Origin of the sequence: Paracoccus saliphilus, from assembly GCF_028553805.1 — a bacterium.
GTDB lineage: Bacteria > Pseudomonadota > Alphaproteobacteria > Rhodobacterales > Rhodobacteraceae > Paracoccus > Paracoccus saliphilus.
This window is the reverse complement of the sequence record NZ_CP067140.1, coordinates 3,291,966-3,406,663: the sequence shown is the minus strand read 5'-3', so window position 1 is coordinate 3,406,663 and position 114,698 is coordinate 3,291,966. Positions and strand designations below refer to the sequence as shown.

At 61.6% G+C, this 114,698-nt stretch carries 111 protein-coding genes and 2 tRNA genes (2 of these 113 cut by a window edge); 54 read left to right on the top strand and 59 right to left on the bottom strand.

The annotated features are described in order from the left end of the window. The 6 genes from JHX88_RS16430 to tsaD form a co-directional block, all read right to left on the bottom strand. Positions 1–404: the start of a 3-deoxy-D-manno-octulosonic acid transferase gene (locus tag JHX88_RS16430; protein ID WP_076524655.1), read on the bottom strand. 772 nt of this gene lie to the left of the window's left edge; only the first 404 of its 1,176 coding nucleotides appear in the window; it begins with the start codon at positions 402–404; its stop codon lies off the left edge, out of view. Continuing rightward, entirely contained in the window at positions 404–649 is a 246-nt protein-coding gene (locus JHX88_RS16425; protein ID WP_076524653.1) for a DUF4170 domain-containing protein, read from the bottom strand. Before JHX88_RS16425 ends, JHX88_RS16430 begins: the two co-directional genes overlap by 1 nt. 200 nt (positions 650–849) lie before the next feature. Further along, on the bottom strand, positions 850–1,263 hold the full coding sequence (locus tag JHX88_RS16420; protein ID WP_076524985.1) for an EVE domain-containing protein: 414 nt from the start codon (positions 1,261–1,263) through the stop codon (positions 850–852). Continuing rightward, on the bottom strand, positions 1,263–1,538 hold the full coding sequence (locus JHX88_RS16415) for a YciI family protein (RefSeq protein ID WP_084202988.1): 276 nt from the start codon (positions 1,536–1,538) through the stop codon (positions 1,263–1,265). Before JHX88_RS16415 ends, JHX88_RS16420 begins: the two co-directional genes overlap by 1 nt. Next, a complete protein-coding gene (locus tag JHX88_RS16410; RefSeq protein WP_076524649.1) occupies positions 1,535–2,476 on the bottom strand; it encodes an NAD(P)H-dependent glycerol-3-phosphate dehydrogenase in 942 nt (313 codons plus the stop codon). The genes JHX88_RS16415 and JHX88_RS16410 overlap by 4 nt, the downstream gene beginning before the upstream one ends. After that, a complete protein-coding gene (gene tsaD / locus JHX88_RS16405; RefSeq protein WP_076524647.1) occupies positions 2,473–3,540 on the bottom strand; it encodes a tRNA (adenosine(37)-N6)-threonylcarbamoyltransferase complex transferase subunit TsaD in 1,068 nt (355 codons plus the stop codon). The genes JHX88_RS16410 and tsaD overlap by 4 nt, the downstream gene beginning before the upstream one ends. Positions 3,541–3,606: 66 nt before the next feature. Here tsaD and JHX88_RS16400 point away from each other — a divergent pair, with 66 nt between their 5' ends. The 10 genes from JHX88_RS16400 to JHX88_RS16355 all read left to right on the top strand — a co-directional run bounded on the left by JHX88_RS16400 (position 3,607) and on the right by JHX88_RS16355 (position 14,590). Beyond that, positions 3,607–4,272, top strand: coding sequence for a uroporphyrinogen-III synthase (locus JHX88_RS16400; RefSeq protein ID WP_076524645.1), 666 nt, complete (start codon positions 3,607–3,609; stop codon positions 4,270–4,272). 97 nt (positions 4,273–4,369) lie between these two features. Further along, entirely contained in the window at positions 4,370–5,923 is a 1,554-nt protein-coding gene (locus JHX88_RS16395) for a COG4223 family protein (protein WP_076524643.1), read from the top strand. A gap of 11 nt (positions 5,924–5,934) precedes the next feature. Beyond that, a complete protein-coding gene (locus JHX88_RS16390) occupies positions 5,935–7,659 on the top strand; it encodes a heme biosynthesis protein HemY (RefSeq protein ID WP_076524641.1) in 1,725 nt (574 codons plus the stop codon). A 351-nt stretch (positions 7,660–8,010) separates the two neighbouring features. Then, positions 8,011–8,086, top strand: a tRNA-Thr gene (locus JHX88_RS16385). 1,086 nt (positions 8,087–9,172) lie between these two features. Further along, entirely contained in the window at positions 9,173–9,301 is a 129-nt protein-coding gene (locus JHX88_RS16380) for a hypothetical protein (RefSeq protein ID WP_272848069.1), read from the top strand. A 254-nt stretch (positions 9,302–9,555) separates the two neighbouring features. Continuing rightward, positions 9,556–10,413, top strand: coding sequence for a universal stress protein (locus JHX88_RS16375; protein ID WP_076524639.1), 858 nt, complete (start codon positions 9,556–9,558; stop codon positions 10,411–10,413). 142 nt (positions 10,414–10,555) lie between these two features. Further along, positions 10,556–11,542: a Bug family tripartite tricarboxylate transporter substrate binding protein gene (locus tag JHX88_RS16370; RefSeq protein WP_076524637.1), complete on the top strand. Its 987-nt coding sequence runs from the start codon at positions 10,556–10,558 to the stop codon at positions 11,540–11,542. Positions 11,543–11,687: 145 nt separating this feature from the next. Beyond that, complete coding sequence (locus JHX88_RS16365) at positions 11,688–12,212, top strand: tripartite tricarboxylate transporter TctB family protein (RefSeq protein ID WP_176011417.1); 525 nt, start codon at positions 11,688–11,690, stop codon at positions 12,210–12,212. Positions 12,213–12,252: 40 nt separating this feature from the next. After that, positions 12,253–13,758, top strand: a complete 1,506-nt coding sequence (locus tag JHX88_RS16360; protein WP_272848068.1) for a tripartite tricarboxylate transporter permease — start codon at positions 12,253–12,255, stop codon at positions 13,756–13,758. Positions 13,759–13,852: 94 nt separating this feature from the next. Further along, positions 13,853–14,590, top strand: a complete 738-nt coding sequence (locus tag JHX88_RS16355) for a GntR family transcriptional regulator (RefSeq protein ID WP_076524631.1) — start codon at positions 13,853–13,855, stop codon at positions 14,588–14,590. A 207-nt stretch (positions 14,591–14,797) separates the two neighbouring features. On the opposite strand, the gene JHX88_RS16350 is transcribed toward JHX88_RS16355, so the two are convergent. After that, on the bottom strand, positions 14,798–15,094 hold the full coding sequence (locus JHX88_RS16350) for a ribbon-helix-helix domain-containing protein (protein WP_076524629.1): 297 nt from the start codon (positions 15,092–15,094) through the stop codon (positions 14,798–14,800). A 360-nt stretch (positions 15,095–15,454) separates the two neighbouring features. On the opposite strand from JHX88_RS16350, the gene JHX88_RS16345 reads away from it, so the two are divergent. Together JHX88_RS16345 and JHX88_RS16340 are read left to right on the top strand one after the other, a co-directional pair. Beyond that, positions 15,455–15,655 (top strand): CsbD family protein, encoded by a 201-nt coding sequence (locus tag JHX88_RS16345; RefSeq protein WP_076524627.1) that lies wholly within the window; start codon positions 15,455–15,457, stop codon positions 15,653–15,655. A 224-nt stretch (positions 15,656–15,879) separates the two neighbouring features. Further along, positions 15,880–16,545, top strand: coding sequence for a L,D-transpeptidase (locus tag JHX88_RS16340; RefSeq protein WP_076524626.1), 666 nt, complete (start codon positions 15,880–15,882; stop codon positions 16,543–16,545). 114 nt (positions 16,546–16,659) lie between these two features. Here JHX88_RS16340 and JHX88_RS16335 read toward each other — a convergent pair whose 3' ends face one another. From JHX88_RS16335 to JHX88_RS16320, 4 genes are all read right to left on the bottom strand, one after another. Beyond that, complete coding sequence (locus JHX88_RS16335; RefSeq protein WP_076524624.1) at positions 16,660–16,962, bottom strand: hypothetical protein; 303 nt, start codon at positions 16,960–16,962, stop codon at positions 16,660–16,662. A gap of 99 nt (positions 16,963–17,061) precedes the next feature. Continuing rightward, complete coding sequence (locus JHX88_RS16330; RefSeq protein WP_076524622.1) at positions 17,062–17,541, bottom strand: DUF411 domain-containing protein; 480 nt, start codon at positions 17,539–17,541, stop codon at positions 17,062–17,064. Positions 17,542–17,760: 219 nt separating this feature from the next. Continuing rightward, positions 17,761–18,648 (bottom strand): CobW family GTP-binding protein, encoded by an 888-nt coding sequence (locus JHX88_RS16325; RefSeq protein WP_076524620.1) that lies wholly within the window; start codon positions 18,646–18,648, stop codon positions 17,761–17,763. Then, complete coding sequence (locus tag JHX88_RS16320; protein ID WP_336389870.1) at positions 18,645–20,237, bottom strand: amidohydrolase; 1,593 nt, start codon at positions 20,235–20,237, stop codon at positions 18,645–18,647. The genes JHX88_RS16325 and JHX88_RS16320 overlap by 4 nt, the downstream gene beginning before the upstream one ends. A gap of 300 nt (positions 20,238–20,537) precedes the next feature. On the opposite strand from JHX88_RS16320, the gene JHX88_RS16315 reads away from it, so the two are divergent. The 6 genes from JHX88_RS16315 to JHX88_RS16290 all read left to right on the top strand — a co-directional run bounded on the left by JHX88_RS16315 (position 20,538) and on the right by JHX88_RS16290 (position 26,989). After that, positions 20,538–22,094: an ABC transporter substrate-binding protein gene (locus JHX88_RS16315; protein ID WP_076524616.1), complete on the top strand. Its 1,557-nt coding sequence runs from the start codon at positions 20,538–20,540 to the stop codon at positions 22,092–22,094. A gap of 54 nt (positions 22,095–22,148) precedes the next feature. Next, positions 22,149–23,126, top strand: coding sequence for an ABC transporter permease (locus JHX88_RS16310; RefSeq protein WP_076524614.1), 978 nt, complete (start codon positions 22,149–22,151; stop codon positions 23,124–23,126). Continuing rightward, the gene (locus JHX88_RS16305) at positions 23,123–24,013 is read left to right on the top strand and encodes an ABC transporter permease (RefSeq protein WP_272848067.1); all 891 of its coding nucleotides are present in this window, start codon (positions 23,123–23,125) and stop codon (positions 24,011–24,013) included. The genes JHX88_RS16310 and JHX88_RS16305 overlap by 4 nt, the downstream gene beginning before the upstream one ends. Continuing rightward, positions 24,010–24,987, top strand: a complete 978-nt coding sequence (locus JHX88_RS16300) for an ABC transporter ATP-binding protein (protein ID WP_076524612.1) — start codon at positions 24,010–24,012, stop codon at positions 24,985–24,987. Before JHX88_RS16305 ends, JHX88_RS16300 begins: the two co-directional genes overlap by 4 nt. Next, positions 24,984–25,970, top strand: a complete 987-nt coding sequence (locus tag JHX88_RS16295) for an ABC transporter ATP-binding protein (protein WP_076524610.1) — start codon at positions 24,984–24,986, stop codon at positions 25,968–25,970. Before JHX88_RS16300 ends, JHX88_RS16295 begins: the two co-directional genes overlap by 4 nt. 80 nt (positions 25,971–26,050) lie before the next feature. Then, entirely contained in the window at positions 26,051–26,989 is a 939-nt protein-coding gene (locus tag JHX88_RS16290; RefSeq protein ID WP_272848066.1) for a LysR family transcriptional regulator, read from the top strand. A 97-nt stretch (positions 26,990–27,086) separates the two neighbouring features. Here the strand turns inward: JHX88_RS16290 and JHX88_RS16285 are convergent, their stop codons facing one another. Together JHX88_RS16285 and JHX88_RS16280 are read right to left on the bottom strand one after the other, a co-directional pair. Further along, on the bottom strand, positions 27,087–27,560 hold the full coding sequence (locus JHX88_RS16285; protein ID WP_272848065.1) for a MaoC family dehydratase: 474 nt from the start codon (positions 27,558–27,560) through the stop codon (positions 27,087–27,089). A gap of 135 nt (positions 27,561–27,695) precedes the next feature. Next, positions 27,696–29,939 carry a heavy metal translocating P-type ATPase gene (locus JHX88_RS16280; RefSeq protein ID WP_076524606.1) on the bottom strand — a complete coding sequence of 748 codons (2,244 nt, stop codon included), beginning with the start codon at positions 29,937–29,939 and terminating at the stop codon, positions 27,696–27,698. Positions 29,940–30,145: 206 nt separating this feature from the next. Between JHX88_RS16280 and JHX88_RS16275 the strand changes: the two genes are divergently transcribed. Beyond that, complete coding sequence (locus tag JHX88_RS16275) at positions 30,146–30,574, top strand: MerR family transcriptional regulator (RefSeq protein ID WP_076524604.1); 429 nt, start codon at positions 30,146–30,148, stop codon at positions 30,572–30,574. A 113-nt stretch (positions 30,575–30,687) separates the two neighbouring features. Here the strand turns inward: JHX88_RS16275 and JHX88_RS16270 are convergent, their stop codons facing one another. From JHX88_RS16270 to JHX88_RS16230, 9 genes are all read right to left on the bottom strand, one after another. Beyond that, positions 30,688–30,945: a hypothetical protein gene (locus tag JHX88_RS16270; protein WP_076524602.1), complete on the bottom strand. Its 258-nt coding sequence runs from the start codon at positions 30,943–30,945 to the stop codon at positions 30,688–30,690. Between the two features lie 116 nt (positions 30,946–31,061). Then, positions 31,062–31,544 (bottom strand): c-type cytochrome, encoded by a 483-nt coding sequence (locus JHX88_RS16265; protein ID WP_076524600.1) that lies wholly within the window; start codon positions 31,542–31,544, stop codon positions 31,062–31,064. Positions 31,545–31,661: 117 nt separating this feature from the next. Beyond that, on the bottom strand, positions 31,662–32,141 hold the full coding sequence (locus JHX88_RS16260; protein WP_141225791.1) for a DUF411 domain-containing protein: 480 nt from the start codon (positions 32,139–32,141) through the stop codon (positions 31,662–31,664). 11 nt (positions 32,142–32,152) lie between these two features. Then, positions 32,153–33,076, bottom strand: coding sequence for a beta propeller repeat protein (locus JHX88_RS16255; protein ID WP_272848064.1), 924 nt, complete (start codon positions 33,074–33,076; stop codon positions 32,153–32,155). Between the two features lie 142 nt (positions 33,077–33,218). Then, positions 33,219–33,563 carry a hypothetical protein gene (locus JHX88_RS16250; protein ID WP_076524596.1) on the bottom strand — a complete coding sequence of 115 codons (345 nt, stop codon included), beginning with the start codon at positions 33,561–33,563 and terminating at the stop codon, positions 33,219–33,221. Between the two features lie 215 nt (positions 33,564–33,778). Continuing rightward, complete coding sequence (locus JHX88_RS16245) at positions 33,779–34,879, bottom strand: AI-2E family transporter (RefSeq protein WP_076524594.1); 1,101 nt, start codon at positions 34,877–34,879, stop codon at positions 33,779–33,781. A 61-nt stretch (positions 34,880–34,940) separates the two neighbouring features. Beyond that, complete coding sequence (gene gyrA, locus JHX88_RS16240) at positions 34,941–37,637, bottom strand: DNA gyrase subunit A (RefSeq protein WP_076524977.1); 2,697 nt, start codon at positions 37,635–37,637, stop codon at positions 34,941–34,943. Between the two features lie 214 nt (positions 37,638–37,851). Continuing rightward, positions 37,852–38,319, bottom strand: coding sequence for a disulfide bond formation protein B (locus JHX88_RS16235; protein WP_076524592.1), 468 nt, complete (start codon positions 38,317–38,319; stop codon positions 37,852–37,854). Continuing rightward, positions 38,316–38,894 carry a YqaA family protein gene (locus JHX88_RS16230; protein ID WP_076524590.1) on the bottom strand — a complete coding sequence of 193 codons (579 nt, stop codon included), beginning with the start codon at positions 38,892–38,894 and terminating at the stop codon, positions 38,316–38,318. The genes JHX88_RS16235 and JHX88_RS16230 overlap by 4 nt, the downstream gene beginning before the upstream one ends. Positions 38,895–39,014: 120 nt before the next feature. Between JHX88_RS16230 and ypfJ the strand changes: the two genes are divergently transcribed. Continuing rightward, complete coding sequence (gene ypfJ / locus JHX88_RS16225) at positions 39,015–39,866, top strand: KPN_02809 family neutral zinc metallopeptidase (RefSeq protein WP_076524589.1); 852 nt, start codon at positions 39,015–39,017, stop codon at positions 39,864–39,866. 21 nt (positions 39,867–39,887) lie between these two features. Here ypfJ and JHX88_RS16220 read toward each other — a convergent pair whose 3' ends face one another. Beyond that, complete coding sequence (locus tag JHX88_RS16220) at positions 39,888–40,073, bottom strand: hypothetical protein (RefSeq protein WP_076524587.1); 186 nt, start codon at positions 40,071–40,073, stop codon at positions 39,888–39,890. A gap of 69 nt (positions 40,074–40,142) precedes the next feature. Between JHX88_RS16220 and JHX88_RS16215 the strand changes: the two genes are divergently transcribed. Further along, positions 40,143–40,607, top strand: a complete 465-nt coding sequence (locus tag JHX88_RS16215) for a type II toxin-antitoxin system RatA family toxin (RefSeq protein WP_076524585.1) — start codon at positions 40,143–40,145, stop codon at positions 40,605–40,607. 289 nt (positions 40,608–40,896) lie between these two features. Here JHX88_RS16215 and metK read toward each other — a convergent pair whose 3' ends face one another. The 7 genes from metK to JHX88_RS16180 form a co-directional block, all read right to left on the bottom strand. After that, positions 40,897–42,075: a methionine adenosyltransferase gene (metK, locus tag JHX88_RS16210; RefSeq protein ID WP_076524583.1), complete on the bottom strand. Its 1,179-nt coding sequence runs from the start codon at positions 42,073–42,075 to the stop codon at positions 40,897–40,899. Positions 42,076–42,078: 3 nt separating this feature from the next. After that, complete coding sequence (gene ahcY, locus JHX88_RS16205; protein ID WP_272848063.1) at positions 42,079–43,467, bottom strand: adenosylhomocysteinase; 1,389 nt, start codon at positions 43,465–43,467, stop codon at positions 42,079–42,081. Positions 43,468–43,599: 132 nt separating this feature from the next. Continuing rightward, positions 43,600–45,420, bottom strand: a complete 1,821-nt coding sequence (gene typA / locus JHX88_RS16200; RefSeq protein WP_076526785.1) for a translational GTPase TypA — start codon at positions 45,418–45,420, stop codon at positions 43,600–43,602. 343 nt (positions 45,421–45,763) lie between these two features. After that, positions 45,764–46,003, bottom strand: a complete 240-nt coding sequence (locus JHX88_RS16195) for a hypothetical protein (protein ID WP_076526784.1) — start codon at positions 46,001–46,003, stop codon at positions 45,764–45,766. A gap of 233 nt (positions 46,004–46,236) precedes the next feature. Next, on the bottom strand, positions 46,237–46,662 hold the full coding sequence (locus tag JHX88_RS16190) for a VOC family protein (protein WP_076526783.1): 426 nt from the start codon (positions 46,660–46,662) through the stop codon (positions 46,237–46,239). 976 nt (positions 46,663–47,638) lie between these two features. Further along, the gene (locus JHX88_RS16185) at positions 47,639–48,394 is read right to left on the bottom strand and encodes a hydroxypyruvate isomerase family protein (protein ID WP_076526781.1); all 756 of its coding nucleotides are present in this window, start codon (positions 48,392–48,394) and stop codon (positions 47,639–47,641) included. 6 nt (positions 48,395–48,400) lie between these two features. Beyond that, on the bottom strand, positions 48,401–48,949 hold the full coding sequence (locus tag JHX88_RS16180; RefSeq protein WP_076526780.1) for a DUF1285 domain-containing protein: 549 nt from the start codon (positions 48,947–48,949) through the stop codon (positions 48,401–48,403). A gap of 64 nt (positions 48,950–49,013) precedes the next feature. Here JHX88_RS16180 and JHX88_RS16175 point away from each other — a divergent pair, with 64 nt between their 5' ends. From JHX88_RS16175 to lpxB, 8 genes are all read left to right on the top strand, one after another. After that, a complete protein-coding gene (locus JHX88_RS16175; protein WP_076526779.1) occupies positions 49,014–50,021 on the top strand; it encodes an AAA family ATPase in 1,008 nt (335 codons plus the stop codon). A gap of 7 nt (positions 50,022–50,028) precedes the next feature. After that, positions 50,029–50,898: a DUF58 domain-containing protein gene (locus JHX88_RS16170; protein ID WP_272848062.1), complete on the top strand. Its 870-nt coding sequence runs from the start codon at positions 50,029–50,031 to the stop codon at positions 50,896–50,898. Beyond that, entirely contained in the window at positions 50,898–53,654 is a 2,757-nt protein-coding gene (locus JHX88_RS16165; RefSeq protein ID WP_076526778.1) for a DUF4159 domain-containing protein, read from the top strand. The genes JHX88_RS16170 and JHX88_RS16165 overlap by 1 nt, the downstream gene beginning before the upstream one ends. After that, the gene (locus JHX88_RS16160) at positions 53,651–55,765 is read left to right on the top strand and encodes a hypothetical protein (protein ID WP_076526777.1); all 2,115 of its coding nucleotides are present in this window, start codon (positions 53,651–53,653) and stop codon (positions 55,763–55,765) included. Before JHX88_RS16165 ends, JHX88_RS16160 begins: the two co-directional genes overlap by 4 nt. A gap of 67 nt (positions 55,766–55,832) precedes the next feature. Further along, positions 55,833–56,312, top strand: coding sequence for a 3-hydroxyacyl-ACP dehydratase FabZ (gene fabZ, locus JHX88_RS16155; protein ID WP_076526776.1), 480 nt, complete (start codon positions 55,833–55,835; stop codon positions 56,310–56,312). Further along, positions 56,305–57,090, top strand: coding sequence for an acyl-ACP--UDP-N-acetylglucosamine O-acyltransferase (lpxA, locus tag JHX88_RS16150; RefSeq protein WP_076526775.1), 786 nt, complete (start codon positions 56,305–56,307; stop codon positions 57,088–57,090). The genes fabZ and lpxA overlap by 8 nt, the downstream gene beginning before the upstream one ends. Continuing rightward, positions 57,087–57,896, top strand: a complete 810-nt coding sequence (locus tag JHX88_RS16145; protein WP_076526774.1) for an LpxI family protein — start codon at positions 57,087–57,089, stop codon at positions 57,894–57,896. The genes lpxA and JHX88_RS16145 overlap by 4 nt, the downstream gene beginning before the upstream one ends. 73 nt (positions 57,897–57,969) lie before the next feature. Continuing rightward, positions 57,970–59,130 (top strand): lipid-A-disaccharide synthase, encoded by a 1,161-nt coding sequence (lpxB, locus tag JHX88_RS16140; protein ID WP_076526773.1) that lies wholly within the window; start codon positions 57,970–57,972, stop codon positions 59,128–59,130. Here the strand turns inward: lpxB and JHX88_RS16135 are convergent. After that, complete coding sequence (locus JHX88_RS16135; protein ID WP_076526772.1) at positions 59,108–59,455, bottom strand: RidA family protein; 348 nt, start codon at positions 59,453–59,455, stop codon at positions 59,108–59,110. The genes lpxB and JHX88_RS16135 overlap by 23 nt on opposite strands. 2 nt (positions 59,456–59,457) lie before the next feature. Further along, complete coding sequence (locus JHX88_RS16130; RefSeq protein ID WP_272848061.1) at positions 59,458–60,279, bottom strand: sulfite exporter TauE/SafE family protein; 822 nt, start codon at positions 60,277–60,279, stop codon at positions 59,458–59,460. A gap of 184 nt (positions 60,280–60,463) precedes the next feature. Between JHX88_RS16130 and tig the strand changes: the two genes are divergently transcribed. The 3 genes from tig to JHX88_RS16115 all read left to right on the top strand — a co-directional run bounded on the left by tig (position 60,464) and on the right by JHX88_RS16115 (position 62,470). After that, positions 60,464–61,798, top strand: a complete 1,335-nt coding sequence (gene tig, locus JHX88_RS16125) for a trigger factor (RefSeq protein WP_076526771.1) — start codon at positions 60,464–60,466, stop codon at positions 61,796–61,798. 127 nt (positions 61,799–61,925) lie between these two features. Next, entirely contained in the window at positions 61,926–62,348 is a 423-nt protein-coding gene (locus tag JHX88_RS16120) for a DUF1489 family protein (RefSeq protein WP_076526770.1), read from the top strand. A 48-nt stretch (positions 62,349–62,396) separates the two neighbouring features. Then, positions 62,397–62,470: transfer RNA gene (locus tag JHX88_RS16115), tRNA-Gly, on the top strand. 311 nt (positions 62,471–62,781) lie between these two features. On the opposite strand, the gene JHX88_RS16110 is transcribed toward JHX88_RS16115, so the two are convergent. The 5 genes from JHX88_RS16110 to JHX88_RS16090 all read right to left on the bottom strand — a co-directional run bounded on the left by JHX88_RS16110 (position 62,782) and on the right by JHX88_RS16090 (position 67,200). Further along, entirely contained in the window at positions 62,782–63,297 is a 516-nt protein-coding gene (locus JHX88_RS16110; RefSeq protein WP_076526769.1) for a gluconokinase, read from the bottom strand. Positions 63,298–63,354: 57 nt separating this feature from the next. After that, on the bottom strand, positions 63,355–64,671 hold the full coding sequence (locus JHX88_RS16105) for a TRAP transporter large permease (RefSeq protein WP_076526801.1): 1,317 nt from the start codon (positions 64,669–64,671) through the stop codon (positions 63,355–63,357). 8 nt (positions 64,672–64,679) lie between these two features. After that, positions 64,680–65,252: a TRAP transporter small permease subunit gene (locus JHX88_RS16100; RefSeq protein ID WP_076526768.1), complete on the bottom strand. Its 573-nt coding sequence runs from the start codon at positions 65,250–65,252 to the stop codon at positions 64,680–64,682. Positions 65,253–65,309: 57 nt separating this feature from the next. Further along, positions 65,310–66,320: a TRAP transporter substrate-binding protein gene (locus JHX88_RS16095; protein ID WP_076526767.1), complete on the bottom strand. Its 1,011-nt coding sequence runs from the start codon at positions 66,318–66,320 to the stop codon at positions 65,310–65,312. Between the two features lie 85 nt (positions 66,321–66,405). Continuing rightward, positions 66,406–67,200, bottom strand: coding sequence for a GntR family transcriptional regulator (locus JHX88_RS16090; protein ID WP_076526766.1), 795 nt, complete (start codon positions 67,198–67,200; stop codon positions 66,406–66,408). A gap of 98 nt (positions 67,201–67,298) precedes the next feature. On the opposite strand from JHX88_RS16090, the gene JHX88_RS16085 reads away from it, so the two are divergent. The 3 genes from JHX88_RS16085 (at position 67,299) to JHX88_RS16075 (ending at position 70,341) form a co-directional block, all read left to right on the top strand. Next, positions 67,299–68,498 carry a mandelate racemase/muconate lactonizing enzyme family protein gene (locus tag JHX88_RS16085; protein WP_076526765.1) on the top strand — a complete coding sequence of 400 codons (1,200 nt, stop codon included), beginning with the start codon at positions 67,299–67,301 and terminating at the stop codon, positions 68,496–68,498. 2 nt (positions 68,499–68,500) lie between these two features. Continuing rightward, a complete protein-coding gene (locus JHX88_RS16080) occupies positions 68,501–69,271 on the top strand; it encodes an SDR family oxidoreductase (protein WP_076526764.1) in 771 nt (256 codons plus the stop codon). A gap of 95 nt (positions 69,272–69,366) precedes the next feature. After that, complete coding sequence (locus tag JHX88_RS16075) at positions 69,367–70,341, top strand: siderophore-interacting protein (RefSeq protein ID WP_076526763.1); 975 nt, start codon at positions 69,367–69,369, stop codon at positions 70,339–70,341. A 74-nt stretch (positions 70,342–70,415) separates the two neighbouring features. Here JHX88_RS16075 and JHX88_RS16070 read toward each other — a convergent pair whose 3' ends face one another. The 5 genes from JHX88_RS16070 to JHX88_RS16050 are packed head-to-tail and all read right to left on the bottom strand — an operon-like array spanning position 70,416 to position 77,865. Next, on the bottom strand, positions 70,416–72,116 hold the full coding sequence (locus tag JHX88_RS16070; RefSeq protein ID WP_076526762.1) for an ABC transporter ATP-binding protein: 1,701 nt from the start codon (positions 72,114–72,116) through the stop codon (positions 70,416–70,418). A gap of 10 nt (positions 72,117–72,126) precedes the next feature. After that, positions 72,127–72,933, bottom strand: coding sequence for an ABC transporter ATP-binding protein (locus tag JHX88_RS16065; protein ID WP_419182346.1), 807 nt, complete (start codon positions 72,931–72,933; stop codon positions 72,127–72,129). Continuing rightward, positions 72,897–74,873 carry a Fe(3+)-hydroxamate ABC transporter permease FhuB gene (fhuB, locus tag JHX88_RS16060; RefSeq protein ID WP_076526760.1) on the bottom strand — a complete coding sequence of 659 codons (1,977 nt, stop codon included), beginning with the start codon at positions 74,871–74,873 and terminating at the stop codon, positions 72,897–72,899. Before fhuB ends, JHX88_RS16065 begins: the two co-directional genes overlap by 37 nt. Continuing rightward, entirely contained in the window at positions 74,870–75,778 is a 909-nt protein-coding gene (locus JHX88_RS16055) for an ABC transporter substrate-binding protein (RefSeq protein WP_076526759.1), read from the bottom strand. Before JHX88_RS16055 ends, fhuB begins: the two co-directional genes overlap by 4 nt. Beyond that, entirely contained in the window at positions 75,772–77,865 is a 2,094-nt protein-coding gene (locus tag JHX88_RS16050; RefSeq protein WP_076526758.1) for a TonB-dependent siderophore receptor, read from the bottom strand. The genes JHX88_RS16055 and JHX88_RS16050 overlap by 7 nt, the downstream gene beginning before the upstream one ends. Positions 77,866–78,121: 256 nt before the next feature. Between JHX88_RS16050 and JHX88_RS16045 the strand changes: the two genes are divergently transcribed. From JHX88_RS16045 to tdh, 4 genes are all read left to right on the top strand, one after another. Beyond that, positions 78,122–79,549, top strand: a complete 1,428-nt coding sequence (locus JHX88_RS16045) for an alkaline phosphatase D family protein (RefSeq protein WP_076526757.1) — start codon at positions 78,122–78,124, stop codon at positions 79,547–79,549. 229 nt (positions 79,550–79,778) lie between these two features. Then, positions 79,779–80,360: a helix-turn-helix domain-containing protein gene (locus tag JHX88_RS16040; protein WP_272848060.1), complete on the top strand. Its 582-nt coding sequence runs from the start codon at positions 79,779–79,781 to the stop codon at positions 80,358–80,360. Positions 80,361–80,450: 90 nt separating this feature from the next. Beyond that, complete coding sequence (locus tag JHX88_RS16035) at positions 80,451–81,638, top strand: glycine C-acetyltransferase (RefSeq protein ID WP_076526755.1); 1,188 nt, start codon at positions 80,451–80,453, stop codon at positions 81,636–81,638. 14 nt (positions 81,639–81,652) lie between these two features. Next, positions 81,653–82,681: an L-threonine 3-dehydrogenase gene (gene tdh, locus JHX88_RS16030; protein WP_076526800.1), complete on the top strand. Its 1,029-nt coding sequence runs from the start codon at positions 81,653–81,655 to the stop codon at positions 82,679–82,681. Positions 82,682–82,915: 234 nt separating this feature from the next. Here tdh and JHX88_RS16025 read toward each other — a convergent pair whose 3' ends face one another. Then, the gene (locus JHX88_RS16025; RefSeq protein WP_272848059.1) at positions 82,916–83,320 is read right to left on the bottom strand and encodes an ArsR/SmtB family transcription factor; all 405 of its coding nucleotides are present in this window, start codon (positions 83,318–83,320) and stop codon (positions 82,916–82,918) included. Between JHX88_RS16025 and JHX88_RS16020 the strand changes: the two genes are divergently transcribed. After that, a complete protein-coding gene (locus JHX88_RS16020) occupies positions 83,319–83,765 on the top strand; it encodes an SRPBCC family protein (protein ID WP_076526754.1) in 447 nt (148 codons plus the stop codon). The two genes, JHX88_RS16025 and JHX88_RS16020, sit on opposite strands and share 2 nt — an antisense overlap. A gap of 11 nt (positions 83,766–83,776) precedes the next feature. Then, positions 83,777–84,133 carry a hypothetical protein gene (locus JHX88_RS16015; protein WP_272848058.1) on the top strand — a complete coding sequence of 119 codons (357 nt, stop codon included), beginning with the start codon at positions 83,777–83,779 and terminating at the stop codon, positions 84,131–84,133. A 60-nt stretch (positions 84,134–84,193) separates the two neighbouring features. On the opposite strand, the gene JHX88_RS16010 is transcribed toward JHX88_RS16015, so the two are convergent. From JHX88_RS16010 to JHX88_RS15990, 5 genes are all read right to left on the bottom strand, one after another. Then, positions 84,194–85,819, bottom strand: coding sequence for an ABC transporter ATP-binding protein (locus JHX88_RS16010; protein WP_076526753.1), 1,626 nt, complete (start codon positions 85,817–85,819; stop codon positions 84,194–84,196). Then, entirely contained in the window at positions 85,816–86,655 is an 840-nt protein-coding gene (locus JHX88_RS16005) for an ABC transporter permease (RefSeq protein WP_076526752.1), read from the bottom strand. Before JHX88_RS16005 ends, JHX88_RS16010 begins: the two co-directional genes overlap by 4 nt. Next, positions 86,652–87,623 carry an ABC transporter permease gene (locus JHX88_RS16000; protein WP_076526751.1) on the bottom strand — a complete coding sequence of 324 codons (972 nt, stop codon included), beginning with the start codon at positions 87,621–87,623 and terminating at the stop codon, positions 86,652–86,654. Before JHX88_RS16000 ends, JHX88_RS16005 begins: the two co-directional genes overlap by 4 nt. 79 nt (positions 87,624–87,702) lie before the next feature. Next, entirely contained in the window at positions 87,703–89,259 is a 1,557-nt protein-coding gene (locus JHX88_RS15995) for an ABC transporter substrate-binding protein (RefSeq protein ID WP_076526750.1), read from the bottom strand. A 99-nt stretch (positions 89,260–89,358) separates the two neighbouring features. Further along, positions 89,359–90,015 (bottom strand): GntR family transcriptional regulator, encoded by a 657-nt coding sequence (locus tag JHX88_RS15990; protein WP_076526749.1) that lies wholly within the window; start codon positions 90,013–90,015, stop codon positions 89,359–89,361. A 155-nt stretch (positions 90,016–90,170) separates the two neighbouring features. On the opposite strand from JHX88_RS15990, the gene JHX88_RS15985 reads away from it, so the two are divergent. Genes JHX88_RS15985 through JHX88_RS15975 form a run of 3 tightly spaced genes read left to right on the top strand, consistent with a single transcriptional unit; the run spans position 90,171 to position 94,414 of the window. Further along, entirely contained in the window at positions 90,171–91,523 is a 1,353-nt protein-coding gene (locus JHX88_RS15985; protein ID WP_272848057.1) for an aspartate aminotransferase family protein, read from the top strand. Beyond that, positions 91,520–93,100 (top strand): acetolactate synthase large subunit, encoded by a 1,581-nt coding sequence (locus tag JHX88_RS15980; RefSeq protein ID WP_272848056.1) that lies wholly within the window; start codon positions 91,520–91,522, stop codon positions 93,098–93,100. Before JHX88_RS15985 ends, JHX88_RS15980 begins: the two co-directional genes overlap by 4 nt. Before the next feature lie 24 nt (positions 93,101–93,124). Next, entirely contained in the window at positions 93,125–94,414 is a 1,290-nt protein-coding gene (locus JHX88_RS15975; protein ID WP_076526748.1) for an ArgE/DapE family deacylase, read from the top strand. 65 nt (positions 94,415–94,479) lie between these two features. On the opposite strand, the gene JHX88_RS15970 is transcribed toward JHX88_RS15975, so the two are convergent. After that, positions 94,480–95,196 (bottom strand): GntR family transcriptional regulator, encoded by a 717-nt coding sequence (locus JHX88_RS15970; RefSeq protein WP_076526795.1) that lies wholly within the window; start codon positions 95,194–95,196, stop codon positions 94,480–94,482. Between the two features lie 123 nt (positions 95,197–95,319). Here JHX88_RS15970 and JHX88_RS15965 point away from each other — a divergent pair, with 123 nt between their 5' ends. The 3 genes from JHX88_RS15965 (at position 95,320) to speB (ending at position 99,025) form a co-directional block, all read left to right on the top strand. Next, positions 95,320–96,669 (top strand): glutamine synthetase family protein, encoded by a 1,350-nt coding sequence (locus tag JHX88_RS15965; protein ID WP_076526747.1) that lies wholly within the window; start codon positions 95,320–95,322, stop codon positions 96,667–96,669. Next, the gene (locus tag JHX88_RS15960; protein WP_076526746.1) at positions 96,669–97,979 is read left to right on the top strand and encodes an NAD(P)/FAD-dependent oxidoreductase; all 1,311 of its coding nucleotides are present in this window, start codon (positions 96,669–96,671) and stop codon (positions 97,977–97,979) included. The genes JHX88_RS15965 and JHX88_RS15960 overlap by 1 nt, the downstream gene beginning before the upstream one ends. Before the next feature lie 74 nt (positions 97,980–98,053). Then, a complete protein-coding gene (speB, locus tag JHX88_RS15955) occupies positions 98,054–99,025 on the top strand; it encodes an agmatinase (RefSeq protein WP_076526745.1) in 972 nt (323 codons plus the stop codon). 30 nt (positions 99,026–99,055) lie between these two features. Here speB and JHX88_RS15950 read toward each other — a convergent pair whose 3' ends face one another. After that, entirely contained in the window at positions 99,056–100,009 is a 954-nt protein-coding gene (locus JHX88_RS15950) for a sugar-binding transcriptional regulator (RefSeq protein WP_076526744.1), read from the bottom strand. A 204-nt stretch (positions 100,010–100,213) separates the two neighbouring features. Here JHX88_RS15950 and JHX88_RS15945 point away from each other — a divergent pair, with 204 nt between their 5' ends. The 7 genes from JHX88_RS15945 (at position 100,214) to JHX88_RS15915 (ending at position 106,527) form a co-directional block, all read left to right on the top strand. After that, positions 100,214–101,650, top strand: coding sequence for an extracellular solute-binding protein (locus JHX88_RS15945; protein ID WP_076526743.1), 1,437 nt, complete (start codon positions 100,214–100,216; stop codon positions 101,648–101,650). A gap of 94 nt (positions 101,651–101,744) precedes the next feature. Beyond that, positions 101,745–102,623, top strand: coding sequence for a carbohydrate ABC transporter permease (locus JHX88_RS15940; RefSeq protein ID WP_076526742.1), 879 nt, complete (start codon positions 101,745–101,747; stop codon positions 102,621–102,623). A gap of 4 nt (positions 102,624–102,627) precedes the next feature. After that, entirely contained in the window at positions 102,628–103,464 is an 837-nt protein-coding gene (locus JHX88_RS15935; RefSeq protein WP_076526741.1) for a carbohydrate ABC transporter permease, read from the top strand. Positions 103,465–103,468: 4 nt separating this feature from the next. Further along, a complete protein-coding gene (locus JHX88_RS15930; protein ID WP_076526740.1) occupies positions 103,469–103,669 on the top strand; it encodes a DUF2160 family membrane protein in 201 nt (66 codons plus the stop codon). Between the two features lie 3 nt (positions 103,670–103,672). Further along, positions 103,673–104,725 carry an NAD(P)-dependent alcohol dehydrogenase gene (locus JHX88_RS15925; protein ID WP_076526739.1) on the top strand — a complete coding sequence of 351 codons (1,053 nt, stop codon included), beginning with the start codon at positions 103,673–103,675 and terminating at the stop codon, positions 104,723–104,725. Positions 104,726–104,737: 12 nt separating this feature from the next. Beyond that, positions 104,738–105,799: an ABC transporter ATP-binding protein gene (locus JHX88_RS15920; RefSeq protein WP_076526738.1), complete on the top strand. Its 1,062-nt coding sequence runs from the start codon at positions 104,738–104,740 to the stop codon at positions 105,797–105,799. Positions 105,800–105,831: 32 nt separating this feature from the next. Beyond that, positions 105,832–106,527 carry an HAD family hydrolase gene (locus JHX88_RS15915; protein ID WP_076526737.1) on the top strand — a complete coding sequence of 232 codons (696 nt, stop codon included), beginning with the start codon at positions 105,832–105,834 and terminating at the stop codon, positions 106,525–106,527. Between the two features lie 166 nt (positions 106,528–106,693). Here the strand turns inward: JHX88_RS15915 and JHX88_RS15910 are convergent, their stop codons facing one another. From JHX88_RS15910 to rhaS, 9 genes are all read right to left on the bottom strand, one after another. Further along, complete coding sequence (locus JHX88_RS15910; RefSeq protein ID WP_076526736.1) at positions 106,694–107,434, bottom strand: SDR family oxidoreductase; 741 nt, start codon at positions 107,432–107,434, stop codon at positions 106,694–106,696. Between the two features lie 34 nt (positions 107,435–107,468). Then, positions 107,469–108,197 (bottom strand): SDR family oxidoreductase, encoded by a 729-nt coding sequence (locus tag JHX88_RS15905; protein ID WP_076526735.1) that lies wholly within the window; start codon positions 108,195–108,197, stop codon positions 107,469–107,471. A gap of 19 nt (positions 108,198–108,216) precedes the next feature. Then, positions 108,217–108,981 (bottom strand): SDR family NAD(P)-dependent oxidoreductase, encoded by a 765-nt coding sequence (locus JHX88_RS15900; RefSeq protein ID WP_076526734.1) that lies wholly within the window; start codon positions 108,979–108,981, stop codon positions 108,217–108,219. Between the two features lie 222 nt (positions 108,982–109,203). After that, complete coding sequence (locus JHX88_RS15895) at positions 109,204–110,580, bottom strand: FGGY-family carbohydrate kinase (protein ID WP_076526733.1); 1,377 nt, start codon at positions 110,578–110,580, stop codon at positions 109,204–109,206. Further along, the gene (rhaM, locus tag JHX88_RS15890) at positions 110,577–110,891 is read right to left on the bottom strand and encodes an L-rhamnose mutarotase (protein WP_272848055.1); all 315 of its coding nucleotides are present in this window, start codon (positions 110,889–110,891) and stop codon (positions 110,577–110,579) included. Before rhaM ends, JHX88_RS15895 begins: the two co-directional genes overlap by 4 nt. Then, a complete protein-coding gene (locus JHX88_RS15885) occupies positions 110,891–111,883 on the bottom strand; it encodes an ABC transporter permease (RefSeq protein ID WP_076526731.1) in 993 nt (330 codons plus the stop codon). Before JHX88_RS15885 ends, rhaM begins: the two co-directional genes overlap by 1 nt. Beyond that, entirely contained in the window at positions 111,880–112,851 is a 972-nt protein-coding gene (locus JHX88_RS15880; RefSeq protein ID WP_076526730.1) for an ABC transporter permease, read from the bottom strand. Before JHX88_RS15880 ends, JHX88_RS15885 begins: the two co-directional genes overlap by 4 nt. Further along, complete coding sequence (locus JHX88_RS15875; RefSeq protein ID WP_076526729.1) at positions 112,848–114,371, bottom strand: sugar ABC transporter ATP-binding protein; 1,524 nt, start codon at positions 114,369–114,371, stop codon at positions 112,848–112,850. The genes JHX88_RS15880 and JHX88_RS15875 overlap by 4 nt, the downstream gene beginning before the upstream one ends. A gap of 63 nt (positions 114,372–114,434) precedes the next feature. Then, positions 114,435–114,698, bottom strand: partial view of a rhamnose ABC transporter substrate-binding protein gene (gene rhaS / locus JHX88_RS15870; protein ID WP_076526728.1) — the end only. It continues 729 nt past the right edge of the window; 264 of the gene's 993 nt are visible here — the last part of the coding sequence; its start codon lies off the right edge, out of view; it ends in the stop codon at positions 114,435–114,437.

The window sequence follows — 114,698 nt, the reverse complement described above, 5'->3', positions numbered from 1 at the left end:
ATTCCGGCGCGCAGGCTCCAGCGGGTTTCGCGCTTGTCGAAACGCGCCTCGCCCATGATCACGGGACGCCTCATCTCGGCCGCACAGACGATCAGCGCGGCCGGAAGTTCTGTCCCCAGAAGCAGCACCGCGAAGGGTTCTGCCCGCTCGAAAAGGCGTCGCATTGCCGCTAGGTCAGTCTCTGGATCCGGCATGCCCTCGGCGGTCGCGTCGAGAATGCGCAGATCGGGGCGGCGGGTTTCCAGCATCGCCCGGATCTGGCCCCGGGCCGCATGGCTGGATCGCGAGGTGCAGAGAATCAGCAACGGCCCCGTGCCTGCGGGAAGCGCGCTGTCGGGCCGGGCCGGTTTCTCGTGGCGCAATTGCAGCCACAGGCCAAGCCGTCCCAGCCCCGCCGCCCGCATCAGTTGCCGAGTTCCTCGGTCGGGCTGGCCGGAGTCTCTTCGTCCCGCAGGCGATGCAGATGAGCGATGAAATAGCGCGTATGGGCGCTGTCCACGGTTCGTTGCGCCTCGGCCTTCCAGGCGTTGTAGGCTTTCTCGTAATCCGGGAAGATACCGACGAAATGGATATCATCGGTATTGCGGAACTCGGTCCGCTGCGGGTCGATGAGCTCGCCGCCGAAGACGAGGTGAAGTCGCTGGCTCATGTGATCTCCTTGAGCTTCGGAATATGGCCGAACCTAACGCGGAGCGTGGGGAAGATGAAGCGGCTTCGGCTAACAGGGTAAGCGATGTATATCCCGATTTGCGTCCCGCGACCTGCGGGGGGCTGCCTGCCCCCCGCACCCCCCGGGGATCCCGCACCCCCCGGGGATATTGTCATGAAGAAGAAGGACAATGCTGTCGTCTAGAGACCGGCCAGCTCCATCACCACCGCCCATTCTTCGTCGCTTACCGGCTGCACTGAAAGGCGTGTGTTCTTGACCAGTGCCATGTCCTTCAGCCGTGGTTCCGCCTTGGCCTGCTCCAGCGAGACGAAACGCGGCAGGGGTTTGACTGCCTTCACATCCACGCATTCCCACCTGGGGTCGTCGGTGGTGCTGTCGGGATGGATCTCGGCGGAAACCTCGCAAATGCCGACGGCTTCCTTGCCCTGGTTCGAGTGGTAGAACAGCCCGAGGTCGCCCTTTTTCATCGCCCGCATGTTGTTGCGGGCCTGGTAGTTGCGCACCCCGTCCCATTCCTCGCCCCGATCGCCCTTGGCGACCAGGTCGTCCCAGCCAAAGACGTCGGGTTCGGATTTGAAAAGCCAGTATGCCATCAGCCGATCACCTTCTTCCATTCGGTCACCTGCACGCTGTCGAACAGCCCGGCGGATTTGTAGGGATCATTCGCCGCCCAGTCCTCGGCCGCGGCCAGATCGGGGGCGTCGAGAATGACCAGCGAGCCGCGCATCTCCTCGTTCTCGATCAGCGGGCCGGCCATGGCGACGATGCCGCTGTTCCGGATATGGGCCAGATGCGCCTCGCGCGTGTCCAGCCGGGTCTGCAGCGCGCCGGGCTTGTCCCGGCAGATGACGGCGAATAGCGGCATCATTCCTCCTTGAGCGGGCGGTTCATCAGGTGCTCCATGGCGTTTTCCACGGAAACTTCGCCTTGCGCAAGACTCGCGACCATGGCGGCAATGGGCAGATCCTCGCCCAGATCTGCAGCCAGGCGGGTCACGGCGCGGGCGGTAGCGGCTCCCTCGACTGTCGTCGAGGCGTCGAAATCCGTGCCCGAACCGATGGCATGGCCGAAGCGGAAATTGCGCGACTGCACCGAAGAGCAGGTCAGCATCAGGTCGCCCAGCCCCGACAGCCCGGCCAGCGTCTCGGGCTGTGCGCCAAGCCGGGCGCTGAGGCGGGTCATCTCGGCAAAGCCCCTCGTGATAATCGCCGCTCGGGCGCTGTCGCCCAGCCCCGCGCCGATAACGGTTCCGGCGGCGATGGCGATGACGTTTTTCAATGCACCGCCCAGTTCGGCACCGGTCACGTCACTGCTGCGATACAGTCGCAGAACAGGCGTGGACAGGGCCTGCTGCAGCGCCTTGCTGCGGATGGGATCGGTGCAGGCCAGCGTCAGGGCGGTGGGCAGGCCGCGGGCGATATCGGCAGCGAATGACGGGCCGGTCAGCACGGCGACCGTGGCGGCGGGGCAAGCTGTTGCAATCAGCCGCGAGGGCCCTGTCAGCCGGTCGAGGTCGATCCCCTTGGCCGTGCTGACCAGCGTCTTGCCGTCGAGAAGCGCGGCGTGATCGGCCAGAAATACGCCCAGCTTCTGCGCCGGAAGGGCCAGCAGCAGCGTATCGGCGCGGGCCGCCTGCGGCAGATCGCCGGTGACGGTGACCGCATCGGGCAGGGTAACGCCGGGCAGGCGCGGGTTCTCGCGTCCCCAACCCGCATTCCGCCCCCAGAGCGTGACCGGCCCGCGTGTCGCCAGTGCTACTGCCAGAGCGGTGCCGAATGCGCCTGCGCCCAGAACCGTAATGCTCATGCCTTCGCCCCCTTCTTGCCGCTACCCAGCATCGGCGCGGCGCGGCTGTCCAGTGGCCAGCGCGGGCGGGCGGCAAGGTCCATGCCGTCGCGCGCGCCCGTCTGGAACCGTTCGATTCCCGCCCATGCGATCATCGCGGCATTGTCGGTGCAAAGCCGCAAGGGCGGGGCGAGGAAGCACGCGCCCGCGTCCCACGCGACCTGCTCCAGCGCGGCCCGGATGGTCTTGTTGGCCGCGACCCCGCCCGCCACGGCCAGAAACGGGGCGGGAGACAGGGCCAGCGCGCGGCGGGATTTCTCGGCCAGAACCTCGGCCACGGCGGTCTGGAAGGCGGCGCAGAGATCCTGCCGGTCGGATTGCCGCAACCCGCCCTGTTCCGCGATCAACTGGTCGCGTAGGCGCAGCGCCGCCGTCTTGAGGCCCGAAAAGGACATGTCGCAGCCGGGCCGGTCCAGAAGCGGGCGCGGCAGCTCGAAGCGGTCGGCACGCCCAAGCGCCGCCTCGGCCTCGACCGAGGGACCGCCGGGCTGGGGCAGGGCCAGCAGCTTGGCCAGCTTGTCGAACGCCTCTCCGGGCGCGTCGTCGATGGTGCCGCCGAGGCGCGAGAATTCCTGCGGGCCATCGACGCGCAGAAACTGGCAATGTCCGCCCGAGACCAGCAGCATCAGGTAGGGAAAGTCGATTCCGTCTGTCAGGCGCGGGGTCAGTGCGTGCCCGGCCAGGTGGTTCACGCCGACCAGCGGTAGACCGGCCCCGGCGGCGATGCCCTTGGCCATCATGACCCCGGCCATCACCCCGCCGATCAGCCCCGGCCCGGCGGTCACGGCAACGGCGGTCAGATCGCACAGTGTCAGCCCCGATTCGGCCAGCGCCTGTTCGGCGCAGATATCCAGCCGCTCGGCATGGGCGCGGGCGGCGATCTCGGGCACGACGCCGCCGAAATCGGCATGCATCTCGGTCTGGCCCGCCACGACCGAAGACAGGATGCGGCGGTCGCCGGTGACAATAGCGGCGGCGGTGTCGTCGCAACTGCTTTCGATGCCAAGGAAAATGCTGTCGTCCATGCTCTTGCCGGGCGGAGGAATGCCGCTTACCCCTGATGACGTAGCACCGCCGAGTGGGAAATGCCAATGCCAGCAAAGCCGCAGCCCCGCCTTCTGCTGACCCGCCCCGAAGCGGACTCGCGGCGCTTCGCGGCGATGCTGCCGGAATGGGAGGCGGTGATTTCGCCGATCCTGAGGATAGAGCCGGTCGCGCATGACACGGCCCGGCTGCATGCGGCGCGGGGGCTGGTTTTTACCTCGGCCCATGCGGTGCCCGCCGCCGGGGCGGGGCGGGGGCGGCTGGCGTTCTGCGTGGGGCGGCGGACGGCAGAGTCGGCGCGCGAGGCCGGGTTCGATATACGCGAGGGCAACGGGTTCGCCGAAGGCCTGCTGCCGCTGATCGAGGCGGCAGAGGTTCCGCTGCTCCATCCGCATGGCCGTCACCTCGCGCGCGAATTGCCGGTCGAGGGGGTGGTGGTCTATGACCAGATCGCCCAACCCCTGAACGACGCGGCCCGGACATTGCTGGCCGAGCCCGGTCCGGTGATCGTGCCGCTGTTCTCTCCGCGCTCTGCCCGGCTGCTGTCGGCGGCGTTCCGGCATTTCCGCGCCGAGGCATGGATCGCGGCGATCAGTCCGGCTGTGATGGACCAGTGGCGGGCGCCCGCTGCTTGCAGTGCAATTGCCGCGAATCTGTCTGCCGAAGCGATGGCCGCGACGATTCGCCGACTTGCGGAAAGGGAACAAAGCTGATCACAGCGGGTTGAGACTGCAGCCGCGCCTGAGTAGGCTAAGCCGGAAGACCCGGCGGCCGCGATGCCACCGTGGCGCGCGATGACGGGGAGTAAACGTGACAAAGCCGAGCAAGAGTAAACCCTCGAACAAACCCGCGGCCTCATCGGCCGGACAGCCGAAAGAGACGCTGAAACTCAAGAAAGAGGCGGCGGAGCCGGGCGTGATCGCAACCACCGATACCGGTGAAGGCAAGGGCGATTCCGCCTCGGCGCGTGGGGGCAAGACCAGCACGGTCGATTCGTCGCTGGTCGGAAAATCCGATTCCGGACGCCCTGCAGCACAGCCCAAACCTGCGCCGAAACAGGCGGAAAAGGGTGCTGCCGCAGCGGCTTCGGCCTCTGCTTCGTCAAAGGCTGCGGCATCGAATACAGCCTCCGCATCGAAAGACGGCGCGGGCAAGGATGCCAAATCCAGCGTGCCGCCCGTCGACTCGCGAGGCAAGGCCGCATCTGAGTCCACGGAGAAATCCGGGTCCAAGGAAACACAAGCCGACAAGTCCCGGGAAACTGCGCCACAGCCGCAAACGACTGTGCGCAAGACCGGCTTCTGGCCCGTGGCTTTCGGCGGTATCGTGGCTGCCGGCCTGGGTGCAGCCGCGACGATCTGGGCGCTGCCGAACCTGCCTGCGGGCTGGCTGCCCGAGCAGGAATCCACGATCGATGCCGAGGCGATCAAGGCCGATGCGGTGGCCGCCGCCGAAGAGGCGGCGCGCCAGGTCGTGGCCGAGGCGACTCCCGCCGATACCGGGGAAGCCCCCGATATCCAGGCCATGCTGGAAGAGCAGGGCGAACGGATCGCCGCGTTGGAAGAAACAGGGGCAGCCCCCTCCGAACCCGTGAATGACGCCGCGGCGGAAACGGGCCCGGCAAGCGGAGAGAGCGCGGCGTCGCCCCCCTCCGAAGAACTGACGCAGTTGCAGCAGCAACTGGAGCAGCAGGCCGCGAAAATCGCCGAGCTGGAATCCCGCCCGAGCCTCGATCCCGAGGCGGCCGAGAAAATCCAGGCGCTGGCCGAACAGGCCGATACCCTGCAGCAGCAGATCAGCACCGCCGCCGAAGAGGCTCAGGCGCAGATCAGCGCCGTGCAGGCAGAGGCCGGCAAGCTGCAGGAAGCCGCTGCCGACAGCACCAGGCGTGCGCAGGCCGTGGCGGCGGTCGCATCCCTGCAGGCCGCGCTCGACAAGGGCGTGACGGCACAGGATGCGCAGCAGGCCTTCGCGGATGCCGGAATGGACGCGCCCGAGGCGCTCCAGCAGGACATTCCCAGCATCGAGTCCCTGCAGGAAGGCTTTGGCGATGCCTCGCGGGCGGCGCTACGGGCAACCATGTCCGGCAACGGCGCTCAGGGCGGCAACATGCTGACGAATTTCCTGAAGGCCCAGACCGGCGCCCGCTCGGTCGCTCCGCGTGAAGGGGACGATCCCGACGCGGTGCTGTCGCGTGCCAATGCCAAGGTCGAGGCTGGCGATATCGGCGCCGCCCTGGACGAGATGGAGGCATTGCCCGGAGCGGCGAAAGAGGCTCCGGCAATGGCCGAATGGCTGACCGGCGCTTCAGCCTATCGCGAAGCGCAGGCGGCATTGTCCGACCTGTCTGCCACCACGAATTGAGGACCCGGCCCATGTTTCTGTCCTTGCTGAAAATACTGTTCTTCTTTGCCGTGGTCCTGGCGATTGCCCTGGGGGCGATGCAGCTTTCGGAAACCGGCCAGGCGCTGCGCCTTGAATATGCCGGCACCGAGATCGTGCTGACGCCGATCAAGGCCATCGTGGCGCTTCTGCTGCTGATGGTGCTGGCATGGCTGGTGTTCAAGCTGCTGGGCCTCGCATTGGCCTTCATCCGCTTCATTGCCGGAGACGAGACCGCGATCAACCGCTATTTCGCCCGTTCGCGCGAACGCAAGGGATACGAGGCGCTTGGCGAGGGGATGCTTGCCGTCGCCTCGGGCGAGGGCAAGCTGGCTCTGGCCAAGGCCACCAAGGCCGAGAAATTCCTGGACCGGCCGCATATCACCGATCTGCTGACCGCGCAGGCCGCCGAGGTGGCGGGCGATTCGGCTCGGGCCAACGCGACCTATCGCAAGCTGCTGGAGGATGATCGCACACGCTTCGTGGGCATTCGCGGGTTGATGCGGCAAAAGCTGGAAGATGGCGATACCAAGGCCGCGATGCTCTTGGCGCAAAAGGCCTATGCGATCAAGCCGCGCCACAAGGAAATCCAGAATACGCTGCTGGACCTGCAAACGCGTGAACATGACTGGAAGGGCGCGCGCGCCATCCTCAAGGACAAGCGCCGTCAGGGGGAATTGCCCAAGGATGTCGCCATCCGCCGCGATGCGGTTCTGGCCTTGCAAGAGGCCAGCGAAGTGCTGGCGCAAGGCAATTCGATCAGCGCCCGCGAGGCGGCGATCTCTGCCGCGAAAGCCTCGCCCGACCTGATCCCGGCTTCGGTTCTGGCCGCACGCGGCTATATCGCGCAGAAGGATCCGCGCAATGCGACTCGCGTGCTGGAAAAGACATGGTCGGTTCGCCCGCATCCCGACATTGCCGCGACCTATGCCGAGATCGTTCCGGACGAGACCCCGAATGCGCGCCTGCGCCGTTTCGAGGCCCTGCTGCGCAAGAAACCGGATCACGAGGAATCGCGCCTGCTGAAGGCCGAGCTGCTGCTTGCCGCCGAGGATTTCCCCGGCGCCCGGCGGGCGCTTGGCGATCTGGCCGAAACTCATCCGACCGTCCGCACCCTGTCGATCATGGCGGCGGTCGAGCGTGGCGAGGGCGCCGATGACCATGTTGTCCGGGGATGGCTGGCGCGTGCTCTGACAGCGTCGCGCGGACCGCAATGGGTCTGCGACAAATGTCACAACGTCATGGCCAGCTGGGCGCCCGTCTGCGACAGCTGCGGCGGCTTCGATACGCTGACATGGCGCGAACCCGCCGAAAAGGGGACCACCACGGTCGCCCCCGGCGCCGAGATGTTGCCGCTGCTGGTTGGTGTCTCGGGCAAGGCGAAGGCAGGGGCGGACGGGCCGTCGCCTGCCACCTCCTCGGATGTCGATTCAATCGCTGCGGATGAGGCTGCGCCGAAACCGGCGGCCAAGACCGAGATCCCCGATGTCGCGCCGGGAATGGTTCCGCGCGAAGAGGATTACGTCGAAATCGAGCCGGCAACGACGGTGACCACGTCCGAAAGTGCCCCAGAGGATTCGGCGGCGTCCCGGGCGGAAAAAGCCGACAATGCGGCACCGAATGGCAAGGCCCCAGAAGAGGCCGAGTTCACCCCGGTTCGTCCGGATGTCGAGCCTCCGGAAAGTCCGCAGCAGGGGCAATCCGCTTCGAAGGGCTAGACCGGTTCCAGCCGCTTGAACGAGGATGATCGATCTGCGAAGCCCGGACATTCCATGGTTCGGGCTTCGCCTTTCTGTTGCAACGAAATCCTGCGCACCGTTCGCCGCCTGTGTACGGGCTGTGTACGCCCCGTGCACGCGTGGTGTACGGGGTGTGCCGCCGGATTCCCAGCATTTGCTGGCGGAATCGGGCCGAGTGTTGTGAGTGGCATCCGATGCAACGCTCACTGCTGTTGCGCGCCCTATGGCTCTGTCCTGAAGCGTGGGAAAATGCGGGTCGAGAGCGATTATTGTGCTTGTCCCTCTTCCCCCTTCTGCCGGAACCTGCTATTCGGCCCGCCATAACTGGACGCCGGTGTAGCTCAGCTGGTAGAGCACGTCATTCGTAATGATGGGGTCGTAGGTTCGAGTCCTATCACCGGCACCAGTTTATTCAGGAAAATAAACAGTTTGCAGGTTGTCGGCTGGCTGTGGCTGATTTCAGCCCGCCCCTGCATCCAGTTTCCGGAACACGATAGAGGCAGGATCAGGTTTTCATTGATCCAATCCATATCCCGCCCCGATGTTTGACGTCCCTGGAGCATTTCCAACAAAAAGGGATATGGAGATTTTTCAGAAGTAAGCAATAACAACAGATTACATGGCTGTTGGGGTTCAACGAAAAAGTCGAAGCGCTATAGGGAGCAAGGGGGGGGCGTGCGGCTTCTCTTCTTCTTTCTGCCTGTCCGTGTTCTGGACAAGAAAAGCCCGCGCCGGTGTAAGGCGCGGGCATAATGTTTAAATAACTTGCTCACCCTAACAAGTTGATCGCCAATGAGTGGAGCATACACGCGTTTACGGCATGTGATCCATGCGTGCAGTTACCTAGGTATTATTACTCATGAAAAAGCCCGCGCCACGGCTTGTTGGAAGCCGGCGCGGGCCAGTGCAGGGAGTAGTTCAGAGATGGGAGGCTGGCCTGCGTTCATCAATGGCGTGGCCTGCGGTCAGATGTCGCGCCTGTCTTTTCACCGTCTCCGTCACTCTGACTGCGACTTCCCGCAGCACAGCAGCAACGGCGAGATAACACTCTTTCTACCGCATTAAAGGCTCGAGCTGATTTGTAGAAAGGCGTTAATGCAGGACAATTCGTGCTGTATCGAGCGGCTGATGATTTCGTAATTCTATCTCTGAAATTATTGTATTCACCTCATGAATTGTTCACCAACGATGCCCATTCAAGATGCAGTGTAACAAATTCTTTTCGGAATAAGTAATCTATGATACGTTATACCAGAAACATCGAATCGTGTTGAAACGAATGGAGCGCAGGGAGGCGCAACAGGGATGCAAACAGCAAGGCAGAATCAAGTTACTATTGATTAATCGGTAAATGGTTCAGCAACCATTCGAGATGCTGTGAGAAACTATTCTCAATAGGAATGTCCGCAATAGAGGTGTCATCCTATTGCTATGATTCTGCAGGCGTAACTGGTGAAACAGGTTCTATGGATACGGCTCACTCTGAAAAGACGTGAACGACAACAACGTCAAAACCGGAGATGGCAAAAATGACCTGTGGCGTGCCTTATTTTCGTTCGTAAACAAGGCTGATGCGGTGGTGAAAGACGGGGAGTATGATGATGAAATCCGGAATGCTTGAAGCGGTATACTGGTAATGAATGCGGGTTAGCTTGCGCCAATCGATGATTTTCATCAGGTGATCACTGCACAGAAGCTGAACGGCGCAGGTGCGATCTGCAACACGCCTGACATCTGAAATTGCCTATCTTCGGCGGTGTCTGCGATTTGAGACGGGGTCACGGACGTGACAAGCCTGCCTCGCAAACCCTCTTGCTGAAACCATCATACTGAACGTCGAGGCTTCGTAAGAGGCCGTTCTGGGGGAGGTATAATGTGATACGTAAAATAGTGGTTCCGGTTCGCGGAGATGGCAAGGGCGATAATGTGCTTGCTCACGCGGCTGCATTCGCGAGGCGTCACACGGCACATATTGTCGTGGTGCATTGCCGACCGCGCCCAGAGGATTTGTTGCCCTATGGCATCCCCATGCCGCAATTCGCGCGTGACCGCCTGCTCAAGCAGTCAGCGGAATTAGCCAACGCGGAAGAGGCGAATCTGCGCGATGAATTGCGTATCCTCGCCGAGGCGCTTGGCTTGACTTCGAGTGACACACCGATTGCCGGTGCGGCGACCGTCCAGTTCGTCGAGGCGGCGGGCAAGATGGCGGATGTGATCCGTCGATATGGACGGCTTGCCGATCTCGTCGCCGTGGCACAGCCGGATCGGCAGGCACATCTTGGGTTCAATACCCTGAAATCGGCGCTGTTCCATACGGGAAGTCCTGTCCTGATGTGCCCGCCCACCGAAGAGGTTTCCAAAGAGCTTGGCAGCCACGTCACCATAGCCTGGAACGGTTCGCTAGAGGCGTCGCGCGCCGTGACCATGACAATGTCGATCATCGAAGCCGCGAACCGGACAACGATCCTGTGCGGAGAAAACTCGGCTTATGCAGGAGCGAAGACGGAAGACCTCTTGGGCTATCTCGGCATTCGGGGCGTCGATGCCAAGGCGTTGAAATTCGACTCCAGCCACGGTGTCGGCAAGGGACTTTTGAAGGCCACAGTCGCACAGGGCGCCGATCTCATGATCATGGGAGCCTATGGCGACAGCCACGAGCGCGAGACGCTCTTTGGAGGAAATACCCAATCCGTTGTTGAGACGGCAGAAATCCCGGTTCTCATGGTTCACTGAGCTACCGGCTGCCATTGGACTAACGGCGAACAGATCGCCGCAACAAGAGGCAATGAAATTGCCCGCGAAGCGCCAGGCCAACACCAGAGGAGGAGGGTGCGGTCCGGTGACTACCCAAGGTTGAAACTCAGGGAGGAAAGACATGATTAATCTGAAAACTATGGGGCTTTTGGGCTCTGTGGCGATGCTGGCGGTCACGCCCGGCATGGCCGCCGCCGAATGGCAACCCCGCAAGCCCGTCGAACTCATCATCATGGCAGGAACAGGTGGAGGAGCGGATCAGATCGCTCGTTTGCTTCAAGGTCTGATTCAGAAGCACGATCTCAGCCCGCGGCCCTTCATTCCGATCAACAAGCCCGGAGGCTCTGGCGCTGAGGCGCTTGACTACATGCGGGGGAAGGAAGGCGATAACCATACGCTGCTGGTTGCGCTGAACAGTTTCTATACCACGCCACTTATCCAGGATGGCTTGGACGTCGATGTCACCGAGTTTGCGCCGGTCGGTCGCATGGCGCTCGACACATTCCTTTTATGGGTAAATACCGAGCGGGAGAATATCACCGATCTCGACAGTTTCGTCTCCGAGGTGAAGGGGACGGATGGCTGGCGCGTTGGCGGTACCGGCACCGGGCAGGAAGACTCGATCCTGACCGCGATGATGGAGGCTGAGTTAGGGGTCGATGTCACCTATATTCCGTTCCAGGGGGGCGGCACCGTCGCCAAGAACCTTGTCGGCAACCAGGTCGACTCGACCGTGAATAACCCTGCCGAGCAGATCGAGTTCTGGAGGGCGAAAAACACCAAGCCGCTCGTCCAGTTCAACGACAAGCGCATGGCGCCATTCGAAGATGTGCCCACGGCGCAAGAGGCGGGACTCGACATCACCTACTTCATGCAGCGATCCATCAGCGGGACGGCTGGCATGGATCCAGAAGCAGTGGCCTGGTACCAGGATCTGTTCAAGACGCTCTTCGAGTCCGAAGAGTGGCAGGCCTATTGCGAATCTGACGGGCTGACCTGCGATGAGTGGATGAGCGGCGAGGATCTCGTGGCCTTCCACAAGGATCAGCTGGAGCGTCACAAGCAGCTGATCGAGAAAGTCGGCGCCAAAGCCATCATGTCCGAGTAAGACATGCCGCCCCGGGCGGGAATTCGTCCCGCCCGGTTCCCGAATGACATTCGGGTCGGGCATGCGATCATGACGGCTGTGCTGCAAATCCGCTTGAAACATGTACCGACCCGCAATCCCTAGCTCTGCGGGACTGGAGGACTTCATGTCTGTTCGTACGGCTGAACTTTTAATGGGCTTGTTGACGTTGCTCGCTTCTCTCGGCCTCATGTACAAGATCTTCAACGATGGCCTGGCGATTGGCTGGATTCCCGATCGGGGGCCCGGTTCGGGGATGTGGCCGTTCTGGCTGTCGCTTGGAATGGCTCTGGCGTCGATCTGGACGCTCCTGCGATGGAAGCAGGGAGTAACGCCGGAATCCCGCAACAAGGCACCCTATATCGATCCGGATACCATCTTTCTTGTCGGGGTAACGGCGGGTTCGATCCTCGCCCTTCTCGTCATGACCAGCATCATCGGTCTCTATTTCTCGATGATGCTGTTTCTGATCCTCTACCTGAAGGTGATCGGGCGGCATAAATGGCCGCTGACGATTATCGTGACCATAGCAGTGCCTGTTGCGATCTACGTTCTTTTCGAAGTGGCGTTGGCGAAATACCTGCCGCGTGGCCTGCCGTTCTTCGAGAACATCATGATGATCGTGGATGATTTCCGCTACTCGCTGATGTGATCCAGTCAACTCGATAGGAATTCCGAAAATGGACACCATCATGACATCATTGGCCGGCGGATTGCTGCAATCCTTCGAGCCTCTCAACCTGGCGATGATCTTCATCGGCTGTCTGGCCGGCCTGTTCATCGGCGCCATGCCGGGCCTTGGATCGGTCAACGGGGTGGCAATCCTTCTGCCGGTCACCTTTCTGGTGCCGCCCACTGCGGCAATCATCTTTCTTGCGGCGCTTTACTATGGTGCAATGTATGGCGGTGCGGTCAGTTCGATCACCCTGGGCATTCCGGGGTCATCGACAGCCGTGGCAACCGTGTTCGACGGAAGGCCCATGGCCCAACAGGGCAAGGCCGACCAGGCATTGATGGCTGCGGCCATCGCGTCCTTTATCGGCGGCACCATTTCCGTCATCCTGTTCACCGGCTTTGCGCCGCCGCTCGCCGCCTTCGCGCTGAAATTCGGTCCGCAGGAAGAGTTCGCGCTAATGGTCGTCGCCTTCGCGACGTTCATCGGGCTTGGCGGAGACGATATCCCGAAGACAATCTTCTCGATCCTGGTCGGGCTGGTGCTGGCGGCCGTCGGTTTCGACATTATCTCCGGCAATCCGCGACTGATCTTTTTCGACATGGTAGAGTTCCAGCGCGGTATCGAATTCCTTGTGCTTGCCATCGGCATTTACGGCATCGGCGAGATGCTGTGGACGCTGGAGCATACCAAGGGGGCAGTCCAGATCCACAAGGTGAATGCCGGTTTCAGAAAGCTGATTGGCAACCTGTCGCAGATAAAGAAATACCTGCCGACATCTGCCGTCAGCTCGGTTCTCGGCTTCTTTGTTGGAACCTTGCCGGCGGCCGGCGCGACGCCCGCCTCGCTGATGTCCTATGGAATGGCCAAGACCTTCTCGAAGGATGGCGATACTTTCGGCAAGGGCAATGTTGCCGGCGTTGCCGCGCCCGAGGCAGCCAATAATGCTGCCTCGACGGGGTCGATGTTGCCGATGATCACATTGGGCATTCCCGGCTCGCCGACCACGGCGATCCTTCTTGGAGGGATGATCATCTGGGGGTTGCGCCCCGGCCCGCTGCTCTTCACAGAGAGCCCGGATTTCGTTTGGGGGCTCATCGGGTCGATGTATGTCGCAAACTTCATGACAGTCGTACTGAATATCGCGCTGATCCCCGTCTTCATCCGGGTGCTGGCGATGCCCTTCACGATCCTGGCGCCGATCATCTTCATCCTGTGCGTCGTCGGTGTTTTCGCGACCACGGATCGGATGTTCGACGTCTGGCTGATGTTCATGCTGGGTTGCGGGGGCTATCTCATGCGCAAGCTGAACTATCCGGTAGCCCCGGCAGTTCTGGCGATCGTGCTTGGTCCGCTGGCTGAACGATCACTGCGCCAGTCACTTATATCGAGCCAGGGCGATCCGATGACCTTCGTCGAACGGCCGATCTCGGCAACCTGCTTGCTCATCGCGTTGGGCCTTATCCTCTATCCGGTGATTTCCAACATGCGCAAAAAGCGCAAGCGGGAAGCAATCCTCGAGTGACGGGACGTGACCAAAAACCTTGTTGCATCAACTCTGATTGATGCAGCAAGGCCTCGTCATGAACTCGCTTCGGTCGGTGTTACAGGAGGCAATCATGAGGTCGAAACCCAAGACACGTTGGCCCCCAGCCCTGGACGAGTCGGAACCCGAGCTTATCCTCAAGTCCTTTACCGAAGAGCCGAACTATAAAACCCGTATCTACGGGATGTTGAAGCAGGCCATCATCGGGATGGATATCTACGGGGTCTCAGAGGATACTTGGCTTGACGAGCAGCAACTGGCCGAACGCTTGGGTGTCAGCCGCACCCCGATCCGCGAGGCATTGGCCATGCTGGAGCAGCAGGGCTTCGTGAAGTCCGTCCCGCGTCGGGGGATCATCGTTCTGCGCAAGACGAAGCGTGAAGTGATGGACATGATCCATATCTGGGCGGCGATTGAAAGCATGGCTGCCCGGATAATCATGCTGAATGCCAGCAAGCGCGATATCGGTCGCTTACGAAAGATCTTCGAGAAATTCCATCATGGTCACGCGCCAAAGGATTACTTGAGCGAATATTCCGAGGCCAATCTGCTGTTTCACCAAACGCTGATACAGATGACCGGGTCTCCGACCTTTCAGGAAATGACCGAGGATATCGTCCTGCATGTGCGGGGTATCCGCAAGATAACCATTGGATATCACGACCGCGCGAAGCAGTCGATCCGCGATCACCTCGCAATCATAGACGCACTTGAAAAGCGCCAGGTCGAACGAGCGGAAAAACTCTGCCGAGATCATACGCTAGGCTTGGCCACCTATGTCGAGAAACATGGTCAGGGCCTGTTTGATTGAGTGCTGTTTCTCAATGGCTGCAGCCGCCGCGGTTCTTCCCCAGGAGGATTTCTGAAGGGGGCAGGGCTCCGGCAGCGGCTGGATGAACGAGCAGTGGGAAGGTCATTTCCTGCGCAGCGCCATAACGGACCCGCCTTGCAGGGGGGGGAGCGTGCGCGGTCACAGCTTTTCGGAGCCAAAGCCGGAATCCGTTTTTATGGAAATGCTTTACTCGGCCGCAACCATCGGGAGGCTGTCTGCCGCCTGATCTTTGTCCAAGTGGATCGTGCAAGCGCAGCGTAAGAGCGAGGTGAAATTGCGCGCCTCGCCATGCAGTTCCAGCACCTCGGAATGCAGCTTGGAGATGAAGGCCGGGGTGGACATTCCCTCGCGTGTGGCGATCTGATCGAGGATCCGCCAGAACGTGCGTTCCAGCCGGATCGATGTGCTTTGCCCGTTCAGGCGCAGCCGACGGGTGACGGTTTCGTAGCGTTCCGGGTTCTGCCCGGCGAAGATCTGGCACATCAGCTTGATCCCGGCAGTTGAGGGTGGCCGATTTTGCGGCGCATATGGCTGTGGGTCAATCTGTCTTGTACAAACTGTAACCGAAGGTCTGAACTGTGGAAGGGCTGGTCCGATCCGCTTTGGGGCTTCGTCAAGCTGCAATACCCGTCTGCTTTCGATTGCCGGGCACCAGTCTCGATCCCGCTCTATCGCGGAAAGCCGTTCTTCATGGGGATATACAAGGCGGAGTACCGCAGGAAAATGCGCCATTTCGCCCCAATTGGAACCTCGTGGGTTGCGAGGCGTTGTCCTGTCGCAATTGTAGTTTTCTTGGGCGCGCCCAATGTATGTTCATACGCTTTCTGAAAGGAGCAGTGCGAGATGAATTGGGATATAATTCAGGGTAAATGGCAGCAGTTCAAGGGAACCGTGAAGGAGAAATGGGGCGATTTGACCGACGATGAGATCGACCAGATCGACGGTGACCGCGAAAAGCTGTCCGGAAAGCTGCAAGAAAAATATGGCTGGGCAAAGGAAGATGCCGAACGCCATATCGATGATCTTTTCCGCGACAAATCCTGATATTCTGACTGGCTGGGGTGCATTGCCGCCCCAGCCTCACAGTTAGTTTTGATGCCTCGAATTTATGGTGTGGTATGTTCAGTCTGCCATGGAATTCATGGCCGAAAATGAACCCGGCAAACCGTTGCAGAACATGCGGGATCAGCAAGTAAGACGCCCAATACTTTGGCTTGGGCGCGGAAGATGTAAATGCTGACAAAGCTTTGAGTGACAAAGGACAGTTGATGCTGACACGACGCCATTTTATTTCAACCGCCGCAGCGCTTTTTTCGGCACCGATTTCTTCCCCTCTTTTTGCGAGTGAGTGGCCAAGTGAGGCACAAAAGACGGCTTGGGACGCTGAAGTTACGCCGCCTTTCTTCGACCCGGCAACATCCAATCCCTGGGGTCTTCATCAGCGTTTTCTTCCGGTTCTGGTGGAAGCGAATGACGGGCTGGTACCCGGCGACATCCATGTGGATGCGATTGCCCGCTATCTTTATCATATCAGGGATAACGGCTTGGCGATGCGCTACGGCGTGGCCATCGGCAGGGGCGATCTGTACGAGCCGGGAACTTATACGATCCGGCGCAAGGTCCGATGGCCTCATTGGACTCCGACCCAGAACATGATTGATCGTGAGCCAGAGGTATATGCGCAATATGCGAATGGAATGGAGCCAGGCCCAACGAATGCTCTCGGTTCGCGCGCCCTGTATCTCTATGTCGGTGACCGCGACACCTATCTTCGGATACATGGCACCCCGTATCCGCGTTCGATCGGCACACGGGCCAGTTCCGGCTGCGTACGCATGGTGATGCCGCATATCAATGGGCTTTACGATCAAGTCGAACTGGAATCGACGGCGATCCTTTATCCGGCCGAAGATACGGTCAGCGCCGTCAGTTGATATTGCGGGCGGTCCGGCCGGTTTCCATGACGCGTGATGTCCATGATCGGGGACAGGGACGCCCATTCCCTGCGAAAACGGCACTTCCTGCCCCCAGATCAAAGGCGACATGTCTTATGTGCTGTAGCCCGGCGTTGTCTCTCCGGCTCCTGCCTGGCCGCAGATCCGTTTCCCATCGGCGGTAAGTAACGGCAATAACGTCGTTTCGACCGGCCCGGAATATTCGTACCAATAGCAACCATCTGGCTGCATGCGCGCAGAATGCACGTTCTGGTTCGATGCCGCCAGTTGGATCACGGCTTCGGGTATTTCTGCTTCACCGTTCTTGTCATCTGCGTCGCCGAGCATGCCGACCTGAGTGGTGCATGCGCCAAGCAATTGCGCCATGATTACTATTACTGAAAACTGTTTTTTCATTACGGCACTTTCATTCTAAACCCGACTTCCAGGGAGCGAGTGGGCCTAACCCGCCGGGATCGGTCAGGCCCTGCTTTGAATATTGTCGGCGCTGCTTCGTTAAGCGGCATCGTAATGTGTGAAAATACTGGAACTGCCGTCATGCAGGACGAGATACACGTCATACGTTTCGCGTTCCGTTTCGGGGCCCATTCCGGGAGAGCCATATGGCATGCCGGGAACGGCAAGGCCGACGGCATTCGGTCGTTCTTCCAGAAGGCGGCGAATGTCGGCGACGGGAACATGTCCCTCGATCATATATCCATCGATGCGGCCCGTATGGCACGCCATCATGTCCTGAGGAATTCCGTTCTCAAGTTTGTGTTGCACCAGGGCGGTTCCCACGCTTGACTCGGACGTTACCCTGAACCCTTCTTTCTCCAGAACTTGCATCCATGCAGTGCAGCAGCCGCAATTCGGATCCTTCAGCACGTGAATTGCAGGCGCGGTATCCTGGGGCAATGCAGGCGATGCCGATATGGTCGCTATTGCCGCTCCGCCGAGCAGAAGATTGCGGCGAGACAATATATGATACGCCATTCCGTCTCCGTTTTCTGATCATTCTGAAACATGCCTCGGGTCAACGACAAGTATATCCGAGGCGCGGGCTGGTGGCGATGATCAAAGCGGATACCCTGCCATCACTGTTGGTAACGATGATGACAGGGCATTAATCCGTGTTGAAGCGAGCAGGTCTCTATTGCGATACTAGGTGAATATCCTCGCCAGCCCGTTTTTTTCGGCGCGTCTCAGCCCATCTCAGCAAGCGGTGCCACTTGGCTGCCACCATTGCTGCGCTGTTTCTGGGTCGAAATACCCGGCGGGGCCGATGGCGACCAATTGGCTGCGTGGAGGCTGTGCGGTCCTGGTGATCTCGCGATTCTTGCCTGCGATCTGCAGTAGCCATCCCTGATCGTCCTGACCGCGAAGGTAGCCCTTGAGCCGGTAAAGCCCCTCTGGCAGTGCCGCAAGGCGATCCTCGAGCTCTGCGCGGCTGAATGTGCGAAGATCATCATAGTGCCAGCGCGCATAAGAGGGGTGTGGCGCCGATCGAACCTGAGGAAAACTTGGCTCGAGATCACCCAGGATCAGCCCCGCCATTTGTGCATCCGCCTTCAGGATCTGCGCCCGGCGCGCCCCGGCGAGCGATAATGCGGGGATCAGGTCTGCCGCCCCGAGGCCTGCCTTGGTAATCAGCACCAGATCGGCAACACGAACCTGTGCGGTTACCTGCGGGCCGATTTTCGTATCCTGTGACAAGGAAGGGAAATTGAGCGCATCCACCATCGTGACAATTCCGGCATAGCTCAGTTCCGGTTCGCTACGCGCCGCTTCGGCAATGCGGGCGGGATCGCCAATCCCGCTGGCCTCTATGATCAGGTGATCCGGGCGCGGCTGCCGGTCCAGCGCATCACCAAGCGCCATGAACAGATCCGCCCCCATGGTGCAGCAGACACAACCGTTATTCAGGGTGATCGTGTCCTCGTCGCGGCTTTCCAGCAGCGAGGCATCGATATTGATCGCTCCGAAATCGTTGACCAGCACCATGATCCTCTTGCCATGCGGCTTCCGGAGCAGCCGGTTGATCAAGGTGGTCTTGCCGGCGCCAAGATAGCCGCCGATCACGGTCAGGGGGAGGCGTTTCATGCTGGTAGCAGGTTCACACGCCCGCCGGTAATCGTACCGAGGATGTCTATATCCTTGAGCGCCTCTGGCGCTACTGCCAAGGGATCATCGGCCAATATCGCGAAATCGGCGCGTTTGCCACATTCTATGCTGCCGATCTCCCCATCCATCTTGAGCGTATAGGCCGCGCCCAGGGTGATAGCTTCCAGCGCCTCCATCACGGTGATCCGCTGCGCTTCGCCAAGGACGCGCCCGGACATGGTCTGCCGATTTACCGCCGCCCAGGCTGTGAAGAGCGGACCGAGGGGCGTGACCGGCGCATCGGAATGCACGGTCATGCGCACGCCCTCGTCAAGAGCCGAGCGCGCCGCATCCATGCGCTGCGCCCGATCTTCGCCAATGGTCGCTCGTGCGTGCTGATCTCCGAAATACCAGATGTGATTGGAGAAGATATTGGTGCAAATTCCCAGCTCGGCGCAGCGGCGGAATTGATCGGCCCCCATCATCTGGCAATGTTGCAACACGTGCCGTGCTCCTAGCCACGGATGTTTGCGCTGCGCTTCCTCGATCGCGTCGATTGCGACTTCCGAGGCTTCGTCACCGTTGACATGGATATGCATCTGCACGCCCGATTCCTGCATTGCCTCGGCAAGTTCGAAAATCTGATCAGGCGCAGTATTCCAGATGCCATTCGGCTGCCCGCCCACATAGCCGGGCCATTTCACCCGCGCACTCCAGCCCTGGATCGAACCATCGGTCATCAGCTTCACCGCGCCGAGGCGCAGCTTGTCAGTGCTTTTGCCGCGAAGCTTCAGTGCCCGTGCCGCCAGTTCCGCAGGGCTTGCACCCGTGGCCGACAGCGCGGGCACGAGCCGGACAGGGTAGTCCGGTTCGGAGGTAATCTCGAGCAATTGCTCCACATCCGCATCCTGCATGACAGCGAAAAGATCGGTGATCGTGGTCACCCCGGCGCGCATCGCCACCTTGCCATATGCCCGGACAGCCGGTTCCTTCTGGGCCAAGCCGCGAAAATCGATCCCGAGGCGCCGCATCACCGGGAACATGGCGGCCATTTCCTGCAATTCGCCGGTCGGCTCACCCGCAGCATCCTTGACCACACCTTCGGCATTGGTTTCGCGCGTATACCCGGTCAGTTCCAAAGCCTTGGAGTTCACGCACATGAGGTGGAAACTGGAAAACATGATGGCGATGGGGCGATCGGGGCAGATCTCGTCCAAATGCCGGCGGTTGAGGCGTTCACCTGGCAGGAAGATCGGATCGAACCCCCAAGCGAATAGCGGCGCATCAGGGGCAAGATCTGTGACATAGTCCCGCAGGTCACGGATCACGGTCTCGATATCTTTCTTGCCGCGCCAAAGCTTTCCGTCCGGGTCGATCCGATCATGGAACCCGGCATAGGCGAAATCCCACATCGCCCCGGCCATCATATGTGCATGACCTTCGACCAGTCCAGGCATGAGCACCTTATCTGCGAAACGGTCATCGACTTCTACCTTGCCCCATTGGGTCATCGAGTCTGCATCGCCAACCGCCAGAATATGGCCGTCCTTCACGGCGACATGCGTCGCTTCAGGACGGTTCACATCCATCGTTATGATTTTTTTTGCTTGATATACGGTGATCTGTGACATCGTCCACCTTCTCTTCCTCTGCGACAATTGACCTTTGGGTAGCGCGGGGAAGCGGCATTATAAAATGCTTTTAATACAGAAATTTCATCGGTTTTTTGGTGGCTATGCTGTGAAACCGGGGCGTCTGTCCTGAAGATCCCGGAATGCGCGCATCCGGCCAAAAGAACTATAAAATATATTTTTACTACCCAAAAACAATGTTTTTGAGGGGATATGGGATTGCGTAGCGTAACCTCAAATAAACTCAGGGAGGCCAGCATGAAATTCTCGACTCGGTTCTTGGGGGTGGCTGTCGGGGCCGCGATGCTACTTGCTCCGACGGCACAGGCCCAAGACAAGACATTGGTCATTGCCTCGACACAGGTTCCCCGGCATTTGAATGGCGCTGTCCAGTCCGGGATCGCCACGGCGGTGCCGTCAACGCAGCTTTTCGCATCGCCCTTGCGCTACGATGAAGGCTGGGAGCCGCAGCCATACCTGGCCGAAAGCTGGGAGATAAGCGAGGATGGGCTTAGCGTCACGCTCAACCTGGTCGAAGGCGCCACGTTTCATGACGGTGAGCCGATTACATCCGAAGATGTCGCCTTCTCGATCATGACAACCAAGGAAAACCATCCTTTCACCAGCATGTTCGAACCCGTGACCGGGATCGACACGCCGGATAAGCATACCGCCGTGATCCAGCTGAGCAAACCGCACCCGGCGCTTCTGCTGGCGCTGTCGCCGGCTTTGGCCCCGATCATCCCGAAGCATATCTATGGGGATGGCGAGGACGTGAAATCGCATCCACGCAATACAGAGGACGTGGTTGGATCGGGGCCGTACATGCTGGAGGAGTTCACTGCGGGCGAAGCGATCATCCTGAAGAAATATCCGGAGTTCTTCATTGAGGGGCGGCCGAAGATGGATGAGATCATCATCCGTACCATTCAGGATTCCTCATCGCTTCTGATCGCCATGGAGAATGGCGAAGCGGATATGTACCCATTCGCATCCTCTTCGCAAAGTATCCGCCGCTTGCAGGAAGTAGAGCATCTGGAAGTGACCAGCGAGGGCTATGCCGGTATCGGGCCGATCAACTGGCTCGCATTCAACACACAATCCCCGAAACTGTCGGATGTGCGGGTGCGGCAGGCGATAGCCTATGCGGTTGATCGTGAATTCATCACCAAAGCGCTGCATCGCGGTGTCTCTCAGCCGCAGCGAGGGCCGATCATCGAAAGCTCGCCCTTGTTTGACCCCGAGATCCCACCATATGCGGTCGATCTGGAAAAGGCCAAGGCTCTGATGGAAGAGGCCGGATTCGGCGATGGGATGGATCTCACAGTGGATTTCCTTCCCGGCGAAAAGGATCAGCAGCAAACCGTGGCCGAATATCTCAAGTCCCAGCTCGGCAAGATCGGGATCAATGTGGCCGTCCGCACTGCTCCGGATTTCCCGACATGGGCGCAAAGGGTCAGCAATTACGATTTCGAGCTGACCATGGATATCGTGTTCAACTGGGGTGATCCGGTGATCGGGGTGCATCGCACCTATCTGAGCGACAATATCCGCAAAGGCGTGATCTGGTCCAACACGCAGCAATACAGCAATCCGAAAGTGGACGAATTGCTGAACGCGGCCGCAGTCGAGAACGATGTCGACAAGCGCAAGCAGCTCTATGCCGAGTTCCAGCAGATCGTGGCGCAGGACCTGCCCGTCTACTGGATCAACGCGGTGCCCTATCACACGGCATACGACAAGACGCTGATCAATCCGCCGGTGGGTATCTGGGGCGCGATGCATCCGCTCGATCAGATCGATTGGTCCGAATGATCCTTTGTTGACACGGCGGGGCCATGGGTCCCGCCAGCACAAGACAGGCACGCTATGAACGCTACCTATCTCATGAGACGGATCGGCTATGGGCTCATCCTCATGCTCGGCGTCGTCATTCTGAACTTTCTGCTCATCCGCCTCGCCCCCGGCGACCCGGCCATGGTGATTGCCGGCGATATGGGTGGCGCCAGCGAGGAAGTGCTCGCCAGCATCCGGCAGGATTACGGGTTGGACAAGCCCATCCTGACCCAGCTCTGGATCTATATCACCAATATCGCGCAGGGCGATCTGGGTGAGAGCTTCTTTTTCAACCAGCAAGTCACCTCGCTGATCGCCGAACGAATCGGGCCGACGGTGCTGCTGGTCGTGGTCGCACAGATCATGTCGATCATCATCGGCGTGTTCCTGGGGGTGATCGCCGCGCGCAAGCCAAACGGGGTGATGTCCGGTTTTGTCACCGTCTTTGCCACCATCGGTTATGCCGTGCCGGTGTTCTGGACGGGGATCATGCTGATTATTCTCTTTGCCAGCACGTTCCCGATCTTTCCGGTCGAGGGAATGCAATCGATACGCCTGCGCGATGCCTCGCTGCTGATGAAAGCGCTGGATGTGGCGCATCATCTCGTCTTGCCGGCCTTTACCCTCGCAGTGATCTATCTGGCCCAATATGCGCGGCTCAGCCGGGCTTCGATGCTCGAGGTGCTGGGTTCGGATTATATCCGTACCGCCCGTGCCAAGGGGGCCTCGCAGCGTGCGGTTCTGTTCCGCCACGCCCTGCGCAACGCGGCGCTGCCGATCCTTACCGTGGCCGGGATGCAGTTCAGCCACCTGATCTCTGGCGCGCTGCTGGTCGAGACGGTGTTCAACTGGCCCGGCATGGGGCGGCTGGCCTTTGATTCCATTCTGCGCCGGGATTATCCCACGATCATGGGAGTGCTGTTCTTCGCCTCGGCCATCGTGGTGATCGCCAATATCTTGACCGATATGAGCTATCGCCTTGCCGATCCGAGATTGCGGGGCAAATCATGAGCACGCAAGGAGCAATCACGGAGCTTGAGGCGCGCTACAAGGCCGAAAGCCCGATGCGTGAAGCCTGGCGGATGTTTCGCCGCAATGTACCGGCACTGGTGGGGTTGGCGATCTTGATCATGATCGTTCTCGCCACGCTTTACGGTCACTTTCTCTATGCTGGTGATCCGTTCGAGATTGTCTGGGCTCCGCACGAGGCGCCCATGATCGCACCGGAATTCCCGCTCGGCACGGATTATCTGGGCCGCGATATCGTGGCCGGGATGCTGACGGGCGGTGGACCGACCCTCACCGTGGGAGCGGTGGCGGCGGCGATCACCATGTTCATCGGCGTCAGCCTTGGGGCGCTGGCGGGCTATTACGGCGGTTGGATGGACAATCTGCTGATGCGGTTCACAGAGTTTTTCCAGGTCCTTCCTGCATTGCTTTTCGCAATGATACTGGTGACCCTGTTCAGCCCCTCGATGTTGACGATCGCAATGGCGATCGGCGTGGTCAGCTGGCCGCAGACCGCGCGTCTGACCCGTGCCGAGTTCCTCAAGATCAAGGAGCTGGAATATGTCACTGCGGCCCGTGCCATCGGTGCCAGGAACGGGCGGATCATCTGGAAGGTGATCCTGCCCAATGCCGCGCCGCCCTTGATCGTCTCGGCGACATTGACCATCGGGGTCGCGATCCTGTTCGAGGCCGGGCTGTCTTTCCTGGGCCTTGGCGATCCCAATGTCATGAGCTGGGGGCTGATGATCGGGGCCAATCGCGATTTCATTCTGGACGCCTGGTGGCCAGTGACCTTTCCGGGGCTGGCGATCTTCCTGACGGTTCTCGCGGTCAGCCTGATCGGGGACGGACTGAATGATGCGTTTAATCCAAAGCTGAGGGAACGATGAGCCATCTTCTGGAAATCGAGGACCTGCGCGTCACCTTCAATACCCGCCACGGCGCGGTGACGGCGCTTGATTCCGTGTCCCTGCATGTGGATGCCGGAGAAACCCTGGGTGTGGTCGGCGAATCCGGCTGCGGCAAGTCGATCACCGCCCTGTCGGTCATGGGGCTGATCCCGCAGCCGCCGGGGCGGATCGCGGGCGGAGCGATCCGGCTGAACGGAGAGGATCTGACCAAGGCCAAGGAGTCCCGTCTGCAACGTTTGCGCGGGGCAGAGGCGGCGATGATCTTTCAGGAGCCGATGACATCGCTGAACCCGGTGTTCAAGGTCGGCGACCAGATTGCCGAGGCGATCACGCTGCACCAGAAGGTCAGTCACGATCAGGCCTTCAAGGATGCGGTCGCGCTTCTGGATCGGGTGGGCATTCCGTCGCCCGCAGCGCGCGCGCATGACTATCCACACCAATTGTCAGGCGGGATGCGCCAACGGGTGATGATCGCCATGGCGGTAAGTTGTCGTCCCAAATTGCTGATCGCCGACGAGCCGACAACAGCGCTGGACGTGACGGTGCAGGCACAGATCTTCGATCTGCTCAACGAGATCCAGCGCGAGTTCGGCGTGGCGATCATCATGATCACCCATGACATGGGGGCCATCTCGGAAATGGCGGATCGGGTCGCGGTGATGTATGCGGGGCGGGTCATCGAAGAGGCGCATGCCGATGAGGTGCTCGATCATCCTCTGCATCCTTATTCGCGTGGTTTGATTTCGTGCATCCCGACGCTCGGCAAGGGGGAACCCGACGCGCTCAAGGAAATCCCCGGCGTGGTGCCTCCCCTGCATTTGCTGGGGGCGGGCTGCGCCTTTTCCGATCGCTGCGCGCATAGTTTCTCTCGCTGCACCAATGAAAAACCCCTGCTGGTCGACCGTGGCCATCACCCGGCCGCCTGCCACGGCATCGAGGAGGGCAAGCTATGACTAACCTGCTGGATGTGCGCGATCTATCCGTGCAGTTCACCTTGCCGAAACAGGGCTTCTTTGGTCCGCGTCCGGTGCTGGAAGCGGTGCGCAAGATCTCGTTTTCGATGCAGCGTGGTCGCGCGCTCGGGATCGTCGGGGAAAGCGGCTCTGGCAAGACCACTGCTGCCATGGCCACGATCCGGCTGACCGAGGCGTCTGGCGGGCAGGTCCTGTTCGAGGGCGAGGATTTGCTGACCCTCGGCGCCGAAGACATGCGCATGCGCCGGCGCGATGTGCAATTGATCTTTCAGGATCCGTATAGCTCGCTCAATCCGCGGGCAAGGGTGTCCGATATCGTCCGCGAACCGATGGACCTGTTGCAGATCGGAACCATGGCGGAACGCCGGGAAAGGGTTGTGGAACTGTTTACCCGCGTCGGACTGCGCGAGGATCAGCTCAATCTCTTCCCGCATCAATTCTCGGGAGGGCAACGACAGCGGATCTCGATCGCGCGGGCGCTGACCACGAACCCCAAGCTGCTGGTCTGTGACGAAGCCGTCTCGGCGCTGGACGTGGCGATCCAGGCACAGATCCTGAACCTGTTGGCGGAACTCAAGGAAGAATTCCAACTGGCCTATCTGTTCATCTCTCATGATCTGGGGGTGGTGCGCCATGTCTGCGACGATGTGGCGGTGATGTATCTGGGGAAAATCGTCGAAATGGCCCCGCGCGCCGCGTTGTTCGAGGCGCCGCAGCATCCCTATACGCAGGCACTGATCTCGGCGGCACCATCGCTGGAGCGGCGCAAATCCCGCGGCTATGTGCGCCCGCTCAAGGTTTCGGGAGACCCGCCTTCTCCGATCAACCCGCCGAAGGGCTGCGCTTTTGCCGAACGTTGTCCAAGGGCGCAAGCGATCTGCCGTGATACGCCGCCGGAACTCGAACAGCAGGGGGGCACGCGGGTCGCTTGTCATTTTGCCGGCCCAATCGACAATCTTTGAGGGCAAGGTAGATCAGAGCGATCACAACCACGGACTGTTTATCGGAAAAATGCGCTTTATAGTTGAGGAGACCCTATTCCTTGGAGTATTCAGTGAATATCACGCTGAAACAGATGCGCTATTTCGATGCGGCCCTGCGAACTGGTTCAATCGTTCAGGCCGCGGAAGAAATGAATATCTCTCAGTCGTCGATCTCGGCCGCGATTGATCTTATCGAGGGAACTATCGGTGTTGATCTGTTCAGGCGCATGCCAGCCAAGGGCATCGTGCCGACTGACGCGGGAGAGATTGTCGGCAAGCGCCTTCACCTGTTTCTCGAAGAAGTGCGGCTTCTAGAATCCGATCTTCTATCGATTGCCGGAGCGCCCGTAGGGTCTTTGCGAATTGGCTGTTTCGAGCCGGCAGCGCCCTTGGTCATACCGCGCCTGCTTCAGCGCATCGCGGCCGAATATCCTTCCATACGGATTGAAATCGTCGAAGGCGACATGAAATTCATCAAGGAACAACTGGCCGACGGGGCAATCGATATGGCCCTTACATATGATATATCCCTACCCGTGGACATGCCCTTTCTGCGGGTGTTCACAACATATCCCTACGCGCTTATTCCCAATGCATGGGAGTTGTCCGAACAGGACAGCGTCTCGCTCGACGAGCTGGCCGATCTGCCGATGATCATGCTCGATCTTCCAGAATCACACAGTTTCTTTGGAAACCTTTTTGCGTCTCATGGTATCGACGTGAATGTTGTCCATTCTACAAAGTCATCCAGCGTGCTGCGCGGTATGGTGGCGGCCGGTTTCGGGTTCTCGGTCTTGATGCTGTGCGGGAAATCCGACCGCGATCCCTTGAACGGCTATGCAGTCATGCCGATTTCCGGGAGTGTGCCTACCTCCAATTTCGGATTGGCCTACAAGAAATACGCAAGGCGGACGCAAATGGTCGACATGGTGCTCGAATCCTGCGCCATTCTGGCCGAGCAGCGCATATATGATGACCTGATCGTGCGGAATGTCTAAGCGCAGGAAATCCGCAGAGTGATCGTCCCCTTGGGTTTCGGAGCCGTAGATGTCAGCGACAACGGCATTCCTCGTGCCTGGACGTGCCGCGATGTTGTTATGCCTGATCCGGACGTTTGCGGATCAGGTATTTGTGGAATCCGGACAGCACCTCGATACCCTGGTGATTTTCGACCGAGGCGGTCATCACGATAATACCGGTCGTGTTCTGCTCTATCAGGTCAGTAATTTCGAGCTTGGCATAAAGCGTGTCATTTCGATAAACCGGTTTGAGGATATTGCCTCCGAACTCGATCAATCCAACAAGCGAATCCGCAACTTGCGATGGGAAGGTTCCTGCTCCGGCTGCCGTCTGGATGAATGTCTGCATCCCGTGGGCGAGCATGTCGCGATGTCCGCGATCCTGGCAATATTCGAGATTGTAATGAATCGGGTCGTTGTCGCCGGAAGCCGCCTGAAACATCGCGAAGATGCCGTCGGTCATGGTCCGCGACGGGTTGTGGAAAACCTCACCCAGGGTGAAATCTTCAAACCAGCGGGTCACGGCAGGATTCTTGTCGATATTCGTCACGTTCTTTCCTTTGTTGTGAGTGGATTCCGGTTTCAAAGAACTGAACGGGAGGCGATTCGTGATGGCTACCCAAGATCAAAGAAAGTCTTGATAGACCTCGATTAACGCATGATCCGCCCCGCTCCGGCAAGGGGGTTATTCAGCCGGCGCGGCGCGCAAAGGACCTTTCGGGGCACGGGGCCTCTGTTTCGGGCCAAAGCCCAAAAGACGCAGCGCATTCAAGGTCACGAGCACCGTTGCTCCCGTATCCGCAAGGATCGCGATCCAGAGCCCGGTGATGCCCAGCACGGTCGTGATGAGAAACACCCCTTTGAGACCGAGCGCAATGGCCACGTTCTGCCGGATATTGACCATGGTCGCGCGGGCCAGGCGTAGTTGCGCCACCACATCCATCAGCCGATTGCGGAGCAACGCGCCATCCGCAGTTTCAAGCGCCACATCGGTGCCGGAACCCATGGCGATGCCGACATGGGCGGTGGCCAGGGCGGGGGCATCGTTGATGCCGTCGCCTATCATCATCACCCGGTGCCGACCGGTAAGCTCGCGCAATGCGGCAACCTTGTCTTCGGGTAACAGTTCCGCCCGGTAGTCGAGTCCGATCTGCTTGGCGATAGCGGCTCCGGTTCGGGCGTTGTCTCCAGTCAGCATGACGGCGGAAACGCCCATTCCGCCCAGGTTCGCCACGGTCTGGGCCGCATCTTCGCGCGGCTCGTCCCGCAGCGCCAATAGGCCCAGAAGGCGATCCGAGGCAAACACGGCGACCACTGTCTTGCCCTCTGCCTCAAGCGCTTCAGCCTGTTCGGCCAATTCACCTGTCAGGATTCCCGCCTCGATGGCGAGGCGCGGAGCGCCGACGGTCCAACGCACCCCTTCAATCGTGGCGAAGGCTCCCTGGCCGGGAATCGCACCGGCCTCTGCGCCTTCGGGCCAGTCCACTCCGATACCCTCGGCTCGGGCAAGGATCGCCTGACCGAGCGGGTGACTCGCCCCGGTTTCCACCGCCGCAGCGATGCGCAGCAATTCTTCTACCGTGCCGGAAACGGCTACCGTATCAGTTACCTGCGGCCTTCCCTCGGTTAGCGTGCCGGTCTTGTCGAAGGCCACGAGGTCGGTCCTTGCCGCAGCCTCGATGACCGCGCCGCCTTTCATCAGCAATCCCTGCCGTGCCCCGGCTGAAAGCGCCGAAGCGATGGAGGCGGGGACCGAGATCACCAATGCGCAAGGACAACCGATCAGCAGCAATGCGAGAGCACGATAGATCCAGGTTTCCCAGTTTGCATCGGCGAAGAGGGGCGGCAATACGGCGACCAGAACTGCCATGCCGACCACGGCAGGCATGTACCAGCGGCTGAAGCGGTCGATAAAGCGTTCGGTGGGCGCCCGGGCTGTTTCGGCTTCTTCCACCAGGCGGATGATCCGGGCTATCGTGTTGTCCTCGGCGGCCCGAGTGACACTCAGCCGCAACTCCGCCTCGGTATTCACCGATCCGGCGAAGACCTCCGCTCCCGCCTCTTTCAGGCGTGGGATGCTCTCTCCCGTGACAGGGCTTTCATCGACACCGGATGTGCCTGAGATCACGGTGCCATCGGCGGGCACGCGATCGCCGGGGCGAACCTGCACAACCTGCCCGATAGAGAGGGTGGCGGCGGGCACCTCGCGGATGCGGCTGCCGACCACGAGGCGGGCGGATTTGGGCACCAGTTCGGCGAGCGCGCGAATACCGTCCCGGGCCTTGCCGGCTGCAAGGCCCTCCAGCATCTCGCCCATGGCAAACAGGAAGACAACCAGCGCTGCCTCGCCAGCCGCGCCTATCACAAGTGCACCAAGCGCGGCGATACTCATGAGCATTTCAATGGTGAATGGCATCCGTGCCCGCGCCAATATCAGTGCCTTCTTCGCGACCGGGGCAAGGCCGATCAAGGTCGCGAGGATAAATGCCCATTGCGCGGCAGGCCCACCCGTGGAGAGTTCCACAACCCATGCCGCAGCTAACAGCAGACCGGTGCCGATCAGCATCCGGCCCTTGCGGGTCTGGTACCACGCGGGATCTTCCTGCTGTCGGGTTTCCTTCTGCGGCGGAATATCCGCATTGTCGGAATAGGCATCGGCGGGCAGGACAAACCCGCGCACGGGACTTTCCGTCGCGGGACCGTCCTTGGGCGAAAGCCCGAATCCCACTCCACGCACGGCTTTCTCGACCTCGCCACGCGATATCCGGGACCCGTCGCGGCGCAGGCGCAGGCGCTCGGCCATCAGGGCCACATCCACCTCGGATATGCCGGGCAACCGTTCGACCGCGCCGCGCAGCTTGGTGGCGCAGGAACCGCAATCCATGCCTGTTACGCGCCATTCCTCAAGAGTCGTATCGTCATTTTCCATGCCGTGATTCCGTCGATGCTTTCTCGATTTAAGGAAGATAGGATCTACAGCGACTATAGCTTCAAGAGGGGATGCGGAAAAATTTGATGGTCTTGCGAATGCGCGCCGAGTGCCCTGGTCCCGAGCCGCCAGCAGGTTCCGCGGTTGGCGGAGGGTTGCGGGTGCTCCGCCAGAAAGCTACAATAGCTGTAGCATTAGGGGGCGCCATGCTGACAATCGGAACTCTGGCGAAACGCACCGGCACCAATGTACAGACCATCCGCTATTATGAGCAGATCGGCCTGATGCCCGAGCCCGGCCGCACAGAGGGCGGGCAGCGCCGCTATGGCGATGCGGAACTCGACCGGCTCGCCTTCATTCGTCACGCACGGCAACTGGGATTTGCCCTCGATGCGATCCGAGAGCTGCTGGACCTGTCCGACACGCCCGATCATTCCTGCGCCCATGTCGATTCCATCGCGAAGAAGCAGTTGAAGCAGGTTGAAGCACGTATTGTTCGGCTGGAAGCGCTGCGAGCAGAGCTGAGGCGCATGATCACCGATTGTGCCGGAGGTTCCGTTGCGGATTGCCGGGTGCTGGAAGTGCTGCGCGATCATGGCGAATGCCTTGCCGACCATGACAAAACCCCCGCCTGATGTAACGGGCCAGAAATCCGCACTTTGCCACCGATCGAAGCTATCGCGAAGAGAGGGGGCGGGTTGTCTTTGGAATGTCCGCCCGAACAGGGTTTGTACGGGCGGACGATGCCTCAGCCGTCTTGTTGCGTGGGTTTCTCTGCGTCGGCCTTGTCATTCATCGCCTGCATCATCTCGGTGCAGGCTTCCATCATCGGGCCCATCCGATCCATCATCTGCATCATCCCCATCATTCCCGACATGCCTTCATCGCCCATCATGCCGTGACCTTGCATCATGTCATCCGGTTTCATTTCTTGCGCATGGCTGAACGATGCGGCGGTTATCGCAGCAAGAGCGATTGAAAGGGAAAGTTGTGTCAGTCGTTTCATGGTTTTCTCCTCATGGAATTGGAAAGTGATATCCCTCGTTGCGCACAGGCCTTTGAGGCCATTATCCTTTTGCGGCTGACGGTGCGCGGGCCGCTTCGTGCCGAAAAGCCGGTGTTTCACGTTCCGCCCTCGCCATTGAGCTTGCCCTGAAACGCCCGTTGGCGTTCCGGCCAGGTGCTCTTGATGAAGGCCAGCACCGCCTTGATTTCGTCATCGGTCAGCATGTCCTCGAACCCCGGCATGTCGCTGTCGTAATCCGGTACGAGTGCCGCGACACCCTGCTTGGTCATCGTGAACAGGTCCTGATCGGAATGATGCCATGTGTGACCAGTCTCATCGTGGGGTGGGGCGGGCATCCGTCCCGTGGGCAAGCGCCGCTTCCAATCGGGCTGCCCCTCCAGATCGGCACCATGGCAGGAGGCGCAGTTCTCGGTGTAAAGCTGTTTGCCGAGCGCGATATCCTCGCTTGTCACGGATGCGCCGAGGAAGGTCAGGTCCTCCGCATCGCTTGCGGAATCCTCGGCTTGTACAAATGCCGCCGCAGCCACGGCGAACAGCGTCGTAGCTGCTGCGGCGGCAGCCACCAAACCGGGCCTCATATCGGCCTCCGAAGATATCTGACCAAGGCCAGAACGCCGAGAACCAGTATCGCGATGACCAGCAGCAGGATCAGTCCGCCGCCCGCCATCATCACGGTCATCATGCCGCCCATACACTCACTCATCGGCATAGACAGAGACCCCGTCCTCGCCAAAGGCATAGGTTTTCAGCGTGCCGGTTTTCTCGGGCGCCATGCCCGGCGCATTGGCGGGCATACCGGGCAGGGTGATGCCGGTGATGTCGGGGCGTTCGGTCAGCAACCGCTCGATGATATCCGCCGGCACCAGCCCGCTGACATGATAGCCGTCGATTTCGGCCAGGTGACAGCCCAGCCCTTGCGCGGGCACACCTGCATCTATCGAACGCTCGTCGAAATTCACGTCATCGACACGCGTCACGCTGTAGCCATGCGTCTCGAGATAATCGGCATAGCTGTCGCAGCAGCCGCAGCCGGGATCACGCCAGATGGTGATCTCTTTCGAGGTCTCGCCCACCTTGGATGTGTCGTCATTTTCCGCGAGCCCAAGCGAGGTAAAGGCGATGGTTCCGCCGATTGTGACAGCAACGAATGTGGCAATGATTGTCGATTTATTCATGTTCAACTCCTTCATGCGGCCGCGATGGCGACCCAGTTTGCGCCGCCATCGCGGCTGAGTTTCAGATGTCCATCCATGATTGCGGCCAGCCGGTCCGCGTTCCCGGGATGAACCGCGACCGCGCTTGCCGAGCCCTCGGCCAGATGTGACCAGACCACACCACCATCCGCAGACATCCACAGGCCTGAGGGCAAGGCGGCGTACAGGATCCCCGGCGCCGAGGGGGCGGCGGCGAGGGCCCGGACAGGTTCACCTTTGGGCAGAGGGAATTCGGCGGGCGGGGTTTCGCCCGATGCAAGCGCATCCATGGCGTTGCCGGGCTGAACATCCTGCCAGCGGCAGAAACAATCCGGCACGCGTGTCAATCCGGCCTCGGTTCCGGCATAGATCCAGATGCCGCCCATTCCGGTCTCCAGATCGACCGAGGCGAGCGTCAGCAGATCATGTTCCGCTTCTTCGAGCCAGGGGCGATCCATCGCCAGGGACCACGTGCCCCCGGCATTTTCGCTTTTCCATAACCCGTCGCCATGCACCGCCGCATAGAGCAGATCGGGATTCCCCGCCGCAATGGCTATGGCGTCAACCGCGCCCTCAGCCAGTCCGGTCGCTCGGGTTTCCCAGGTCTGGCCGCCATCCTCCGAGATGCTGACGCCTCCCGAAGCAAGCCCGGCAACGACAAGACCGGGGCGGTCGGGATGCGTGGCGAGGGCTTGGACAATGCCAGGTCCGGACAGGTTTTGCGGTGTACCGTCGGTCAGGGCGTATCGCCGGATGCGGTCGGAAGCGACGAGAAGATCGTCACCATCGAAACCCAGGACCGGATCAGGCGCCGTGGCTTGTGCGAGCAGCGGTTTCGCCGCGACCGTAAGCCAGGCTCCGGCACCAGCGGCAAGGAATCCCCGGCGTGACAATCCGGGATAGGCAATTTTTGACATTTGATTGTCTCATCTGATCACCAAAAGGCATTGGATGCATGCGCGGCATGCGCCAATGGATTGGAATGCGCGCCGTCGGCCTTCGGACCGGTCAAGGCGCAGCATAACGCGCTGGCACGCATGATCGCGTGACGGCGTCGCCTCAGATGAGGGTTCGGGGAGGGAATGGATCCGGCGAACCTGTCAGACCGGTTGCCAGAATTTTGCTCGACGGCCGCTCTTGCGGCAGGTGGGGCGCCATGATCGGGCCGATTGAGGCAGTGAATGTTGCGGCGAGAGGGGGAGTGCAGACCATGCCGCAGGCAAGCCCGCCTGCCGTGGTATCTTCGTCAATCTCGCAGGCTTGGCAATTGGCCATGTTCATGCCGGGTTCGGCCGAGGTAACCATCTCGATCGTCATTGCCGAAGCGCTTGCAGCTTGTGCGGCAGTGCTCGCCCCATAGAGGGCGAGAAAGAGTGCCATGACGATATACGCAATCTTCCGCATGCGATATCTGATAACCTGGAAACCTGTGCCTTGTCGATGCCGAAGCCGGAAAGCGGCTCTCACATCGACGTCAGCCAAATATGCCTGGCAAGTTGAACTGACGCGGATTTTGCCTGGCTCCGACAGGCAGGATGATGGGTCATCATGAGCCGAGTCATGGACAGATACCCGGCCAGGAATCCGATCTCCCGCGGCTGTCATTGCGATCGGCCCGATCAGGCCGCAAGGGTAGGAGGGTTGGCCTCGTCGTCCTCATCGCTGCTGCCGTCATCGGGCAGCCCTTCGCGCGACAGCAGCACCGCAACCGGGCGCAGCCAAGGGATATGCGCGCAGACGATCATCAGTGCAACCATGATCGGCACTGCCAGGAACATTCCGGGAATCCCCCAGACAGCCCCCCAGAAGGCGAGGCTGAGGATGATACCAAAGCTCGACAGCCGCAATGTCTGCCCCAGCAACATGGGGTCCAGCACGTTACCGATGGTAAACTGCACCAAGGAGCAGGCGGCGGCGATGATGATCGTCACGGTCGTATCGCCACTGAGAACGAATGCGAGCACTGCCGCGATGGCCGTGGCGATGATCGAGCCCACCGAGGGAATGAAATTCAGGATGAAGGTCAGCAGTGCGATCGGACCGGCGAGGCCTACATCCGCTAGCGTGAATATCAGCCAGACCGCGACCGAGGTCACGCCGCTGACCGCCGTCTTGACAACCAGGTAACGGTTTACCCTGTGCATGATCGAGGAGATGATCCGCCGGACCTGCAAAGCCTTTTGGGGATCGCCGGTCAGACGTTCGACCTTGAGGGGGAACCAGACCTGCTCGGCGAACATGAAACCCACGAACAGGATCACCAGCACGCTGCCTTGCAGGACGCCGGTTGCCTGACCGGCAAGCGATCGGATCCAGCCGGTAATATTGAAATTCGAGATCGCGGTCAGCAGACGATCCTGCACATCCGGCCCCAGCCATTGCGTGAGCGTGGGCAATGCGGCCTGTGCCTGTTCGACATAGACGACGGCAGTTTGCACGACCTGGTTGATCTGGGCAACGACCGTGGTCGAAACCCAGAGCACCCCCAGAACGATGCCGATCAAAGCCAGCATCGTGCCCAGCCAGTTGGGCACTTTCAGGCGCGAGCAAATGGCAAAGATAGCGTCGGTGGTCAGTGAGAACAGGATGATGGCAATCGCCAGCGAGATCAGGATGAAGCGCGCCTGCACCAGCATGAAGAGGATCAGCCCGAAGGCGATGATCCCCAGGAAACCTGTCTGGAGTCGTTCCCGCAATACGCGTTCGCTTGAATGATCCACCCCGTTTCCTCGTTATTTGTGACATCGACCGTGACGGCGGGGGCGTGGCCCCGCCGAATGTTTATTCTTCCGCCTCGCCGTTGTCTTCGTCTTCGGCGTCGCTTTGCTCGGCGACACGGGCGACCGATACGACCACCTCGCCTTTCGCGGTGTTGAAGACCCGCACTCCGCCTGCAGAACGCGAACGGAAGCTGATCCCTTCCACCGGTACGCGGATCGACTGGCCGGTCGAGGTGGCGAGCATGATCTGATCATCCGACTCCACCGGGAAGCTGGCGACCAGGGGGCCGCCGCGCATCGCCTTGTCCATCGCCATCACGCCCTGACCGCCGCGTCCGCGGACGGAATAGTCATGGGAAGAACTGATCTTGCCCGCCCCCTTGGCGGAGATCGTCAGGATCAGGTCTTCGGCCGCCGACATCTCGGCATAGCGTTCCTGCGTGATGCTGCCTTCTTCGACCGTGTCCTCGTCCTCATCCGCCTCGGCCCCGTCATCCAGCGCACCGGCCACCGCGCGGCGCATCTTGAGATAGGCGGCGCGTTCGGCTGGATCGGCCTCGAAATGCCGGATGACCGACATGCTGACGACGCTGTCACCCTTGGCCAGTCTGATGCCGCGCACCCCGGTTGAATCGCGGCCCTTGAAGACCCGTACCGCGGTGGTGGAGAAGCGGATTGCCCGGCCTCCGGCGGTCACCATCATGACGTCGTCATCCTCGGTCGCCATGCGCGCGGCGACGAGGCTGACATCCTCGGGCAATTTCATCGCGATCTTGCCGTTCGAACGGACATTGGCGAAATCCGACAGGGCGTTGCGGCGCACATCGCCCTGCGAGGTGGCAAAGACGACCTGATACCTGTCCCATTCGCTTTCCGGCGCGTTCACCGGCATCAGTGCGGCGATGGAAACGCCCGGATCGATGGGCAGAATATTGACGATCGCCTTGCCTCTGGCGGTCCGCCCGCCAAGCGGAAGGCGCCAGGTCTTGAGCCGGTAGACCATGCCGTCGGTCGTGAAGAACAGCAATTCGGTATGGGTGTTGGCGACGAACAACGTGGTCACCACGTCGTCCTCCTTGGTTGCCATTCCCGACAGGCCCTTGCCGCCGCGGCGCTGCGCGCGGAATTCTGCCAGGGCAGTCCGCTTGATATAGCCGCCCGAGGTGATGGTGACGACCATGTCCTCGCGCTCGATCAGGTCCTCGTCCATCATGTCGCCGGACCATTCGGTGATCTCGGTTCGCCGCGGTACGGCGAAGAGTTCCTTCACCTCGCGCAACTCGTCGCTGATGATACCCATGATCCGCTCACGTGAAGCGAGAATCGCAAGGTATTCGCGGATAGCATCGGCCAGTTCCTGCAGCTCGTCGGTGACCTCCTTGACGCCGATCTGCGTCAGCCGCTGCAGCCGCAGGTCCAGAATGGCGCGTGCCTGCGTCTCGGACAGGTTATAGGTGCCGTCCTCGTTGATCGGATGCAGTGGATCGTCGATCAGCCGCAGATACTCGGCGATGTCATGCGCAGGCCAGCGACGCTCCATCAGCCGCGCCCGCGCCTCGGGTGCGTCGGCCGAAGACCGGATGGTTGCGACAACCTCGTCGACATTGCTGACCGCGACCGCCAAACCACAGAGAATATGGCTGCGTTCACGCGCCCGGCGCAACTCATAAGCCGTCCGCCGTGCAACAATCTCTTCACGGAAGCTGATGAAATAGGTGAGGAAATCGCGCAGCGCCAACTGCTCGGGCCGCCCACCGTTCAGGGCCAGCATGTTGCAGCCGAAATGGGTCTGCATGGGCGTGAAACGGAACAGCTGGTTCAGCACCACGTCGGGCGTCGCGTCCCGTTTCAGCTCGATCACCACGCGCACGCCAGAGCGGTCGGATTCGTCCTGAACGTTGGAAATTCCCTCGACGCGCTTTTCCTTGGCCAGATCTGCGATACGCTCGATCAGGTTGGATTTGTTTACCTGATAGGGGATCTCGTCCAGAACGATGGCGTAGCGGTCCTTGCGCGGTTCCTCGATATGGGTTTTCGCACGGATGATGACGCTGCCGCGCCCCTCCAGATAGGCCTTGCGCGCGCCGGAACGGCCAAGGATCAGCCCGCCAGTGGGGAAATCCGGGCCGGGAACGATCTCGAGGATGCGTTCGGTCGGCAGGTCGGGGTTTTCGATCAATGCCAGCGTCGCATCCACGATCTCGCCCAGGTTATGCGGCGGGATATTGGTGGCCATGCCGACGGCGATGCCCCCCGCACCATTGACCAGCATGTTCGGGAAGCGCGCGGGCAGAACCGTGGGTTCGCGATCCTTGCCATCGTAATTGTCCTGGAAATCGACCGTGTCCTTGTCGATATCCATCAGCAGGTAATTGGCCGGCTTGTCCATGCGCACTTCGGTGTAACGCATCGCGGCCGGGGGATCGCCATCCATCGAGCCGAAATTGCCCTGGCCGTCCAGCAACGGCAGCGACATCGAGAAATTCTGCGCCATCCGCACCAGTGCGTCATAGATCGCGCTGTCGCCATGCGGGTGGTATTTCCCCATCACGTCGCCGATGGGGCGGGCCGATTTGCGATAGGGCTTGTCATGGCTGTTCCCGGTCTCGTTCATCGCATAGAGAATGCGGCGATGAACGGGCTTGAGCCCGTCGCGCAGATCGGGAATCGCCCGGCTGACGATCACCGACATCGCATAGTCGAGATAGGATGTCCGCATCTCGGAAGAGATGTCGATCAACGGCCCGTCATGTGCCATGACCTGGCGCGGGCTGCTGCCGTTTTCGTCGCCTGTTTCCGGGGTTTCCGGCAGATCGTCTTCAGGAGTGTCGGCCACGTGAATTCCTCAACATCTTGTTGAGTTTCGGTATAGCGGACACGGTCGGTGGGAGCAATCTTGCACCCCGGGTTTTGCAGGGTTTCGCCAATAAACTTGGCCCGGCTGCCCCGCTCGGAGTGACTTGCCCGTGCTTTCAGCGTTCCCGGCGCGCCGCCATTCCCCAGACCACGGCAAGGCAGGCCGAAAACACCGCGTTCCAACTTGCCATGGACAGGCCGAGAAAGCGCCATGCCACCTCGTCGCAGCGCACCACCGGGGCTTCCTGCAGTTTCGACATCAGGTCTTTCGTCGACATGTTGGCGATATCACCGATTCCGCCCGAGCAATGCGAGGGGCCGGGCCACCATGCCATCTCGACTCCGCTGTGATAGATCGCGAGCCCCATCGCCACTCCGGCCGCGACCATCCCCAGCACGGCCAGCGCCCGGACCCGCCCTGTCAGCAGGATCAACCCGGCGATGATCACTGCGGCCAGATGCGGCCAGCGTTGCAGGATGCATAATTCGCAGGGCGCGTATCCCACCGCCTGAAAACCCAATGCGGCCAGCAGCAGTGCCGCCGATCCGCCTCCGGCGAGAAGAGCCAACCGAGTTGCGTTCATAGATACCTCAGCGCGACAAAGCCTCCGACGAGGCCGACCATGAAGACGGTGAAGACCAATCCCAACCGCCGCTCGATAAAGTCGCGGATGGGCGGTCCGAACCGCCACAGAAGCGCGGCGACGACGAAGAACCGTCCCGCGCGTCCGATGACCGCAGTCAGCACGAATAGCGGCAAAGAGAAACCCACGGCGCCTGAAAAGATCGTGATGACCTTGAAGGGAAAGGGCGTCAACGCGGCAAACAGCACTGCCCATCCGCCATATTCGGCGAAACGGGCGGCAAGCTGGTGATAGGCATCCTCCTTGCCATAGACAGTCAGCACCCACTGCCCGACGCTTCCCATCAGCGCCGCTCCGATCCAATATCCCAACAGCCCGCCCAACACCGATCCGATCGTCGCCACGGCCGCGATGATGAATGCCCGCGCCTTTCGCGCCAGCACCATGGGAATCATCAGCACATCCGGCGGGATCGGAAAGATAGAGCTTTCAATGAAACTGACCCCGAACAGGGCCGGCATCGCATGCCGATGCGCGGCAAGCCCCATGGTCCAGTCATATAGCTTGCGCAGCATGCGGTCCCTTTCGTTCCGGTCTCTGACTTGACGGCACGGGATCGGGTCGTCAAGTCACTTGCGAATGCGTCGCGCTGCTGTGATGATCCCGAGTCAGGATCAAACCGGGTGGGCAAGGCTATGAGATGGCGAGGCAGGCGCGGCAGCGGCAATATCGAGGATCGGCGCGGGATGCGCCGGACACGCGCCGGAGGTGTCGGCGTCGTGGGCATGTTGGCGGTTCTGGCGGTCGGCTATTTCTTCGGCATCGATATCACGCCCATCGTCCAGGGGCTGGATCAGGGGCAGCCCCAGCAGCAGCAAGACGCGCCGCTCAGCGAGGCCGACCAGGAATATGGCGAATTCGTCTCGGTCGTGCTGGCCGATACCGAGGAGGTCTGGGGGGCGATCTTGCCAGACCAGGCAGGTATCGATTACGCCGATCCGACCCTTGTGCTGTTCAGCGGCGCGGTGCAATCCGCATGTGGCGGGGCCTCGGCTGCGATGGGCCCGTTCTACTGCCCCGGAGACCGCAAGGTCTATCTGGATACCGATTTCTTCGACCTGATGGCGCAGCGGATGGGGGCGGGGGGCGATTTCGCCGCCGCCTATGTGATCGCGCATGAGATCGGCCACCATGTCCAGAACCTGACCGGAGTCCTGGGGCAGGTGAACTCGATGCGCAGCCGCGCCAGCCAGTCGGATTCCAACGCGCTGTCGGTGCTGACCGAGTTGCAGGCCGATTGCTATGCCGGCATCTGGGCACGTCAGGCGCAGGAACGTTTCGGCACGCTGGAAGAGGGCGATCTGGCCGAGGCCATGGGCGCCGCCGAAGCTGTCGGCGATGATGTCATCCAGGCCAATGCCGGTCGTACGCCGATGCCCGACAGTTTCACCCATGGCAGTGCAGAGCAGCGGCAGACATGGCTGATGCGGGGGTTCCGTTCAGGCGAGATGGCGCAATGCGACAGTTTCAAGGAGGCCGGGCTGTAGCGCAAGCGGCCAAAAATTGCTTCAGCGCGGCAAACGCCCTCCGCGGCCTCGCTCCATTGTCGCCCATTCGGGCCACCAGCCCAGTTTTTCCAAGGCGATGATGGCGATGCCGATGGCAATGATGGCCAGAACCAGCTTGACCATCCGCGCGCTTGGCGGGTGGCGCGCCCATTTCGATGCACGGATAAGCCAAACCAGGTTGTTCATCGCCTAAATATCCTGTTAGTGCCGTTGGACTAGCAAACAACCCGATCCGCCGAAACTCAAGAGTTCTCCTTGCCGCATCACCAGGACAATCGCGACCTTCCCTACACCGCCTGCCAGATGTTCGACCTCGTGGCAGATGTGGAAAGCTACCCTCAATTCCTGCCCTGGAACAGCGCGGCCCGCATCCGCTCGCGCCAGACCCGCCCGGATGGGGCAGAGGAGATCGCAGCCGACTTGGTCATCAGCTTCAAGGTCTTCCGGGAACGTTTCGGCAGCAGGGTCGTGCTCTGGCCCGCTGATCCCGAGACCGGGACCTTGAAGATCGACACCGAATATCTGGAAGGGCCTTTCAAGTATATGCGCAGCGGCTGGAGCTTCACCGACCGCCCCGAAGGTGGCAGCCGTGTCGAGTTCTTCGTCGATTTCGAGTTCCGCAACGCCATCCTGCAACGCTTGATCGGCGTGGTGTTTCACGAGGCCATGTCCCGCATCGTCAAGGCCTTCGAAGATCGCGCCCGTGCGCTTTACGGCTAGGGCGCGCCACCCTTACAACTGAAACGCTCACGAATTGCGTCGCCTGCGATGGCCGGAAGGGCTCTCCCCCCATTGCAGGCACATATTTCCAACCCATGGCGCGACCTGCCCGAACCTCTCGCCCGAGGTTCGGACTGGAAAACTGGGTTCAGTAAAGAAGAACGAGGCGGCACGAATTGGGAGGATTTCAAAACCGTGCGACCCTTCTTCTTCATCCAAATATCCCGGGGAGTCGCCGGAACGGCGACGGGGCAGAGTCCCGAAAGGCTGCTGCGCCCGTTTCGTGGAATCAGCTGACCGCCGCCTTCAGCGCCTCTGCCCGATCGGTCTTTTCCCAGCTGAACGCGATGGCGCCGTTCAACGTGTAGGGATCGCGCCCGAAATGGCCATAGCTGGCCGTGGGGCGATAGATCGGGTGCAGCAGGTCCAGGTCACGAATGATCGCGAAGGGGCGCAGGTCGAACACCTCGCGCACCGCCGCGACGATCCTGTCATGCGGAACAGTTTCCGTTCCGAAGGTATTCAGCGAGATCGAGGTCGGTTGGGCCTCGCCAATGGCATAGCTCACCTGGATCTCGCACCGGCTGGCCAGCCCCGCCGCCACGATATTCTTGGCCACCCAACGCCCCGCATAGGCGGCCGAGCGGTCCACCTTGGAGGGATCCTTGCCGGAAAAGGCTCCGCCGCCGTGACGGGCCATGCCGCCATAGCTGTCGACGATGATCTTGCGCCCGGTCAGGCCGCAATCGCCCACCGGGCCGCCAATGACGAATTTACCGGTCGGGTTGATCAGATATTTCGTCTCGCTCGACAGCCATTCGGTGGGCAGGACCGGCCTGATGATCTCTTCGATCACCGCCTCGCGCAGATCGGCCAGCGCGATATCCGGGTTATGCTGGGTCGATAGTACCACGGCATCGATGCCCTCGGGCCGGCCATCCGCGCCGTAACGCAATGTCACCTGCGATTTCGCGTCCGGGCGCAGCCATGGCAGGATGCCGTTGCGGCGAACCTTGGACTGCCGCTCGACCAGGCGATGCGCATAGGTGATCGGGGCGGGCATCAGCACATCGGTCTCGTCCGAGGCATAGCCGAACATCAGCCCCTGGTCGCCGGCACCCTGCTCTTCGAGCTTTTCGCGGTCGACGCCCTGGTTGATCTCGGGCGATTGCTTGCCGATGATATTGATGACCGAACAGGTCGCCCCATCGAAACCTACCTCGGAGGAATCGTAGCCGATATCATTGATGACCTCGCGCACGATCGATTCCAGATCCACCCAAGCGCTGGTGGTTATCTCTCCCGAGATGATCGCGACACCGGTTTTCACCATCGTCTCGCAGGCGACGCGAGCCCGTGCGTCTTCGGCCATGATGGCGTCGAGGATCGCGTCCGAGATCTGGTCGGCAATCTTGTCGGGATGGCCCTCGGAGACGGATTCCGAGGTGAACAGCGAATATTCGGTCATGGCTCAGTACCGGTAATGATCTGATTTGAAGGGGCCTTCGGGTGTCACACCGATATATTCGGCCTGCTCCGGGGACAGTTGTGTCAGCTTTACCCCGATCTTGTCCAGATGCAGCCTCGCGACTTTTTCATCCAGTGCTTTCGGCAGGATGTAGACGCCGGGCCGGTATTCATCGCCCTTGGTCCACAGCTCGATCTGGGCGAGCACCTGGTTGGTGAAGCTGGCCGACATCACGAAGGACGGATGCCCGGTCGCGTTGCCGAGGTTCAGCAGACGCCCCTCGGAGAGCAGGATGATCCGGCTGCCCGAAGGCATCTCGATCATGTCCACCTGATCCTTGATATTGGTCCATTTGTGGTTCTTCAGCGCCGCGACCTGGATCTCGTTGTCGAAATGGCCGATATTGCCGACGATCGCCATGTCCTTCATCTCGCGCATATGCTCGATGCGGATCACGTCGCGATTGCCGGTGGTGGTAATGAAGATATCGGCAGAGGCCACCACGTCTTCCAGCGTCACCACCTCGAACCCGTCCATCGCCGCCTGTAGCGCGCAGATCGGATCGACTTCGGTCACCTTCACCCGCGCACCGGCGCCGCGCAGGCTTGCCGCCGAACCCTTGCCGACATCGCCATAGCCGCAGACCAGGGCGGTCTTGCCGGCCATCATCGTGTCGGTGGCGCGGCGGATGCCGTCGACCAGCGATTCCTTGCAGCCGTATTTATTGTCGAATTTCGACTTGGTGACGCTGTCATTGACGTTGATCGCCGGGAAGGGCAGCAGCCCTTTCTTGTGCAGGTCATAGAGGCGGTGCACGCCGGTCGTGGTTTCTTCACTGACGCCTTGCAGCTGGTCGCGCTGCCTGGTGAACCAGCCGGGGCTTGCCGCCATCCGCTTCTTGATCTGGGCAAACAGCGCCTCTTCCTCTTCGCTGGTCGGCGTTTCGATCAGGTCGGTCTCGCCGGCCTCCACCCGCGCGCCCAGGAGGATGTAGAGCGTCGCGTCGCCGCCATCGTCGAGGATCAGGTTGGCGCCCTCCTCGAACAGGAAGATGCGGTCGCAGTAATCCCAGTATTCCTCCAGCGTTTCGCCCTTGATGGCGAAGACCGGGGTGCCCCCGGCGGCGATCGCGGCCGCGGCGTGGTCCTGGGTCGAGAAGATGTTGCACGACGCCCACCGCACCTCGGCACCGAGCGCGACCAGCGTCTCGATCAGCACCGCCGTCTGGATCGTCATGTGCAACGAACCCGCGATCCGCGCGCCCTTCAGCGGCTGCGCCGCGCCATATTCCGCACGAAGCGCCATCAGGCCCGGCATCTCCGTCTCGGCGATGTCAAGTTCGCGGCGGCCGTAATCGGCAAGCGAAATATCCTTGATGATGTGATCGGTCACGGGAATCCTGCCTTCTCGTCATGCATGGGTTGCGAGCGGGATAACGCATCACAAGCCGAAGCGGAATGCCCGTTTGGCGACAAGTTTACATATCGTCCCCGAAAAGGCTGTAAAGCGCCGATCCTGCCGGACTCACCCGTCGCTGCGGGCCTGCCGCTTGCGTTCATGCGGGTCGAGATGACGCTTGCGCAGCCTGATGCTCTTGGGAGTCACCTCGACCAACTCGTCGTCGTTGATATAGGCAATCGCCTCTTCCAGCGACAAACGCATCGGCGGGGTCAGCCGAACCGCGTCATCGGTGCCCGAGGCCCGCACGTTTGTCAGCTTCTTGCCCTTCAGCGGGTTCACTTCCAGGTCGTTGTCACGCGAATGCTCGCCGATGATCATGCCCTGGTAAATCTGTTCCTGCGCGCCGATGAACATCTTGCCGCGCTCTTCCAGGTTCCATAGCGCATAGGCAACCGAGACCCCGTCCTCCATCGAGATCAGCACGCCCTGGCGGCGACCCTGGATCGAACCCTTGTAGGACGCCCAACCATGGAAAATCCGGTTCAGCACACCATTGCCGCGCGTATCGGTCATGAATTCGCCGTGATAGCCGATCAGCCCGCGCGACGGCACATGGGCGATGATCCGGGTTTTGCCGTGGCCCGCCGGGCGCATGTCCACCATCTCACCCTTGCGGTCGCCGGTCAGCTTCTCGATCACCGCGCCGGTATAATCGTCATCGACATCGATGATGACTTCCTCGATGGGCTCCATCCGCTGACCGTCTTCCTCCTGGAAGATCACCCGCGGCCGGCTGATCGACAGCTCGAAGCCTTCGCGGCGCATGTTCTCGATCAGCACGCCCATCTGCAATTCGCCCCGACCCGAGACGACGAATGCCTCGCCCCCCGGCGTGTCATCGACACGGATGGCGACGTTTGATTCGGCCTCTTTCATCAGCCGCTCGCGGATGACGCGCGACTGCACCTTCTTGCCGTCGCGCCCCGCCAGCGGGCTGTCATTGATGCCGAAGGTGACGCTGATCGTCGGCGGATCGATGGGCTGCGAGGGCAGGGCGGTCTCGACCTCGGGGGCGCAGAGCGTATCCGAAACCGTCGCCTTGGTCATGCCCGAAATCGTGACGATATCGCCCGCCACGGCCTCGTCGATGGGTTGCTGGTTCAGCCCGCGGGCGGCCAGAACCTTGGAAATGCGGAACTGCTCGACCCGCTTGCCATCGCGGCTCAGCGCCTTCAGCGTGTCGCCCGCCTTGGCGCGGCCCGATTCGACACGACCAGTCAGCAACCGGCCAAGGAACGGATCGGCGCCCAGCGTGGTTGCCAGCATCTGGAACGGCTCATCCGCACGGCCAACCTGTTTCGGAGCATCGACATGGCGCAGGATCATGTCGAACAGTGCGGTCATGTCCTGACGCGGTCCGTCAAGCGCCTCATCCGCCCATCCCCCGATGCCGGATGCATAGAGATGCGGGAAATCCAGTTGCTCGTCGCTGGCGCCCAGATTGGCGAACAGGTCGAACACGTCGGTCAGCGCGTCGTCGGGCTCTGCGGCGGGCTTGTCCACCTTGTTCAACACCACGATCGGGCGCAGCCCGAGCGCCAGCGCCTTGGAGGTGACGAATTTCGTCTGCGGCATCGGGCCTTCTGCGGCATCGACCAGCAGGCAGACCCCATCGACCATCGACAGGATGCGCTCGACCTCGCCGCCGAAATCGGCATGGCCCGGCGTATCGACGATATTGATCCGCGTGCCCTTCCACTCGACCGAGGTCGCCTTGGCGAGGATGGTGATGCCGCGCTCGCGTTCGATATCGTTGCTGTCCATGGCGCGCTCGGCCACGGCCTGGTTTTCGCGGAAGGATCCCGATTGCCTGAGCAACTGGTCAACCAGCGTGGTCTTGCCGTGGTCGACATGGGCGATGATGGCGATATTGCGGGTGTCCATTTGGGTAGCCTTCCGGTTTGCGCCGCTGCCCTAGCCGAGCGGCGGAGGAAAAGCCAGCCGAAAGTGATCCTGAGCGAAGAACGGGAACGGGTTCTATGCGCCATGCAGCTGTCCGCCACCGATCATTCGCCCGTCCAAAATCACGGCATGCAGTGCCGCCGGGCATGATGCAGATGAAGAATGCCAGGGCAGAGGCCCTTGGCCATATTCGGAGATCCGGCTGCCAAATACCGTTTCGTCATCATGGCAGCCGCGATACGAGACGCCGCATCGGAACTGGACGGCGCCAAGCGGTTCTCGATCCCGGTTGCCGTGACATTCCCCTTCGTCAGCGGCCCCTGGTTCAGAGGCCGAGAATCTCTTTTGCCTCGGCCAGCGCGTCGACCGCGGCCTGGTGATCGCCGGTCTCGTGCTCGGTCTCTCCGAGGGCGCGCAATTCCTTCACCCTTGCAAGCTCTTCTTCAGAGAGCGAGGCGGTTTCCAGCGCGGCGTCGATCTGGCTCATATCCGCAGGACATTGGAAGGCAAGGGCGGGACTGGCGGCAAACGCGGCGAGTGCCAGGGCAAGGCTCAGGCGTTTCATGGCATTGTCTCCTTTCACATGTCGTGACAGTGGCGGAACTATAGCACATGCGCATGCATGAGAGATAGCGCGGCGGGTGCTGTGCCGATAACGGCCGCTTCGCGTCTCCTTGCCCAAGGCCGGTCGGTGGGGTCGATGGCCTGACAAGCCCCCGCCGTGGCTGGCCACCCGCAGACCCGGTGCCCCGCCTCGCCGGACATGCTTTGACAGGTCGCCAGCTAGCCGCAGGATTATCACTCTTCGGCCGGCAGCATTTCCGGGTTCCACACGATCTCCCAGAGATGCCCGTTCGGGTCCCGGAAATATCCCGCGTAGCCGCCGTAGAACGTATCCTGTGCGGGTTTGATGATATCCGCACCGGCCCGCTTCGCCGTATCCAGAATCGCGTCCACCTCTTCCCGTCTGTGAACATTATGGCCGATGCTGAGCGAGGTCGAACTGACCGGCAGACTGGGCAGCCCGGTGTCATGGGCAAGATCCGCCTGCGCCCAGATTGCCAGCTTGAGGCCGCCGGACAGTTCGAAAAAAGCAACGGCACCATGTTCGAACTCTTGCCCGACGATGCCATCGGTCGGCAGACCGAGTCCGTCACGATAGAACGCAAGCGACTGCTCCAGATCGGCAACGCCTAGTGTCAGAACGGAAATACGAGGTTTCATGTCCAAGCCCTTTCTATCGGTGTCCGCACCATGCGGTCACCCTGATAGTCTTGGGCCATCGCCATCGCGACAGAAGGACCCGCTTTGCGGGGGCCGGGCCAACCGTCCCGAACCTAACCTGTTTCAGACAGTCGAGATTCTATGAGGGGCCATGATGTGTGTCAATGTTTCGCTTCGCCGTCATCCGGTTGAACGCGAGATGACTGTCGGCGATAGCGACCGGATTGAGCCCAGATTACCGTTTAGGGTTAGCTCAGATGCCAAGCACTGTAGAGCCCTACACCAAGTGCCAACACAGCGAGTAAGAGCCATACGACCCCTGATTGCTCGAAATATACGACACCCGCGTCGTCGTCGAAGCACCGGCCGAGTTCATTGAAACAACTGCGCCATTTGAAATACTCGACGTAGTACAAGTACCCAAAAGCGAATGCGAGCCCGAGAGAAACCAAGGAAAATATCTTTCTGATCATCTACTAGCCCCCATAAATCACTGCCGAAAGCTTAGTACTTAGGCAGTCAACTTCAAAGTCTGCTTCGTCCGCAAATCCGACATTCCCGCCGCAGTCGGAACCCGCCCAATCAGCCCTCACGAACTCGTGATGTCTCCGCGTCCAATGCAACAGCGGTGTACGCCCTGTGCACATGTTGTGCACACGCGGTGTACGCATTGTGCAATGGATTTCCCAGCAAATGCTGGTCAAGCCGCGTGCGTTGCGGCGAGCGTTGCATCCGACCGGCGTGCGCAGCCGTTGCACGCCGTCCCTCGGGTGGGGCGGCGAAGCCCCGCCGCCTCGGTTCAGCGCAGCCCGAGGAAGGACAGGATGAACAGCACCACGACCACGAGACCGATGATATAGATGATGGAGTTCATGTGTCGGCTCCTTTGTTGCCATTGTCAGTAGCAGCTTTCGCCGCGTTCTCCAGGAGGTAACGGGTGGAAATCGATCCGGTTCCCCTGCGCGGCATGGTTCGGTCACCCAAGCGGCAGCCAGCCCAACCCGTTTTCGGTCAGGTGTTCGGGGTCGTATTCCGCGCTTACCCAACCGCGATAGCCCGAGGCGTCCAGCTCTGCGAAAAACGCCGGATAGTCGATTTCTCCGCCCGCTGGTTCGTGGCGGCCGGGATAGCCCGCAATCTGGATGTGCCTGATAACAGGGGCATATTTTCGCCATGTCCCTATCGCGTCGCCGGTGATTGCTTGGGCGTGATAGGCGTCGAATTGCAGTCCCAGGTTCCGCACGCCGAGTTCGGCGATGATTCCCGCCGCCAGATCGAAATCCGCCAGGAAATAGCCGGGCATATCTGTCCGGTTGATGACCTCGATCGTGAGACTGGCATGCGGTGCGCGCTCGGCGGCCCAGGCAAGGTTGTCGATGAATGTAGCCCGTGCGTCGCGGTCATTTGTCGTGCCGGCCATGATATGAATATGCCGCGATTGCAGCGACCTCGCAAAGCGCAGGGCCCGGTCGAAATCCTGGCGAAAGCGTTCCTCGAAGCCCGGAACCGCAGCGAATCCCCGCGGGCCGCCCGCCCAGTTCGGAGGCGGGGTGTTGATCAGCACGATCTCCAACCCCGCCTTGATGGCCTTGCGCGACAGCGTGGCGGCGGGAATGTCGTAGGGAAACAGGATCTCGACGCCGGTGAAGCCGGCCTCGGCAGCCGCCGCGAAGCGTTGCTCCATGGGAATTTCGGTGAAAAGCTTGGTGAGATTCGCTGCAAAATGCGGCATCGAGCATCAGAACTCCAGCGCGAAGAACTGCCCGCCCGAACGGACGCCCGCACGCCCATCCGGCCCGTCCTCGGCGGCCGCGGCCAGCCGGTAGAATGTCTTGCGGTCTATCAGGGCTTCAAGCCCCGCACGGACATGAACATAGGGCCGCGGCTCGGCCTTGTCGCCGCGAATGACGATCGGGTGATCGGTATCGGCGATCACCTCGTCATCGACATTGGTGGTGAAGGTGATCCGGTCCGGTGCGATATCGGCATCGATGGCGATAAAGGGCGCATCCTCGACGCGGATGCCCACCTTTTCTACCGGGGTCACAAGGAAGAACTTGTCATCCTCGCGTTTCAGCACGGTCGAGAACAGCCGCACCATCGCGGGCCGCCCGATCGGCGTGCCCTCGTAGAACCACGTCCCGTCGGCGCGAATCTCCATGTCCAGATCGCCGCAGAATGGCGGGTCCCACAGATGCACCGGCGGCAATCCGCCTTTTTTGGCCGCCTTGCTGGCAGCGGCGGCAATTCCGTCGGCGCTCACATTATTGTCAATCTGATCCGGCATTCGATATGGTCGCCCCTTGATGACTTCCCTATGCTCCGGTCTAGAGCAGCAGAAGGGCATTGTCATGACTTCGGATGAAATTCTGGTGCAGGAGGTCGAGGCGCTCGGGCAGCGCCTTGCCGAGGCACGCAGCAGTATCGAGCGGCGCTTTGTCGGACAGCACGCGGTGGTAGAGCAGGTTCTGGCGGCGATTCTGTCGGGCGGTCACGCGCTTTTGGTCGGTCAGCCGGGGCTGGGCAAGACGATGCTGGTGGACACGCTGGCCACCGTGCTGGGGCTGGATAACCAGCGGGTGCAGTTCACCCCCGACCTGATGCCCGCCGATATCCTTGGATCGGAAGTGCTGGACGTGCTTACCGATGGCAGTCGTGCGTTCCGCTTTATCGAAGGTCCGGTGTTCACCCAGCTTCTGATGGCCGACGAGATCAACCGCGCCTCGCCCCGCACGCAATCGGCGCTGTTGCAGGCGATGCAGGAGCGCGAAGTGACGGTAAGCGGTCAGCATCGGCCGCTCGGGCGACCTTTCCACGTGCTGGCGACCCAGAACCCGATCGAGCAAGAGGGCACCTATCCGCTACCCGAGGCGCAACTCGACCGGTTCCTGCTACAGATCGACGTGGATTATCCCGACCGCGACACCGAGCGCGACATCCTGCTGGCCACGACGGGAACGGATGAGGGCTCCGCACATGCGGCTTTCGATGCCGAGGGACTGATTGCGGCGCAGCGGCTCATTCGCCAGATGCCGGTGGGCGAGGCCGTGGTCGAGGCGATTCTCGACCTGGTCCGTGCCAGCCGTCCCGGCGCGTCGGAAGCCGAAAGCGGCATTGCGGACACGCTGATCTGGGGGGCGGGCCCGCGCGCGGCACAGGCGCTGATGCTGGTGACACGGGCGCGGGCGGTGCTGAATGGCCGCTTTGCGCCGACGCTCGAGGATGTCGAAGCGATGGCTCCACCGGTCCTTCGTCACCGCATGGCGCTGTCTTTCGCGGCCCGTGCCCGTGGCGAAAGCATCGATGGCGTGATCGACCGGCTGGTCGGGCAGCGGCTGAATTCCAGTCAGGCGGCGTGAGGCGGCTTTGGCACTGACCACCACGGAACTTCGCGCGCAGGCGCAGGCCGCCAGCGCCCATCTGCCCGGCCTGATCCTGTCGGCCGAGCGCCTGGCGGCGATGGTCGCCCCCGGTGCGCATGGCCTGCGCCGGGCCGGTCCGGGCGAGGATTTCTGGCAATACCGTCCCGCGACCCACGGCGATACGGCGCGCAGTATCGACTGGCGCCGCTCTGCCCGCTCGGATTCGCAATTCGTCAGGGATCGCGAGGCGCAGACGGCGCAGGCCGTTGTGCTATGGGCCTCGGGTGGGCAGGGAATGACCTATTCCGGCGCGCAGGACCGGCCAAGCAAGCGCGCGCGCGCGCAATTGCTGACGCTGGCGCTGGCCATGGTGCTGTTGCGTGGCGGCGAGCGGGTCGGGCTGCTTGGCCAGCCCGCCCGGTCGGGGCGGGTGCAGGCGGAGCGGCTGGCCGAAGGGCTGATCAACGCCGTTCCGGCCAAGGGAGATGAAGACGCCCCCTCGCCAAAGGCGCTGCGACCGAACCAGCGCCTGGTGATCCTCTCGGATTTCCTGACCGATCCGGCATGGCTCGAGGCCCTGCTGACCCGTGCGTCGGGGCTGGGCGTCCGGGGCGTGTTGATGCAGGTGCTGGACCCGGACGAGGAGAGTTTTCCCTATTCCGGCGCGGTGCTGTTCCGCTCGCTCTCGGGGGCGGTCCGCCATGACAGCCGTGATGCTGCGGGACTGCGCGACGCCTATCAGGCGCGCCTGGCCGAACGCCGCGATTGGTTGCGGGCGCAGGCCGAAAGCGCGGGCTGGCATTTCGGACATCATACGACGGACCGTGCCCCGGCACTCGCGCTGAGCTGGCTCTACCAGGTGCTGGAGGGCTGATGCTGATCCTTGGTCCCATCGGTTTCGCAACCCCCTGGGTGCTGTCGGCGCTGGCCGCGCTGCCGGTGCTGTGGCTGATCCTGCGCGCCACGCCGCCCGCACCGCGGCGCGTGGCCTTTCCGGGCGTCGCCCTGCTGCTTGGATTGGCCGACAAGACGCCGGTCGCTCGTCGCACCCCATGGTGGCTGCTATTGTTGCGGCTGCTGGCGGTGGCCGCGCTGATCCTTGCCTTTGCTGGACCGGTCTGGAAGCCGGTCCCGCGTGCGAGCACGGACGGGCCGCTGCTGGTGGTGATGGATGCGGGTTGGGCAGCTGCGCCCGAGTGGGCGGCTCGTCAGACACGGGCCGAGCGGGCGCTGACCGAGGCGGCCTCTGATGGTCGTCCCGCCGCGCTGCTGCTCGCCGATGGGCAGGATGGTTCGGAGCCGCTGATTTTCGCCCCCGCCGATACATTGCTGGCCAGTCTGCGCGCGGCACAGCCGGTCTCGTGGGAGACGGCGCTGCCCGATGATCCCGAGGCGCTGCTGGCCGACCTGCCGGATGGTTCCCTTTCGACGCTGTGGCTCGCGGATGGCCTGGATCATCCGAATCGCGCCGAGTGGCTGGAGGCGCTGACCAGTCGGGGAACCGTTACCGTGGTGCCGCCCGCTGGCCCGGTGCGCTCGCTCGGCTTGCATGGCGGCGACACGCCTTCGTTGACGCTGACCTCTTCGGACGATGCGGCGCCCGAGATACTCGCCATCGGACCCGATCCACAGGGAATCGAACGGGAGCTGGCGCGCCTGACTCCCGGTGACGCGGTGACCGAGGCAGGGGTGACGACCCGTCCCACCGCCATCGATCTGCCGCCCGAGCTGCGCAACCGCGTCACCCGTTTCCAGCTCGAAGGCGAGGCACATGCCGGGGCCGTCGTGCTGGCCGATGATCGCGTCAAGCGGCGCAAGGTCGGGCTGGTCGGCGACGCGGATGCCCATGCAGAGGGGCAGCGGCTGCTGTCGCCGCTTTACTACCTGCGCCGCGCGTTGGCTCCCACGAGTGACCTGGTCGAGGGGGGCTTGGGCGATGTGCTGGACAGCGCGCCCGATGCGATCATCCTAGCCGATCAGGTCGATATGGCAGAAGTCGGCGAACTGGCCGAATGGGTCGATGCGGGCGGATTGCTGATCCGTTTCGCCGGGCCGCGCATGGCAGGATACGAGGGGCTGATGGACGAACCGCTCTTGCCCGTGACATTGCGGCAGGGCGGGCGCGATATCGGCGGGGCGCTGAGCTGGGGCGATCCGCGCGGGCTGAAACCCTTCGACACCGATGGACCCTTTGCCGGGCTGGCACCGCCTGAGGACGTCACCGTCCGCGCGCAACTGATGGCGCAGCCCTCTCCCGAACTGTCCGAGCGCAGCCTTGCCTCGCTGAGCGACAATACCCCGCTGGTCACGCGTGATCGTCTGGGGCAGGGGCAGGTGGTGCTGTTCCATGTCACCGCCAATGCCGAATGGTCGAACCTGCCGCTCTCGGGCCTGTTCGTGCGAATGCTGGAACGCCTGGTCGCCACCGCCCGCAGCAGTCCGGCGGAGGAGCAGGCGGACGACCGCGAACATCCGTTCTGGACGCCCGAGACCGTGCTGGACGGTTTCGGCCAATCGCGCCCGGCTGAAGACCTGGCGCCAGTGCCCTCCGAGGATCTGGTGAAAGGGACGGGTCCGGATCGTCCGGCAGGTATCTATGCCGCCGGGGAACGGCGGGTGGCGCTGAATGCGGGCGGTGATTTCGCCATGGCGGACTGGCCTGGCGCCATGCTCGAAAGCCACGGTGAGGCATCCGGGCGAAGCCTCAAGGGCTTCCTGCTGGCCGCCGCTGCGCTGATCCTTGCACTGGATGTGTTGGGCTCGGCGGCTTTGGCGCGTGGCGGGCGGCTTGCAGCGGTCCTGCTGATCGCATTGTCCGGTCTGTCCGGAGAGCGCGCCGCGGCGCAGGAACGGGCTCTTGATCCCGAATTGATCCGTGCTGCGGATGAGGTCGCGCTGGCCTATGTCGAGACCGGGGACGAGGAAATCGACCAGACCTCTTACGAGGGGCTGCGCGGATTGTCGCAATCACTGCGGCAACGGACCTCGGTCGAACCAGGGGAGCCGATCAGTATCGATCTCGGAGAGGACGACCTCTCGGTGCTGACGCTTCTCTATTGGCCGGTGACCCGGGACCAGCCGATGCCATCCCCGCAGGCATACCTACGGCTGAACCATTACCTGCGGTCAGGTGGCATGATCCTGTTCGACACCAGAGACGGGGATATTGCCGGTGTGGGTGGCCCGGATATGTCGGAATCGTTGCAGATGCTGGCTTCGCCGCTCGAGATTCCGCCGCTCGCGCCGGTTCCCGAGGATCACGTCCTGTCCCGCAGCTTCTACCTGCTGGAGGATTTCCCGGGTCGTTGGCAAGGCCACCCGGTCTGGGTTGAGGCGCCTCCGGTCGGGGCAGAGGCACATGAGGGTGTGCCGTTCCGGCAGCTCAATGACGGAGTCAGCCCGGTGGTAATCGGCGGCAACAGTTGGGCCGAGGCCTGGGCGATCGATGAAAACGGCTATCCCAGTTTTCCCATCGGCGGAGGCTGGGAAGGGGAGCGTCAGCGCGAAATGGCCTATAGGTTCGGCATCAACCTGATCATGTATGTGCTTACGGGGAACTACAAATCCGATCAGGTGCATGTACCCGCCCTGCTTGATCGCCTGCGCGCGGAAGAGGAGCTTGCCCCATGACCGCGCTGCGTTTCGATCCCGCATTGCCTTGGTGGGCCATCGCCGCATTGGCCGGGCTCGCGCTGCTGATTGCCGGCTTTGCGCTGTGGCGCGGGCTGCGTGGATGGGCATGGCGAGGATTGGCGGGACTCGCCGCGGCGGCGGCCCTTGCGGGCCCGGCTCTGGAGATGGGGAGCCGGGCGGGCCTGTCGGATATCGTGATCCTTCTGGATGATCGCAGCGCCAGCCAGGATTTGCCTGAGCGTGGCGATCAGACGGATGCCGCAATCGAACGGCTCAGCCAGCAGATTTCGGCCCTGCCGAATACGGAATTACGGCGGGTCACCGTGGGCGACGATCCCGACGGCACCTTGCTGGCCACCGCGATTACCCGCGCAGTCGCGGCGGAACCCGAGGGACGGCTTGCCGGGGTGATCGCCGCCACCGATGGCCGAATCCATGACCCCGCCATGTTGCCCGCCGATCTGCAGGCGCCGTTCCATACGTTGTTGACCGGACGCCCGCAGGACTGGGACCGCCGCCTCGTGATCGAAGAGGCACCGGCCTTTGGCATGATCGATCAGGAGGTGACGATCCGCTTGAGGGTAGAGGATCAGGGCGAGGTGCCGCCCGAAGCCGCGACCGGATCGGTCGGACTGCGGATCAGCGTCGATGGCGAGGATGAACAGGTCTTCGCCGTGCCCATGGATCGCTCGCTGGAACTACCCGTGACGCTTGGACATGCCGGGCAGAATGTCGTCCAGGTCGGTTTCGACGCGCCCGAGGGCGGCGAGTTGACCGACCGCAACAATACGGCGGCAATCAGCATCAACGGTGTGCGCGACCGACTGCGTGTCTTGCTGGTATCCGGAGAACCCCATGCCGGCGAGCGCACCTGGCGCAACCTGCTGAAATCGGACGCGGCGGTCGACCTGATCCATTTTACCATCCTGCGCCCGCCCGACAAATCCGACGGTGTGCCGGTAAATGAATTGTCGCTGATCGCCTTTCCAACGCGGGAATTGTTCCTGGAGCGGATCGACGATTTCGACCTGATCATCTTCGACCGCTACCGCGTCCGGGGAATCCTTCCGCCCGATTATTTCCGCAATATCACTCGCTACGTGGAAAATGGCGGCGCGATCCTCGTGGCGGCGGGGCCGGAAATGGCCAGCGTCGAAAGCCTGAACCTGTCGCCCCTGGGATCGGTCCTGCCGGCACGTCCGACGGGCAGGGTGATGGACCAGCCGTTCACGCCCGCGCTGACCGAGGCGGGGCGGCGCCATCCCGTGACTTCCGGCCTGCCCGGGGCGCCAGAGGACGGTGGCGGCGAAACCTGGGGCCGCTGGCTGCGCATGGCCGAGGTGCAGCCGAACCCGGAGGCCGAGGTGGTGATGACCGGCACCGATGATTTGCCGCTGCTGGTCATGGACCGGGTCGGAGAGGGGCGCGTGGCCATGCTGACCTCGGATCAGGTCTGGCTCTGGGGGCGCGGTTTTGAGGGCGGCGGGCCGCAGTTGGAAATGCTGCGGCGTATCGCGCATTGGTCGATGAAGGAGCCGGAACTGGAAGAAGAAGCCTTGCAGGCCGATGTCTCCGGCCTCGATGTGCGCTTTACCCGGCGAACCATGGAGGATCGGGCCGGACCGGTCAGGATCACCCACCCTGATGGCGAAACCGAGGAACTTGCGCTGGAAGAGGCCGGGCCGGGCCGGTTCACGGCCGAATGGACGGCTCCCGCGCCAGGGCTCTACCGGCTGCGGGACGGCGAATTGCGCCGTGTTCTGGCACTTGGGCCCGCCGCGCCGCGCGAATTCGAGCAGACGGTCGCCAGCGGTGAAGCCCTGTCTCCATTGGTCGAGGCAACCGGTGGGGCAGTGATGCAGCTATCGGATGGCGTGCCGGATCTGCGGACGGTCGTCCCCGGGCGTTCCACGCATGGTCGAGGCGTCAGCCGCGACTGGATCGCCATCACCCCGCGCGAGGCCGCAACCGTCACCGGCTTGGAACGAACTCCGTTGCTTCCGGGTTGGGTGTGGCTGATACTGATTTCGGGGTTGATCCTCGCGGGATGGCTGACAGAGGGCCGGGCAGGCAGTGGCTCGCTGACAGAAAGGCGGGCGGGTGACTGATCCGGCTTAAGCTTGCCATCCCACGGGCTCGTTGATACCTCGGGAAAAATTGCCGCAAGGAACGCTCATGGTCGATGAAAAGCGCAACCCCGCACCCTATACCGAAGCCGATCTCGGCCTAATCAAGCGGATCATTCCGCATCGCTACCCGTTTTTGTTCATCGACAAGGTGCGGGACATCGTGCCTCATGAAGGCGGTGTGGGTATCAAGAACGTTACTTGCAACGAACCGCATTTCCAGGGGCATTTTCCCAGTCAGCCGATCATGCCCGGCGTGACGATCATCGAGGCGATGGCACAGACTTCGGCAGTGGTTGTGGGCGTCAGCATGGATCTTATCGACAAACCGATGCTGACCTATTTCATGGCCATCGACAAATGCAAGTTTCGTCGCATGGTGGTGCCGGGCGATGTTCTGGAACTGCAGGTGACAGCCACGCGCGGCGGCGGCAAGATCTGGAAATTCGAAGGCCGCGCAACGGTCGAGGGCCAGCTTTGCGCACAGGCCGAATTCACCGCGATGATGGATCTGAAAGCCGATGGCTGAAACGAAAATCCACCCCTCCGCGGTCATCGAGCCCGGTGCCGAGATCGGCGAGGATGTCGAGATCGGTCCGTTCTGCGTGGTCGGACCAGAGGTTCGGCTGGCGGATCGGGTGGTGCTGAAATCCCATGTCGTGGTGACTGGCGAGACGTCTATCGGCGCGGAAACGGTGGTGTTTCCCTTTGCCTCGATCGGTGAGATTCCGCAGGATCTGAAATTCCGGGGCGAGCGCGCGCGGCTGGAGATCGGCGCGCGGAACCGTATCCGCGAATATGTTACGATGAATCCCGGCACCGAGGGTGGCGGGGGCGTGACTGTTATTGGCGATGACGGGTTGTTCATGGCGGGCGCGCATGTTGCCCATGATTGCCGGATCGGCGACCGGGTCATCCTGGTCAACAATGCGTCGGTCGCCGGGCATTGCATGCTCGAGGATGACGTGATCGTCGGCGGGCTCTCGGGTGTGCATCAGTTCGTCCGCATCGGCCGTGGGGCGATGATCGGCGCGGTGACGATGGTCACGGCGGATGTCATTCCCCACGGCCTGGTCCAGGGCCCGCGCGGTCACCTGGACGGGCTGAACCTTGTCGGCCTGAAGCGGCGGGGGGCCAGCCGGGCCGATATCGCCGCGCTTCGCGATCTGCTGGGCGCATTGGGGCAGGGATCGTTCCGCGACACCGCCCGCGCCCGAGCCGAGGATGATACCACCGCATTGGAGCGTGACGTGCTGGACTTTATCCTCGGTCCGTCCGACCGCTCATTCCTGACAATGAAATCATGACCCGCACCGCAGTTATCGCCGGGCAGGGAGCGCTCGCCCCCGCCGTCATCGCCGCGCTCGATGAACCGCTGGTCTTCGCGCTGGAGGGATTCGCTCCCGATATGCCGGCCACGCCCTTCCGGTTGGAACGGCTGGTTCCCTTTCTCGACGAATTGCTCGAACGGGGCGTGCAGAAGGTGGTTTTCGCCGGTGCCATCCGCCGCCCGAGGCTGGATCCCGAGGCCTTCGATCCCCGCACGGCGCAACTGGTGCCCCGTATCCTGACGGCGATGCAATCCGGGGACGATGCGGCGCTGCGCGAGGTGCTGGATGTCTTTGAAGAACATGGATTTGCGATTTGCGGCATCGAAGACATCATTCCCGAGCTACTTCCCTCGCAAGCGGTGCTGAGCGGAAATCCGACCGAGGCTGATCGCCGGGATGCAGAACAGGCCGCCAATATCCTGTCGGGGCTGGGACCGTTCGATATCGGGCAGGGCGCCGTGGTGGCGCAAGGATTGTGCCTTGCCATCGAAACCTTGCCCGGAACCAGGGCGATGCTGGAATTCGCCGCCGCTCATGCCGGGCTGCGGCCCAACCCGAACGGCGCGCGAGGAGTGTTCTACAAGGCCCCGAAACCCGGTCAGGATCGCCGCGTCGATCTGCCGACGCTCGGTCCGGACAGTGTCACGCAGGCGGCATCGGCAGGGCTTGCCGGGATTGCATGGCAGGCGGGCGGGGTGATCCTGCTCGATCGGGACGAGGCAATTCGTCGCGCCGATGCGGCAGGGCTGTTCTTATGGGCGCGGGAAGATTCGGATATTTAGATGAAGAAGAAGGGTTGGAGTCTTCTTCTTCATTCAAATATCCATAACGCAGTGCAGTAAGCGAAAGGACGACATGAGGTTCTTTCTGATCGCGGGCGAGCCTTCGGGTGATCAGCTTGGCGCGGCGCTGATGGCCGGGCTGAAAGAGCTCGTGCCCGGTGTCGGTTTCATGGGGATCGGAGGCTCGCGGATGGAATCCGAGGGGCTGGCCAGCCGGTTTCCGATGGATGAGCTCAGCCTGATGGGCATCTGGGAGGTGCTGCCGCAATACCGCCATCTCAAGCGCCGGATCGCCGAAACGGCGGCGGCGGTGGCCGAGGCGGCGCCAGATGCGCTGATCACGATCGACAGTCCGGATTTCTGCCTTCGGGTCGCCCGGGCAGCACGAGAGATCAATCCCGATCTGCGCACGATCCATTATGTCGCGCCCTCGGTCTGGGCCTGGCGGTCGGGGCGTGCGAAGAAGATGGCCCAGGTGATCGACCATGTGCTGGCCCTGTTGCCCTTCGAGCCGCCTTACATGCAGAGGGCCGGGATGAGCTGCGACTTCGTTGGGCATCCGGTCGTGGGACTCGAGGTCGGTGGTCCGGAGGAGGCCGGGCGGTTCCGTGCGGCTCACGGCATTGCCACCGATGCGCCCGTGGTGCTGTGCCTGCCCGGTTCGCGGAAATCCGAGGTCGGGCGGTTGGCCGGGCGATTCGACGAGGCGCTGATCCGGCTGCGCGACCGGGTGCCGGAGATCCGCGTTGTCCTGCCAACCGTCCCCGGTGTGTCGCATATGGTCCGCGACATGGCCCGCCGCTGGCCGACCGTCCCGATCGTCGTCGAGGATGCCGAGGACAAGCGGGCGGCCTTTGCTGCAGCCGATCTGGCGCTGGCGGCTTCTGGTACGGTCAGCCTGGAGCTTGCGGCGAACCGGACGCCGATGGTGATCGGGTATGACATGGCGATGATGAGCCGCCTGATCGTTGGCATGATGCTGCGGACCGACACTGTTACGCTGGTCAATCTGGTCAGCGAGACTCGCAGCGTCCCGGAATTCCTGGGCCGGGAATGCCAGCCGGGCCCGATGGCCCTGGCATTGCAGACCGCGCTCGAGGATATGACTGCGCGCAAGGCGCAGCTCGAGGCGATGGATCTGACGATGGAACGTCTAGGCAAGGGGGGAGAGGCGCCGGGCCTGCGCGCGGCGCGCTCGGTCCTGGAAGCGGTCAGAGCACCGCGGTCACGATGATCTCGACCTTGTAATCCGGCGTGGCGAGTTTCGATTCGCCAGCAGCCCGCGTGGGGACGTGGCCCTGGGGCACCCATGCATCCCAAACCGCGTTCATCTCCACGAAATCCGCCATGTCCGCCAGCCAGATCTGGGCCGCGACGATCCGCGTCTTGTCGGTGCCGGCCTTTTTCAGCAGCGTTTCGATCTGCGCCAGGATGGCTTTCGTCTGTTCGGTCACGGATTTGCCCGGCTCGGCCACCTGACCGGCCAGCCAGACGGTGCCATTCGCCACCACGGCCTGGCTCATCCGCTGACCGGATTCGATACGCTTGATGTCGCTCATCTTTATACTCCTTTGATAAGACGCCAGAAAAATATCGCACTCATGCCAAAGCCCACTGCGGCGATCAGCAGCCGCAATATCCGCAAAGGAATGCGCCGCGAGATCGCGGGGCCGGCATAACCGCCCATGATCGTGCCGGCCGACATGATTGCCGCCGGTCCCCAGACTATTTTGCCCGCAAAGGCGAAAATCGCAAAGGCTATCACCGACAATGCAAAGCTGAGCCAGCTTTTCAGCCCGTTCATCTGGTGCAGATCGCTCATGCCCCACATTGCGAACAGCGCCAACAGGATGATACCGAGCCCGCCGTTGAAATAGCCCCCATAGATGGCCACCGGCAGCAGGGTGCCCAGCCCGAAGGGAACGACCACGGATCGCCAGCGCGCGGCGAGGTGGCGGACAGGTTCGGACCAGTAGAACACGACCGTCGCAAGCAGCAGCAGGAAAGGCACCAGCAATGCGAAGGTCTGATTCGAGCTGATCAGCAAAAGCGCAGAACCCGCGGCCCCGCCCACCACCGTCCAGAGCGACAGCTTTTTCAGAGGCGCATCCGTCAGCGCGGCAATGTCGCGACGAAATCCGATTGTCGCGGCCAGATAACCGGGCAGGGCGGCAACGGTGGAGGTGGCGTTGGCGATCACCGGGGGCACCCCGGTAAAGACCAATGCGGGAAAGGAAATGAATGTGCCGCCGCCCGCAACCGCATTCATGATGCCGGCGATGATCCCGGCAAGAAACAGCAAGGCGAAATCCGGCATCCGAACCATCCTGTAATCGATGATGAAGCAGGTATCGCGGCTCGGATCTCCGCGAAGTGCTGTCATGACAATCCGATTGCTCTTGCGCGGAACAGCCCGTAGATGCAATGGCGAAACGCCATGGCCGGGGACGATATTGCTTTGTCCCGCTGGCCGTAATTTGCTTGCAGAGCTTCGCCCCGACGACTAGAAGGGCGGAAATTTTCAGGCCGCCGCCTCACCGGTGGCCCTTCTTGCTATGAGGACGATGATGCAGGTCAAGGAAACCCAGAACGAAGGTCTGAAGCGCGGCTATCAGTTGACGCTGCCCGCGGCAGAACTGGCTGCCACGGTAGATACCAAACTGAAAGAGGCGCAGCCCGAGATCGAGATGAAGGGCTTCCGCAAGGGCAAGGTGCCGCTGGCGATGCTGAAAAAGCAGTTCGGTCAGCGTATCATGGGCGATGCGATGCAAGAAGCGATCGATGGCGCGCTGCGCGATCATCTGGAAGAATCGGGCGATCGTCCTGCCGCCCAGCCCAAGGTCGAGATGGAAAATGGCGAAGGCTGGAAAGAAGGCGATGACGTTGTCGTCAACGTGTCCTACGAGGCTTTGCCCGAAATTCCCGAGGTCGATCTGAGCAAGCTGTCGCTCGAACGCCTGTCGGTTCCCGCCGAAGATGCCGCCATCGATGAGGCGCTGGAGAACCTGGCGAAATCGTCGCAAAATTTCGACGATCGCCGCAAGGGTAGCAAGGCCAAGGATGGTGACCAGGTGGTCATCGACTTCAAGGGCTTCGTCGATGGCGAGGCATTCGAAGGCGGATCGGCCGAGGATTATCCGCTAGTCCTGGGTTCCAACAGCTTCATTCCCGGCTTTGAAGAGCAGCTCGTCGGGGTCAAGGTCGATGAGGACGTCAAGGTCGAGGTGAAATTCCCCGAGGAATATGGCGCCGAGCATCTGGCCGGCAAGGACGCGACCTTCGAATGCAAGATCAAGGCCGTGAAAGCCCCGAAACCCGCTGAAGTCGATGATGAACTGGCGAAGAAATTCGGTTCGGACGATCTTGAAGCGCTGAAAAAGCAGATCGCCGAGCGGCTCGAACAGGAATATGCCGGTGCCGCGCGTGCGATCATGAAGCGTGGGCTTCTGGACCAGTTGGACGAGCAGGTGAAATTCGAACTGCCCGAATCGCTGGTCGAGGCCGAGGCGAACCAGATCGCGCACCAGTTGTGGCATGAGGAGAACCCCGAAGTAGAGGGTCACGATCACGGCGAGATCGAAGCCACCGACGAGCACAAGAAACTGGCCGAGCGCCGGGTGCGCCTTGGCCTGCTTCTGGCCGAGATCGGCCAGAAGGCCGAGGTGACGGTGAGCGATCAGGAAATGACCCAGGCCGTGATGCAGGCGGCGCGTCAATATCCTGGTCAGGAACGCGCCTTCTTTGAATTTATTCAACAAAACCAAGCAGCTCAGCAGCAGCTCCGCGCGCCGATCTTTGAAGACAAGGTCGTCGATCATATCGCGGAAAATGCCGAGGTGACCGAGAAAAAGGTCACCAAGGAAGAGCTGGAAAAAGCCGTCGAGGCGCTGGACGAACTGTAATCGGTCACCCACGACCCGATGACGAAAGCCGCGACTTTTCGGGTCGCGGCTTTTTTCATGGACGGGACGGGCGGTTCCGGTGGTCCGCTTCTTGCCGCCCGGCTCCGTGGCAACTATCCTTAACCACATGACCGCGACAGTTCATCTCATGAAACTCTGTGTCGGCTCCGAGGGGCCGGAGGAGCTGACCCGCTGGCAGCAGTTGCGCTATGGCGACGATCCTGCGGTCCATGTCACCCGTATGTGGCCCACGCGAGAAAAGGAGCTTCTGGATGGCGGCTCTCTTTACTGGGTTTTCAAGGGCGTCATGCTGGCCCGCCAACGATTGTTGCGCATGGAAGAGCGGATTGGCGAAGATGGCATCCGTCGCTGCGCGTTGATCCTGGATCGTGAACTGGTCCGCGTGAGCGCCGTGCCACGCCGCCCCTTTCAGGGCTGGCGCTACCTGAAGGCCGAGGATGCCCCCGCCGATCTTCCAGCCGGTCGCCGCTCGGAAGAGGCGCTGCCCCCTGCCGTCGCCGCGGCATTGGCCGAGATGGGGCTTGTGTGACGCGGAGTCTTGACGCCACGGTGGGCTGCGGCTAAGCGGAACGCATATGCGGGTGTAGCTCAATGGTAGAGCAGAAGCTTCCCAAGCTTACGACGAGGGTTCGATTCCCTTCACCCGCTCCATAATCCATCAAATATTTGCTGCGTTCCTCTCTGTATATGCTGCAGTTTGCTGAAAAGAATACAGACTCCACGCTTGCCGTGCACTGAAAGCGCATCAGCCTTCGATTGAGGGCTGGTGCTATGGGGCTGATGCAGTGTCGCGGCTAGTGGTATTATGTAAAGCGCGTGCCGCTCGGATGATGCGGCGGTGGCCTACAGCGCGGCGAAGCGGTTGGTTGCCGCGCGCGGATTTGCCTATCGTCCGGCGATGGATTTGGCTCGGGGCCGATTGACGAAATTTTTGCCTGTCTGCTGTCGCGGGAGGCAAAGCCCTAGCGTCCGATCAACTTCAAGGCGCGGGCGACATTTGCGTCCAGCCCTTCCGACATCTCCAGCATGATCGCGTATTCGTCGGGGGTCGGGGCTTCCAGTGCTTCGATCTGTGAATCCAACAATTCGGCGGGCATGAAATGCTTGCGTGCGATCATGCGCTGACGGATCAGGGCCCGCGGAGCGGACAGGCAAAGTAGTCGCATCTCGCCGATTCCCTCGCGCAGCAAATCGCGATAACGCCGCTTGAGTGCCGAACAGGTGAATACCGTGTCCCGCTTGCCGCGGGAATGTCGCACGGTATCGGCAAGCGCGATCAGCCATGGCTGGCGCATCTCGTCGGTCAGCGGGCGGCCCGCGCTCATCGCGGCGCGATTTTCCGAGGTGTGATAGTCGTCGCCTTCGATGAAGCTTGCCCCCATAGCCTCGGCAAGGGCTTGGGCGAAGGTGGATTTTCCCACGCCGCTCGGGCCCATGACCAGAACACATAGCCGAGATGGGGATGTGGGGCTCTGCATGGGAATTCCTGCTCCAGATCAAGATCGCCCGCCGCGAGAATGGCGGCGGGCATGGGGTTAGCGGCCTGTAATGCCGGGGAAGGCGATCAGCAATCCCACCGCCAGTATCTGCAGCGCGATGAATGGCAGCAAAGAGCGGAATATCAGGCCAAGCGAGATGTCAGGCGGCGCCACCGATTTCAGGTAGAAGGCGGCGGGGCCGAAAGGCGGCGACAGGAAGCTGACCTGCATGTTCATGCAGAACAGCACCCCGAACCAGACCGGGTCCATGCCGAGTTCGGTGATGATCGGCACGAAAATCGGCATGGTCAAGAGCGCGATGCCGACCCAATCCAGGAAGGCGCCGAGAACGAACAGGATCGCCATCATGACCAGTACGATCACCGTCGGGTTGTCCGATATGCCGGTTATCATGCCCGAGACGAAATCGACCCCGCCCATCAGGTTGTAGACCCCGACAATCGCCGTTGCACCGATGCCGATCCAGACGATCATCCCGACCGTCGCCAGTGTCTGCATCGCGGCATCGCGTAGCAGCTTGTAAGAGAACTCGCCCCGCAGGACGGTGGACAAAAGCACCCCGCCGACGCCGATGGCCGACGCCTCGGTCACCGAGGCGATGCCGCCATAGATCGAGCCCAGAACCATGAAGACGACCAGGATCGGCAGCGCCAGCCCTTTCAGCAGTCGCAGCTTTTCTTCGCGCGGGACCGGGGTGGGATCGATGTCGGGCACCGCTCCGGGCGTCAGGTAGGCACGGGCGAGGATATAGGCGCAATAGAACATCGCCAGCATGAAGCCGGGCAGGAAAGAGGCCGTAAACAAATCTCCGATTGAGACATTGGCGGTCAGGCCATAGATGATCAGCACGATGGATGGCGGGATCATCGTGCCGAGAGAGCCACCCGCGCAGACCACCCCGATGGCGAGGCTGCGATCATAGCCGAGCCTCAGCATCTGCGGCAGCGCCAGCAGGCCGAGCAGCACGATCTCTCCGCCGATGATGCCGGACATCGCGGCGAGGATGACCGAGACGAACACCGTCTGGATCGCCACGCTACCGCGCACCCGCCCGGCGAACAGCTTCATTGCGTCGAAGAGGTCGCGGGCGATGCCGGATCGGTCGAGGATCGCAGCCATCAGCACGAACATCGGCACCGAGACGAAGACGAAATTCATCACGAAAGAATAGACGCGGCTGGTGATCAGCGGGATCGACATCGGCCCGAACCAGCCAAGCGCGAAGATCAGCGCGACCAGCAGTGTTACGAAGGCCAGGGGCATGCCGGTCAGCAACAGCGCGATCAGCATCCCGAACATCAGCGCTGTGCCCCATTCGATACCGAGTGCCTGCAGATTGAAGCCAAGTTCCATCATCGGCGTTATCCTTTTGCCCGGCGGGCATAGTTTACGGCAAGTATCAGGAACTGCACGACCAGCAGGATCATGATGACGAAGACGAAAATCTTGATCAGCGCGGGCGTGGGCGGGCTCCATGCGCTGCCGGTGGTCTCCAGCCGGATCTCGCCGGAAGGTGCCCAGACAGCCCGTGTTACCATGTGCCAGGCCGCATAGGCGAAGAAGGCCGAGGCGATGGCGCTGATGATCGATATGATCACGTTGAACACCCTGCGCACGCCATTGGGCAGCCAATCATAGATCAGCACGACCCGGATATGGCTGTTGCGGCTGGTACAGTAGAGCCCACCAAAGGTGAACGCCAGCCCGCACAGGAACACCGTGGTTTCATGCGCCCAGATAGTGGGGCGATTCAGGAGGTAGCGCAGGAAGACTTCCATCAGCAGAACAGCCGCGGCGATGACGATCCCGGCAGCGAAAATATAGGCGACGCGGTCAACCATCCGGCCCATCAGCCCGGCTTCCGGAGCAATACGGGCAGCGCCCTCGGTGATGGCGACGAGGTCGATCTCGCCTTCGCGTTGATCCTTGGTCATGTGGTGATCTCCCTGGAAATATGGCTGCCCCGTCTATGCAGGGCAGCCATGGCAGCTTTATTCCAGCATGCCTTTTTCTTGCAGATGGGCGGTCAGCGTGTCGAAGACCTTCTGCGCCATGGGCGACTGGCTGGCGATTCTTTCCCACTCTGCCACGCCCAGTTTGCGGAACTTGGCACGCTCTTCCTCGGACCAGTTATGGACGGTGATGTTCGGATCGACCTCGGCCTCGGCCAGCGCCGCCTCGTCGGCCTCTCGGTTGCCGTTGATCTGGGTCTGCTGGAATTCCTTCACGGTTTCCTCCAGCAGGGTCTTCATGTCATCGGGCAGGGCGTCCCATTTCGTCTTGTTCATCGACACTTCCACCAGCGGGAGCGAATGAAAGCCCGGATAGACCGGATGCGGGGCGATTTCGTTCAGGCCCTGCTGGTGATTGACCGAGAACACCGAGTAATCGGCGGCATCGACCACGCCCTTGTCGAGCGAGGTATAGACTTCGGACGAGGGCAGGTTGACGGGCGAGGCGCCCGCTGCGGAGAAGACATTGGCGACCGGTCCCTCGGGTGCGCGCATCTTGACACCGTTCAGATCGTCCACTCCTTCCAGCGGCACCCGCGACACGAAGGCTTCAAGCCCCGGGGTGGATACGCCAATGAACTGCAGGCCATAGCTGCCCAGCAATTCCTGCATCAGTTCCTTGCCGCCGCCGTTTTCGACGAAATCGATCATTTGCTCGGGATCGGACCAGGCCCCGACCGGGTTCGAGATCAGGCCGAATGCCGGATCCTTGCCCGCCCAGTAAGAGCTGTCGCAAATCTGACCGTCCAGGATGCCGGCGGCGACCGCGTCCAGCGTTTCGTTATATTCGACAACCGAACCGACCGGCAGGATCTCGATTTCGATCGCGCCCTCCGATTTTTCGGCGACCAGATCGGCCCAGCCTTGCTGGAACTCGAAATTCGGGTTCCCGGCGGGGTCGGATGATTGGAATTTGAAGCTGTGTTCCTGCGCACCGGCAGCGCCGGACATCAGGATAATGGCCGTCGCGGCCGCATGGATCAGTTTCATCTTGGTCCTCCCTAAAGCAGTCAGATTTTCCGATTGGTTCAAGGCATGCCGCGCCGATCATCGACGACTGCATGCCGATTCGGGCTTACACCGCCCGTCCTCCTTCACCTCCCTCGAGGCCGAAGCTGATATCCAGCAGAGCCGGATCGATATTCCTTTCAAGCCGTGCCAGCATGACAAGGCCAAACTCCACCAGTTCATCCGACTTGGCCCGGGCGCGAGTCACATCGCCCTCCAATACCGCTTGCATGATGGCAAGATGGTGGCCGACCGTTTCATCGAGCCCCTGCTGGCCGCTGACATGACTGATATCCAGGTAACCGGCGCGCCGTCCCAACGCCTTCAACGGACGAAGACTGCGTTCAAGGAAGCGCTCGCGCGATGCCTGGATCATCAGCATGTCGAACGCCTTGTCGAGCACGTTGAACTGGTCAAGCGTGATCGTCGGGCGCTCGGCTTCCAGCCGCCGCATGATGTGGGACAATCGGGCGCGTTCGTTCCCCTCCATTCCGGCGATGGCGGTCGTGAACACGAAACGGTCCATGTCGCGGCGCAGATCGGTGAGCCGTCGTTCACGTTCCAGATCGATGGGCGCAACGCGCAACCCGTTGCGCGGTTGCACATCCAGCAGGGTTTCTGCGGCAAGGCGGCGCACTGCCTGATGCACCGGGGTGCGCCCCAACCCGGTCAGGCTTTGCAGGTCCTGCGTGCGCAGCGTCGCGCCGGGAGCGAGTTTCATCGAGATGAACAGTTCCTCGATCCGTTCATAGGCGGCGCTGGTCAGATCGCCCGTCGGGGGCATCACAGCCGCATCGGCGCGCTCGGTTGCGGATTTCGCAACCTCGTCCGGCTTGTCCGATGTTTCGGCTTGCGATGTCATTGGCTCTCCCCTATTGATGTTTTCTGATATTTCACGACATATCGTAAAAGTCAACGCGATTCGTGTCATTGCCGTGTGACGCCCGAGAAGGAGACAGGATGAAGATCACCGCGATAGAAACACTGCGGACCGAAGAGTTCTCGAATGTCTTGTGGGTGCGGCTGCATAGCGACGAGGGCAGCATCGGGCTGGGCGAAACCTTTTATGGCGCAGAGGCCGTCGAGGCACATATCCACAACACGCTGGCCGTGCGGTTGCTGGGGCGCGATCCGACGCGGATTGAGGCGCTGAACCGGGCGATGACCGATCTGCCAATGGCGCAAAGCTCGACCGGGGTGGAATATCGCGCGGCCTCTGCCATCGATATCGGGCTATGGGATCTGTTCGGCAAGATATGCGGGCAACCGGTCCATAACCTTCTGGGCGGGCTGAATTGCGACCGGCTGCGGATCTACAATACCTGCGCGGGTTACGGCTATGTGCGCAGCAACAATATCCGCCCGGTCGACACTTGGAATATCGGCGATGCCGAGGGGCCCTATGAGGACCTGAGCGCTTTCATGACCGATGCTGGTGCGCTGGCCGAGAACCTGTTGGAAAGCGGCATCACGGCGATGAAAATCTGGCCCTTCGATCCGCCCGCGCAAGAAAATCGCGGCATGTATATCACCGCCGAGCAGATGCGGACCGCACTGGAACCGTTCGAGAAGATCCGCAAGCGCGTCGGCGACAAGATGGATATCATGGTGGAGTTTCATTCGCTGTGGAACCTGCCCGCCGCCAAGCAGATCGCCCGCGCGCTGGAGCCCTATACCCCCTTCTGGTTCGAGGACCCGATCCGCATGAACTCTCCGCAGGCGCTAGCGGAATATGCGGATTCGACCGATGTCTGGGTCTGTGCGAGCGAAACCCTGGGCTCTCGTTTTCCCTACAAGGACATGCTGGACCGCGGCGCTATCCATGTTGCCATGACCGATCTGTGCTGGACCGGTGGACTGACCGAAGGGCGCAAGATCGCCTCTCTGGCCGACACCTATCACCGTCCCTTCGCGCCGCATGACTGCACCGGCCCGGTCGGTTTCGTGGCTGCCATCCATGCCTCTTTCAGCCAGCCCAATACGCTGATCCAGGAAAGCGTCCGGGCCTTCTACGACGGCTGGTACCGCGAACTCGTCACCGAAATGCCGGTGATCCGCGACGGCCATGCCCTGCCGATGGAAGGACCGGGCCTCGGCACCGATCTGCTGCCCGCCGTGTTCGAGCGCAGTGACCTGACTATCCGCAAAACGGAGCTTTGATAATGGACACAAGTAATCTATTCGACCTCACCGGGCGCACGGCGCTGATCACCGGTTCGACCCGTGGGCTAGGTCGCGCAATTGCCGAGGGCATGGGGCAGGCGGGGGCCGCTTTAATCATCAATGGACGCAATCCGGAAGCGACCGAGGCGGCGGCGCAGGAATTGCGCGATGCAGGGCTGAGCGCCCGCGCCGCGTCATTCGATGTCACCGACGAGGCCGCGGTCGAGGCAGCTTTCCGCGAGCTGGATGCCGATGGGGTCGAGGTCGATATTTTGGTGAACAACGCGGGGATTCAGCACCGCCAGCCGATGGTCGAACTGAGTCTTGCCGATTGGCAGCGCGTCATCGACACCAACCTGACCAGCGCATTCCTGTTGGGCCGCGAGGCGGCGCGGCGGATGATTCCGCGCAAGCAGGGCAAGATCATCAATATCGGTTCGCTGACCAGCGATCTGGCGCGGGCGACGGTTACGCCCTACACGGTGGCCAAGGGCGGGATCAAGATGCTGACCAAGGGCATGGCCGCCGAATGGAGCGCGCATGGAATTCAGGCCAATGCCATCGGGCCGGGCTACATGCTGACCGACATGAACGAGGCGTTGGTTTCGAACCCGGAATTCGATGCGTGGGTCAAGGGGCGCACACCGGCAGGGCGTTGGGGACGGCCCGATGAATTGATCGGCACCGCGATCTATCTTGCCTCGAATGCCTCGAATTACGTCAGTGGACAGCTGATTTTCGTCGATGGGGGCATGATTTCGGTGCTCTGATCGTATAGCGCGCGTGTTGCGAACGGATATTGCCGATAAAAACAGTTTGATATAGCGTCGCCTCACGAAACGACCCATCGGGCAAGAGAGGCAACGTGTCCCATATCCGGAATCATCGTAGCACCGGTATCATTCCACAGGCGTCCGGTGCGGCAGTGGCCGCGCTCAAGGCACGGGCGGCGGCATGGGAGGTACCGCTGGTTGAGACGCCCGAGCAACTCAGCATGTTCGTTTGGGATTGCGAACTGCGGTTGAAGATCGAACCGAGCTGCCTTCGGATTGACCTGACCGGCCCCGAGGCGAGGTTGATCGGTATCCTGCGTGATAGTGCGACCGAGTTGTTGGCCGAGGTTGGGCTTGCCGCGCAATGGGATCAGCTTGACGTCGGTGCGCTTGCACCCGGCTTGTCTCTGATGCGGGTCGAAACGGTCACCTCTCTGTCGCCCGGCTTTATCCGCGTTCGGCTGTCGGGCTCCGATGCGCCGAGATTCGGTGAAAGAAGCCTGCATTTCCGTCTGCTGTTGCCTCCCGAGGGTCGCACCCCCGTCTGGCCCCGCATCGCGGAGACCGGTCGCACCGCATGGCCCGAAGGCGAGGATGCGCTGCATCGCCCGGTCTATACAGTTGCCGCTCAATCCGGGAACTGGATCGATTTCGACATCTTCCGACACGAGAACAGCCCGACCTGCGATTGGGCCCTGTCGAATCCGGTCGGGCAGGAAGTGGGTGTGCTCGGCCCCGGGGGCGGCTGGTGCCCCGAAGCCGATCGCCTGTGGCTGTTCGGCGACGAGACCGCCTTGCCCGCGATAGCCCGGATGCTGGATCTCGCCCGGAGGGATGTTCGTGCGACTTTGTGCGTTCGGCCCGAGGATATGGGGGCGTTGGCTGGTGATGCCCGTGTAGACAGGGCGGAGGATCTGCTGGCGGCGCTATCCGAATTGCCGGAAACTGGAGAGGGCGATTTTGTCTGGTTTGCCGGTCCTGCGGAACAGGCCCGCGCCGTGCGCAAACATCTGTTGTCGCTTGGCATGGCAAAGAAGGATTTCATGTCAGCGGCCTATTGGGGCTGAGACGGAAGGGGGCGCTGCCCCCATCCGGCCATGCCGGATACCCCCGAGGTATTTTGACAAAGAAGATAGCGCGCTCAGGCCGCCAGCGCTGCATATATGCCGCCCTGCGCGATCAGGTCGGCATGGGTGCCGATCTCGGCGACGCGGCCTTCCTTCATGACGACGATGCGGTCGGCATTACGGATCGTGCCGAGGCGATGGGCGATGACCAAGGTGGTGCGCCCTACCGCCAGCGCATCGAGGGCGGACTGGATCTCGCGTTCGGTCTGGCTGTCCAAGGCGCTGGTCGCCTCGTCCAGGATCAGGATCGGCGGGTTCTTCAGGAAGGCGCGGGCGATGGCGACGCGCTGTTTCTGGCCGCCGGACAGCATCACGCCGCGTTCTCCGACGATGGTGTCCAGCCCGTCCGGCAAGGTTTCGATCAGCGTGGTCAGTTGCGCCTGCCGGGCGGCGTCGCGGATTTCCTGCTCCGAAGCGTTTAGGCGGCCATAGGCGATATTCTCGCGCAGGGTGCCGCCGAAGAGGAACACGTCTTGGCTGACCAGCCCGATCTGGCGGCGCAGCCCGGTCAGCCGCATTTGCGCCAATTCGAGGCCGTCGATGGAGATTTTTCCCTCGGTCGGGTCGTAGAAACGGGGCAGGAGCGCCAGCAATGTCGTCTTGCCCGCGCCCGATGGACCGACGAAGGCGATGGTTTCACCGGCGCGGATCGTGAGGTCGATGTCTTGCAGGATTGGTCGCCCCTCGTCATAGGCAAAGCCGATCCCGTCGAAGCGGATGTCGCCTTTCAGGGCTGGCGCCTCGATGGCATCCGGCGCGTCGGCGATTTCAGGTGCTGTCGCCAGCAGTTCCTGGTAGCGGCGAAAGCCCGCGATGCCGCGCGGATAGGTTTCTATCACCGCGGCGATCTTTTCCAGCGGGCGGTAGAACACGCCGATCAGCAGCAGAAAACCCACGAAACCGCCGGTGCTGAGATTGCCCGACAGCACGAAACCCGCGCCCACGACCATCACTACGACCTGGACCAGCCGCAATCCGATATATTGCAGCGCCGATGAGGCGGCCATAACTCGGTACGCGTCCAGCTTGGCCTGCCGATAGCGGGCGTTGTCGCCTGCGAAGAGATGGCTTTCATGCGCCTCGTTGCCGAAGGCTTGCACCACGCGGACGCCGCCAAGCGCCTCTTCCAGCCGGACGTTGAAATCGCCGACACGGGAATAGATATCCCGCCAGGTTCGGGTCATGCGTCCGCCATAGACGATCACCAGGATCAGCATGGCGGGCACGATCAACGCCACGATCAGGGCCAGTTGCGGATTGATCCAGAACATCAGGAAAAATGCGCCGACAAAGGTCATGATCGCGATGAAGGCATCTTCGGGACCGTGATGGGCGACCTCACCGATCTCTTCCAGGTCGCGTGTGACGCGTGCGACCAGCTTGCCGGTCCGGGCGCGGTCATACCATCGCCATGACAGCCGGGTCAGGTGGTCGAAGGCGCGGGCGCGCATCTCGGTCTCGATATTGATGCCCAGCTTGTGCCCCCAATAGGTGACCACGGTCAGCAATCCGGAGTTGATGGCATAGAGCAGCAAGAGCCCTGCCGCCGCGACCATGGTCAACGTCCAGTCGCCACGCGGCAAAAGCACGTCGATGAAGCCCGTGATCGCCAGTGGAAAGGCAAGTTCCAGCAGGCCGGAGAGAACCGCACAGCCGAAATCCAGCCAGAACAGGCCGAGCCATGGGCGATAATAGGAAAAGAATTCGCGCAGCATATGGTCTCTCTCAGGCGGGGATTGCGACGGGCTGGCCATCGGGCCGGGTCAGCACCTGCATAGGCAGCCCGTAGATGGCAAGCAAGGTCTCGGGGCGCATCAGTTCGGCCGGGCTGCCCTGCATCGCAAGGCGGCCGCCCTTGAGCGCGACGATATGATCGCAGAACCGCGCGGCCATGTTGACCTCGTGCAGCACGATCACGGCGCTGCGGTTCTGGGCGTGGCACATGCGGCGGACCAAGGCCAGCACCTCGACCTGGTGGGCGATGTCGAGCGCCGAGATGGGTTCGTCCAGCAGCAGGGTTCCCGCCTCTTGCGCAACCATCATGGCCAGCCATGCGCGTTGTCGCTCGCCCCCGGACAGCGTGTCGACCAGCCGGTCCGCGAAATCCGCCACGCCGCATTCCTGGAGCGCTCTTTCGACGGCGGCGTGATCGGCAGGGCCGAAGCGTCCAAGCGCGCCATGCCACGGGTAGCGGCCAAGCGCGACCAGTTCCCGGACGGTCATGCCCTCGGCGGGTGGGGTGGTCTGGGGCAGGAACGCCAGCCGTCGCGCATAGTCGCGGGCAACCCAGTCCTCCAGTTCGCGCTGCTCGAAGGTAATGCGACCGAAAGCGGCAATTTGCCGGGCCAGCACCTTGAGCAGGGTCGATTTTCCCGAGCCGTTATGCCCGATCAGCGCGACCACTTGTCCGGCAGGCAGCTGCAAGGTGATATCGTCCAGAAGGCGACGAGTGGAGACCTCGACGGTCAGGTTCTCGATTCCGAACAACGTCTCGGTCATGTTCTTGACCTCATCATCAGCCAGATCAGCCATGGCGCTCCGATCAGGGAAGCGAACAGGCCAAGCGGCAATTCATAGGGAAATCCGGCCATCCGGGCGCCGAAATCGGCGGCCAGCATCAATATGGCGCCGATCAGTGCCGCTCCGGTGACGTGATCTGCGGCGCGGGCCAACCCGATACGACGGGCCAGGTGTGGGGCCATCAGCCCGACGAAGCTGAGCGGGCCGACCAGCATTGTCGCCGCGCCGGTGGCGATGCCGGCCAGCCCGATCAGCGACAATCGTGCGAGCCGTAGCGGCAGGCCGAGTCCGCCTGCGACATCGGCGCCAAGCGGCAAGGTTGCCAACCAACGCCGCGATGTCATCGCGATGCCCCAGACCGACAGGGTCAATGCAAGTAACGGCAATGCTCCGCCCATGCCGATGGCCGAGGAAGATCCGCTCAGCCAGTTGAGGATCATCCATGCCTGCGTGCTGCCCGTCGCCATGATTGCCGACAATACCGCCGATGCCATGGCCGAGACAGCGATCCCGGCCAGTAGCACCCGTTCGGCAGGCATGTCGCGGCGGCTGACGAAGGCGGCGATCAGCGCAAGCGACAAGGCCGCGCCGATCATGGCCCCGACACCGAGCGCCATCGCCGTCGGAGCGGTCAGCGCGAAGGTGACGGCGGCATAGCCCAGAGACGCCCCACCGGACACGCCTAGCACCTCGGGCGAGGCAAGGGGGTTAGCCGTAAGCCGTTGCAGCAGCGCTCCGGCCAGTGCCAGCGCAGCCCCGGCAGAGGCGGCGGCGATCAGGCGCGGCAGGCGCATTGGCAGGAAGGCATTGAAGCTGGACCAGTCCAGCACCGCCCATCCACCCGGCACGCGCCCGATCCAGACGAGCACCAGCGCGGCGGCGATCAGCAGCATTAGCAGCCCAAGCAGGATCCGGCGGGGGCGGGCAAGACGCGGGGCGGGGCCCTCGGCGCGTTCGGTTCCCGGTGGGGTGGAGCCGCGCAGGCGTGGCAGCAACCAGATCAACAACGGTCCGCCGATCAGTCCTGTCAGGGCGCCGGTCGGGAACATCTCTCCGGTTGCGCCCGCAAGGGTCAGGACCAGCCCGTCGCAGACCGACAGGATCAGCGCGCCGACCAGCGGCGACAGGGCAAGCAGCTGCCCGATCCCGCGGGCGCCCATCGTCCGCACCAATGCCGGGGCGGCGAGGCCCACGAAGGCGATCAGCCCCAGCTCGGCCGAGACGCAGGCCGCGATCCAAACCGCAAGCGCCGCCGCCGCCAGCCGCACGAATGCGACATTCATTCCTAGCCCCGCAGCTCCCTCCGCACCAAGCGAGAGCACCCGAAGGGGGCGCGCCAGTGACGCCGCCCCGAGACCGCCAAGCACAAGAACCAGTGCCAGCGACCGCACGCCCGACCAGTCCTGTTGGACCAATGCGCCACCGTTCCAGATCACCAGCGACAGCAGATATTGCCCCTGTGCAAGGGTAACGGCGGTTGCAATGGCGCTGGCGGTCATCCCGACGAGCATCCCGGCAATGACCATCGTGACAGGCGCAAACGCGCGTTGCGCGCCGATCAGCAGGACCAGCCCGGCAGCTAGCCCCGCCCCGACCATGGCGACGGGCCACCGCCCGGCCTCCAGCAGGCCGGGAGCGACGATCGTCGCCAGGACCAGCGCGAGCTGCGCCCCGGACGAGATGCCGAGCGTGGTCGGATCCGCCACCGGGTTGCGCAGCACCGCCTGCAGGATCGCTCCCGATAACCCGAGTGCGGCCCCGGCCAGCAGGGCGATCACCCCGCGCGGCATCAGGCCAAATGCCATCAGGATTTGCTGCAGGCTCATCCCGTCGGGCCGGAAGGGCAAAGCGGGCCAATCGGCCATTGGCAACTGCCGGATCGCCGCCAGCCACCACAGGCCGAATGCCAAGAGCGCCGCAAGCGGCAGCCATATGCGGATGCTGCGGCTCATATGCCGGTTGCCGGTCCGTCGCGAAATGCCTGCTCCAGCAACCGGGCAAAGCGCAGCGCCGATGGAATCCCGCCAAATGCGTTCACATCGGGTAACCGGTAAAGCCGTCCCTGACTGACCGGCGGCAGGGCCTGCCACAACATGCTGCGCGACAACCCCCGTTGCGCCTCCACGGGGACTTCCCCGACAATGACCAGCCGCGCCTCGGGCATTGTTGCCAACCGTTCGATGGGCACGGGGGCCATGAAACTAAACTTCGTTCCTCCGCTCCACGCATTGCGCAGGCCAAGCCGCGTCAGCGTACTGCCGAACAGGCTGTCGAATCCGAAGGCGCGCAGATGTCTGGCATCGCCGATATTGACCAGGCAGACGGGACGGTCGGTAAACTCGGCCAGTGCTTTTGCGTGACGGTCGAGCGTGGCTTCGGCCTCGCGCCGGGCACGCTCGCCTGCTTGCGGATCATCCACCGCTTCGGCGAGCGCGTTCAGTGCCGCCAAAGTCTTGGCCAGCGGCGCTTCACCGGGCGTATAAAAGGACAGCGACAGCACTGGTGCCAGCGCTTTCAGTCGTTCCTCGTAATGGGTGTAATAGGGCGAGCTCAGGATCAGGTCGGGGCGGGTGAGCTGCAGCAGCTCGTAATTCGGCGACCCGCGCAGGCCCAGATCGACGACATCATCGGGGATTACCGGCTCGACCGCATCGGCGCGAAAGCGGATCAACTCGCAGGCAGCGACCGGCATATGCCCGATGGCAATGGCAGTTTCCAGCATCGCCCAATCGATTGCGGCGAGCCGGGGGCGCGTCGGAGCTGCCCGCAAAGGCAAGCCCGCCGCCAGCATCATGCCAGCGGCGGTCAGGAAGGTGCGACGGTCAGGACTCAGGGACACGGCCCGGCCTGTTACCACTTGTAGCTGACCTTGGCCGCCACGGTGCGGCCCTCGCCATATGAGCAGTAAGAGAAGCCGCAGCTCGCCACATAGGTTTCGTCGGTGAGGTTACTGACGTTCAGCGAGGTCTCGATGTTGCCGCGGGTATAGGACGCTCCGAGATCGACCAGCGTGACGTCGTCCAGTTCAACCGTATTCGCGGTGTCGGTGAAACGCGAACCGATATGGCGCACGCCCCCGCCGACACGCCAGCCGTTGCCGAAGTCGCGGTCGAGCCAGATGCTGGCCAGATGCCGGGGGGCATTTACCATGGCATTGCCATGAGTGGCTTCTCCTTCAGCGATCTGTTCGGTTTTGTTGTAGGCATAGCCGGCGCGCAGGTCCCAGCCATTTGCGATCTCGGCTGTGGCTTCCAGTTCGAAACCGCGGGATTTCACTTCGCCGATCTGTTGATAGCGGGTCGGGGTAGTGTCCGGGATAGCGTATTTCACGTTGGTCTGGCGCAGATCGTAGACCGAGGCCGTGATCAGGCCGTCAAATGCGGTCGGCTCATACTTGACACCGATTTCCCACTGCTTGCCTTCGGTGGGCTTCAGCATGTTTTCGTCGAGATCCAGCCCGGTCTCCGGATCATAGGATGTCGCATAGCTGACATAGGGCATCACGCCATTCGCAAAGACATAGGACAGTCCGGCGCGGCCGGTCAGTTCGTTATCCTTGAACTCGGCGGGATTGCCATATTGGCTGCCGGTCTGTTCGACCCAATCATAGCGAAGGCCGAACGAGCCGCGCCAGTTGTTGTAGGCTATCTCGTCCTGCACATACAGCCCGACCTGCTTGAAGGTGACGCTTCCGGCGCTCGGTTCTCCGATGAAGACCGGATCCGGGCCGTAATAGTCCGGGGCGCGCCAGTTCAGATCCGGAGCGGAGCCGAATTGGCTGCTCTCGTCGGCTTCATATTTCAGTGCGTCCACGCCGACCAAGAACTGGTGGACTGCCTGCCCCGTTACCACCTCGCCGGACAGGCGGGTATCAAGGCTGATGGCGTCGCTTTCCTCGATCTGATGGCTCGAGCCGCGGGTAAAGACGTCGGAATTGCCCTCGATCACATCGATGGGGTAGGTGCTCTTGTATTCCCAATCGAGCTTTTCGTAGCGGAACCCTTGGCTGAGCGTCCAGCCGTTATCCAGTTCATGGCTGACCTCGACGCCGAGGTTCCACATCTTGCGGTCGCTGTCATCCCAGTTCTTCTGACCGGTATAAAGCTCGCGCAGATAGTCATGATCCACATCGGGGTTCTGCGCCAGTGCGACCGGTACACCCGTTGGCGAAATGGGTGAATCATTCGTGTAGGATGCCAGGAAATCGATGGTTGTCCCATCACCGGGATTCCAGCGGGCTGCACCGGCGAGATAACCCCGCTTGTTGGTCAGATCCTCGATTTGCGTGCTGTCGTCCCGGGCAATGCCGGTCAGGCGCCAGGACAGATCTTCCGAGGCGGTGCGGTTGACGTCAAAGAACGTTTGCGCGCTCTGGTTGCTGTCATAGCCGATACCGACTTCTCCGAAATCGGTCGATTGCGCCCGTTTCTGTATTTGGTTGATAATCCCGGCGGGGGAGCCGGCGCCATACAGGGACGAGGATGGACCGCGCAGGACCTCGACCTGTTGCATGCCATAGGTTTCATAGGACAGCGCCCCGAAATAGCGGAACTGCCGAAGCCCGTTCACATATTGCGCGCTCTCGGCCGAGAAACCCCGGAAGGTGGGATTGTTGAAACGGGCGTCGGCTCCGAAGGGCTGCCCCAGGACACCAGAGGTGTAGGATAGCGCCTGACCAAGGTTCTCGGCTCCCTGGTCCTTGATCTGCTGGTTGGTCACGACCGAGACGGATTGCTGGGTTTCCGCCAGCGGCGTGTCGGATTTAGTGGCGATCTGCCCATAGGTGGCGACATAGCCCTCTGGGGCCGCCGCCGTATCTGTGGTTGCCGTCAGGACGATCGGGTCCAGGACGATGACATTCTGATCGTCCTGTGCCAGCGCTGCCGTGGCAAGGGCGATGGTGCTGACACCGGCAAGCTGGAGGATGCGGAAACTGGAATGCATGGCAAGACCTGTCTGGAGGAAGGTTAATTGTTGCGCCGACTGATCGACTAAAACACTAAGGAATGTCAAATCTATCGCCGTGTTTTCCGATCCACGCCCCGGGATATTCGTCGATTGTGGCTGAATCACAACGGTTGGTCCTTGTCGGATTGCGGCTCGGGGCTGGATCAAGGATAGGTTATCTCGGTGCGCACAGACTCGACATCGCGCCGATCCCACCTATCTGTTGCCAAACCGGGACAGGGAAGATCAGGACGTGACAATCGCATATTCAGAGGGATCACTGGGTCCCTTATTGTATTTTCGCAGCTATGCCGACGGGATCATGCGGCTGGCCGCCTTGGTCATTCGCCCGCTTGGAGTGGATGCTCCGGGAGGGTTGCGGGTCGGGAACACGCATTTTGACGCCGTTAAGTTGGCTGAACTGGCCGGCATTTCCGTTTGGCGTTATGATTTCCAGCTTGGTCCGGATGACGATGGTTATGAGTTCGAGGGATGTGTCCATCCCGTAAATACCGATGTCACCGGCGATATGCGGATCGCTTTCGTTTCCTGCAATGGCGAGGAAGAGGGCGATCTCGAGCGCGACGGCACCGAGCGCAACGCCATGTGGGCGCGCCTTGCCGCCCAGCATGAGACGGCCCCCTTCGCATTGATACTTCAGGGCGGCGATCAGATCTATGCCGATGAAGTCACCCGTGGACATCCGCTGAGCGACAAATGGCCCGACAGGGCTCCTCGCGACGCTTCCCCGCCGGAAATCGAGGAATTGCGGCAATATTTGCGCGAACGCTTCGTGCATCGATATCTCGATGTCATGGGGGCGGCGGAATATGCCGGGCTGGCGGCCTCGGTTCCCAGCCTGTCGATCTGGGACGATCACGATATCTGCGATGGCTGGGGATCGCTGAAGGATAACCGGACCAATTCCGCGGTGGGGCAAGCGCTGTTCCAGTCTGCGCGTGAAATGTATCTGCTGTTCCAGCATGCAGCGACCGAGGCGGATATCCCCGATCTCTTCATGGACGCGAACGGCACCAATCTGGGCTGGTGGCGGACCTTGCCGAACCTGACGATCATCGCGCCGGATCTGCGTTCGGAACGTACGCGTCATCGGGTCATGGGGGAGGCGGGCTGGCATGGCTTGAGGCAGGTCCAGCCGGTCGATGGGCAGGTCATGGTTGTCTCGAGCGTGCCGATGCTCGGTCCCCGCCTCTCACTGGTCGAGATGCTGATGATGGCGATCCCCCGCATGCAGCATTACGAGGACGATCTGCGCGACCAATGGCAGAGCCGCGCCCATCGCGCTGAATGGTGCGAGATGCTGCGCGAGATGCTGAAGTTGCGCAAAGCCGGTCCGCTCACTGTGATCTCGGGCGAGATTCACCTTGCGACACGGGCTGAAATGGGCACGGGGGCAGAACATATCCAGCAGCTGGTCGCCTCGGGTATCTCGCACCGCGCTCCGCCCAAGGGCTATGCAAGGGGGCTGGGCTGGCTGGCTGGGCTGGGCGAGGCCCCTTTGCCCGCTCACCCGATCCGTATCCTGCCACTGCCGGGACAAAAGCAACGCTATGTCGCCGAACGGAACTTCCTGGTGTTGGAGCGGCAGGGCGGCGCGTGGCATGCTGTCTGGCACCTGGAAGAAAGCGGTCCGACGCCGCCTTTGCCGATATCGGATTGATTTAATTTGTGACGTGCTGTGCCCAGCGAGGGCAAGGGGGCGGCGCAAAATCACAGCACCGGTCTCATTCAGCCCGATGAGGCTGTACACGGCCTTGCCAAGATCGGTTTCAAGCACGACTATCGATATCGGTCCGTTCCAGCCGGTGACATCTGTAACCGAGGAGTCGTTATGGCGATGTGCGGTCCAAATTCGCTTCGGGATTGACGATTGCGCTGGAAAGTCATCGATGCGGGTCTTAACTTCCGGGTTCATGGAGAAACCTGATGCCATATTGTCGCTTCTTCCTGCGCGGTTGAAACACGCACGGCGGGCGCAGGGGCTTTCCCTGGATGCCGTAGCCAGGTTGTCCGGCGTGTCCCGCAGCATGGTGAGCCAGATCGAACGAGGCGAATCCTCGCCCACCGTGTCGACATTGTGGAACCTGACGCGGGCGCTGCAGGTGGATTTCGCAGGGCTGCTGGAAGATAAGGCGATCAGTCAGATCGAGGTGCTGCGGGCTCAGGAGGTTCCGACCATCGAGAACCGCGGATCAGGCTGCACGATCCGAATCCTTTCGCCGCCCGAGGATGCCGGAACCCACGAAGTTTACGAACTGCGCTTCGTCAAGGACGGCGTGCTGGATTCCGCGCCGCATGCTCGTGGCACCCGAGAATATCTGACAGTGTTCGAGGGCGCTTTGACAGTGACCAGTGGCGAAGCTTGTGACCGACTGAATACCGGGGAAACCGCGCGTTACGCAGCCGATGTGCCGCATCGGATACAGGCGGAAGTTCAGGCGCGGGCCTTTCTTGTCGTCAAGGGTGGGTGATGGCTTAGCGGAGACGGCCAGGGAATCCATAATTGCGGAATCTTTTCCGTGATGGTAGAGGAAATACTGTCAACAAGCAGGAGTCTTCCCATGCCCGATCGTTTCATCGCCCATCTGCAGGACGAGCTTGCAGGCATCGAAGCCGATGGCCTGATGAAGCGCGAGCGAATGATCTCATCCCCGCAGAGTGCTAATATTTATGTTGAAAATCATGATCTTATTAATCTGTGCGCCAACAATTATCTTGGGCTTGCGGACCATCCTGACCTGATCAGTTCGGCGCGGAAAGCGATGGATGAAAAAGGGTTCGGAATGGCTTCGGTCCGGTTCATCTGCGGGACGCAGGATTTGCATCGTGAGCTGGAACAAAAATTGGCGTCGTTCCTGGGCAAAGACGACTCGATCCTCTTCGCCGCGTGTTTCGACGCCAATGGCGGATTGTTCGAGCCGCTTCTGGGGCCGGAAGATGCTGTTATCTCGGACGCGCTCAACCATGCCTCGATCATCGACGGTATCCGGCTTTGCAAGGCAAAACGCTATCGCTACGCGAACAATGACATGAGCGATCTGGAAGCGAAGCTGAACGAGGCACGCGACGCGGGCGCACGTCATGTGATGATCGCCACGGACGGTGTGTTTTCCATGGATGGATATCTGGCGAACCTGCCTGAGATCACACGGTTGGCGAAAGAGCATGACGCGGTGGTGATGGTGGACGATTGCCACGCGACAGGTTTCATGGGGAACCGCGGTGCGGGCACCCCGGATCATTTCGGTGTCGATGTGGATATTCTGACCGGGACGCTGGGTAAGGCGCTTGGCGGCGCGCTTGGCGGTTACATCGCCGGGCCGCAGCCGGTGATTGACCTGCTGCGGCAGAGAGCGCGGCCCTATCTGTTCTCGAATGCACTGCCGCCGTCTATCGTTGCCGCCGGGCTGGAGGCGCTTCGGCTGGTGGAACAAGGCTCCGATCTGAGGGCGCGGCTATTCGAGAATGCGCGTTACTGGCGCGAGGGATTGAGCGACATGGGCTTTGACCTGCTGCCAGGTGAGCATCCGATCATCCCCGTGATGCTGGGCGAGGCACCGCTCGCGCAGAGGATGGCGGCGCGGCTATTCGAGGAAGGCGTTTATGTTTCGGGTTTCTTCTACCCGGTGGTGCCGCATGGAAAGGCGCGTATCCGCACACAGATGAACGCCGCGCTGACGACTGAACAGCTTGACCGCGCGCTTGCCGCCTTCGGCAAGGTGGGTCGCGAACTGGACGTGATCCGATGACGCGCCCCAACACGATGAAGGCACTTGAGAAGTCCCGGCCTGAGGAGGGGCTGTGGATAGTGCAGGTGCCGGTCCCCGAGATCGGCCCCGACGAGGTGCTGATCCGCGTGAACCAGACCGGTATCTGCGGCACCGATATCCATATCTGGAACTGGGATGAGTGGGCGCAGGCCACGGTGCCGGTGCCGATGATCACCGGGCACGAATTCGCCGGTGAGATCGTGGAGATCGGCCGCAACGTGACCGGGTTGGAGGTCGGACAGCGCTGTTCGGGCGAGGGGCATGTGGTCGGCACCGACAGTCGCCAGAGCCGCTCGGGAAGGTTCCATCTCGATCCGGGCACGCGGGGCATTGGCGTGAATGTGCAGGGGGCTTTCGCGGAATATCTGCGGCTACCGGCCTTCAATGTGGTGCCGCTGCCGGATGACATCCCCGACGAGATCGGGGCGATACTCGATCCGCTGGGGAATGCGGTTCACACGGCACTGAGTTTCGATCTTTTGGGTGAGGATGTGCTGATCACCGGGGCGGGACCGATCGGCATCATGGCGGCTGCGGTGGCTCGGCATGCGGGTGCACGGCATGTGGTGATTACCGACATCAACCCCGACCGGTTGAAACTGGCGGAACATGTCTGCTGCAATCTGCGCGCTGTGGACGTGTCCAAGGAGGATCTGCGCGACGTGATCCGCGATCTCGGGATGAAGCAGGGTTTCGATGTCGGGCTCGAGATGTCAGGCAGCCAGCAGGCGCTGGACCAGATGGTCGAGGCGCTTATCATGGGCGGCAAGATCGCGCTTCTGGGCATTCCGCCCGGCAAGTCCCCGGTGGACTGGTCGCAGATCGTGTTCAAGGCGATCACCATCAAGGGTGTCTATGGCCGAGAGATGTTCGAGACCTGGTACAAGATGATCGCCATGCTGCAGAACGGGTTGGATGTTAGCCGGGTGATCACCCACCGGATGGCCGTGGACGATTTCCAAAAGGGTTTTGCCGCGATGAAATCAGGCCAATCCGGCAAGGTTGTACTAAGGTGGCGCTGAACGGCGCGGCATCCGGTCTATCGAAGGGGATCGCATCGCAGAACTTCGGCGTATCGAGCTTGCACCACCTCGCGCCGTGGCCCGCAAGCTCGTTACCTTGGCCAATGCTTTAAGCAAATTTCGTCAGACCTGGTGCGCTCAGCCCAACTGAAAAATACAGTTACCAGAGGCGCCCTCGGCCAAGTGCCGTGCTTCACCGGAGGAAGGCGCTGCCGGCTTCATCGCCTGCCATCGCTAGATATTTTGGATATTGGATGGTGCGGCATCCTCTTCCACTGCATGTTTCAACTGATTCAGCATGTTGACCGCATAAGCGGCATAAGGGCCAATCCACCGTTCATGGACAGCATGGATGGGCAACGCATCGAGATGGTTCCACCGTTCGCGGCCGCATCGTTCGACGATGACCAGCCCGGCCGCCTCCAACACCCTGAGATGTTGCATGACCGTGCATCGATCCAGTTCCGGCAGCGCCTCGCACAGGGCTCCGGTGGTTTTCGGCCCGTCTTTCATCAGATCCAGCATCCGGCGTCTGGCCCGATGGCCAAGTGCCTTGAAAAGCATGTCTTCCTGATCTTCAACCATCATGTTATAAAAATATAACATGAATGGAATCAACACAAGGAGAAAGCGTGCCATGGAACCGAAATTCACAGTCAGCGGCCGGATCGCGAAACCTGTCGGCGATGTGTTCGACGCGGTGGTCAGCCCGGACCGGCTTTCGCAATTCTTCACGACCGGCGGTGCCAAGGGGGTGCTGGCGGCAGGGGCCGAGGTGACCTGGGATTTCCACGATTTTCCCGGCGCGTTTCCGGTTCGCGTGCAGGAGGTCGTGCCGAACGAAAAGATCATCCTGGAATGGGAGGCACATGGCGTTCCGGACACATGGACCACCGTGGCGATGACATTCCAGGCGCTCGATGATGGCCGCACATTGGTGCGGATCAGTGAATATGGCTGGCCCGACACGGATGCCGGTCTGAAGTCCTGCCTTGGGAATTGTGAGGGCTGGACCGGGATGCTTTGCGCAATGAAGGCGTGGCTGGAACACGGTATCCGGTTGCGCGACGGCTTCTACAAGTAGGATGGATTGACATGCTGGAGGACAGGATCATGAGGCCGGGCAAGAATATCGCGATCAAGGTGCCATTGTATCAATGGGACAGCACCGTGGCTTACTACCGGGACCGGGTCGGCCTGAAGGTTTCGCGGATTCTGAACGACAGTGTCGGCTTCAGTTTCGGAGGCATGACCCTATGGATCGACCGCGTTTCGCATCAGAGCCAATCGGATGTCTGGCTGGAACTGTTCACCGACGATCCGGACGGGGCACTCGAACGGCTTGGCAGCCCGGAACGAGACGAGTTGGAACCGCTCGACACGGTGACGGGCCATTGGACGTCCGACCCGGCGGGCACGGTATTGCTGATCCGGAAGGAGAAATCAGCATGATCCCGTGCCTCGCCGCAGCTTTGGCGAGGCGCCGGAATTCCGATCTACGCCACACAGCCACTATTCTGCCCCGGCGAGTGCCTTTTCGTATTCTTGCCCCGGAATGGCAGCCAGCAGGCTGCGGGTATAGTCGGTATCTGGATCGTGCAGCACCTTGCTTGCGGGGCCGGTCTCGACGATGCGGCCTTTCTGCATGACGATGATCCGGTCGCAGATTCGTGCCGCGACCCGCAGGTCATGGGTGATGAACAGCATCGACAGGTTCAGCCGTGCCTTGAGATCGGCAAGCAAATCCAGGACCTGGGCTTGGATCGAGACATCCAGCGCCGAAACGGCTTCATCCGCGATGATGATGGCCGGGTCGAGTGCAAGGGCGCGTGCGATTCCGATCCGCTGGCGCTGGCCTCCGGAAAATTCATGCGGAAAGCGGCTCATCGCCGAGGCGTCCAGTCCGACCAGTTCCAGCAGTTCGCCTGCCCGGTTTCGTGCGTCGCCCGGTGCGGTGCCATAGGCAATCGGCCCCTCGGTAAGAATGCACGAGACGCGCGACCGGGGGTTGAGCGAAGAATAGGGATCCTGAAAGATCATCTGAATCCGGCGGCGGCGTTCACGCAGTTCCGCGCCCGGCATATGGGCGATATCTTCGCCATCCAGCAATACGCGGCCCTTGCTCGGGTTGATCAACCGGACGAGGCAGCGGCCAAGGGTGGATTTGCCCGAGCCGGATTCGCCGACAATTCCAATGGTTTCGCCCTTATAAAGCTGAAAGTTCGCGTCTTGCACCGCTTCGACGACACGTCGCTTGCCGAACAGCTTGCCACTGCCGGTTGAGAATGTCTTGTAAAGTCCTTCGACTGACAGGACCGGTTCACTCGGTTCGTTCTTGCTGCCGGTATGGCCCCCGGTCAGACGTGGGATCGCATCGATCAGCGCCTTGGTATAGGGATGTTCTGGCCGCAGCAGAACCTTGTCGGCGCTGCCGGTTTCGACGATCTTGCCAGTCTGCATGACGATCACCCGGTCGGCGATATCGGCGACCACGCCGAAATCATGGGTAATGAAGATCACCGCCATCTGGCGCTTTTGACGCAGATTTTCAATCAGATCGAGGATTTGCGCTTGCGTCGTGACATCCAGCGCCGTCGTCGGTTCGTCCGCGATCAGGATATCCGGCTCCAGCGCAAGGGCCATGGCGATCATCACCCGCTGTCTCTGACCGCCGGACAGTTGGAACGGGTAGGCGCGGATCGCTGTCTGCGGATCGGGAATGCCGACTTCGGTCAGAAGTCGGAGCGCCTGTTCATGCCGCTCGGGGCGGGTCAGGGCACCATGCGCCTCGAACACTTCTTCGATCTGTGCGCCGATGCGCATCAGCGGGTTCAGGGCGCTCAGCGGCTCCTGGAAGATCATCGAGATACGCCCGCCCCGCAGGGCAAGCATCTCTTTCTCGGGCAGGCCCAGGATGTCACGCCCATCGAAATCGATTCTACCGGAGACGGGCTTCACTCCTTCCGGAAGCAGCCCCATGACGGCATTGGCCGACATCGATTTGCCCGAGCCGCTTTCGCCGACGATACAGAGGATCTCACCGGGCGTGAGATCGAAATCGATATCCTGGGCGGCATAATCGCGATCAGCACCCTCTGGCAGGGCAATGGTCAGGTCGCGGATCGACAGCAAGCTCATTTCGATTTCCTCGTCAACCGCGGGTTCAGCGCGTCATTCAACCCTTCGCCGATCAGGTTCAGGGCAAGGACCGTCAGCAGGATCGCCATGCCCGGCATGAATGACAGCCACCATTGCTCGCGGATCACCGTGCGGGCGGCCCCGATCATGTAGCCCCATGACATAATGTTGGGATCACCAAGCCCAAGAAACGAGAGTGCGCTTTCCAGCAGGATCGCCTGTGCCACCATCAATGAGGCCAGCACGATGATCGGGGGCAAGGCGTTAGGCAGGATATGCCGCGTGATGATCTGCAGGTTGCTCAATCCCGACAGGGTGGCCGCCTCGATGAACTCGCGGGTGCGCAGGCTCAGCACCTCGCCCCGGACCAACCGCGCCACGGGCGGCCAACTGACGATCGCGATGGCGATGATGACGAAGGTCAGCGATGGCTGGAAGGTCGCCAGAAGCACGATGGCTAATGCGAAACTGGGTATGGTCTGGAAAAACTCGGTAAAGCGCATCAGCGCATCGTCCACGCTGCCGGCGAAATAGCCTGCGCTTGCGCCGATGGGCACGCCGATGGCCAGTGCGACGATGGTCGAGACCAGCCCGACCAGCAAGCTGACATAGGCACCATGCGCCAGCCCGGCCATGACATCGCGGCCGACCGCATCCGTGCCCAACAGAAGATCACCCTGGGCAAAGGGCGGCAGGAAGGGGCGCTGCACCATCTTCCACGGACTTTGCGGAAACAACAGCGGCGCGAGGATCGCGACCAGGATGACCAGCGTCAGGATCAGCAGGCCGATGATCGCGCCGCGATTGCGGCAGTATCGTTTCCAGAAATCCCTCATTCGGTCAGCCTTATGCGTGGATCGACAAAGACATAGATGACATCGGTGATCAGGTTGAACAGCAGCACCATCGCCGCCGATACGAAGAAAACGCCAAGGATCACGTTGTAGTCGCGCTGGTTGATCGCCTCGAACATCAGCCGGCCGATACCGGGCCAGGCAAAGACTGTCTCGGTCAGGACCGCGCCGCCGAAAACCTGCCCCGCCTGCAACCCGGCAAGGGTGATGACGGGCAAAAGCGCGTTGCGCAGCACATGGCGGCGCTGGATCACGCCGCGGCTGAGGCCCTTGGCGCGGGCGGTCTTGACGAAATCGAGGCGCGAGACTTCCAGCATCGAGGCACGGGTCATACGCGTGTAGATCGCCATGAAGAACAGCCCCAATGTCGTCGCGGGCAGGATCAGGTGCTTGCCGATATCGAGCGCGCGGGCAAACCCGGTATAGCCCGCCCCGATGGTCTCGAAACCGAAACCCGGCAACCAGCCGAGCCAGACCGAAAAGACCACCACTGCCATCAGGGCGACCCAGAACAGCGGCGTTGCATAGAACAGAAGCGCGAGGGTCGAGATCACCGTGTCTCCCCATGTCCCCTGGCGGGCAGAGGCGGCGACGCCCGCGATCACCCCCATGACCAGCGACAATACGAAAGCAGCCCCTGTCAGTAGCAGGGTCGCGGGTAGGCGGTCCCAGATCAGGTCCGCCACCGGCATCTGCTGGCGGAAGGAGAAGCCCAGATCAAGCTGCACCGCGCCTTTGAGATAGATCCAGAGCTGGACGTAAAGCGGCTGGTCCAGCCCGAATTTTGTGCGCAGATCGGCGAGGAATTTTTCATCTGCGGCACCGGCCTCGCCGGCCATGACGGCGGCGGGATCGCCGGGGGCGGCGTGGATCAGAAAGAAATTCAGGATCAGGATGGCCAGAAGGATGAAGACTGACTTGACCAACCTGCCGAGGATGAACCGCGTCAAACCTGTTCTCCCGTTGCTGTTGGCGAGATATCCGGGAAGGCGGAAAGGCCGCCTCCCCGGTCAAAAGGCGAACACCCGGTTACTGTTCGATCCATGTGTCGCGGAAGCTGTCATTCACCCCGATCGCCGTGGTGACCGGATCATGGATATTGCAGCGGGATATCGTCGGGAAGCCCAGCTCGAGGAGCCAGATATTCGGGGCATCCGAAACGATGATGTCCTGGATCTCGGCATAGGCCTTTTCGCGGTCCTCGGGACTGACCATCAGGGCAGCCTCCTCGAACATCTCGTCGATTTCCGGGTTCTGGTAATTCGCGACATTATTCCAGGGCGAGCCCTTTTCCGCATTGTCACTGAAATAGTTGCGCGCCACGCCAAGGGCCGGGTCGCCGTATTGGTAAAGGTAGGTGAAGGCCAGATCGTAATCGCGGTCGCTGACTTTCTGGTTCCACCCTGCCACATCCGAGGCGACGATCTCGACATCCATGCCGATCTCGGCGAGGTTCTGCTTCACCGCCTCGGCCCAACGCTGCCATGTTTCGCCATAAGGCAAGCCAAGCAGGCGGATCGTCTCGCCGTTATAGGAGGATTCCTCGAGCAACGCCTTTGCCTTCTCGGGATCGTAGGAAATATCCGGGGTCGCATCCGAATAGAAGCGCGTCGATGACGAGACCGGCCCCGTCGCGACCTTGCCCAGACCGTTCCAAAGCGCATCGCGGGAGAATTCCCGGTCGACCGCATGCATGATCGCCTGCCGGACCTTCAGATCGTCGAGTGGCGGGTTGTCATGGTTGACCCACATCCATGCCAGCGGGCCGAAAAGCTCCCACCCCTTGTCGGTGATGCAGGTGTTCTCCATTTCCTTGATCCGCGGCACGTCGAAATTTTCGATAGAGCCGCCGGGAAGCACGTCCACCCTGCCGGTCTCATAGGCCACCGAGCGCGAGGCGGCATCGGGGATCACATGATAATAGATGTCATCGAGGTAGGGCTTGCCCTCCAGGTAGTAATCCTCGTTCTTCACCAGGTGGATATAGCTGCCCTTCTCCCATTCATCGAATTTGAACGGGCCGGTGCCGATCGGTGTGTTGTTGGCGGGGTTGCTGGCGAAATCCGTCCCCTCGTAGACATGTTTCGGGATCATCGGCGCGGTGCCCGGCTCGAACAGGCCGAGGAACGGGCCGAAGGGGTTCTTCAGCTTGAATACGACGGTATAGGGATCCGGTGTCTCGATGCTTTCGAGATGTTCCAGCGAGGTGCGCAGGCGCGGATGGGTTTCGCGCAGGAATACATCGATCGAGAATTTCACATCCTCGGAGGTGAATTCCTCACCGTCATGAAACTTCACACCTTCATGGAGCTTGAAGGTATAGGTCAGGCCGTCTTCGGAAATGCTCCATTCCTTCGCGAGGCCGGGATGCGGATTCAGGTCGGTGTCATAGCGCAGCAGGCTTTCGTATATGTCACCGGCGACCATCTGGGTAGGGGCGTTCTGGAGCAGGCCGATCATCAATCCCGGCGGCTCTGGCTGGATGACCACGTTCAGCGTTCCGCCGCTTTGCGGCTCCTGCGCCATGGCGGGCAGGGCAATGGTTACGGCCAATGCTGCCATAAGATTTCGGACTTGACGTCTCATGCCTTATTTCTCCCTGTGGTTCTTTTTTCCTGATTTGTTACCTGTCAGCCTATCGAAGTCGGGCAGGATTTTAAGCTTTTTCTGGATGCCAGTTTCATGTCATCCGGATTCGAAGCTGTTGATATAGGCAATGATCCCTTTTCTGGGCTTTTTGATATCGGCACGCATGGCCGCCCGTGCCGCGGCCCCGTCACGAGATTCGCAGGCAGCGATGATTTCGTGATGATGCCCGACCAGATCCCCGCGTGCGGAATCGTAATATCCGGCGATGAGCGGCCCCATCCGCAGCCACAGCCGGTGCAGGATCGATAGCAGAACCGGCATATCCGCCATGCTGGCCAGCGCGAAATGGAAGCGCTGGTTATACTCGACCGCGCGTATCCACCTGTCTGCTGCCATGGCGGTCTCGGTTTGCGCAACGATCCGCTTCAGGCGCGAGATATCGCCTGCAGTCGCCCGTTCGGCTGCCTGCCCGGCGGCCATGCCCTCCAGTTCCATTCGGATACGAGAAATTTCCAGGTATTGCGCGACCTCCAGCACTGGCACCCGGACATCGCGGGAAGAGCGCTGCTCCAGCACCTGATCCTGCAACATGCGCTGAATCGCGTCTCGTACCGGGGTGGAGCTCGTTCCCAGCATTTCGGCCAGTCCCCGGATCGTCACCTTCTGATCCGGGCGAAGCATGCCCCGGACGAGCGCCTGCGCCAACTGGTCATAGATGGTCGCGCCTAGCGAATCCTTGCTGATTTCCTTCAAAGCCTAGCGCCTCGCCATGACTGAAAGACGATGTAATTTGATGCATCATGCATCGAAAATGTTGAACCGGCAAGAATTGGGCGCAATAGTCACCTCACCGGATTCTCGCGGGAAGGTTTTCCGTTTCCGCATCCACAATCTCAGGAGGACAGATCATGGTGGCCAGCGGCATGAACTCTCAGGAGGCGCGCGATATTGCCTATCACCTGCACAGCTACACGAATGCGGCCCGGCATCTTGAGATCGGCCCGCTGGTGATCGAACGCGGAGAGGGGCCTTATGTGTTCGACAATAATGGCAAGCGCTATCTCGAGGCGATGGCCGGGTTATGGAGCGTCGGCCTCGGCTTCAACGAGCAGCGGTTGGTAGACGCGGCGACGCGGCAGATGCAGGCGCTGCCCTTCTATCATTCCTTCTCGCATAAATCGCATGGTCCGGTCATCGATCTCGCGGAAAAATTGATCTCGATCGCGCCGGCGCTGATGAGCAAGGTCTATTTTACCAATTCGGGTTCGGAAGCGAACGATACAGTGGTCAAGTTGCTCTGGTATCGCTCGAACGCGCTTGGCCAGCCGCAGCGCAAGAAGATCATTTCCCGCCTGCGCGGTTATCACGGGGTTACCATCGCTTCGGCCAGCCTGACCGGTCTGCCGAATAATCACAGGTCGTTCGATCTGCCGATTTCGAATGTCCTGCACACCATGGCGCCGCATTTCGGCAGCGAGGGCAAGGAGGGCGAGAGCGAAGAGGATTTCGCCACCCGTTGCGCCGAGGAGCTGGAGGCGTTGATCCAGAGCGAAGGCCCCGACACCATCGCCGCCTTCATCGCCGAGCCGGTGATGGGCGCGGGGGGCGTGATCGTTCCGCCCCGGACCTATTGGGAGAAGATCCAGGCCGTGCTGAAGCGTCACGACATCCTGCTGATCGCCGACGAGGTGATCTGCGCCTTCGGACGAACGGGAAAGATGTTCGCCTGCGAAACCTTCGGCATCGAACCGGATGTCTTGGTCATGTCCAAGCAGATCACCTCGTCCTATTTCCCGCTCTCCGCCTTCATGATCAACGAGCGCGTCTTCGAGCCGATCGCAGAGGAAAGCGACAGGATCGGCGTGCTGGGGCATGGCTTTACCGCTTCGGGGCATCCGGTGGGCGCGGCGGTGGCGCTGGAGAATATCGCCATCATCGAAGAGCGGGATCTCGTCCGCAACGCGGCGGAAACCGGTGCCTATATGCAAGAACGCCTGAACGCATTTGCCGATCATCCATTGGTTGCCGAAACACGGGGGATCGGCCTGATCGGGGCGATTGAACTGAAGCCGGGTGATACACCTGCACAGCGGGGTGGCCTGATGAACCGGATCATGCAGGACAGGGGCGTGATCTCGCGCAACATGGGGGATACGATGGGCTTCTGCCCGCCCCTGATCGTTTCGCGCGCCGAGATCGACGAGATGATCGGCGTGGTGACGGAGTCGCTCGACATTCTGCAACAGCAGATATCCGCATGATCCAATCCTATCCCATGACCGTTGAGGACAAGAACATGAACGGAGCCGAAAGCGTCGTCCGCAGCCTGCATGCCGGGGGGGTGGAGGTCTGCTTCGCCAATCCCGGCACATCAGAGATGCAGTTCGTCGATGCGTTGGATCGTACCAAGCTGATGCACTGTGTGCTGGGCCTGTTCGAAGGTGTCGTGACCGGCGCAGCAGACGGCTATGCGCGCATGGCCGGGAAACCTGCAGTGACGCTTTTGCATCTTGCACCCGGTCTCGCCAATGCCGGGGCCAACATGCATAACGCGCGCAAGGGCAGGGTGCCGATGGTGAATATTGTCGGCGACCATGCCTTGCGCCATCAGCAATATGATGCGCCGCTTTCGGGCGATGTCGAGGGCGCGGCGGCCCCGTTCAGCGATTGGGTGCGCTCGGCCGGTTCGGCGGAAAGTTTTGCCGCCGATGCAATGGAGGCGCTGGCGGCGGCGCGCGGTAAGCCGGGGCGTGTCGCCACGCTCGTGGCTCCGGCGGATATCGGTTGGGATGAAGGCGGGGTCATGGCGGATGTGATCGAGCCAGAGGGTCCCGCCCCGTTGGACGAAACTGCATTGTCCCAGGCCGTCAGGGCATTGGAAGGCGATGAAAACACCGTCATTCTGGCGGGCAATTCGGTCCTCGAAGACATCGCCGCGCTGGCATTGCTGCAGGGGATATCGGAACGCAGCGGCGCGCGTGTTCTTGCCCCTGTCTCGAGCCGCCGGACCGAGCGGGGCCGGGGCCGGTTCGAGGTGCCGAAGATTCCCTATCCGATCAACGAGGCGCTGGAATGCCTGCGCCCATTCACAAGGGCGATCCTGATCGAGACGCCGCCGCCGGTCGCCTTCTTCGCCTATCCGGGCAAGCCCAGCCTCGTTTTGCCCGAGAATTGCGAGATCATCCGGTTGGCGGGGCTGGATGGCGACGGCCCGGCGGCCATCGCCGCGCTGGCCGATCGGATAGGCGCCAGGCCGGGCAGGCCGGTCGATGGCCCGCTGCCGCCCGCGCCGCAACCCGGCGCGATCACCCGCGAGACACTGGCAGCTGCTATCGCCAATGCACTACCCGAGAGCGCCATTGTCACGGACGAGATGGTCACTGCAGGTGGCCATGTCTATCCCGCGGCGGCGGGGGCCGCGCCGACAAGCTGGCTGGCACTGACCGGTGGCTCGATCGGGATCGGATTGCCATTGGCCACGGGGGCTGCGCTTGGTGCACCCGACCGTCCGGTGATCGCCTGTCAGGCCGATGGTTCGGCGATGTACACGATCCAGGCGCTCTGGACACAGGCCCGCGAAGGTCTCAATGTCACCAATGTGATATTTGCCAATCGCAGCTATGAGATCCTCAAGGGGGAATTGCGCAATGTCGGCGCGAATCCGGGACCTGATGCGCTGAACATGCTCGATCTCGACCGCCCCGAGTTGGATTTTGTGTCGCTTGCCCGCGGAATGGGGGTGTCGGGGCGGCGGGTCGAGGATACCCGCGAATTGCAGCGGGCCATCGAGGATGCCGCGCGCGAACCCGGCCCGTTCCTGATTGAAGCCGTGATGTAACGGTGCAGCCGAAAGGAGTAACCGATGCCGCTCGATCCAACCCTCAGGGACCGCATCCTGACATCCGTCGAGGAGGGGTTCGACGATCAGATCGCCTTCACGCAGCAGCTTGTCGCGATGCCGTCTCTGCGCGGGCATGAACATCCGATCCAGGACTTCGTGTTCAACCAGTTGAAATCGCGCGGTTACGCGATGGATCGCTTTGCAATGGATAGGGAGGTCATCGCCGCGCACCTTGGCGGTTCGCATTGGTCAGAGCAGCATTCGGATGCGCCCATCATCGTCGGCATTCACCGGCCCCGGAACGAAACCGGGCACTCGCTGATCTTGCAGTCGCATCTCGATGTCGTGCCAGAGGGGCTGCATGACATGTGGCGCGACCCGCCCTTTTCTGGCCGTATCGACGGGGACTGGATGTATGGACGTGGCGCCGCTGATATGAAGGCGGGTGCTGCGGCGAATATATTCGCGCTGGATGCGCTTCGCCGGCTCGGGCTGCAACCGGCGGCGACCGTCTATGTACAATCGGTTGTGGAAGAGGAATCCACCGGCAATGGTGCGCTGCAGACATGGCTTCAGGGCTATACCGCCGATGCGGTCCTGATCCCTGAACCCGAGGACGAAAAGCTGGTTCGCGCCAACACCGGCGTGTTGTGGTTCCAGGTCAAGCTGCGGGGCATGCCCGTGCATGTGCGGGAAATGGGCGAGGGGGCTAATGCCATCGACACCGCCTATCGGGTGATCGGAGCCCTGCGCGCGATCGAGGCCGATTGGAATGCCGAAAAAGGCGAACATCCGCATTTCGAGGATGAGGCCCATCCCATCAATCTCAATATCGGCAAGATCGAAGGCGGTGATTGGGCGTCCTCGGTGCCGTCATGGTGCAATATCGACTGCCGCGTCTCGATCTATCCGGGGCGCAGCGCCGCCGATGCCGCGCGCGAGATCACCGAACGGATCGCGGCTTTCGGGCAATCCGACAGGTTCCTCGCCAATAATCCGCCTGAAGTCGTCTTCAACGGCTTTTACGCCGAGGGCTACGTGCTGGAACCCGGTTCAGATGCCGAGGCCGCCTTGGCCGAGGCGCACAAGGCTGCTTGCGGCAAGCCGCTGGAAAGCTTCATGACTGCCGGGTATCTCGATACGCGGGTCTATGCGCTGTACAACAAGATTCCGGCGCTTTGCTATGGCCCGGTTTCGCGCAACATCCATGGTGTGGATGAATGCGTTAGCCTGCCTTCCCTGCGCAGGATCACCGAGGCGATGGCATTGTTCATCGCGGATTGGTGCGGAACCGAGGCCGTGGAGGACTGACAACCTTCCAAAGTACCGAAGGCGGCAAATGGCCGATGTTTTCATCTAAATGCAGACGGAACATCTCAATCGACTGAGCCCATCTGATGACCCGACGCTGCCCGGATCAGCAACTGGTGACCGCTATGGCTTACTCCTTCGCTGATATCGTCTTCCGTTGCAGCCCTTAGGGCGGTGGCATCGCGGGCTTTCAGGGCCTCCAAAAGTTCCTTGTGCCGATCGACCTTGTAGAATTCCGCAACATGTTCGATGACCTGCCGCTGGAAAGGCCCAAGTTGCAGCCAGATGCTTTCGATTGCCGGCATGGAGACCTGGTGAGGATTGATCGTATAGAGCGACCGATGGAATTGCTGATTCAGGATCGTCAGCCGGTCAAGATCGTTATCAGATATCGCCAGGTCCATTTCCTTATCGATGGCCGTTAGCGTTTCTATAAATATATCAGATATATAGGGGAGGGAGCGCTCGGCGGCGTGAGTTTCGAGAGTAATGCGCAGCGCCACCAATTCCTCGAAGCGGCCAAGGGTCATTGCGGGGATCTGCATCCGACGGTTCTCGAGAATCCTGATCGCATGCTCGGAGCTTAGCCGGCGAACCGCTTCACGGATCGGGGTCGGGCTGAGGTTCAGTCCTTGGGCAAGGCCGCGCATCGTCAGGCTGGTCCCCGGCGGGATGGCCCCGGTCATGATCGCATAGCGCAGGCGTGAATAGACATGTTCCTGGGTTGTGCGGTCCTTGTCCAAGGGAATGTCAGGAATCTTCAGGTCTTGTTTATTGCCCATGCGAGAATCCGTCCAATGCTCGATCCCGACTATATGCGGAAAACATTGACTCTGGGAAGGATTGATATAGTAAATCATAAAAAGGTATCACAATTTTATAATTGGTATCATTAAGGAAAAATCATGCCTGCCAACCGCGCGAAAAAATGGCTGAGGGATCGACCGGAGATCGAGGCGATCTTTGCCTGTGTCTGCGATCTGAACGGCACCCTGCGCGGCAAGCGGGTTCCGGTCGATCACGCGGATAACGTCGTCGAGGGCGGGATGCGGATGCCGCTTTCGGTCGTGGGCGTGGATATCTGGGGCGAGGATATCGAGAACAGCGAATTGCTGTTCGAGACCGGCGATTCAGACGGGCTGTGTGATTTCACGGGCCGGGACCTGCTGCCGATTACTTGGTCGAAACGTCCCACGGCGATGGCGATGCTGTGGATGCGGCGAGAGGATGGCACGCCGTTCGAGGGAGATCCCCGCCGTGCCCTGGGGCGGATCGCCGATCGCTACAAGGCCAGGGGACTGACCCCTGTCGTCGCGACCGAACTGGAGTTCTACCTGTGCGATCCGTCGGGCGACCGGCCTGATGCGCCGCGTTCTCCGGTGACAGGCAAGCGCCTGGATACGGACGACGTTCTGTCGCTGGACGAATTGCAGCATTTCGACGGCTTTCTGAACGATGTCTACGATGCCTGCGCCGCGCAGGGGATCCCGGCGGATGCGGCGATTTCCGAAAACGGGGCCGGGCAATTCGAGATCAACTTGAAACATGTCGGCGATCCTTTGCGTGCAGCGGATGATGCGGTGCTGTTCAAGCGGGTGGTGCGCGGGATCGCGCGCAAGCACGGATATGCCGGCACCTTCATGGCCAAACCCTATGGGGACCGCGCCGGTAGCGGGCTTCATGTGCATTTCTCGCTGCTCGACGAACATGGCGATAATGTCTTTGACAACGGTGGAGAAGAGGGCTCGCCGCTCATGCACAACGCTGTGGCTGGATTGCTCGCGACGATGCAGGAAAACAGCCTGACTTTCGCCCCGCATGAGAATTCCTATCGCCGCCTGATGCCGGGAACGCATGCGCCCACCAAGGCCGCATGGGGCTATGAGAACCGCACCGCCGCCATCCGCATTCCCGGTGGAAGCCACAAGGCGCGGCGGATCGAGCATCGGGTCGCCGGGGCGGATGCCAACCCCTATCTGGTGCTGACCAGCATCCTGGGCGGTGCGCTGATCGGGATCGAGAACGATATGGTGCCGCCTCCTGCCATCGTCGGGGATGCCTATCGCCTGGATCTGCCGCATCTCGCATTAGACTGGGCCAGTGCCATCGACGCCTTTGCCCGGGGAAAGCATGTCCCCGAGGTGTTTTCCAAGCGGCTTCAGACCATGCTGGTCGAGTGCAAGACACAGGAAAGCAAGCGCTTCGGCCGGCATGTAACCGATTTCGAGTATCACTCCTATCTGGAGGTCGTGTGATGAACGCTATGACGCATCCCTATGCCGGTGACGGCAGCCACACCAACAGCTATTATGCTGCCTCGGCCAACCCGTCGCCCGACCGGTCCCGACTGACGGGCAAGGACGAGATCGACATCTGTATCGTCGGCGCCGGTTACAGCGGGCTGTCCACCGGGCTTCACCTTGTCGAAAAGGGCTACAAGGTCGCGATCATCGAGGGCGCGCGGGTCGGTTGGGGGGCCTCGGGCCGCAATGGCGGGCAGATCGTCAACGGGCTGAACGCGAGCCTGCAAACCATCCGGAAACGCTATGGCCAGGACACTGCCACATTCGTTGCCGGATTGGTCCAGGAGGGCGGAGAGATCATCCGCGAGCGGGTCAAGACCTATGACATCCAATGCGATCTGAAGGATCTGAATATTTTCACCGGTCTGACCAAGGCTCACATGAAAGAGCTGGAAGAGCGGATGAAGCTATGGGCTAGCTACGGTATCAAGAACCAGGAGCTTCTGGATAGGAACCAGCTGCGCGAACACGTTAACTCCGATCTCTACGAGGGCGGGCTGATCGATTATACCGGCGGCCATATGCACCCGCTCAACCTGGCCCTCGGCGAGGCCGCGGCTTTCGAGAAGCTTGGCGGCACGATCTACGAGATGTCGCCCGTGATCGATGTCGATACCGAGGCCGAGAAACCGGTCGTGAAAACCGACAAGGGCGAGATGACCTGCAAGACGCTCGTACTTTGCGGAAATGCCTATCTTGGCCACGTGGTGCCGACGCTGACGTCGCGCGTGATGCCCGTATCGACGCAGGTCATGGCGACAGAGCCGCTCGGCGAAGAGCGCGCCCATTCACTTCTGCCGCGGGATGCTTGTGTCGAGGATATCCGCTATATTCTCGACTATTATCGTCTGTCCGGCGACAAGCGCCTGCTTTTCGGCGGCGGAACGGTCTATGGCGGCACGGATCCAAGCGATATCGAGGCCAAGCTGCGGCCCAATCTGCACAAGGTCTTTCCGCAGTTGAAAGACATCCGGATCGACTATGCCTGGAGCGGGAATTTCGCACTCTCCTTCAGCCGCGTGCCGCAAATGGGCCGGATCGGAAACAACACCTATTTCGCGCATGGCTATTCCGGCCACGGCGTCACCGGTTCCCACACTTTCGGACGGATCCTGTCCGAGGCAATTGACGGCGATCTGACCCGTTTCGACGTGTTCGACAATGTCCCCTGGTATCCGTTCCCCGGCGGACGGATGTTCCGGGTGCCTTACTCCATGGTTGGCTCATGGTGGTATGCGCTGCGCGACAGGCTCGGATTTTAATCGAGCAGCAAATGCCGGATAAGGGGCGCGGGATATGATCGCGACTACATCGCGAATCGACAGGAGCAAGGAACATGCCGAGCAAGGGTGACCAGGCCTTTCGCCGCAAGGACACGACCAAGGGCCGCTGGCACGAGATGACCTATGGCGGTGTGCTCAGCTTTCTGCGCCGCAATTACAGCCGTGATCTGGAAGGGGTCGATGTTGCCGTGACCGGGGTGCCTTATGACAATGCGGTCACCTTTCGGCCCGGCTGCCGGTTGGGGCCGCAGGCGATCCGAGCCGCCTCTGTTCAACTGGCCGAACTGAAGGCGTTTCCATTCGGCTTCGATCCTTTCGAAATCCTGTCGGTCGTGGATTACGGGGATGTGCATCTGGACCCGCACCATCCCGAAACCGTCCGCCCGGCAATAGAGGCCCATGCCGATGAAATCCTGCAAGGCGGTGCCCGGACGCTGGCCCTGGGCGGGGATCACTCGATCGCTTATCCGTTGCTCAGAGCACATGCGAAAAAGCACGGGCCGGTTGCGCTGATCCAGTTCGACGCCCATTGCGACACATGGGAAGATGACGGGGTGCAATTTGACCATGGCAGCATGTTCCTGCGTGCTGCGCGCGAAGGGATCATCGATGTCAGCAAGTCCACGCAGGTCGGCCTGCGGACCTTCAATGACGAGGATTTCGGCTTCGAGATCCTGACCAGTCCGTGGATTCATCGCAACGGCATCGACGCCGCCATTCAGGTGGCGCGCGAGCGAGTCGGTGATGCTCCGGTTTACATTTCTTTCGACGTTGACGGTATGGACCCGGCTTTTGCTCCCGGAACGGGGACTCCTGTGCCGGGGGGACTCGCCTCGTGGCAGGCGCTGGAATTCATTCGCGGCCTTGGCGGTCTGAACCTGGTGGGGCTGGATATCGTCGAGGTTTCGCCCCCGTATGATCATTCAGAGATCACCGCGATTGCGGCCGCAACCGTGGCCCATGACTGGTTGTGCCTTCTCGCCAAGGCGAAAGGTGCCAAGACTGTCGAGGTCGGAAGGCTCTGAGGCAGGGAATAAAGACCGGGATGCCCGGCACTATTCGTCCAGCAGTAGCTTTGCGGTCACGTCATCGGTGATCAATGTCGTGGCGATGCCTTGGCTGGCGATGACTCGAATGATGTCCACCTTGTGCGGTCCCGCTGCCGCCAGGATTCGGTCCGGCACGGATTTCAGGATCTCCAGTTCGATCCCTATCGTCTGCCGGTCCAGCTTGTCCGAGACCAGCTTGCCATCGATATCGAGAAAGCGGCAGACCACATCGCCGATGGCCCCGGATGCGATCAACCCTTCGGATGTGACGCCCTCGGGCAGACCCGAAGAGATCAGGTAGGATTTCGCCGAGATATTGCTGGCTGTCAGGATCGCGGCATCCAGTGTTTCGAGCTTCTTGAAATGTTTCTCGAAATTTTCCTGCGCCAGGAATGCGCGGCGTTCGACCTCTTCACCCAGGAAAATCGGCGCGGCCAGAAGTGAGTATCTTGCCCCGAAACGCTCTGCAAAACCCGATGCGATGCCGAAGGAATTGAACATCTCTCCCCGGCTTGTGCCACCGATCATCGAGATGATCTCGACATCCGGCATGGACAGCTTGGGAAGGCGGTCGATGGTGGCCTGCAAGGTCATCCCCCATGAGACCCCGATCCTGCGCCATTCCCCTGATTTCACCCGGTCGAGCATGTAGCTGGCCAGCGCAGCACCCGCCGGGCGATGGAAATCGTAGATCTGCGGGTGGGTGGGGGCGACCTGGACCCGGCGCAGACCGAAACGTTCCTGCAGCCTTTCCTGCAATTCAATCCGCGGCAGATAGGGCGACTCGATCTGCACTCGGACAGCTCCGGTCGATTTCGCCTTCTGGATGGCCTGATTGACACGCAGTCGCGTGACCCCCAGATATTTGGCGATTTCGGCTTGGGTCAATTCGTTGACGTAATATTGCCAGCAGACCTGGGCGAGAAACGCATCTTCTTCTGAAATATCGATATTATCCATCTGTGTATCCCATCACGAGTTTCGAAAATTCGTCAAGGCGCTGAATGCACCGGCCATACAATTGTATAATATAACTTACAAACGCAATTTCCTCTTGCATGGTTGCTCATACATTTGTCATGATGCGGGCAGAGGCGAAGCGGAACCACCTGCATACATGCCCATCACGGCAGGCGGAGGGCCCGCATAGGGGAGGATACAATCATGAATATTGCTTTGAAGATCGGTGCCTCGGCACTGGCTCTGTCATTTGCCGCCGGCATGGCCGCGGCGCAGGATGACAGTTTCTGGAAAGAGGCGGGGGCGCAGTTCGAGGGTGTGACCCTGCGCGGCGTGACCGAGGCGACGCCACCCTCGAACTACATCAAGGACGTGCTCGCTCCGCAATTCGAGGAGCTGACCGGCATCCGCGTCGATATCGAGACCACGTCATGGGACCAGATGTATGACAAGGCCATCAAGGACATGGAGGCCGGAACCGGCATCTATGACATGGTCTATATCGAACAGGATATCGTCTATGCCTATCTGGCCCGCGATTTCCTGACCGACATCACCGGCACGCTGGAAGAGAAGCCAGAGCTCAAATCGCCGACATTCGAAGAATCGATGCTGACCAGCTTTGCCGAATTCTTCCGCGACGATGACGGCCATCTTTACGGCATGCCGGTCGAGGCCTTCATCAAGCCCTATCTCTATCGCACGGACCTGTTCTCGGATCCCGAGATCATGGCGGCGTTCGAAGAGCAGACCGGCCGCGAACTGGCCCCTGCCAAGACGCATGAGGAATATACCGAGATCGCGGAGTTCTTTACCCAATGGGGCAAGGATCACGACATGGATCTGTGGGGCGCAACCGCTCAGGCCCATACCGGCCATGCCGCATCGTGGTATGAATATTTCGAATCCGTCGCGCCGACTTTCGGCGTCTATAACTGGGGAATCGACCCAGAGAACAACTATGCCGCCACGGTCGAGAACGGCGGCAGGATGAACTCTCCCGAAGCCAAGGAGGCGCTGAAATGGTGGCTCCATCTGCGCGACATCGCGCCGCCCGAGTCGGTGCAATCGACATGGACCGAAGTGGCGACCACCTTTGCCGCCGGTCGCGCCGCGCAGGGGTTGGTCTACGGCGAGAACGCGGCGTGGATCGCCTCGGACGAGAACCAGTCGCTGGTCGTCGGCAATGTCGGTGTGGCCCTGCCGCCACTGGCCGAAGGTGTGCTGGAGGATGCCGAGAGCGGCGAGGGTTATCTGGGTTACTATGACGGCGGTGCCTTCGGCCTGCCGGTCACCTCGAAGAACAAGGAGGCCGCGCTTTTGTTTCTGCAATATATCGCGCAGGACGAATTGCAGGCGGATTGGGCGCTGGCCGGATCGCGGATCACCAATGACGCGACCTATGACGATCCCGAGGTGCAGGCGCTGAACGAGGAACTGGGCGGCTATTTCGACATGCTGCGCGATCAGGGCGAGTTGTTCGGCGGCGCACCGGCCTATCCTTTCCACGCGCAGGTTCGCGAAGCGACGGCCCCGATCTTCTACTCGATCCTGACCGGCGATATCGGCCCGGACGAGGGGCTGGACCAGATGGCCGCCAAGGCCGAGGAAGAGCTGAGCTCGCTCGGCTATCGCGAGTAACCGCCTTGCCGTCGCGGCGATGGTCGCGGCGGCGCTTCATCCGGCACGGCGCTGGCAGGGGCAGCCTGTCCGCGAATAGGTTGGGAACAGGCCAATGCATTCCAAGACACTGGGCTGGGCGCTTCTTGCCCCGACGCTGATCCTTCTTTTCTTCTTTGGCGTGGTGCCATTCATCTATGTCCTGTTCGTGTCGTTTCACCAGTGGAACCCGTTCGCGGTCAATCCCGACATGATCTTCAACTGGGCCGAGAACTACCGCCGGGTCGTGTTCGACGCGCAGTTCCTGGCCTCGTTTGGCGTGACGATCGCCTTCGTCTTCTTCGCTGTCGTCTCGGAACTGATCATCGGTTATGCGCTGGCGCAGGCCTTCATGAGGGATTTCCCGGGCAAGGCGTTCTTTCGCACCATCCATACCCTGCCGCTGATCATGGCGCCGATCATCGTCGGATCGATCTGGAAATTGATGACGACGCCTTCCATCGGGATCCTGCCGAATATCCTGGATGACTGGCTCGGCTATAACCTGAATATCGGGCAAAGCGCCCTTCAGGCATTCACCGTGACCGTGATCATGGATATCTGGCACTGGACGCCACTGGTGACGCTGTCGCTGATCGCCGCGCTGGTATCGCTGCCTCCCGACCCGTTCGAGCAGGCGCAGATCGACGGCGCGAACAAGCGGCAGATATTCTGGCACATCACCCTGCCGATGATCCGTCCCGCCATCATCGCCACCGTCTTCATCCGCCTGATGGATGCGCTGCGCACCGTGGACGAGGTGCTGATGCTGACCGGCGGCGGACCCGGATCGGCAACCCGTTACCTGGGGGTGCATATCTTCAAGGAGGTCTTTCCACGCACGAATTACGGCTATGGTTCGGCGATCTCGGTCGTGGTCCTCTATCTTACCATCGTGGCGTGCTGGTTGCTCTATGTCAGCCTGATCGCACCGCGCAACACCAGGAAGGGCTAGGCAGATGAGGAAAGGTAATCGCTGGTTGCCCGTATTGTTCTGGACATTGATCAGCTTTCTGACGCTGTTCCCGATCTACTGGCTGTTCGTGATCTCGGTCAAACCCGCCGTCGAGCTGTTCTCGACCCCGAGCGTGATCCTGTCCGATGTCTATTGGCAGAACTACCTGGATGTGCTGGGTGATCGCACCCTGCGTGGCTATATGATCAATTCGCTGGTGATCTCGACCGGCAACGCGGTGCTCTGCACGCTTCTGGGCTTCATGGCCTGCTACGCCCTGTCGCGTTTCGACCTGCCGGGCAAGGAGAGCATCTTCTTCTGGACCATCACCAACCGCATGGCCCCGCCCGCCGTGTTCCTGCTGCCGTTGTTCCTGCTGCTGACGCAGGTTTACAGGATCGGGGACTTTTCCCTGGCCGACACCCGGACCGGGATGATCCTCGTCTATTGCACCTTCAATCTGCCCTTCGCGATCTGGACGCTGCGGCCGACGCTGGACGGCATTCCCAAGGAGCTGGACGAGGCCGCCTATGTCGATGGGGCCAGCGCCTGGAAGGTGATCTCGGAAGTGGTCTTTCCGCTGGCCCGCCCCGGCCTTGCCGTCACGCTGATCCTGACATGGGTTTTCGCATGGAACGAATATCTGCTGGCCGCGACCCTGACCAATTTCAACGCCCGCACGTTGACGACCGGGCTGTCCGAATATGTGACCACCACGGGCACCGAATGGGGCATCATGGCCGCCATCTCGGTCTTCACGCTGATCCCCGCGCTGATCATCTTCAGCCTCGTGCAGCGGCATATCGTGACGGGTCTGACCTTCGGCGCGGTTAAGGGATGACGACATGAACGAAGATACCAAGCCTCCCAAGCCGGGCTTTCTGCCCATCGAGACCAATTGGTTCGACCGTCTGTTCATCAGCGTCGTGATCTGGGTCGCCCTGTCGCTCTTCTGGTTCCGCTTCATCGAGCCCCTGGGCCTGTCGATCTGGATCTGCTGCGCGATCTCGGCGGTTCTGGCGGTGTACATCATTCGGAAAGGTTGAATCATGGAAGCCCTTGTTCTGGAAGCGAAGGATGAATTGTCCCTGCGCGACTTCCCGCAGATCGACCGCGAGGAAGAGACGCTTGGCCCCCGCGATGTCCGCATCCGCCTGCATACGGTCGGGATCTGCGGCTCGGACGTGCATTACTATACCCATGGCCGCATCGGTCCCTTCGTGGTGAACGAGCCGATGATCCTGGGGCACGAGGCTTCGGGTATCGTGATCGAGACCGGCCCGGAGGTCACGACGCTGAAACCCGGAGATCGCGTCTGCATGGAGCCGGGCATCCCCGATCCCAACAGCCGCGCGACCCGGTTGGGGATGTATAATGTCGATCCGGCAGTGCGTTTCTGGGCCACGCCCCCGGTGCATGGCATCCTGCGCCCGACCTGCGTGCATCCCGAGGCTTTCACCTACCTGTTGCCCGACAATGTCAGCTTCGCCGAGGCGGCGATGGTAGAGCCGCTGGCCGTCGGTGTTCACGCCGCCACCAAGGCGCGGATCAAGCCGGGCGATGTTGCGCTGGTCATGGGGGCGGGGCCCATCGGCCTGGTCACGGCGATATCGGCGCTGGCCGCCGGTTGCGCGCGGGTCTATGTCACCGACCTTGCCACCCCGAAACTGGACATCGCCGCGGCGCTCAGCCCCGCGATCACCCCGGTCAATGCCGGGTCCGAGGATGTCGAGGCGATCATCGCCCGCGACACCGATGGCTGGGGCGCGGATGTGGTGTTCGAGGCGACCGGTTCGCCCAGGGCTGCGGCGGGGGTCTTTGCGCCCCTGGCGCCCGGCGGTTGCGTCGTGATGATCGGCGGCCAACCCGATCCTATCTCTTACGATGCGGGGGCGGCGATGGTGCGCGAGGCGCGCGTTGAAAACATTTTCCGTTATGCGCATGTCTTCCCGCGCTGCGTGAAGATGCTTGCCTCGGGGGCCATCGACGTCAAGCCGCTGATCACCCGGACATTCGGTTTCAAGGACAGCGTGCGCGCCTTCGAGATCGCGGCTTCCGCGCCTGCGGGCGATGTGAAGATGCAGATCGAGCTGCCGCAATAAGGAGCAATAACCGTGGCAAATGTCCAGATTGACAACGTCATCAAGCGCTATGGCAGCGTGCAGGTGATGCATGGCGTCAGCGTCGATATCGAGGATGGCGAATTCGTCGTGCTCGTCGGCCCCTCGGGCTGCGGCAAATCCACGCTGCTGCGGATGCTGGCGGGGCTGGAGGAAATCAGCGACGGCACGATCTCGATCGGCGGCAAGGTCGTGAACGACAAGCCCCCGAAAGAGCGCGACATCTCGATGGTGTTCCAAAGCTATGCGCTTTACCCGCACAAGACGGTGGCCGAGAATATCGGCTTTCCGCTGAAGATGGCCAAGCGTCCCAAATCCGAGATCGACGACAAGGTCCGGCACGCCGCCTCGATCCTCGATCTCGCCCATCTGCTGGACCGCTATCCCAAGCAGCTTTCGGGAGGCCAGCGCCAGCGTGTCGCCATGGGCCGCGCCATCGTGCGCGATCCGCAGGTGTTCCTGTTCGACGAGCCCTTGTCGAACCTTGATGCCAAGCTGCGCGTGACCATGCGGGTCGAGATCAAGGAATTGCACCAGCGCCTCAAGACGACGATCGTCTATGTGACCCACGACCAGATCGAGGCGATGACCATGGCCGACAAGATTGTCGTGATGCGCGATGGCTGGGTCGAACAGATTGGCGCACCGCTGGACCTTTATGACAATCCGCAAAGCGTATTCGTCGCGGGTTTCATCGGTTCTCCGGCAATGAATTTCCTGCATGGCCGGATCTCGGGGCAGGGGAATGTGCGCCGCTTCGTCTCGGAGAGCGGGCTTGAGCTGCCAGTGCCGGATGTGGATCTGGCCGAAGGGCAAGAGGTAACCTATGGCATCCGCCCCGAACATATCGCCATCGGTGAGGGTGGTATCCCGGTCGATGTCGTTGTAACCGAGCCGACGGGATCAGAGACACAGGTCTTTGCCCGCGTTGGCAAAGACCTGATCGATGCCGTCGTGAAGGACCGCGTCCACGCCAATCCCGGCGAGCAGATCGGCTTTGTCATCGACACGACCAAAGTGCATCTGTTCGATCGCAAAACTGAACGCCGACTTTGAGATCCGGCCTATGTGAAGAACAGGAATGCAGGATGCCAGGGACGCGAGCCGTCATCTTCGATCTCGATGGCTGTCTCGTCGATAGCGAGATCTTTTCACTTCAGGCCCTTGCAGCCGAGATGCAGGCCGCAGGGGTTCAGGATGTCAGCGTGGCAGAGCTGGGCCGTCGGTTTCTTGGCGTATCGCTGAGCGTGGTCTGCGGCGATGTGGCCGAGCGAACAGGTCGTCCCTGTCCCGAAGGCTTCGCGGATCGTTTTGAAACCCGCCTGATAGAGACATTTCACCAGCAGCGGCTCCGGCCTTATGATGCCGTGCCCCACCTGTTGGACATGTTGCAGGAGCGCGGTATTGCCATGGCCATCGCGACCGGTGGCTCCCTGCGCCGGATGCGTGCGACGCTGGAAATCTCGGGACTGGATCGCTGGTTCCGAAATCGCGCCTTCAGCGCCGATCAGGTCGAACATGGCAAACCCGCGCCAGACCTGTTCCTGTTCGCGGCTGCCCAACTTGGTGTCGATCCGGAAAGATGCGTGGTGATGGAAGACTCGCCCCACGGTATCAAGGGGGCCCTCGCCGCAGGCATGCCCGCCGTCGGCTTTACCGGAGGTGCGCATCTGGAGGGCATTCGTCAGGATCATGGCGAGAAACTGTATGGGGCGGGTGCGGTGGTGGTCAGGGACGACCTCGACGGTATGGTCGACACCCTGCTGAAAGCTGGATGTATCTGACGAATAGCGTGATTGCCTGGGTGCGACTCCGCCCCTTCTTCTTCACGCAAATATCCCGGGGTCGGCGGCAGGTCGCCCACTGGTTCGAGAGACCTGCCGGCGACGGGGCAGAGCCCCGGCCACCGCGGAGCGCAATCCACAGCGTAGCCCCGCCATTCCCGCGGCCCTACCTGACCGAATAACCTCCGTCCGCCATCAGCACCGCACCGTTCACGATACTTGCGCCGGATGAGGCCAGGTACAACGCGGCGGCGGCGATTTCCGAGGGCTGGGCGAAGCGTCCAACCGGGATTTCACGCTTGGCCTGCTCGCCCTTTTCTCCCGCCCAGCCAATCGCCGCCATCGGTGTTTCCACCACAGTTGGAGCGATTGCGTTGACGGTGATGCCGAATTTCGCCCATTCCACGGCAAGCACCTTGGTCACCAGGTTCAACCCAGCCTTGCTGGCGCCATAGGCGACGTGATCCGTCAGCGCGATGACACCTGCCTGGGAGGAGATATTGACGATCCTTCCCCGGCCGGACCGCTTCAGCCACGGCAAAGCGGCGGCAGACATCAGCCATGGCGCCCGCAGGTTGATATTCATCGTCCGGTCCCAATCGGCGATACGGGCCGCGCCACTTTCTTCGGCGGGAAAGACGATGCCGAAACCGGCATTGTTGATCAGCACGTCGATCCCCATCTCTTCGCCGATTACCGGCACGGTCCGTGCGATGGCCTCGCCATCCGAAAGGTCCAGCTCATATGCCCGGCGATCGCTCGGCAATTCCGATGCCAGATCCGAGGCGTCCGAGATATCGACCAGCGCGAGCCTCGCCCCTTCCGCCGCGAAAGCCTCGGCCATCGCACGCCCGATGCCGCCCGCTGCGCCTGTGATCAATACGCTCAGCCCCGTGAATTCAGCCATGGTTTTCCCTCCCTAGCCGGTTACTGCCGCAGGCTCAGATATCGAAATTCGTCGGCAGCACGATCATGTCGCGGATCGTCACGTTGCGCGGGCGTGTCAGCATGTACATGACCGCATCGGCAACTTCTTCCGGCTCGATCAGGCTGCCGGATTCCTTGGCCTTGCGCAGGTTCTCTTCGGGCCAGTCCGCCAGCAATGCCGAGATCACGGGCCCCGGAGACACCTGTCCGACGCGGATGCCCTGCTTGTTCAGCTGTCGGCGCATGGTCTGGACAAAGCAGGTGATCGCCCATTTCGAACCGGAATAGACCGGCTCCCATGGCACCGGGAAATGCCCCGCGACCGAAGAGGTCACGATGATGTCGCCGCTGCCGCGTTCGCTCATATGCGGGATGACGGCATGGACATTCTTCATCACCGCATTGATGTTCAGGTTCAGCATCCGGTCGATGGTTGCGGGATCGGTCTCGGTCAGGTCGCCGCCGATATAGGTGCCGGCATTGCAGTGCAGGATGTCGATGCGCCCGGTTTTTTCCAGAACCTCGGGCACCATCGCCGCGCAGCTTGCCGGGTCGAGAAGATCGGTCACTTGCGGGATCGCGTTTTCTCCAAGCTCACCTGTCAGCCGCCCGAGCGCTACCTCGTCACGATCGGCCATGACCACCTTCGCACCCGCCTCCAGCAGCGATTTCACGGTCGCCAGCCCGATACCCGAGGCGGCACCGGTCACGAGTGCGACCTTGTCGTTCAGTTTCTCTGCCATGTGACTCGTCCTTCCCTGTTCAATGCGTGGTATAACCGCCATCGGCGACGAGGATCGCGCCGGTGACATAGCTTGCCGCGTCGGAGGCGAGGAACAGCGCGCAATTCGCCATTTCCACGGGTTCGGCAAAGCGCCCCATTGGTGTATTCGCGGTCCAGACGTGGTTCCATTCCGCGTCGGCGATCCCGCCCGCCGTCATGTCCGAGACGACATAGCCCGGCGCCAGCGCGTTGACCCGGATTCCCTTGTCGGCATATTCGAACGCCATGGTCCTGGTCATCTGATGAATGGCCGCCTTGGAAGAGTTGTAGGCGACCTGCAATTGCGGCTTGTTGGCCACGTAGCCCGAGATCGAGCCGATATTCACCACCGCACCGCTACCCTGTTTCAGCATCGGAGCGATCGCCGCTCGCGCGATACGGAAAGGCGCGATCAGGTTCGTGCTCATGACGAAATCCAGCTGCGCGTCGGTGAATTCGTGGAAATTGCCGTTATCGGCGACGCCGGCATTGTTCACCAGGATATCCAGCCGCCCGAACCGCTTCAGCGTGGCGCTGACGATCCGATCCGGGGCATCCTCGTCATTCACATCCGCGCCGATCCAGGCTACCCGGTCCGGTTCTTGCTCCAGCAGAGCCTTCAGACCCGGTGTTTCGCTGCGGCTGGTCAGCATGCAGGAGGCGCCCGCCTGGACGAAGATCTGCGCGATGGCCAACCCGATCCCGCGATTGCCGCCAGTAATCAGCGCCGTTTTTCCGTCCAGTCTGAATTGTTCAAGCGTCATGCGGTTCCTCCCCCTTCCGATGATTGACCGGCAATCGCACCGGTCCGCAGCGATGTCGTTGAGACTAGATTACATTTGTATGAAACACTTTACAATTAATCGATATTGTCAAAAGTGAAAAATCGCCGGACGTGAGAATCCGCATCCCGCGATGGCCGGGGGGCTGCCTGCCCCCCGGCGCCCCCCGGGATATTTGCATGAAGAAGAATGGATTAAGTGGTTTCAGCGTGATGCCGGGCTGTTCGGGTTCACCAACGACAGCCATTTTTCCGCGTATTCCTCCAGTAATGCGGCATTTGCGGGCGGAGGAGTGCGGATCGTGGCGGGTGCTTCGGCGTGGGTCATGCACAGCAATGCAGCCCCTGCCGAGGTGCCGGTGGCGGATTGGGCGGTCTCGATTCCGTCCGGATGCAGGGTGACCAGCATGGCAAGGAAATCCGGGTTCCTTGCGAATGGCCCCTCGACGGTCACCGGCCCGCGCGAGCCGATCAGCGCAAGGCAGCTATGGGTCATCAGCGCAAGATACCACGACAATGCAGCCATGCGCTGACCCTCATTGGCTGGTTGCGCCGTCCAGCGCATGTCTCGACCGGCGAATGGGCCGGAACCCGGCTCGACCGCAGGCAGGATCATCAGGCCGCTTTGCAATGCCGCTTCCCGGTCCGTATCGGATGGTCGGGGCTCGTTGCCTGCCCGGATGATCTCGTATTCCCGTCCCCCCATGAAGCGGGCCGAGGGAACCGGTTGGCCCAGGGCATTCACGTTCACCAGCACATCTCTGGCCGGGTCAAGCGTGACGGGTTCTCCGCCCACCGCCATCGCGACGACCCATGTGCCGGTCGAGACCACGGTGAACGGCGCCTCGCGCCCAAGGATATAGGGATAGAGCGAGGCGTTGCTGTCGTGGATGCCGACAGCGACGGGAGTGGCGGGGGGCAGGCCCGTCCGTGCCGCGATCTCTGGCCGGATATGCCCCAGCACATCGTTCGAGCGCCGGGCCGGGGCGATCTTGCCCACAAGTTCCAATCGACCGACCAGTGACGAGAACCCGCCTTGCCATGGGTTCCACAGGTCGGAGTGACAGCCAAGGGAGGTCATGTCGCTGGCCAGTTCTCCGGTCAGCCGCCAGCCCCAGTATTGCGGATAGGTGACGATATTGGCCGTGCGATCCAGCAGTCCGGGCTGGTTCGCGAACAGCCAGTGAAGCTGCGCCCCGAGATTCAGCCCGAGCGGCAGGCCTGGCGAACCCGTCTCGGTGAAGTCCGGGCGGACCGCTTCATATGCGTCGCGCAGATCATCCGGGCCGGAATGCTCGTAATCCAGCATCGGTGCCGCTAGCCCGCCATCGGCATCCAGAAGAACCGCTGCCGCGCCGTGGGTGGTGACGGAGATTGCGTCGATGCCGTGCCGGGTGTGAAATTCCGCCAGATGCGCCAGGAAGAATTGCCAATGCCCCTCTAGGTCGAAATGCGGCCAAGGCGGCCCTGGCAGGGTTTGGTTCGGGCGGGTGACGACGGCGATCTCGGCCAATGTCTCTCCGTCCACCAGCGCCAGCTTGGCATTCGTCTTGCCGATATCGATGACGGCGATATGGGTCATGGCATGTGGAACATCGGGATGAGGGGAACGGCGACGGGTTCGTTGTCGGGATGCGTTGCCATGATATCGGCCATATAGGCCCACCAGCGCCGCATGACCGGATGGGCGGGCAGCGCGTCCATGCCGTGATCCTCGCGCCGCCACATGACGCCGAACAGGGCGTTGCATTCCGGGTCCAGGTGGATCGAGTAATCCTGCACCCCGGCCTCGCGCAGAAGCTCGACCAGTTCCGGCCAGATCTCGTCATGGCGGCGGCGGTATTCATCCGCCATGCCGGGTTTGAGCATCATTCGGAACGCGTATTTCTCCATCATCCCCTCCGGAGCATGGCCCAGAGCCGGGGCAGGGCGATCACCGCGATCAGCAGCGCGCCGACCACGATGGACATGACGATGCCCGGCACGTTCAGAAGACCGAGGCCGAATGTCACCAGTCCCATGACCAGCGCCGCCAGCACGACGCCGGTGATCGAGCCCGAACCGCCCAGGATCGCGACCCCGCCGAGGACGACGATGGTGACGACTTCCAGTTCGTATCCGAAGGCGATCGAGGGGCGGGTGGAGCCGAGGCGCGAGGTCAGGCAGATCGCGGCAACCCCGCTCATCAGCCCGGTCAGCAGGAACAGGATGAAGCGGACCCGCCCGACCCGGATACCCGAGAAACGGGCGGCGGTGGCGTTGTTGCCGATGGCATAGGCCATTCGTCCGAAATTCGTGCGGTGCAGCAGGATGCCGAAACCGATGGCGGCGAGGGCGAAGATCACCATCTCGACAGTGATCACCCAGAACACATAGCCCTGCCCGAACCACGCGAAACTGGCCGGATAGCCGGTAAAGGCGCCGTCGCCGAGGACGATATAGCTGATGCCGCGAAACAGGCTCATCGTGCCGATGGTCACGACGATGGCGGGCAGTCCGAGGCGCGCGACCAGCAATCCGTTGAAGGCGCCGCAGGCCAGCCCGGTTCCCAGCCCCAGTAGGACCAGAACCGGGGTCGGCGCGCCGAGGGTCATGGCCACGCCCATCACGGTGGATGCAAGCGCGATGATCGCGCCCACCGACAGGTCGATATCACCCGCGATGATCAGCATCGCCATCGCGAAGGCGATCATCGCCTTTTCGGTAAAGTTGAAGGTTGCGTCGCTCAGGTTCCACGGATCGAGGAAATAGGGGGAAGCCAGCGAGTTGATGACAAAGACCGCCGCGGCGACGATCAGCAGCAGCGCCTCCCAGCTTTTCAGGGCGCGCGAGAAGGGTGAGGTCAGGCGGTCGGGGATTTGGCGTCCGGTCTGGATGGTGGTCATGTCCGGTGCTCCGCCTGTTTCAGGATGATCCGCCCCGGTGCACGCTGGCTCTGGGCGTTGAAGGCGATGGCGATCAGGATGGCCGCGCCCGAGATGGCCATCTGCCAGAAGGGCGAGATGCCGACGACCGGCAGGGCGTTCTTGATGATGCCCAGGAACAACGCGCCCATCACGCAGCCGGCGACCGTGCCCGCGCCTCCGGCGATGGCGATGCCGCCGATGACGCAGGCGGCGACGACGTCCAGTTCGAACCCGCCGGCGATATCGACATAGGCGACCGCGTAGCGCGCGACCCACAGGTAACCGGTCAGCCCCGCCAGCGCGCCCGCCAATACGAAGGCGGCGAATTGCGTGCGCCCGACCGAGATGCCGGTATAGACCGCCGCATGCGGGTTGCCGCCCACCGCGTAAAAGGCGCGGCCAAGCGGGGTGCGCATCATCAGCAGGGCAACGGCGGCGATGATGACGACGGCGATCCATGCCATGACCGGCAGACCGGCGATCACCATGCGGGGAAAGGCCTTGAAGGCGGGGCTCATCTGGTGGGCATTGATCCACGCGCCCCCTGTCAGCAGGAAGATCACGCCGCGATAGATCGTCATCGTGCCGAGCGTGACGACGATGGAGGGGATGCCAAGGGTCCAGACCAGTATCCCGTTGAACGCGCCAAGCGCCGCGCCGAGTGCGATCACGGCAATCAGGATCAGGGGCAGCGGGATGCCCGCGCCGTTCATCAGCGCCGCGACCATGCCGCAAAGTGCCAGGTTGGCCGCCACCGACAGGTCGATGCATTTCGTCAGGATCACCGCCATTTGCCCCAATGCCAGCAGGATCAGCGGCGAACTGTCGGTGAATGCCGAGGCCAGGTTGGCGGGGGCGACAAAGCCGGGAAAGCGGCTCGCGATCAGCGCCAGAAGGCCGATGATTGCCAGTGCCAGGATGGCCTCGCGCGATTTCAACAGGCTCATGCGGCGGCTCCATTCTCTGACCCGGTGATGCCGACGGCGGCGCGGACGAGGTTTTCGGGGGTCATTGTGTCGCCCTCGAACTCTGCGGCGATGCGGCCCTCGCGCATGACGATGACGCGGTCGGACATGCCCAGAACTTCGGGAATCTCGCTGCTGACCATGATCACGGCCAGCCCCTCGGCGGCCAGTTCCGACATGAAGTCGTGCACGGCGGCTTTCGAGCCGATATCGATGCCCTTGGTCGGCTCGTCCAGGATGATGACCCGGGGTTTGGTGGCCAGCCATTTGGCGATCACCACCTTCTGCTGGTTGCCGCCCGACAGCAGGCCCACATCCTGGTCCAGCGAGGCCGCCCGCAGGTCCAATCGCCGCGTATATTCACGGGCAAGCGCGAATTCCTCGGCCAGACGCAGGAAGCCTGCGCGGCTGGTGCGGTCCAGAGAGGGCAGGGTGACGTTCTGAAAGATTGGTAGCCCCTTGACCGTTCCCTGCCGCCCGCGATCCTCGGGAACATAGACGATCCCCGCATCGACGGCTTGATTGGTCGAGCGGATGACACGCACATCCTCTCCCACCCGGCAGGCGCCTTTCGAGGGTTGAGTGATGCCGAACAGCGATTGCATCACCTCGCTGCGGCCCGCGCCGACAAGGCCGTAGAAGCCGAGGATCTCGCCCTCGTGCAGGGTAAAGCTGATCTCGTCGAATTCGGTCGGGTGGCAATAGCCCGCGACCGTCAGTGCCGGTTTGCCGATCCGCGCGGGGCGTTTGGGATAGATCTGATCGACCGAGCGGCCCACCATCATGCGGACCAGATCGGCCTCGTTCGTCTCGGCTATCAGCCCCTCGCCGACGAACTGCCCGTCGCGGAACACGGTCCAGCGGTCGGCGATGCGGAAGATCTCGTCGAATTTATGGCTGATGAACAGGATTGCCTTGCCCTGTGCCTTCAGCTTCTCGACCAGTTCGTAAAGCTCGGCGATTTCCTTGTGGCTGAGCGCGGCGGTGGGTTCGTCCATGATGACCACGCGGGCATCGATGGACAGCGCGCGGGCGATGGCGACCAGGTGCTTCGAGGCGATGCCGAGGTCGCGTAGCTTTGCGCCGGGGTTCAGGTCGGCCCCGATGCCGCGCAGGATTTCCTGCGCGCGGGTTCTCATGGCGCGGCGGTCGATCAGGCCGAAACGGTTGCGGGGGGCGTGACCGATAAAGATGTTCTCGGCCACGCTCAACTCGTCGAACAGCACGGTTTCCTGGTGGATTGCGGTGACGCCGGCCTTCCCCGCCGCTTGCGCGGTGGGGAAGCGTGTTTCGGTGCCATCGACTTCGATCTGCCCCTCGTCGGGCTGATAGATCCCGGTGAGGATTTTCACGATGGTCGATTTGCCCGCACCGTTTTCGCCGACCAGCGCGGTGACCTGGCCGGGATAGAGGTCCATCTGCACGCCATCCAGGGCGCGCACTCCGGGGAATGTCTTGACGATGCCGCGCAGCGACAGCACGGGACTTGCCTCGGCCTGCATGGGAGCGATCCTTCGGATGATGGCCCGGCGCGAATGGTCGGGCCGGTCAAATGTCAGTGCGGATCAGAAGATCGAACTGAACTCGTCGACATTGCTGGCGTCATAGACGAAGGGATCGGCCATCGCCGCCTCGGTATTGTCATCCAGCGTCACCTCGCCCATGCGGCCCATCGGGATGGTCGCGCCGGGTTCGGCACTCGCGTCGCCCTTGGCCAGATGATAGGCGATCATGGTCGCGGAATAGCCCAGGTCGATCGGGTTCCAGATCGCGAAGGATTTCGACGCGCCGGATTTGACATGCCCCGCCATTTCCGAAGGCAGGCCAAG

Bases quoted from the DNA above. Each gene is read 5' to 3' on its own strand.
- JHX88_RS16425 (WP_076524653.1), bottom strand. From the start codon at position 649: ATGAGCCAGCGACTTCACCTCGTCTTCGGCGGCGAGCTCATCGACCCG.
- JHX88_RS16420 (WP_076524985.1), bottom strand. From the start codon at position 1,263: ATGGCATACTGGCTTTTCAAATCCGAACCCGACGTCTTTGGCTGGGAC.
- JHX88_RS16415 (WP_084202988.1), bottom strand. From the start codon at position 1,538: ATGATGCCGCTATTCGCCGTCATCTGCCGGGACAAGCCCGGCGCGCTG.
- JHX88_RS16410 (WP_076524649.1), bottom strand. From the start codon at position 2,476: ATGAGCATTACGGTTCTGGGCGCAGGCGCATTCGGCACCGCTCTGGCA.
- tsaD (WP_076524647.1), bottom strand. From the start codon at position 3,540: ATGGACGACAGCATTTTCCTTGGCATCGAAAGCAGTTGCGACGACACC.
- JHX88_RS16400 (WP_076524645.1), top strand. From the start codon at position 3,607: ATGCCAGCAAAGCCGCAGCCCCGCCTTCTGCTGACCCGCCCCGAAGCG.
- JHX88_RS16390 (WP_076524641.1), top strand. From the start codon at position 5,935: ATGTTTCTGTCCTTGCTGAAAATACTGTTCTTCTTTGCCGTGGTCCTG.
- JHX88_RS16370 (WP_076524637.1), top strand. From the start codon at position 10,556: ATGATTAATCTGAAAACTATGGGGCTTTTGGGCTCTGTGGCGATGCTG.
- JHX88_RS16365 (WP_176011417.1), top strand. From the start codon at position 11,688: ATGTCTGTTCGTACGGCTGAACTTTTAATGGGCTTGTTGACGTTGCTC.
- JHX88_RS16360 (WP_272848068.1), top strand. From the start codon at position 12,253: ATGACATCATTGGCCGGCGGATTGCTGCAATCCTTCGAGCCTCTCAAC.
- JHX88_RS16355 (WP_076524631.1), top strand. From the start codon at position 13,853: ATGAGGTCGAAACCCAAGACACGTTGGCCCCCAGCCCTGGACGAGTCG.
- JHX88_RS16350 (WP_076524629.1), bottom strand. From the start codon at position 15,094: ATGTGCCAGATCTTCGCCGGGCAGAACCCGGAACGCTACGAAACCGTC.
- JHX88_RS16345 (WP_076524627.1), top strand. From the start codon at position 15,455: ATGAATTGGGATATAATTCAGGGTAAATGGCAGCAGTTCAAGGGAACC.
- JHX88_RS16340 (WP_076524626.1), top strand. From the start codon at position 15,880: ATGCTGACACGACGCCATTTTATTTCAACCGCCGCAGCGCTTTTTTCG.
- JHX88_RS16335 (WP_076524624.1), bottom strand. From the start codon at position 16,962: ATGAAAAAACAGTTTTCAGTAATAGTAATCATGGCGCAATTGCTTGGC.
- JHX88_RS16330 (WP_076524622.1), bottom strand. From the start codon at position 17,541: ATGGCGTATCATATATTGTCTCGCCGCAATCTTCTGCTCGGCGGAGCG.
- JHX88_RS16325 (WP_076524620.1), bottom strand. From the start codon at position 18,648: ATGAAACGCCTCCCCCTGACCGTGATCGGCGGCTATCTTGGCGCCGGC.
- JHX88_RS16320 (WP_336389870.1), bottom strand. From the start codon at position 20,237: ATGGATGTGAACCGTCCTGAAGCGACGCATGTCGCCGTGAAGGACGGC.
- JHX88_RS16315 (WP_076524616.1), top strand. From the start codon at position 20,538: ATGAAATTCTCGACTCGGTTCTTGGGGGTGGCTGTCGGGGCCGCGATG.
- JHX88_RS16310 (WP_076524614.1), top strand. From the start codon at position 22,149: ATGAACGCTACCTATCTCATGAGACGGATCGGCTATGGGCTCATCCTC.
- JHX88_RS16305 (WP_272848067.1), top strand. From the start codon at position 23,123: ATGAGCACGCAAGGAGCAATCACGGAGCTTGAGGCGCGCTACAAGGCC.
- JHX88_RS16300 (WP_076524612.1), top strand. From the start codon at position 24,010: ATGAGCCATCTTCTGGAAATCGAGGACCTGCGCGTCACCTTCAATACC.
- JHX88_RS16295 (WP_076524610.1), top strand. From the start codon at position 24,984: ATGACTAACCTGCTGGATGTGCGCGATCTATCCGTGCAGTTCACCTTG.
- JHX88_RS16280 (WP_076524606.1), bottom strand. From the start codon at position 29,939: ATGGAAAATGACGATACGACTCTTGAGGAATGGCGCGTAACAGGCATG.
- JHX88_RS16275 (WP_076524604.1), top strand. From the start codon at position 30,146: ATGCTGACAATCGGAACTCTGGCGAAACGCACCGGCACCAATGTACAG.
- JHX88_RS16270 (WP_076524602.1), bottom strand. From the start codon at position 30,945: ATGAAACGACTGACACAACTTTCCCTTTCAATCGCTCTTGCTGCGATA.
- JHX88_RS16265 (WP_076524600.1), bottom strand. From the start codon at position 31,544: ATGAGGCCCGGTTTGGTGGCTGCCGCCGCAGCAGCTACGACGCTGTTC.
- JHX88_RS16260 (WP_141225791.1), bottom strand. From the start codon at position 32,141: ATGAATAAATCGACAATCATTGCCACATTCGTTGCTGTCACAATCGGC.
- JHX88_RS16255 (WP_272848064.1), bottom strand. From the start codon at position 33,076: ATGTCAAAAATTGCCTATCCCGGATTGTCACGCCGGGGATTCCTTGCC.
- JHX88_RS16250 (WP_076524596.1), bottom strand. From the start codon at position 33,563: ATGCGGAAGATTGCGTATATCGTCATGGCACTCTTTCTCGCCCTCTAT.
- gyrA (WP_076524977.1), bottom strand. From the start codon at position 37,637: ATGGCACATGACGGGCCGTTGATCGACATCTCTTCCGAGATGCGGACA.
- JHX88_RS16235 (WP_076524592.1), bottom strand. From the start codon at position 38,319: ATGAACGCAACTCGGTTGGCTCTTCTCGCCGGAGGCGGATCGGCGGCA.
- JHX88_RS16230 (WP_076524590.1), bottom strand. From the start codon at position 38,894: ATGCTGCGCAAGCTATATGACTGGACCATGGGGCTTGCCGCGCATCGG.
- ypfJ (WP_076524589.1), top strand. From the start codon at position 39,015: ATGAGATGGCGAGGCAGGCGCGGCAGCGGCAATATCGAGGATCGGCGC.
- JHX88_RS16220 (WP_076524587.1), bottom strand. From the start codon at position 40,073: ATGAACAACCTGGTTTGGCTTATCCGTGCATCGAAATGGGCGCGCCAC.
- metK (WP_076524583.1), bottom strand. From the start codon at position 42,075: ATGACCGAATATTCGCTGTTCACCTCGGAATCCGTCTCCGAGGGCCAT.
- typA (WP_076526785.1), bottom strand. From the start codon at position 45,420: ATGGACACCCGCAATATCGCCATCATCGCCCATGTCGACCACGGCAAG.
- JHX88_RS16195 (WP_076526784.1), bottom strand. From the start codon at position 46,003: ATGAAACGCCTGAGCCTTGCCCTGGCACTCGCCGCGTTTGCCGCCAGT.
- JHX88_RS16190 (WP_076526783.1), bottom strand. From the start codon at position 46,662: ATGAAACCTCGTATTTCCGTTCTGACACTAGGCGTTGCCGATCTGGAG.
- JHX88_RS16185 (WP_076526781.1), bottom strand. From the start codon at position 48,394: ATGCCGCATTTTGCAGCGAATCTCACCAAGCTTTTCACCGAAATTCCC.
- JHX88_RS16180 (WP_076526780.1), bottom strand. From the start codon at position 48,949: ATGCCGGATCAGATTGACAATAATGTGAGCGCCGACGGAATTGCCGCC.
- JHX88_RS16175 (WP_076526779.1), top strand. From the start codon at position 49,014: ATGACTTCGGATGAAATTCTGGTGCAGGAGGTCGAGGCGCTCGGGCAG.
- JHX88_RS16165 (WP_076526778.1), top strand. From the start codon at position 50,898: ATGCTGATCCTTGGTCCCATCGGTTTCGCAACCCCCTGGGTGCTGTCG.
- JHX88_RS16160 (WP_076526777.1), top strand. From the start codon at position 53,651: ATGACCGCGCTGCGTTTCGATCCCGCATTGCCTTGGTGGGCCATCGCC.
- fabZ (WP_076526776.1), top strand. From the start codon at position 55,833: ATGGTCGATGAAAAGCGCAACCCCGCACCCTATACCGAAGCCGATCTC.
- lpxA (WP_076526775.1), top strand. From the start codon at position 56,305: ATGGCTGAAACGAAAATCCACCCCTCCGCGGTCATCGAGCCCGGTGCC.
- JHX88_RS16145 (WP_076526774.1), top strand. From the start codon at position 57,087: ATGACCCGCACCGCAGTTATCGCCGGGCAGGGAGCGCTCGCCCCCGCC.
- lpxB (WP_076526773.1), top strand. From the start codon at position 57,970: ATGAGGTTCTTTCTGATCGCGGGCGAGCCTTCGGGTGATCAGCTTGGC.
- JHX88_RS16135 (WP_076526772.1), bottom strand. From the start codon at position 59,455: ATGAGCGACATCAAGCGTATCGAATCCGGTCAGCGGATGAGCCAGGCC.
- JHX88_RS16130 (WP_272848061.1), bottom strand. From the start codon at position 60,279: ATGACAGCACTTCGCGGAGATCCGAGCCGCGATACCTGCTTCATCATC.
- tig (WP_076526771.1), top strand. From the start codon at position 60,464: ATGCAGGTCAAGGAAACCCAGAACGAAGGTCTGAAGCGCGGCTATCAG.
- JHX88_RS16120 (WP_076526770.1), top strand. From the start codon at position 61,926: ATGACCGCGACAGTTCATCTCATGAAACTCTGTGTCGGCTCCGAGGGG.
- JHX88_RS16110 (WP_076526769.1), bottom strand. From the start codon at position 63,297: ATGCAGAGCCCCACATCCCCATCTCGGCTATGTGTTCTGGTCATGGGC.
- JHX88_RS16105 (WP_076526801.1), bottom strand. From the start codon at position 64,671: ATGGAACTTGGCTTCAATCTGCAGGCACTCGGTATCGAATGGGGCACA.
- JHX88_RS16100 (WP_076526768.1), bottom strand. From the start codon at position 65,252: ATGACCAAGGATCAACGCGAAGGCGAGATCGACCTCGTCGCCATCACC.
- JHX88_RS16095 (WP_076526767.1), bottom strand. From the start codon at position 66,320: ATGAAACTGATCCATGCGGCCGCGACGGCCATTATCCTGATGTCCGGC.
- JHX88_RS16090 (WP_076526766.1), bottom strand. From the start codon at position 67,200: ATGACATCGCAAGCCGAAACATCGGACAAGCCGGACGAGGTTGCGAAA.
- JHX88_RS16085 (WP_076526765.1), top strand. From the start codon at position 67,299: ATGAAGATCACCGCGATAGAAACACTGCGGACCGAAGAGTTCTCGAAT.
- JHX88_RS16080 (WP_076526764.1), top strand. From the start codon at position 68,501: ATGGACACAAGTAATCTATTCGACCTCACCGGGCGCACGGCGCTGATC.
- JHX88_RS16070 (WP_076526762.1), bottom strand. From the start codon at position 72,116: ATGCTGCGCGAATTCTTTTCCTATTATCGCCCATGGCTCGGCCTGTTC.
- JHX88_RS16065 (WP_419182346.1), bottom strand. From the start codon at position 72,933: ATGGCTGATCTGGCTGATGATGAGGTCAAGAACATGACCGAGACGTTG.
- fhuB (WP_076526760.1), bottom strand. From the start codon at position 74,873: ATGAGCCGCAGCATCCGCATATGGCTGCCGCTTGCGGCGCTCTTGGCA.
- JHX88_RS16050 (WP_076526758.1), bottom strand. From the start codon at position 77,865: ATGCATTCCAGTTTCCGCATCCTCCAGCTTGCCGGTGTCAGCACCATC.
- JHX88_RS16040 (WP_272848060.1), top strand. From the start codon at position 79,779: ATGCGGGTCTTAACTTCCGGGTTCATGGAGAAACCTGATGCCATATTG.
- JHX88_RS16035 (WP_076526755.1), top strand. From the start codon at position 80,451: ATGCCCGATCGTTTCATCGCCCATCTGCAGGACGAGCTTGCAGGCATC.
- tdh (WP_076526800.1), top strand. From the start codon at position 81,653: ATGAAGGCACTTGAGAAGTCCCGGCCTGAGGAGGGGCTGTGGATAGTG.
- JHX88_RS16020 (WP_076526754.1), top strand. From the start codon at position 83,319: ATGGAACCGAAATTCACAGTCAGCGGCCGGATCGCGAAACCTGTCGGC.
- JHX88_RS16025 (WP_272848059.1), bottom strand. From the start codon at position 83,320: ATGGCACGCTTTCTCCTTGTGTTGATTCCATTCATGTTATATTTTTAT.
- JHX88_RS16015 (WP_272848058.1), top strand. From the start codon at position 83,777: ATGCTGGAGGACAGGATCATGAGGCCGGGCAAGAATATCGCGATCAAG.
- JHX88_RS16010 (WP_076526753.1), bottom strand. From the start codon at position 85,819: ATGAGCTTGCTGTCGATCCGCGACCTGACCATTGCCCTGCCAGAGGGT.
- JHX88_RS16005 (WP_076526752.1), bottom strand. From the start codon at position 86,655: ATGAGGGATTTCTGGAAACGATACTGCCGCAATCGCGGCGCGATCATC.
- JHX88_RS15995 (WP_076526750.1), bottom strand. From the start codon at position 89,259: ATGAGACGTCAAGTCCGAAATCTTATGGCAGCATTGGCCGTAACCATT.
- JHX88_RS15985 (WP_272848057.1), top strand. From the start codon at position 90,171: ATGGTGGCCAGCGGCATGAACTCTCAGGAGGCGCGCGATATTGCCTAT.
- JHX88_RS15980 (WP_272848056.1), top strand. From the start codon at position 91,520: ATGATCCAATCCTATCCCATGACCGTTGAGGACAAGAACATGAACGGA.
- JHX88_RS15975 (WP_076526748.1), top strand. From the start codon at position 93,125: ATGCCGCTCGATCCAACCCTCAGGGACCGCATCCTGACATCCGTCGAG.
- JHX88_RS15970 (WP_076526795.1), bottom strand. From the start codon at position 95,196: ATGGGCAATAAACAAGACCTGAAGATTCCTGACATTCCCTTGGACAAG.
- JHX88_RS15965 (WP_076526747.1), top strand. From the start codon at position 95,320: ATGCCTGCCAACCGCGCGAAAAAATGGCTGAGGGATCGACCGGAGATC.
- JHX88_RS15960 (WP_076526746.1), top strand. From the start codon at position 96,669: ATGAACGCTATGACGCATCCCTATGCCGGTGACGGCAGCCACACCAAC.
- speB (WP_076526745.1), top strand. From the start codon at position 98,054: ATGCCGAGCAAGGGTGACCAGGCCTTTCGCCGCAAGGACACGACCAAG.
- JHX88_RS15950 (WP_076526744.1), bottom strand. From the start codon at position 100,009: ATGGATAATATCGATATTTCAGAAGAAGATGCGTTTCTCGCCCAGGTC.
- JHX88_RS15945 (WP_076526743.1), top strand. From the start codon at position 100,214: ATGAATATTGCTTTGAAGATCGGTGCCTCGGCACTGGCTCTGTCATTT.
- JHX88_RS15940 (WP_076526742.1), top strand. From the start codon at position 101,745: ATGCATTCCAAGACACTGGGCTGGGCGCTTCTTGCCCCGACGCTGATC.
- JHX88_RS15935 (WP_076526741.1), top strand. From the start codon at position 102,628: ATGAGGAAAGGTAATCGCTGGTTGCCCGTATTGTTCTGGACATTGATC.
- JHX88_RS15930 (WP_076526740.1), top strand. From the start codon at position 103,469: ATGAACGAAGATACCAAGCCTCCCAAGCCGGGCTTTCTGCCCATCGAG.
- JHX88_RS15925 (WP_076526739.1), top strand. From the start codon at position 103,673: ATGGAAGCCCTTGTTCTGGAAGCGAAGGATGAATTGTCCCTGCGCGAC.
- JHX88_RS15915 (WP_076526737.1), top strand. From the start codon at position 105,832: ATGCCAGGGACGCGAGCCGTCATCTTCGATCTCGATGGCTGTCTCGTC.
- JHX88_RS15910 (WP_076526736.1), bottom strand. From the start codon at position 107,434: ATGGCTGAATTCACGGGGCTGAGCGTATTGATCACAGGCGCAGCGGGC.
- JHX88_RS15905 (WP_076526735.1), bottom strand. From the start codon at position 108,197: ATGGCAGAGAAACTGAACGACAAGGTCGCACTCGTGACCGGTGCCGCC.
- JHX88_RS15900 (WP_076526734.1), bottom strand. From the start codon at position 108,981: ATGACGCTTGAACAATTCAGACTGGACGGAAAAACGGCGCTGATTACT.
- JHX88_RS15895 (WP_076526733.1), bottom strand. From the start codon at position 110,580: ATGACCCATATCGCCGTCATCGATATCGGCAAGACGAATGCCAAGCTG.
- rhaM (WP_272848055.1), bottom strand. From the start codon at position 110,891: ATGGAGAAATACGCGTTCCGAATGATGCTCAAACCCGGCATGGCGGAT.
- JHX88_RS15885 (WP_076526731.1), bottom strand. From the start codon at position 111,883: ATGACCACCATCCAGACCGGACGCCAAATCCCCGACCGCCTGACCTCA.
- JHX88_RS15880 (WP_076526730.1), bottom strand. From the start codon at position 112,851: ATGAGCCTGTTGAAATCGCGCGAGGCCATCCTGGCACTGGCAATCATC.
- JHX88_RS15875 (WP_076526729.1), bottom strand. From the start codon at position 114,371: ATGCAGGCCGAGGCAAGTCCCGTGCTGTCGCTGCGCGGCATCGTCAAG.